At 62.4% G+C, this 113,383-nt stretch carries 104 protein-coding genes and 2 pseudogenes (2 of these 106 only partly in view); 40 read left to right on the forward strand and 66 right to left on the reverse strand.

Translation table 11 applies throughout. The annotated features are described in order from the left end of the window. The 4 genes from metH to C9990_RS18095 form a co-directional block, all read left to right on the forward strand. Positions 1-1,346, forward strand: partial view of a methionine synthase gene (gene metH / locus C9990_RS18080; protein WP_106804180.1) — the 3' portion only. The gene continues 2,365 nt to the left of window position 1, outside the view; 1,346 of the gene's 3,711 nt are visible here — the last part of the coding sequence; its start codon lies beyond the left edge, outside the window; it ends in the stop codon at positions 1,344-1,346. Between the two features lie 52 nt (positions 1,347-1,398). Next, positions 1,399-1,617, forward strand: a complete 219-nt coding sequence (locus C9990_RS18085; RefSeq protein ID WP_065906428.1) for a DUF2970 domain-containing protein — start codon at positions 1,399-1,401, stop codon at positions 1,615-1,617. A gap of 404 nt (positions 1,618-2,021) precedes the next feature. Beyond that, positions 2,022-3,680 carry a nitrite/sulfite reductase gene (locus C9990_RS18090; RefSeq protein ID WP_106804181.1) on the forward strand — a complete coding sequence of 553 codons (1,659 nt, stop codon included), beginning with the start codon at positions 2,022-2,024 and terminating at the stop codon, positions 3,678-3,680. Continuing rightward, positions 3,664-4,158 carry a DUF934 domain-containing protein gene (locus tag C9990_RS18095; RefSeq protein WP_065906424.1) on the forward strand — a complete coding sequence of 165 codons (495 nt, stop codon included), beginning with the start codon at positions 3,664-3,666 and terminating at the stop codon, positions 4,156-4,158. Before C9990_RS18090 ends, C9990_RS18095 begins: the two co-directional genes overlap by 17 nt. A 41-nt stretch (positions 4,159-4,199) precedes the next feature. Here C9990_RS18095 and C9990_RS18100 read toward each other — a convergent pair whose 3' ends face one another. Continuing rightward, entirely contained in the window at positions 4,200-4,604 is a 405-nt protein-coding gene (locus C9990_RS18100; RefSeq protein ID WP_065906419.1) for a MerR family transcriptional regulator, read from the reverse strand. Between the two features lie 72 nt (positions 4,605-4,676). On the opposite strand from C9990_RS18100, the gene C9990_RS18105 reads away from it, so the two are divergent. Then, a complete protein-coding gene (locus C9990_RS18105) occupies positions 4,677-5,909 on the forward strand; it encodes an NADH:flavin oxidoreductase/NADH oxidase family protein (protein WP_106804182.1) in 1,233 nt (410 codons plus the stop codon). Between the two features lie 77 nt (positions 5,910-5,986). Beyond that, positions 5,987-7,711, forward strand: coding sequence for a ubiquinone-dependent pyruvate dehydrogenase (gene poxB, locus C9990_RS18110; protein ID WP_106804183.1), 1,725 nt, complete (start codon positions 5,987-5,989; stop codon positions 7,709-7,711). Positions 7,712-7,768: 57 nt separating this feature from the next. On the opposite strand, the gene C9990_RS18115 is transcribed toward poxB, so the two are convergent. Further along, positions 7,769-8,326, reverse strand: a complete 558-nt coding sequence (locus C9990_RS18115; RefSeq protein WP_106804184.1) for an NADPH-dependent FMN reductase — start codon at positions 8,324-8,326, stop codon at positions 7,769-7,771. A 227-nt stretch (positions 8,327-8,553) separates the two neighbouring features. Between C9990_RS18115 and C9990_RS18120 the strand changes: the two genes are divergently transcribed. Beyond that, positions 8,554-8,790, forward strand: coding sequence for a hypothetical protein (locus C9990_RS18120; protein ID WP_027606489.1), 237 nt, complete (start codon positions 8,554-8,556; stop codon positions 8,788-8,790). Positions 8,791-8,853: 63 nt separating this feature from the next. Here C9990_RS18120 and C9990_RS18125 read toward each other — a convergent pair whose 3' ends face one another. Then, complete coding sequence (locus tag C9990_RS18125) at positions 8,854-9,198, reverse strand: hypothetical protein (protein ID WP_106804185.1); 345 nt, start codon at positions 9,196-9,198, stop codon at positions 8,854-8,856. Positions 9,199-9,300: 102 nt separating this feature from the next. After that, positions 9,301-9,747, reverse strand: a complete 447-nt coding sequence (gene gspG, locus C9990_RS18130) for a type II secretion system major pseudopilin GspG (protein ID WP_106804186.1) — start codon at positions 9,745-9,747, stop codon at positions 9,301-9,303. A gap of 155 nt (positions 9,748-9,902) precedes the next feature. Between gspG and C9990_RS18135 the strand changes: the two genes are divergently transcribed. Beyond that, positions 9,903-10,823 (forward strand): LysR substrate-binding domain-containing protein, encoded by a 921-nt coding sequence (locus C9990_RS18135; RefSeq protein ID WP_065906412.1) that lies wholly within the window; start codon positions 9,903-9,905, stop codon positions 10,821-10,823. Here the strand turns inward: C9990_RS18135 and C9990_RS18140 are convergent. The 5 genes from C9990_RS18140 to C9990_RS18160 form a co-directional block, all read right to left on the reverse strand. Beyond that, a complete protein-coding gene (locus C9990_RS18140; protein WP_083221450.1) occupies positions 10,813-11,379 on the reverse strand; it encodes a GNAT family N-acetyltransferase in 567 nt (188 codons plus the stop codon). The genes C9990_RS18135 and C9990_RS18140 overlap by 11 nt on opposite strands. Positions 11,380-11,387: 8 nt before the next feature. Beyond that, the gene (locus C9990_RS18145; RefSeq protein ID WP_106804187.1) at positions 11,388-13,643 is read right to left on the reverse strand and encodes an Orn/Lys/Arg decarboxylase N-terminal domain-containing protein; all 2,256 of its coding nucleotides are present in this window, start codon (positions 13,641-13,643) and stop codon (positions 11,388-11,390) included. Positions 13,644-13,832: 189 nt separating this feature from the next. Further along, positions 13,833-14,573, reverse strand: coding sequence for a DNA polymerase III subunit epsilon (gene dnaQ, locus C9990_RS18150; RefSeq protein ID WP_162946153.1), 741 nt, complete (start codon positions 14,571-14,573; stop codon positions 13,833-13,835). A 70-nt stretch (positions 14,574-14,643) separates the two neighbouring features. Further along, positions 14,644-15,096: a ribonuclease HI gene (rnhA, locus tag C9990_RS18155; RefSeq protein WP_003173571.1), complete on the reverse strand. Its 453-nt coding sequence runs from the start codon at positions 15,094-15,096 to the stop codon at positions 14,644-14,646. A gap of 30 nt (positions 15,097-15,126) precedes the next feature. Then, positions 15,127-15,885, reverse strand: a complete 759-nt coding sequence (locus C9990_RS18160) for a class I SAM-dependent methyltransferase (protein WP_106804188.1) — start codon at positions 15,883-15,885, stop codon at positions 15,127-15,129. A 65-nt stretch (positions 15,886-15,950) separates the two neighbouring features. On the opposite strand from C9990_RS18160, the gene gloB reads away from it, so the two are divergent. The 11 genes from gloB (at position 15,951) to C9990_RS18215 (ending at position 31,653) form a co-directional block, all read left to right on the forward strand. Beyond that, positions 15,951-16,718: a hydroxyacylglutathione hydrolase gene (gene gloB / locus C9990_RS18165; RefSeq protein ID WP_106804189.1), complete on the forward strand. Its 768-nt coding sequence runs from the start codon at positions 15,951-15,953 to the stop codon at positions 16,716-16,718. 98 nt (positions 16,719-16,816) lie between these two features. Beyond that, positions 16,817-18,229, forward strand: a complete 1,413-nt coding sequence (locus C9990_RS18170) for a lytic transglycosylase domain-containing protein (RefSeq protein ID WP_065906399.1) — start codon at positions 16,817-16,819, stop codon at positions 18,227-18,229. 949 nt (positions 18,230-19,178) lie between these two features. After that, entirely contained in the window at positions 19,179-21,008 is a 1,830-nt protein-coding gene (locus C9990_RS18175) for an extracellular solute-binding protein (protein WP_065906397.1), read from the forward strand. Continuing rightward, on the forward strand, positions 21,005-22,843 hold the full coding sequence (locus C9990_RS18180) for an extracellular solute-binding protein (protein WP_065906394.1): 1,839 nt from the start codon (positions 21,005-21,007) through the stop codon (positions 22,841-22,843). The genes C9990_RS18175 and C9990_RS18180 overlap by 4 nt, the downstream gene beginning before the upstream one ends. Then, positions 22,844-23,917, forward strand: coding sequence for a microcin C ABC transporter permease YejB (locus C9990_RS18185; RefSeq protein WP_065906392.1), 1,074 nt, complete (start codon positions 22,844-22,846; stop codon positions 23,915-23,917). It begins immediately after the preceding gene. A 1-nt stretch (position 23,918) separates the two neighbouring features. Then, on the forward strand, positions 23,919-24,938 hold the full coding sequence (locus tag C9990_RS18190) for an ABC transporter permease (RefSeq protein WP_065906391.1): 1,020 nt from the start codon (positions 23,919-23,921) through the stop codon (positions 24,936-24,938). A gap of 1 nt (position 24,939) precedes the next feature. Beyond that, positions 24,940-26,541, forward strand: coding sequence for an ABC transporter ATP-binding protein (locus C9990_RS18195; RefSeq protein WP_106804190.1), 1,602 nt, complete (start codon positions 24,940-24,942; stop codon positions 26,539-26,541). A 123-nt stretch (positions 26,542-26,664) separates the two neighbouring features. Further along, on the forward strand, positions 26,665-27,186 hold the full coding sequence (locus C9990_RS18200; protein ID WP_106804191.1) for a sigma-70 family RNA polymerase sigma factor: 522 nt from the start codon (positions 26,665-26,667) through the stop codon (positions 27,184-27,186). Continuing rightward, complete coding sequence (locus C9990_RS18205; RefSeq protein WP_106804192.1) at positions 27,183-28,133, forward strand: FecR domain-containing protein; 951 nt, start codon at positions 27,183-27,185, stop codon at positions 28,131-28,133. Before C9990_RS18200 ends, C9990_RS18205 begins: the two co-directional genes overlap by 4 nt. A gap of 99 nt (positions 28,134-28,232) precedes the next feature. Next, the gene (locus C9990_RS18210) at positions 28,233-30,695 is read left to right on the forward strand and encodes a TonB-dependent receptor (protein WP_106804193.1); all 2,463 of its coding nucleotides are present in this window, start codon (positions 28,233-28,235) and stop codon (positions 30,693-30,695) included. A gap of 64 nt (positions 30,696-30,759) precedes the next feature. After that, complete coding sequence (locus C9990_RS18215; protein WP_106804194.1) at positions 30,760-31,653, forward strand: AraC family transcriptional regulator; 894 nt, start codon at positions 30,760-30,762, stop codon at positions 31,651-31,653. Here C9990_RS18215 and C9990_RS18220 read toward each other — a convergent pair. Further along, positions 31,595-32,182 (reverse strand): LysE family translocator, encoded by a 588-nt coding sequence (locus C9990_RS18220; RefSeq protein WP_106804195.1) that lies wholly within the window; start codon positions 32,180-32,182, stop codon positions 31,595-31,597. The two genes, C9990_RS18215 and C9990_RS18220, sit on opposite strands and share 59 nt — an antisense overlap. Before the next feature lie 315 nt (positions 32,183-32,497). On the opposite strand from C9990_RS18220, the gene C9990_RS18225 reads away from it, so the two are divergent. Then, a complete protein-coding gene (locus C9990_RS18225; protein ID WP_065906377.1) occupies positions 32,498-33,340 on the forward strand; it encodes an alpha/beta fold hydrolase in 843 nt (280 codons plus the stop codon). A gap of 62 nt (positions 33,341-33,402) precedes the next feature. Here the strand turns inward: C9990_RS18225 and C9990_RS18230 are convergent, their stop codons facing one another. Next, a complete protein-coding gene (locus C9990_RS18230; protein ID WP_065906375.1) occupies positions 33,403-33,831 on the reverse strand; it encodes a helix-turn-helix domain-containing protein in 429 nt (142 codons plus the stop codon). A gap of 105 nt (positions 33,832-33,936) precedes the next feature. On the opposite strand from C9990_RS18230, the gene C9990_RS18235 reads away from it, so the two are divergent. Further along, on the forward strand, positions 33,937-34,635 hold the full coding sequence (locus tag C9990_RS18235) for an SDR family oxidoreductase (protein WP_106804196.1): 699 nt from the start codon (positions 33,937-33,939) through the stop codon (positions 34,633-34,635). On the opposite strand, the gene C9990_RS18240 is transcribed toward C9990_RS18235, so the two are convergent. Continuing rightward, positions 34,625-35,509, reverse strand: coding sequence for an NAD(P)/FAD-dependent oxidoreductase (locus C9990_RS18240; RefSeq protein WP_106804197.1), 885 nt, complete (start codon positions 35,507-35,509; stop codon positions 34,625-34,627). The two genes, C9990_RS18235 and C9990_RS18240, sit on opposite strands and share 11 nt — an antisense overlap. A gap of 144 nt (positions 35,510-35,653) precedes the next feature. On the opposite strand from C9990_RS18240, the gene C9990_RS18245 reads away from it, so the two are divergent. Further along, a complete protein-coding gene (locus C9990_RS18245; RefSeq protein ID WP_092488675.1) occupies positions 35,654-36,091 on the forward strand; it encodes an Rrf2 family transcriptional regulator in 438 nt (145 codons plus the stop codon). On the opposite strand, the gene C9990_RS18250 is transcribed toward C9990_RS18245, so the two are convergent. Together C9990_RS18250 and C9990_RS18255 are read right to left on the reverse strand one after the other, a co-directional pair. Further along, positions 36,088-36,717 carry a ribonuclease T2 gene (locus C9990_RS18250; protein WP_106804198.1) on the reverse strand — a complete coding sequence of 210 codons (630 nt, stop codon included), beginning with the start codon at positions 36,715-36,717 and terminating at the stop codon, positions 36,088-36,090. The genes C9990_RS18245 and C9990_RS18250 overlap by 4 nt on opposite strands. A 36-nt stretch (positions 36,718-36,753) precedes the next feature. After that, positions 36,754-37,734 (reverse strand): Gfo/Idh/MocA family protein, encoded by a 981-nt coding sequence (locus C9990_RS18255; RefSeq protein WP_106804199.1) that lies wholly within the window; start codon positions 37,732-37,734, stop codon positions 36,754-36,756. A 127-nt stretch (positions 37,735-37,861) separates the two neighbouring features. Between C9990_RS18255 and C9990_RS18260 the strand changes: the two genes are divergently transcribed. Further along, positions 37,862-38,224, forward strand: a complete 363-nt coding sequence (locus C9990_RS18260; protein ID WP_065906369.1) for an NUDIX hydrolase — start codon at positions 37,862-37,864, stop codon at positions 38,222-38,224. Here the strand turns inward: C9990_RS18260 and C9990_RS18265 are convergent. The 9 genes from C9990_RS18265 to C9990_RS18305 form a co-directional block, all read right to left on the reverse strand. After that, a complete protein-coding gene (locus tag C9990_RS18265) occupies positions 38,210-38,923 on the reverse strand; it encodes a transporter substrate-binding domain-containing protein (RefSeq protein ID WP_106804200.1) in 714 nt (237 codons plus the stop codon). The two genes, C9990_RS18260 and C9990_RS18265, sit on opposite strands and share 15 nt — an antisense overlap. Next, positions 38,916-41,570 (reverse strand): aconitate hydratase AcnA, encoded by a 2,655-nt coding sequence (gene acnA, locus C9990_RS18270; RefSeq protein ID WP_106804201.1) that lies wholly within the window; start codon positions 41,568-41,570, stop codon positions 38,916-38,918. The genes C9990_RS18265 and acnA overlap by 8 nt, the downstream gene beginning before the upstream one ends. Next, positions 41,567-42,760 (reverse strand): ornithine--oxo-acid transaminase, encoded by a 1,194-nt coding sequence (rocD, locus tag C9990_RS18275; RefSeq protein ID WP_106804202.1) that lies wholly within the window; start codon positions 42,758-42,760, stop codon positions 41,567-41,569. Before rocD ends, acnA begins: the two co-directional genes overlap by 4 nt. 131 nt (positions 42,761-42,891) lie before the next feature. Continuing rightward, on the reverse strand, positions 42,892-44,010 hold the full coding sequence (locus C9990_RS18280; RefSeq protein WP_065906360.1) for a succinylglutamate desuccinylase/aspartoacylase family protein: 1,119 nt from the start codon (positions 44,008-44,010) through the stop codon (positions 42,892-42,894). Between the two features lie 196 nt (positions 44,011-44,206). Next, positions 44,207-45,460 carry an OprD family porin gene (locus tag C9990_RS18285; protein WP_065906358.1) on the reverse strand — a complete coding sequence of 418 codons (1,254 nt, stop codon included), beginning with the start codon at positions 45,458-45,460 and terminating at the stop codon, positions 44,207-44,209. Positions 45,461-45,571: 111 nt separating this feature from the next. Further along, positions 45,572-47,215, reverse strand: coding sequence for an ABC transporter ATP-binding protein (locus C9990_RS18290; RefSeq protein ID WP_106804203.1), 1,644 nt, complete (start codon positions 47,213-47,215; stop codon positions 45,572-45,574). Next, positions 47,212-48,090 carry an ABC transporter permease gene (locus tag C9990_RS18295; protein ID WP_016977188.1) on the reverse strand — a complete coding sequence of 293 codons (879 nt, stop codon included), beginning with the start codon at positions 48,088-48,090 and terminating at the stop codon, positions 47,212-47,214. Before C9990_RS18295 ends, C9990_RS18290 begins: the two co-directional genes overlap by 4 nt. Then, on the reverse strand, positions 48,087-49,028 hold the full coding sequence (locus C9990_RS18300; protein ID WP_065906353.1) for an ABC transporter permease: 942 nt from the start codon (positions 49,026-49,028) through the stop codon (positions 48,087-48,089). The genes C9990_RS18295 and C9990_RS18300 overlap by 4 nt, the downstream gene beginning before the upstream one ends. A gap of 2 nt (positions 49,029-49,030) precedes the next feature. After that, positions 49,031-50,593, reverse strand: a complete 1,563-nt coding sequence (locus tag C9990_RS18305) for an ABC transporter substrate-binding protein (RefSeq protein WP_106804204.1) — start codon at positions 50,591-50,593, stop codon at positions 49,031-49,033. A 377-nt stretch (positions 50,594-50,970) separates the two neighbouring features. On the opposite strand from C9990_RS18305, the gene C9990_RS18310 reads away from it, so the two are divergent. After that, a complete protein-coding gene (locus C9990_RS18310) occupies positions 50,971-51,885 on the forward strand; it encodes a LysR substrate-binding domain-containing protein (protein WP_065906350.1) in 915 nt (304 codons plus the stop codon). Positions 51,886-51,909: 24 nt separating this feature from the next. Continuing rightward, positions 51,910-53,343: a serine hydrolase gene (locus C9990_RS18315; RefSeq protein ID WP_106804205.1), complete on the forward strand. Its 1,434-nt coding sequence runs from the start codon at positions 51,910-51,912 to the stop codon at positions 53,341-53,343. Between the two features lie 215 nt (positions 53,344-53,558). Here the strand turns inward: C9990_RS18315 and C9990_RS18320 are convergent, their stop codons facing one another. The 4 genes from C9990_RS18320 to C9990_RS18335 are packed head-to-tail and all read right to left on the reverse strand — an operon-like array spanning position 53,559 to position 55,366. After that, positions 53,559-54,026 (reverse strand): periplasmic heavy metal sensor, encoded by a 468-nt coding sequence (locus C9990_RS18320; protein ID WP_106804206.1) that lies wholly within the window; start codon positions 54,024-54,026, stop codon positions 53,559-53,561. Then, complete coding sequence (locus tag C9990_RS18325; protein WP_106804207.1) at positions 54,023-54,448, reverse strand: hypothetical protein; 426 nt, start codon at positions 54,446-54,448, stop codon at positions 54,023-54,025. Before C9990_RS18325 ends, C9990_RS18320 begins: the two co-directional genes overlap by 4 nt. After that, the gene (locus tag C9990_RS18330) at positions 54,445-55,023 is read right to left on the reverse strand and encodes an RNA polymerase sigma factor (protein ID WP_106804208.1); all 579 of its coding nucleotides are present in this window, start codon (positions 55,021-55,023) and stop codon (positions 54,445-54,447) included. Before C9990_RS18330 ends, C9990_RS18325 begins: the two co-directional genes overlap by 4 nt. A 31-nt stretch (positions 55,024-55,054) precedes the next feature. Next, the gene (locus tag C9990_RS18335) at positions 55,055-55,366 is read right to left on the reverse strand and encodes a YXWGXW repeat-containing protein (protein ID WP_106804209.1); all 312 of its coding nucleotides are present in this window, start codon (positions 55,364-55,366) and stop codon (positions 55,055-55,057) included. Between the two features lie 226 nt (positions 55,367-55,592). Between C9990_RS18335 and C9990_RS32500 the strand changes: the two genes are divergently transcribed. Further along, positions 55,593-55,733: a hypothetical protein gene (locus C9990_RS32500; RefSeq protein ID WP_162946075.1), complete on the forward strand. Its 141-nt coding sequence runs from the start codon at positions 55,593-55,595 to the stop codon at positions 55,731-55,733. On the opposite strand, the gene C9990_RS18340 is transcribed toward C9990_RS32500, so the two are convergent. Then, positions 55,730-55,978 carry a DUF1652 domain-containing protein gene (locus C9990_RS18340; RefSeq protein WP_065906338.1) on the reverse strand — a complete coding sequence of 83 codons (249 nt, stop codon included), beginning with the start codon at positions 55,976-55,978 and terminating at the stop codon, positions 55,730-55,732. The two genes, C9990_RS32500 and C9990_RS18340, sit on opposite strands and share 4 nt — an antisense overlap. A gap of 248 nt (positions 55,979-56,226) precedes the next feature. On the opposite strand from C9990_RS18340, the gene C9990_RS18345 reads away from it, so the two are divergent. Next, positions 56,227-57,171 (forward strand): diguanylate cyclase, encoded by a 945-nt coding sequence (locus C9990_RS18345; RefSeq protein ID WP_106805684.1) that lies wholly within the window; start codon positions 56,227-56,229, stop codon positions 57,169-57,171. Between the two features lie 265 nt (positions 57,172-57,436). Here the strand turns inward: C9990_RS18345 and C9990_RS18350 are convergent, their stop codons facing one another. The 4 genes from C9990_RS18350 to C9990_RS18365 all read right to left on the reverse strand — a co-directional run bounded on the left by C9990_RS18350 (position 57,437) and on the right by C9990_RS18365 (position 59,878). Beyond that, on the reverse strand, positions 57,437-57,697 hold the full coding sequence (locus C9990_RS18350; protein ID WP_065906336.1) for a hypothetical protein: 261 nt from the start codon (positions 57,695-57,697) through the stop codon (positions 57,437-57,439). 3 nt (positions 57,698-57,700) lie between these two features. Continuing rightward, on the reverse strand, positions 57,701-58,147 hold the full coding sequence (locus tag C9990_RS18355) for a GNAT family N-acetyltransferase (protein WP_106804210.1): 447 nt from the start codon (positions 58,145-58,147) through the stop codon (positions 57,701-57,703). 99 nt (positions 58,148-58,246) lie between these two features. Further along, positions 58,247-59,146, reverse strand: coding sequence for an AraC family transcriptional regulator (locus C9990_RS18360; RefSeq protein ID WP_106804211.1), 900 nt, complete (start codon positions 59,144-59,146; stop codon positions 58,247-58,249). A gap of 36 nt (positions 59,147-59,182) precedes the next feature. After that, positions 59,183-59,878, reverse strand: a complete 696-nt coding sequence (locus tag C9990_RS18365) for a fumarylacetoacetate hydrolase family protein (protein WP_106804212.1) — start codon at positions 59,876-59,878, stop codon at positions 59,183-59,185. Between the two features lie 125 nt (positions 59,879-60,003). Here C9990_RS18365 and C9990_RS33110 point away from each other — a divergent pair. Next, positions 60,004-60,138, forward strand: a pseudogene (locus C9990_RS33110) (LysR family transcriptional regulator); the annotation flags it as partial. 11 nt (positions 60,139-60,149) lie between these two features. Here the strand turns inward: C9990_RS33110 and C9990_RS18375 are convergent. Together C9990_RS18375 and C9990_RS18380 are read right to left on the reverse strand one after the other, a co-directional pair. After that, positions 60,150-60,479: a hypothetical protein gene (locus C9990_RS18375; RefSeq protein WP_065906328.1), complete on the reverse strand. Its 330-nt coding sequence runs from the start codon at positions 60,477-60,479 to the stop codon at positions 60,150-60,152. Positions 60,480-60,571: 92 nt separating this feature from the next. After that, positions 60,572-61,012, reverse strand: a pseudogene (locus tag C9990_RS18380) (carboxymuconolactone decarboxylase family protein). Between the two features lie 183 nt (positions 61,013-61,195). On the opposite strand from C9990_RS18380, the gene C9990_RS18385 reads away from it, so the two are divergent. Continuing rightward, entirely contained in the window at positions 61,196-62,581 is a 1,386-nt protein-coding gene (locus C9990_RS18385) for a PLP-dependent aminotransferase family protein (protein WP_106804213.1), read from the forward strand. A 70-nt stretch (positions 62,582-62,651) separates the two neighbouring features. Here the strand turns inward: C9990_RS18385 and C9990_RS18390 are convergent, their stop codons facing one another. Both C9990_RS18390 and C9990_RS18400 read right to left on the reverse strand, forming a co-directional pair. Then, positions 62,652-65,150: a TonB-dependent siderophore receptor gene (locus tag C9990_RS18390; RefSeq protein ID WP_106804214.1), complete on the reverse strand. Its 2,499-nt coding sequence runs from the start codon at positions 65,148-65,150 to the stop codon at positions 62,652-62,654. Between the two features lie 1,165 nt (positions 65,151-66,315). Next, complete coding sequence (locus C9990_RS18400; protein WP_065906320.1) at positions 66,316-66,753, reverse strand: DUF3995 domain-containing protein; 438 nt, start codon at positions 66,751-66,753, stop codon at positions 66,316-66,318. Between the two features lie 92 nt (positions 66,754-66,845). On the opposite strand from C9990_RS18400, the gene C9990_RS18405 reads away from it, so the two are divergent. Both C9990_RS18405 and C9990_RS18410 read left to right on the forward strand, forming a co-directional pair. Continuing rightward, positions 66,846-67,235 carry a DUF2946 domain-containing protein gene (locus C9990_RS18405; RefSeq protein WP_065906318.1) on the forward strand — a complete coding sequence of 130 codons (390 nt, stop codon included), beginning with the start codon at positions 66,846-66,848 and terminating at the stop codon, positions 67,233-67,235. Positions 67,236-67,328: 93 nt separating this feature from the next. Further along, the gene (locus C9990_RS18410) at positions 67,329-69,455 is read left to right on the forward strand and encodes a TonB-dependent siderophore receptor (RefSeq protein WP_106804215.1); all 2,127 of its coding nucleotides are present in this window, start codon (positions 67,329-67,331) and stop codon (positions 69,453-69,455) included. A gap of 1,246 nt (positions 69,456-70,701) precedes the next feature. Here C9990_RS18410 and C9990_RS18430 read toward each other — a convergent pair. Together C9990_RS18430 and C9990_RS18435 are read right to left on the reverse strand one after the other, a co-directional pair. Beyond that, positions 70,702-71,718 carry an ABC transporter substrate-binding protein gene (locus tag C9990_RS18430; protein WP_065906315.1) on the reverse strand — a complete coding sequence of 339 codons (1,017 nt, stop codon included), beginning with the start codon at positions 71,716-71,718 and terminating at the stop codon, positions 70,702-70,704. 133 nt (positions 71,719-71,851) lie between these two features. Continuing rightward, positions 71,852-72,301 (reverse strand): hypothetical protein, encoded by a 450-nt coding sequence (locus tag C9990_RS18435; RefSeq protein WP_065906313.1) that lies wholly within the window; start codon positions 72,299-72,301, stop codon positions 71,852-71,854. Between the two features lie 418 nt (positions 72,302-72,719). On the opposite strand from C9990_RS18435, the gene C9990_RS18440 reads away from it, so the two are divergent. The 3 genes from C9990_RS18440 (at position 72,720) to C9990_RS18450 (ending at position 73,641) form a co-directional block, all read left to right on the forward strand. Next, a complete protein-coding gene (locus tag C9990_RS18440) occupies positions 72,720-72,992 on the forward strand; it encodes a hypothetical protein (protein ID WP_083221447.1) in 273 nt (90 codons plus the stop codon). Positions 72,993-73,104: 112 nt separating this feature from the next. Then, entirely contained in the window at positions 73,105-73,335 is a 231-nt protein-coding gene (locus C9990_RS18445; protein ID WP_034104424.1) for a hypothetical protein, read from the forward strand. A 69-nt stretch (positions 73,336-73,404) separates the two neighbouring features. Then, a complete protein-coding gene (locus tag C9990_RS18450; protein ID WP_065906311.1) occupies positions 73,405-73,641 on the forward strand; it encodes a DUF2789 domain-containing protein in 237 nt (78 codons plus the stop codon). Between the two features lie 7 nt (positions 73,642-73,648). Here the strand turns inward: C9990_RS18450 and C9990_RS18455 are convergent, their stop codons facing one another. The 14 genes from C9990_RS18455 to iolC all read right to left on the reverse strand — a co-directional run bounded on the left by C9990_RS18455 (position 73,649) and on the right by iolC (position 89,374). Next, complete coding sequence (locus C9990_RS18455) at positions 73,649-73,852, reverse strand: hypothetical protein (protein WP_065906309.1); 204 nt, start codon at positions 73,850-73,852, stop codon at positions 73,649-73,651. A 115-nt stretch (positions 73,853-73,967) separates the two neighbouring features. After that, positions 73,968-75,650, reverse strand: a complete 1,683-nt coding sequence (locus tag C9990_RS18460; RefSeq protein WP_371920662.1) for a methyl-accepting chemotaxis protein — start codon at positions 75,648-75,650, stop codon at positions 73,968-73,970. Positions 75,651-75,745: 95 nt separating this feature from the next. Beyond that, complete coding sequence (locus C9990_RS18465) at positions 75,746-76,150, reverse strand: TraR/DksA C4-type zinc finger protein (protein WP_010564800.1); 405 nt, start codon at positions 76,148-76,150, stop codon at positions 75,746-75,748. A gap of 338 nt (positions 76,151-76,488) precedes the next feature. Further along, a complete protein-coding gene (locus C9990_RS18470) occupies positions 76,489-77,511 on the reverse strand; it encodes an ABC transporter permease (RefSeq protein WP_065906306.1) in 1,023 nt (340 codons plus the stop codon). 59 nt (positions 77,512-77,570) lie between these two features. Then, the gene (locus C9990_RS18475) at positions 77,571-79,124 is read right to left on the reverse strand and encodes a sugar ABC transporter ATP-binding protein (protein ID WP_106804220.1); all 1,554 of its coding nucleotides are present in this window, start codon (positions 79,122-79,124) and stop codon (positions 77,571-77,573) included. 65 nt (positions 79,125-79,189) lie between these two features. Next, positions 79,190-80,119, reverse strand: a complete 930-nt coding sequence (locus tag C9990_RS18480) for a sugar ABC transporter substrate-binding protein (RefSeq protein WP_065906304.1) — start codon at positions 80,117-80,119, stop codon at positions 79,190-79,192. 48 nt (positions 80,120-80,167) lie between these two features. Further along, positions 80,168-80,347, reverse strand: a complete 180-nt coding sequence (locus C9990_RS18485) for a hypothetical protein (protein ID WP_083221446.1) — start codon at positions 80,345-80,347, stop codon at positions 80,168-80,170. A gap of 128 nt (positions 80,348-80,475) precedes the next feature. Beyond that, the gene (locus tag C9990_RS18490; protein ID WP_106804221.1) at positions 80,476-81,504 is read right to left on the reverse strand and encodes a Gfo/Idh/MocA family oxidoreductase; all 1,029 of its coding nucleotides are present in this window, start codon (positions 81,502-81,504) and stop codon (positions 80,476-80,478) included. Between the two features lie 135 nt (positions 81,505-81,639). After that, positions 81,640-82,650, reverse strand: coding sequence for a Gfo/Idh/MocA family protein (locus tag C9990_RS18495; RefSeq protein ID WP_106804222.1), 1,011 nt, complete (start codon positions 82,648-82,650; stop codon positions 81,640-81,642). Positions 82,651-82,669: 19 nt separating this feature from the next. Then, complete coding sequence (iolD, locus tag C9990_RS18500) at positions 82,670-84,601, reverse strand: 3D-(3,5/4)-trihydroxycyclohexane-1,2-dione acylhydrolase (decyclizing) (RefSeq protein WP_106804223.1); 1,932 nt, start codon at positions 84,599-84,601, stop codon at positions 82,670-82,672. Positions 84,602-84,749: 148 nt separating this feature from the next. Beyond that, positions 84,750-85,571, reverse strand: coding sequence for a TIM barrel protein (locus tag C9990_RS18510; RefSeq protein ID WP_106804225.1), 822 nt, complete (start codon positions 85,569-85,571; stop codon positions 84,750-84,752). Between the two features lie 25 nt (positions 85,572-85,596). Then, positions 85,597-86,385, reverse strand: coding sequence for a 5-deoxy-glucuronate isomerase (gene iolB / locus C9990_RS18515; protein WP_106804226.1), 789 nt, complete (start codon positions 86,383-86,385; stop codon positions 85,597-85,599). Further along, complete coding sequence (gene iolE / locus C9990_RS18520) at positions 86,382-87,275, reverse strand: myo-inosose-2 dehydratase (RefSeq protein ID WP_106804227.1); 894 nt, start codon at positions 87,273-87,275, stop codon at positions 86,382-86,384. Before iolE ends, iolB begins: the two co-directional genes overlap by 4 nt. 161 nt (positions 87,276-87,436) lie before the next feature. Beyond that, positions 87,437-89,374: a 5-dehydro-2-deoxygluconokinase gene (gene iolC / locus C9990_RS18525; RefSeq protein WP_106804228.1), complete on the reverse strand. Its 1,938-nt coding sequence runs from the start codon at positions 89,372-89,374 to the stop codon at positions 87,437-87,439. Between the two features lie 284 nt (positions 89,375-89,658). Here iolC and C9990_RS18530 point away from each other — a divergent pair, with 284 nt between their 5' ends. Next, positions 89,659-90,567: a MurR/RpiR family transcriptional regulator gene (locus C9990_RS18530; protein ID WP_065906283.1), complete on the forward strand. Its 909-nt coding sequence runs from the start codon at positions 89,659-89,661 to the stop codon at positions 90,565-90,567. Positions 90,568-90,811: 244 nt separating this feature from the next. On the opposite strand, the gene C9990_RS18540 is transcribed toward C9990_RS18530, so the two are convergent. The 5 genes from C9990_RS18540 to C9990_RS18560 all read right to left on the reverse strand — a co-directional run bounded on the left by C9990_RS18540 (position 90,812) and on the right by C9990_RS18560 (position 98,232). Further along, complete coding sequence (locus tag C9990_RS18540) at positions 90,812-93,916, reverse strand: efflux RND transporter permease subunit (protein ID WP_106804229.1); 3,105 nt, start codon at positions 93,914-93,916, stop codon at positions 90,812-90,814. Beyond that, positions 93,913-95,127, reverse strand: a complete 1,215-nt coding sequence (locus C9990_RS18545; RefSeq protein ID WP_106804230.1) for an efflux RND transporter periplasmic adaptor subunit — start codon at positions 95,125-95,127, stop codon at positions 93,913-93,915. The genes C9990_RS18540 and C9990_RS18545 overlap by 4 nt, the downstream gene beginning before the upstream one ends. Next, positions 95,120-96,349: a TolC family protein gene (locus tag C9990_RS18550; RefSeq protein ID WP_106804231.1), complete on the reverse strand. Its 1,230-nt coding sequence runs from the start codon at positions 96,347-96,349 to the stop codon at positions 95,120-95,122. The genes C9990_RS18545 and C9990_RS18550 overlap by 8 nt, the downstream gene beginning before the upstream one ends. A gap of 96 nt (positions 96,350-96,445) precedes the next feature. Continuing rightward, positions 96,446-96,784 carry a hypothetical protein gene (locus C9990_RS18555; RefSeq protein WP_065906272.1) on the reverse strand — a complete coding sequence of 113 codons (339 nt, stop codon included), beginning with the start codon at positions 96,782-96,784 and terminating at the stop codon, positions 96,446-96,448. Between the two features lie 26 nt (positions 96,785-96,810). Continuing rightward, positions 96,811-98,232, reverse strand: a complete 1,422-nt coding sequence (locus C9990_RS18560) for a PLP-dependent aminotransferase family protein (RefSeq protein WP_106804232.1) — start codon at positions 98,230-98,232, stop codon at positions 96,811-96,813. Positions 98,233-98,324: 92 nt separating this feature from the next. Between C9990_RS18560 and C9990_RS18565 the strand changes: the two genes are divergently transcribed. Further along, positions 98,325-99,554, forward strand: coding sequence for a multidrug effflux MFS transporter (locus C9990_RS18565; protein ID WP_106804233.1), 1,230 nt, complete (start codon positions 98,325-98,327; stop codon positions 99,552-99,554). A gap of 151 nt (positions 99,555-99,705) precedes the next feature. On the opposite strand, the gene C9990_RS18570 is transcribed toward C9990_RS18565, so the two are convergent. After that, positions 99,706-100,611 (reverse strand): hypothetical protein, encoded by a 906-nt coding sequence (locus C9990_RS18570; protein ID WP_065906266.1) that lies wholly within the window; start codon positions 100,609-100,611, stop codon positions 99,706-99,708. Positions 100,612-101,048: 437 nt separating this feature from the next. Here C9990_RS18570 and C9990_RS18575 point away from each other — a divergent pair, with 437 nt between their 5' ends. Both C9990_RS18575 and C9990_RS18580 read left to right on the forward strand, forming a co-directional pair. Continuing rightward, positions 101,049-101,732, forward strand: coding sequence for a response regulator transcription factor (locus tag C9990_RS18575; RefSeq protein ID WP_003219726.1), 684 nt, complete (start codon positions 101,049-101,051; stop codon positions 101,730-101,732). Beyond that, positions 101,710-103,104 carry a HAMP domain-containing sensor histidine kinase gene (locus C9990_RS18580; RefSeq protein WP_065906264.1) on the forward strand — a complete coding sequence of 465 codons (1,395 nt, stop codon included), beginning with the start codon at positions 101,710-101,712 and terminating at the stop codon, positions 103,102-103,104. Before C9990_RS18575 ends, C9990_RS18580 begins: the two co-directional genes overlap by 23 nt. Positions 103,105-103,243: 139 nt before the next feature. On the opposite strand, the gene C9990_RS18590 is transcribed toward C9990_RS18580, so the two are convergent. The 3 genes from C9990_RS18590 to C9990_RS18600 are packed head-to-tail and all read right to left on the reverse strand — an operon-like array spanning position 103,244 to position 105,504. Next, complete coding sequence (locus C9990_RS18590; protein ID WP_065906262.1) at positions 103,244-103,660, reverse strand: SRPBCC family protein; 417 nt, start codon at positions 103,658-103,660, stop codon at positions 103,244-103,246. A gap of 26 nt (positions 103,661-103,686) precedes the next feature. Then, positions 103,687-104,484 (reverse strand): SDR family NAD(P)-dependent oxidoreductase, encoded by a 798-nt coding sequence (locus C9990_RS18595; RefSeq protein WP_106804234.1) that lies wholly within the window; start codon positions 104,482-104,484, stop codon positions 103,687-103,689. Between the two features lie 15 nt (positions 104,485-104,499). Then, positions 104,500-105,504 carry an aldo/keto reductase gene (locus C9990_RS18600; protein ID WP_106804235.1) on the reverse strand — a complete coding sequence of 335 codons (1,005 nt, stop codon included), beginning with the start codon at positions 105,502-105,504 and terminating at the stop codon, positions 104,500-104,502. 112 nt (positions 105,505-105,616) lie between these two features. On the opposite strand from C9990_RS18600, the gene C9990_RS18605 reads away from it, so the two are divergent. After that, complete coding sequence (locus C9990_RS18605) at positions 105,617-106,513, forward strand: LysR substrate-binding domain-containing protein (protein WP_106804236.1); 897 nt, start codon at positions 105,617-105,619, stop codon at positions 106,511-106,513. 169 nt (positions 106,514-106,682) lie between these two features. On the opposite strand, the gene C9990_RS18610 is transcribed toward C9990_RS18605, so the two are convergent. The 3 genes from C9990_RS18610 to C9990_RS18620 are packed head-to-tail and all read right to left on the reverse strand — an operon-like array spanning position 106,683 to position 110,443. Continuing rightward, positions 106,683-107,975 carry an FAD-binding oxidoreductase gene (locus C9990_RS18610; RefSeq protein ID WP_106804237.1) on the reverse strand — a complete coding sequence of 431 codons (1,293 nt, stop codon included), beginning with the start codon at positions 107,973-107,975 and terminating at the stop codon, positions 106,683-106,685. Further along, positions 107,972-109,060 carry a polyamine ABC transporter substrate-binding protein gene (locus C9990_RS18615; protein WP_106804238.1) on the reverse strand — a complete coding sequence of 363 codons (1,089 nt, stop codon included), beginning with the start codon at positions 109,058-109,060 and terminating at the stop codon, positions 107,972-107,974. The genes C9990_RS18610 and C9990_RS18615 overlap by 4 nt, the downstream gene beginning before the upstream one ends. A gap of 24 nt (positions 109,061-109,084) precedes the next feature. Then, a complete protein-coding gene (locus C9990_RS18620; RefSeq protein ID WP_065906254.1) occupies positions 109,085-110,443 on the reverse strand; it encodes a glutamine synthetase family protein in 1,359 nt (452 codons plus the stop codon). A gap of 139 nt (positions 110,444-110,582) precedes the next feature. On the opposite strand from C9990_RS18620, the gene C9990_RS18625 reads away from it, so the two are divergent. Next, positions 110,583-111,479 (forward strand): helix-turn-helix domain-containing protein, encoded by an 897-nt coding sequence (locus tag C9990_RS18625; protein ID WP_106804239.1) that lies wholly within the window; start codon positions 110,583-110,585, stop codon positions 111,477-111,479. Between the two features lie 114 nt (positions 111,480-111,593). Here the strand turns inward: C9990_RS18625 and C9990_RS18630 are convergent, their stop codons facing one another. Beyond that, positions 111,594-112,697 carry an acetoin dehydrogenase dihydrolipoyllysine-residue acetyltransferase subunit gene (locus C9990_RS18630; RefSeq protein ID WP_106804240.1) on the reverse strand — a complete coding sequence of 368 codons (1,104 nt, stop codon included), beginning with the start codon at positions 112,695-112,697 and terminating at the stop codon, positions 111,594-111,596. Continuing rightward, on the reverse strand, positions 112,694-113,383 hold the 3' portion of the coding sequence (locus C9990_RS18635; RefSeq protein ID WP_065906247.1) for an alpha-ketoacid dehydrogenase subunit beta. 330 nt of this gene lie beyond the right edge of the window; the window shows 690 of its 1,020 coding nt (coding positions 331-1,020); the start codon falls outside the window, past its right edge — the gene reads right to left on this strand; the stop codon is at positions 112,694-112,696. Before C9990_RS18635 ends, C9990_RS18630 begins: the two co-directional genes overlap by 4 nt.

Consider the following 113,383-nt stretch of genomic DNA (forward strand, 5'->3'; position numbering starts at 1 on the left):
AGAAGATCCTGCAGGTGGCCAAGGAGCAGAAGTGCGACATCATCGGGCTCTCGGGCCTGATCACCCCGTCCCTGGACGAGATGGTCCACGTAGCCCGCGAGATGCAGCGCCAGGACTTCTACCTGCCGCTGATGATCGGCGGCGCGACCACCTCCAAGGCGCACACGGCGGTGAAGATCGAACCCAAGTACAGCAACGACGCGGTGATCTACGTGACCGACGCCTCGCGCGCGGTGGGCGTGGCCACGCAGCTGCTGTCCAAGGAGCTGAAGGCCGGCTTCGTCGAGAAGACCCGCCTGGAATACATCGACGTGCGTGAGCGCACCTCCAACCGCAGCGCGCGCACCGAACGCCTGAGCTACCCGGCGGCCATCGCCAAGAAGCCGCAGTTCGACTGGACAACCTACACGCCGGTGAAGCCGACCTTTACCGGCTCCAGGGTGCTGGACAATATCGACCTCAAGGTGCTGGCCGAGTACATCGACTGGACCCCTTTCTTTATCTCCTGGGACCTGGCTGGCAAATTCCCGCGCATCCTCGACGATGAAGTGGTCGGCGAAGCCGCCACCGCGCTGTATGCCGATGCCCAGGAAATGCTCAAGAAGCTGATCGACGAAAAGCTCATCAGCGCACGTGCGGTGTTCGGCTTCTGGCCGACCAACCAAGTGCAGGACGATGACCTGGAAGTCTACGGTGATGACGGCCAGCCGATCGCCCGGCTGCACCACCTGCGCCAGCAGATCATCAAGACCGACGGCAAGCCGAACTTCTCCCTGGCCGACTTCGTCGCACCCAAGGACAGCGGCGTGACCGACTACATCGGTGGCTTTATCACCACCGCCGGCATCGGCGCCGAAGAAGTGGCCAAGGCCTACCAGGACGCGGGGGACGACTACAACTCGATCATGGTCAAGGCCCTCGCCGACCGCCTCGCCGAAGCCTGCGCCGAGTGGCTGCACCAGCAGGTGCGTAAAGAGCACTGGGGATATGCCAAGGACGAGCAACTGGATAACGAGGCGCTGATCAAGGAGCAGTACAGCGGCATCCGCCCTGCCCCCGGCTACCCGGCGTGCCCGGATCACACCGAGAAAGCCCAGCTGTTCCAACTGCTCGACCCCGAGGCCCGCGAAATGCACGCCGGGCGCAGCGGTGTGTTCCTCACCGAGCACTACGCGATGTTCCCGGCGGCGGCGGTCAGCGGCTGGTACTTCGCCCACCCGCAGGCGCAGTATTTTGCCGTGGGCAAGATCGACAAGGACCAGGTCAGCAGCTACACCGCACGCAAAGGCCAGGACCTGGCCGTGACGGAGCGCTGGTTGGCCCCCAACCTGGGCTACGACAACTGACGCCTGGGGGATTGTCTATGCTGTCCCTCACACACCTTGTGTCGAGGGATGTATGGACGATCCAGCCAACAACAAGCCGCCAACCTTCTGGCAGATGCTCCACAGCGTGATGGCGGCCGCCTTTGGCGTGCAGAGCGGCAAGAACCGCGCCCGCGACTTCACCCACGGCAAGCCCAGCCACTTTGTGATCCTGGGCATTCTGTTCACGGCGGTGTTTGCGCTGACGCTGTTTGGCATCGTGCAACTGGTGCTGCACGTGGCTGGCGTATAAACCCAACCTGTCTGTCAGAGCTGGCAAGCCAGCTCTTACAGGGGTCCGTATCTATAACTACTGGTGGCTGACCCAGAACACGGCAGTTCCAACCACCAGGATTATCAAGAACAGAATGGCCCAGGCGTCCACGGTACTGTCGGGTTTACGGGCTTTTGTCGAATTGCTCATCGCATCGCCTCTTGTCGGTTTTATAGGTGATCACGTTCAGACACGATCACAGTAAAGTCGACGATTGCCCGCATGACAAATGTGGGTATCGCGATAACCGTTCTCATTAGTCATTTTGGTTATTTGCATATACTCAAACATCACTTTTGCGCATAAACGCAAACTGGTATCGTGCGCCGGCTCCGTTGGGAGTGCGCGGCCGTGCGCGCAGATTTGCCGAGAACAGGACCTATATGTACGTATACGACGAATACGATCAGCGCATCATCGAGGACCGCGTCAAGCAGTTCCGTGATCAGACCCGACGCTACCTAGCAGGTGAACTGAGCGAAGAAGAGTTCCGCCCTCTGCGCCTGCAAAATGGCCTTTATGTTCAGCGCTTTGCGCCGATGTTGCGAGTTGCCGTGCCCTACGGCCAGTTGACCTCGCGCCAGATGCGCATGATGGCCAAGATTGCCCGCGACTTCGACAAAGGCTATGCCCACATCAGTACCCGCCAGAACGTGCAGTTCAACTGGCCGGCGCTGGAAGATGTGCCGGACATCCTGGCCGAACTGGCGACCGTGCAGATGCACGCCATTCAGACCAGCGGTAACTGCCTGCGCAACGTGACCACCGACCAGTTTGCCGGCGTTGCCGCCGACGAACTGATCGACCCACGCCCCTGGTGTGAAATCGTCCGCCAATGGACGACGTTCCACCCAGAATTCGCCTACCTGCCGCGCAAGTTCAAGATCGCCATCAATGGCTCGACTTCGGACCGTGCGGCCATCGAAGTCCACGATATCGGCCTGGAGCCGGTGTACAACGCCGCCGGCGAGCTGGGCTTCCGCGTGCTGGTGGGCGGTGGCCTCGGCCGGACCCCGGTGGTCGGTGCGTTCATCAACGAATTCCTGCCGTGGCAGGACCTGTTGAGCTACCTCGACGCGATCCTGCGGGTCTACAACCGCTATGGCCGTCGTGACAACAAGTACAAGGCCCGGATCAAGATCCTGGTCAAGGCGCTGACCCCTGAGGTATTCGCCCAGAAAGTCGACGCCGAGATGGAACACCTGCGCGGCGGCCAGACCACCCTGACCGAAGCCGAAGTACACCGTGTGGCCAAGCACTTCGTCGACCCCGAGTACAAGGCCCTGAGCAATCAGGACGCCGAGCTCGCCGCGCTCGACCAGCAGCACCCAGGCTTTGCCCGCTGGCGCACCCGCAACACCCTGGCGCACAAGCGTCCTGGCTATGTCGCCGTGACCCTGTCGCTGAAACCGACCGGCGTTGCCCCGGGCGATATCACCGACAAACAGCTGGACGCCGTCGCCGACCTGGCCGACCGCTACAGCTTCGGTCAACTGCGTACTTCCCACGAGCAGAACATCATTCTCGCGGACGTTGAACAGAGCCAACTGTTCACCCTGTGGGGCGAGCTGCGCGAAGGCGGTTTCGCCACGCCGAACATCGGCCTGTTGACCGACATCATCTGCTGCCCGGGCGGCGACTTCTGCTCCCTGGCCAACGCCAAGTCGATCCCGATCGCCGAATCGATCCAGCGCCGCTTCGACGACCTGGACTACCTGTTCGACATCGGCGAGCTGGACTTGAACATCTCCGGTTGCATGAACGCCTGTGGTCACCACCACGTCGGCCACATCGGCATCCTGGGCGTGGACAAGAAAGGCGAAGAATTCTACCAAGTGTCCCTGGGTGGCAGCGCCAGCCGCGATGCGAGCCTGGGCAAGATCCTCGGCCCGTCCTTCGCCCAGGAAGCCATGCCCGAGGTGATCGGCAAGCTGATCGACGTGTACATCGAACAGCGCACCGAAGATGAGCGTTTCATCGACACCTACCAGCGCATCGGCATTGACCTGTTCAAGGAGCGCGTCTATGCAGCGAATCATTAAGAACAACGAAGTCGTCGACGAAACCTGGCACCTGCTGCCCAAGGACGCGAGCTTCGATGGCATTTCCAACTGCGACGACCTGATCGTGCCGCTGGCCCTGTGGCGCGAACACGGTCACGCCCTCAAGGCCCGCGACGGCGGCCTGGGTGTGTGGCTGGACGCCGATGAAGAGGCCGAGGAAATCGGCGAAGACGTGGCGCACTTCCAGGTTATCGCCCTGAACTTCCCGGCCTTCACCGATGGTCGCAACTACTCCAATGCCCGCCTGTTGCGTGACCGCTACGGTTACAAGGGCGAGCTGCGGGCGATTGGCGACGTGCTGCGCGACCAGCTGTTCTACCTGCACCGCTGCGGCTTCGATGCCTTCGCCTTGCGCGCCGACAAAGACCCGTACGAAGCACTGGAAAGCCTCAAGGATTTCTCGGTGACGTACCAGGCTGCAACGGATGAACCGCTGCCGCTGTTCCGTCGCCGCTGAGTCTGCACAAATGAAAAAGCCCTGGCATGCCAGGGTTTTTTTTATGAGTTGAGTTTGATCGACGCCAGCACCTGTTTCTGCCCCATCGAACACGGCACACCTTCCGGTTGCGCGCGTACCGCGTCGATCACCCCGAGTAACTGCGCCTTGCTGTGCGCCAGTTGCGCCTGCATCGCTTCAATCTGCTCGACCTTGCGCTCGAGCGCCTCGATCAGCTCGTCGCGCTTGTGCTCGCCGGGGGCCGGCATCAGCGCCTTGAGTTCCTGCAAGGTGAAACCGGCCTGCTGCGCGCTCTGGATCAAGCGCAGCGTCTGCAAGGCCTCCGGTGCATAGCGGCGATAGCCATTGGCCTGGCGCCCCACCTGGCTGATCAGCCCTTCGGCTTCATAGAAACGGATACGCGACGCCGCCAGCCCGCTCTGTTTGGCCAACTCACCAATATTCATCGACACTGCCTGCTTGACATTAAAGTTAACTTTAAGCTTAGCCTGAGGCCTCCCCTGCTCAGGAGTCAACCCATGTCACCCTTTGAACCCTTGCAACTGCCCAATGGCCAAGTCATCGCCAACCGTATCGCCAAGGCCGCGATGGAAGAGAATATGGCGGATGCCCAACAGGCCCCGTCCCGCGAATTGAAGCAGTTATACAAGACCTGGGCAGACGGCGAGCCGGGCCTGCTGCTGACCGGCAACGTGATGATCGACCGCCACGCCATGACCGGTCCCGGCGGCGTGGCCCTCGAAGACGAACAGCACCTGGACAGCTTTCGCGAATGGGCCGATGTGGCCCGCGCCAAGGGCGTGCATTTCTGGGTGCAGCTCAGCCATCCGGGCCGCCAGACCATGGCCAACCTGGGCCAGCAGGCAATAGCACCTTCCGCCGTCGCCCTTGACCTGGGCGGCTTTTCCAAGATGTTCGCCAAGCCCAGGGCCATGACGGAGGAGGATATCCAGGACGTGATCAAGCGCTTCGCCACCAGCGCCCGCCTGGCTGAAAAAGCCGGCTTTACCGGGGTACAGATTCACGGCGCGCATGGCTACCTGATCAGCCAGTTTCTGTCGCCGCTGAGCAATCGGCGCACCGACCGTTGGGGTGGTTCGCTGGAGAACCGTGCGCGCCTGCTGCTGGAGGTGATCCACGCAGTGCGCGCCAACGTCAGCGCGTCATTTTGCGTAGCAGTCAAGCTCAATTCGGCGGACTTCCAGCGCGGCGGCTTCGACGAGGCCGACGCGCGCGCCGTGATCGAGATGCTCAACCCGCTGCCCATCGACCTGCTCGAGCTGTCCGGCGGCAGCTATGAAGCACCGGCCATGCAGGGCGAAGCACGCGACGGCCGCACCCTGGCACGCGAAGCCTACTTCCTGGCGTTCGCCAGCGAAGTGGCCGCCATCGCCACGATGCCGGTAATGGTCACCGGTGGCATCCGCCGCCTGCCCATCGTGCAACAAGTGCTCGACAGCGGCATTGCCATGGCCGGCATCGCCACCGCGCTGACCCTGGAGCCGCAACTGATCAAGCACTGGCGCGAAGGCCGCGACCTCAACCCGCAACTGCAACCTATCGACTGGAAGCGCAAACCCCTGGCCGCCCTCGCCATCCTCGCCGTGGTGCGCTACCAGATGCGCCGCCTGAGCCGTGGACACCGGCCCAATCCCAAGGTGATCGCATGGACGGCGCTGGTCCGCGACCAGTGGTTTATCGCGCGGCGTACCCGGCAATACCGTGCGGCCATGACGCAATCTTCACATTAAGCGCGGAGCATTCGCCGTGATCGAACTGTCCCCTATTGATCAGCAATTTTTAACCTCACTGACGATTGGAGTTCTTCATGGCGAAAATCAACCTGGCCCAGCAATTGGCGACCACCCTTGAACAGGCGGGCATCAAGCGCATCTGGGGCCTGACCGGCGACAGCCTCAATGGCCTCACCGACGCCCTGCGCACCATGGACAGCATCGAGTGGATGCACGTGCGCCACGAAGAAGTGGCCGCCTTCGCCGCCGGTGCCGAGGCCGCCGCCACTGGTGAACTGACCGTGTGCGCCGGCAGCTGCGGGCCGGGCAACCTGCACTTGATCAATGGCCTGTTCGACTGCCATCGCAACCATGTGCCGGTACTGGCGATTGCGGCGCAGATCCCTTCGTCCGAGATCGGCCTGAACTACTTCCAGGAAACCCATCCCCAGGAGTTGTTCAAGGAGTGCAGCCACTTCATCGAGCTGGTCACCAACCCCGAGCAGATGCCGCACGTGCTGCACCGCGCCATGCGCTCGGCGATCCTCAATCGCGGTGTGGCGGTGGTGGTGATTCCGGGGGATGTGTCGCTGCTGGAGGTCGAAGACAAACTCAAGCCCTGGCCGGCCCTGCACGCACCGCGCACCCTGCCGGCGGAACAGGACCTGCAGCGCTTGACCGAAATCCTCGAGAGCAGCGAGAAAGTCACCCTGCTGTGCGGCAGTGGCTGCGCCGGTGCCCACGATCAGGTGGTCGCCCTGGCCGACGCCCTGGGTGCCCCAGTGGTGCACGCCCTGCGCGGCAAGGAGCACGTGGAATGGGACAACCCGTTCGACGTGGGCATGACCGGCCTGATCGGCTTCAGCTCCGGTTACCACGCCATGCTCGACTGCGACACGCTGATCATGCTCGGCACCGACTTCCCGTATCGCCAGTTCTACCCGACTGACGCGAAGATCATCCAGGTCGACCGCAACCCGCAGGCGCTGGGCCGTCGTGCCACGCTGGACCTGGGCATCGCCGCCGACGTCAGCGAGACCCTCGGCGCGCTGCTGCCACGCCTGACCCGCAAGACCGATCGCAGCTTCCTCGAGACGTCCCTGAAGCACTACGAGAAAGCCCGCCAGGGGCTGGATGACCTCGCGCAACCGTCGAAGGCCAATCGACCGATTCACCCGCAGTACGTCGCGCGCCTGCTCAGTGAGCTGGCCGATGACGATGCCATCTTCACCGCCGACGTCGGCTCGCCGACCGTATGGGCCGCGCGCTACTTGAAGATGAATGGCCGGCGCCGGCTGATCGGCTCGTTCAACCATGGTTCCATGGCCAATGCCATGCCCCAGGCCATCGGTGCCCAGGCGGCATTCCCCGGACGGCAAGTGATCTCGATGTCGGGTGACGGTGGCTTCGCCATGTTGATGGGGGATTTCATCTCGTTGGCACAGCTGCAGTTGCCGGTCAAAGTCATCGTGTTCGATAACTCATCCCTGGGTTTTGTCGCCATGGAAATGAAGGCCGCCGGCTACCTGGATGCCGGCACCGAGTTGAAAAACCCGGACTTCGCGGCGATGTCCAACGCCATGGGCATCCTCGGCATTCGCGTGGAGCAATCCGAAGACCTGGAACCGGCCCTGCGTCGTGCCCTGGCCCATGATGGCCCGGTGCTGGTGGACGTGGTCACCGCGACCCAGGAACTGGTGATGCCACCGACCATCAAGCTGGAGCAGGCCAAGGGCTTCAGCCTGTATATGCTCAAGGCGGTGATGAGCGGGCGCGGCGATGAAGTGATCGAACTGGCGCGCACCAACTGGCTGCGATAAAGCCGGCTGGACGGGGAGCGGGCGTGCCCACTCCCCCGTTTGGCTCGGGTTATCGGCTCAGGCTGTCTGTTTTTCTACCCACTGGCCGTAGGCATCAATAAAGGCCTGCAGGAACGGTTTGGTCTTGTCCGAGACCTTACCGGACTCATCGAACACGCTGCCCGCGCCACCCAGGTAGGCCTCCGGTTGCTGCATGCACGGCACATTGAGGAACACCAGCGACTGACGCAGGTGGTGGTTGGCGCCAAACCCACCAATCGCACCCGGCGACACGCTGATGATGGCGCCCGGCTTGCCGCTCCAGGCACTTTGGCCGTATGGGCGCGAACCCACGTCAATCGCATTCTTCAACGGGGCGGGCACGGAGCGGTTGTACTCCGGTGTCACAAACAGCACCGCGTCGGATGAGCGTACTTGCTGACGGAAAGTACTGTACGCTGCCGGCGGCGCAGCACCGTCGATGTCTTCGTTGTAGAGCGGCAAATCGCCAATTTCCACAATGTTCAACTTCAGGTTGGCAGGGGCCAGTTCGGCCAATGCCAGGGCGACCTTGCGGTTGATCGAGTCTTTTCTCAAGCTGCCAACCAGGACGGCAATCGTGTAGACCTTGCTCATTGGGGTTTCCCGACGTCTGACTAAAGGAGCTTGTAGTTATAGAGTCTTCGCGGCGCGTTCACCAGAAGGTTTTGATAATCCTCCAGGCGTTTGTCTCGCAGCCCAATGCGTAGGAAGTGTCTGAAAAGGTCAGCGAATAGTATTTTTTTTCCATAGGTAAACTACCCCGCTCTATGACGGTCTACACCACCGCAAATCGAGTGTTTATCTCCAGAGGTTCTAAACAGATGGCAGCAGTACTAGTCGGACAGTTTCATGCCAGAGACGCAGAAGGACGTGTGTACTCGGTGCATGAGTTCCAGGAATCCAACCCGGCGCAAGGCGACCTGGCTGGCTCGGCACCCACCACCACCTACAAGCTGGCCATTGGCGACCGTGTAGAAAAACTGGAAGGCGATGAGTTCAAGCTGATCCAGTCGGGGACCATCATCGTGCGCGAATCGCAGACCACCCTCGCTTCATAAGCCTGATCCCCCGAACGTACCCGCTCAGTCCCGGCCATTGACGGCATTGACTGGGCCGGGCGATCACGGCCGGCGGATCTCGGTGATTTCCAGCCCCGGCTCCCCGTCGACTTGCTTGAGTGTCACCATCAACCTCCCCCGCTCGCCCTCCACCGCATACATCAGGCGCGTGTAGCCCGGCGAGTTGTACGCGGGATACGCCACCACCTGCCTGACCAGCGTCATGTCCAGCACCGTACCCACCTGCGCGCCCACCTGTTCCTCGGCACGGATAAACGCCTCCAGGGCAAGGTTTTGCGGGGTGATTTCGTCATGATTGCTGAAGAGATAAGCGGCCACGCACCCTACGGTCACCAGGACCAGCAGTGGCTTGGCCGTTACCCCGAGGAATATCGAGGGCAAACGCATATGAGACCAGACCTGTTTTTGTTGTGTGTGCCGGTCACCGGCTTTGGTCGTTGTCGATCAGACGAGCCATTCTAATCAGGTCGATGGGTAATGCCAGATGATTTACTGGTCGCCGTAGGTAATATCCTTGTTCTCTCCCACGCCACCCAGTGTGCGGTCCTTGCCGAACGAAAACAGATCGAACGGCGTTCGCGTCTGGGTGGGCGGGAAGTGGTACTGATAGGCAACGCCCCAGGGATCGCTCAGCAGGTCTTCGTCGACATAGGGCCCCTTCCATTTCGTCTCGCCCGCCGGCTGCGTGACCAGGGCCTCAAGGCCCTCGCTGTCAGTCGGGTAGCGGCCGGTGTCCTGGTGGAACCGCTCGATGGCTTCACCGAGCGTGGCCACCTGGGTCTTGGCCGTGGAAATTTCCGTCAGCGCCACATCGCCAAACAATCGCGGGCCCACGGCAAGTGCGAGCAAGCCAATGATGACGAGTGCCACCAACACCGCCCACCGGGTAAAGCCGTGTTGGCGCTGAAGGGTGTTGACCCTGGTACTTCCCGGCATGGTAAGGCTCTCCGTCATCGCGAGATTGAACACTCTTTATACAGCCTGCTGGTTGCAGTTGCGTGCATGATTAACGGTAGTCGACGCCAATCAACGCCCCAGCTCTTTTTTGCCCACCCATTGAATCCCCGTCCTCCTGACCCTAGACTCCGGCCATGCGTTTACGTCATATCGAAGTGATTCAGGCCATCTTGCAGACCGGACACCTCGGCACGGCCGCCGAATGGTTGCAACTGCCTGTGGGCGATGTAGAGGCGACGCTCAAGGATGCCGAGCAGCAAGTGGGTTTCATGTTGTTCGCCAGCGTGCGCGGGCGCTTGCAGGCGACCCGCGAGACCCTGGAGCTGCAGGTCGAAATGGCCCACCTGCAGGAAGCGCTGGAACCGGTGCAACGCCTGGCCAGCCGTTTGAAACACCATCACGCTCCGACCTTGCGCGCCCTCTGCACCCCGCCGCTGGCCAACCAATTGTTGCCACACAGCATTGCAGTGCTGCGCCGACGCTTCCAGGACACACCGTGCAACCTCTCCAGCCAGCCGACGCGGGACATCGTCAGGAGCCTGTTGCTGCATGAAGCCGACGTCGGCTTGAGCCTGCATGACCCGCAGCACCCGCAAATCCACTGCAGCGTGCTGGCCCAAGGCAAGCTGCAACTGCTGGCGCCCCATGGCTGGCTCAAGCCCAAGCAAAAGTACATCGCGCTGCAGGACCTGGCCGGCCAATCGATGATCGGGCTCGAAGGACAAGACCCGCTCAGCCGTCTGCTGGACGCCAAGCTGCAAGCCTTGCGCCCGCTGCCGGTGGTGCAGACACGGGTGCAGACTTACCAGATGATGCGCAGCATGGTGGAAGCCGGCGAAGGCCTGGCGATTGTCGACCCCTTCACCGCGTTCGGTGCGCGCGAGGCCGGGCTGGATGCCTGCCCGGTGTCGCCGCCGATCATGGTCAGCCTGTATGCGCTGACCCTCAAGGAGGGCGTGGCCTCACCGGCCCTGAATGCGTTGCTGGAGATCGTCACGCAAAAGGCCGAGGGCCTGCTCGCCAGCGACACCAAACCCGTCGCTCCTACACCTTGAACAACCGATACCAGAAAATCGCCACTTCGCGGGTCTGCGGATCAATGCCGCGATAGCGCAGGTGGTCGATCCCGCCCATCACATAGCCGCAACGCTCATACAAACGGCAGGCCCCCAGGTTGTTGTTCTGGGTTTCGAGCATCATGCCCGGCAGATTTTTCTTGCGGCTCCAGAACTGCGCCACATCCAGCAACGCCTTGGCCACCCCATGGCGTCGCGCGGGCAACGCCACCGCCAACTCGTCCACGTGGGCAAAGCCGTTCCAGTTGGTACTGATCACGATATGCCCGACCGCCCGATCATCCAGGTACGCCATGAAGATCGCACTGTCCGGCGCATCGCGAAAACTGGCGAATTCCTCCGGGTCGATGCCATAGCACTTGCGGTACGGCACGATGCGCTCCACGGGCCATTGATCGACCCGCTTGCCCATCTGCGGCTCACCGTAGGCAACGACCTCAAAGCTGAAGTCATTGCCCCACACGTAGGCGTCAAAGCCTTCGTCGGCGACCCGTACACTGAGCCCCGGATACTTCGGGTTCATTACAGCTTGCATAAACATTCTTAACCCTTGATGCAATCGACGGTGTAACAACGACCACTGCCGTCGTCTTCGTGTTGCAATCCATGAACATCGGCGACAAAACCGGGAAAACTGCTATCGAACGTCCGGGCAAAGGCTAGGTAGTCAATGATCGATCGCGTCGACTCGGTAAAGCGCTCGCCCGGCATGATCAGCGGGATGCCGGGCGGATAAGGCACCAGCATCACCGCGGCTATGCGCCCTGGCAACGCATCGATAGACACCGCTTCCACCTCGCCCCTGACCAGTTGGTCGTAGGCGTGCGCCGGTTTCATCGCGATTTCCGGTAAAACCGTGTACATCCGTTTGAGGTGCTTGGCGGTCGCGTTGCTACGGTAACAGCTATGCAACTGATCGCACAGGTCGCGCAGGCCGAGGCCCTGATAGCGCAACGGGCCCTGTGCGAACACCGATGGCAAACAACTGGCCAGGCTGGCATTGGCGTCGTAGTTGCGCTTGAACTCCAGCAACTCGGTGAGCAAGGTACTCCATTTACCCTTGGTGATGCCCATCGAAAACAGCACCAGGAAGGAATACAACCCGGTCTTTTCCACCACCAGCCCACGTTCCCAGAGGAATTTACTGACCACCGCCGCAGGAATGCCGCAGTCGCTCAGGGCGCCACCGGCGTTGAGTCCCGGCATCACCAGGGTGACTTTGATCGGGTCCAGCAGCACATAGTCCTCAGCCACATCGCCGAAGCCGTGCCAATCATCCTGCGGCTGCAACAGCCAATCCGCCGTCGCCACGCGGTCGATACCGGCCACCGAGGGCGGTTGCCAGATGGAAAACCACCAGTCCTCAGCGGCAATGTGCTGGCGCAGATTGGCCAGCGCGCGACGAAAGCTCAGGGCCTCGTCGAACATTTCCTGCAGCAGCGAACGCCCGGCGGGGCCTTCCATCATCGCCGAGGCCACATCCAGCGAGGCGATGATGCTGTACTGCGGCGAGGTGGAAATATGCATCATGAACGCTTCGTTGAACCGATCACGGTCCAGCTGGCGGGCGCCGCCGTCCTGCACATGGATCATCGAAGCCTGGCTGAACGCCGCCAACAGCTTGTGCGTTGAGTGGGTGGTGAACACCAGCGGGCTGTCCGGGGTCCGCGAAGTGCCCATGCCATAGCGGCCGGCGAAGAACTCGTGGAAGGCGGCGTAGGCGTACCAGGCCTCGTCAAAGTGCAGCACCTCGACACTGTTGCCCAATTGCTGCTTGATCAGCTCGGCGTTGTAGCACAGCCCGTCATAGGTGGAGTTGGTCACCACCGCCAGCTTGACCTTCGCCGGTCGACCACGGGCCAGCGGGCTGGCCTCGATCTTGGCACGGATCGATTCCGGGCTGAATTCACTCAGGGGGATCGGGCCGATGATCCCCAGTTCGTTGCGTTCCGGGCACAGGTACAGCGGGATGGCACCGGTCATGATGATCGAATGCAACACCGACTTATGGCAATTGCGGTCCACCAGCACCAGCTCGTCGCGCCCGACCATGGAGTGCCAGACGATCTTGTTGGCGGTCGACGTGCCGTTGATCACGAAGAACGTGTGATCGGCGCCAAAGTTGCGCGCGGCGCGGGCTTCGGCTTCGGCCAGCGGCCCGGTGTGATCGAGCAGCGAGCCTAGTTCGGGCACCGAGACCGACAAGTCCGAGCGCAGGGTGTTCTCGCCAAAGAACTGATGAAACGCCTGCCCTACCGGGCTCTTGCGATAAGCCACGCCGCCGCCATGGCCGGGGGTGTGCCAGGAATAATTGGAGTCGGCGGTGTGCTGCACCAGCGCCTTGAAAAACGGCGGCAACAGGCCGTCCAGGTAAGTGCGCGCCGCACGCGCCACTTGGCGGGCGAGAAACGGCACGGTGTCTTCGAACAGGTAAAGAATGCCCCGCAGTTGGTTAAGTTCGCTCATGGCATCGGCGGGTGCGTTCTCCAGGGTGACTTGCTCGCCCAGGGCAAAGATCGGCAGGTTCGGCGCCCGCACCCGCGCGAGGCGGATCAGCTCGACCATGTTCTGCAGCAAGTGGGTGTTTTCGCCGGCGCCTTCAGCGGCAATCAGCATGCACGCCAGGCCGTGATGGGTAGAGGCCACCAGCCGGCCTTCGGCGTAGTCCACCGCGGAAAAGATACTGAAGCCCTCTTGCTCCAACTCCCCGGCGATGCCTCGAACCCGATCACCGGCAACGGTGTCGGCCTTGATGTCACGGTGCACGATCAGCACTGGGAACTTCAGGTCTTTGTACATGGGTGCGGGCAGTCCTGAGGGCTATGCACTCAGGGTAGAAGCTTGCGGGCAATGGCGCGAATGAAGATTTTGAAAGCGATGCACATCACCTGCAGGCGCCGGCTGGCCGCCGATAGCGTCGAGCCAGCCGCATTATCCATGGCTGATACATCGCTATCGCCGGCAAGCCGGTTCCCACAGGGGGACCGGTTATTGCTGGGTCAGTTGGGTCCACAACGCCGGCGCGCCCGCCGACTTGGCAATCGCTTCCAGGCGCGCGGCATGCTCGGCCAGGTCTTGCTCGCTGGCGCGGATGATCGTGGTGGGCTTGCGGTCCGCCGGCAGGCGACGGATCTCCGAAGGCCGGTTGCCCGAGCCTTCCGCCGAACCGCTGCCATCGGACGCGTTGCCTGCGAGGGACAGGCTGGTTTGCCCGCCCGTCATGGTCAGGTAAACGTCGGCGAGAATCTCGGAGTCGAGCAAGGCGCCGTGGAGTTCACGGCCGGAGTTGTCGACGCCATACCGCTTGCACAACGCATCGAGGCTGTTGCGCTGGCCGGGGTGACGCTCGCGGGCCATCATCAAGGTGTCGAGGATCGAGCAGTGCTGGGAAATGTCCGCGCGATCCGTCTGCCCCATCAGGGCAAATTCATTATTGATGAAGCCGACGTCGAACGCCGCGTTATGGATGATCAGCTGGGCGCCGTTGATGAATTCGAAGAACTCGTCCGCCACTTCGGCGAATCGCGGCTTGCCCTTGAGGAACTCGTCGGTGATGCCGTGGACGCCGATCGCGCCTTCGTCACTGTCGCGATCCGGTTGCAGGTAGACGTGGAAGTGGCGACCGGTAAGGCGGCGACCCATCAGTTCGACACAGCCGATTTCAATGATCCGGTGGCCGTCGGTCACCGGCATGCCGGTGGTTTCGGTATCGAGTACAACAGATCGGATGGCCATCAGGGTTCAGCTCTCAACGGTGTGGTGTGAATCAAAGGGCGCGATGTTAACACGTCAGCCGGCTTCAACTCTGCTTGTAGCCGCGCACTTCATCCACGCCCCGGTTGGCCAGTTGGTCGGCGCGCTCGTTGCCCGGATGGCCGATGTGACCGCGCACCCATTTCCAGGTGATGTCATGGCGGTTGCACTGCTCATCGAGCAGTTGCCACAGGTCGGCATTCTTCACCGGTTCCTTGGCCGCGGTTTTCCAGCCACGCTTCTTCCAGTTGACCATCCACTCGTTGATGCCCTTCATCACGTATTGCGAGTCGGTCACCAGCAGCACGTTGCAGCGGCGCTTGAGTTCTTCGAGGCCGCGAATCGCGCCCATCAGTTCCATGCGGTTGTTGGTGGTGTTGGCTTCGCCACCCCACAACTCCTTCTCCACGCCCTTGCACACCAGCAACGCGCCCCAGCCGCCAGGGCCGGGGTTGCCCTTGCAGGCACCATCAGTGAAGAGTTCTACGCTATCGGTCATCGGTTGCTCGGTCTGAAATCAAAAAAAGTTTTACGGTTCGCTTTGCTTGCGGTTGACCTTGGCCATCGGCATCGGCACCAGCTTGCCCATGGACTGGCGTGGTACCTGGCGCACGGGACGCAGCCCGACCACGATCTTGCGCGCCACCAATAAATAGAAGCCGCCGCCAGACAACTGCCAGGCACCCGCGCGGCGTTCCCAGCCGGCCAGGCGGCCTTGCCACTTGGCGGACGCAAGCGGCGGACGATAGCACCCGAAGCGGCGTTTCTCCAGCGCGAAGCCCAGCAGGTTCAGCCAGTCGCCAACCCGTGACGGCGAGATGCAGCGTGCCTGGCGCAAGCCGTCATGGGCGAACACATGGCGCAGGCCCCAACTGCTCCAGGGGTTTATGCCGACAATCAGCAAATGGCCACCTGGGCGCACACTGCTCGCCGCTTCGCGCAACAAACCGTGGGGCGACAGGCAGAAATCCAGGCCGTGCTGCAACACCACCACATCGGCGGCGTGCTCGCTCAACGGCCAGGCCTGCTCTTCGCAGACGATCTCCACGCCCGGCAACGGCGCCCCCAGGCGCACGTTGCGCTGCACCTGCGGCGCGGCAGGCGGTGTCTGGGCCGACGGGCCGTAGTGCACCAGGTAGCCACCAAAGAACCGGCCCAACTCGTCTTGGAGCATGCGCCGCTCTTCATCCAGCAGAAATTGCCCGATCGGCCCGGACAGCCATTCGCGGGCGGCGCTGATCAGTGCCAGCCACTCAGGATCGGCCTGGGCGAACGCTTTATCAGTCATTGCATTCTCCAACTCGCCTAGACGTTCTAAGATGCACCAATGTGTTCAGCTTGGCGAATCGAAGAATGATACAGATCAGTGCCCTGCCCGCCTTCACCGATAACTACATCTGGGTGTTACAAGACCCCGAGACCAACCGCTGCGCCGTGGTCGACCCCGGCGATGCCGCGCCCGTGCTGGCCTGGCTCAAGCAGAACCCGGACTGGACCCTCAGCGACATCCTGGTCACCCACCATCACCATGATCATGTCGGCGGTGTCGAGCAACTCAAAAGCGCGACGGGTGCCAAGGTCTACGGCCCGGCGAACGAAAACATCCCGGCGCGGGATGTCGCCCTGCAGGATAACGACCGTATCAGCGTGCTCGGCTGGGATTTCGACGTGTACGCCGTGCCCGGCCACACCCTGGGCCATATCGCCTTTTATCACCAGGGCGTGCTGCTGTGTGGCGACACCCTGTTCGCCGCCGGTTGCGGGCGGCTGTTCGAAGGCACGCCGGAGCAGATGCACACTTCGCTGCAACGCCTGGCCGCCCTGCCCGCCGACACGCGGGTGTATTGCACGCACGAATACACACAAAGCAACCTCAAGTTCGCCCAGGCGGTGGAACCGGACAACGCCGATATCGCCAAACGCGTGGAAAACGTCCGCCAACTGCGTGACCGCGGCGAGATGACGCTGCCGTCCAACCTGGCCCTGGAGAAACTCACCAACCCCTTTTTGCGTACCGCTGAAACATCCGTTAAACAAAAAGCGGACGAACGGAATGGCCGCGACAACCGCACTGGGGCCGAGGTGTTTGCTAGCTTGAGGGCTTGGAAAGATAAGTTCTAACGGGATGCAATCTGATACGCAATTTCTGAATGGTTGACCAGAACCAAAGTGCTTTCTAGAATCGCCCGACATTTTTGCCCGGAACTTACTTCCAGCCAATGTCGTCATCTATTCGTAAATCCAACCATTCAGACGCATTGACCCGCCTGGCTCAAGCCGTGGCGGTGGCCGTGTCCGCGACTCTGGCGGGCTGCCAATCGACAAATTTCGCTGCACAATCCACCGTGCAACCCAAACCCAATCTTGCCGCCAAGATCAAGCAAAAACCTATTTGGCTTTCAGAGAAGCCCAGCCCCGAAGTGCCCCAGGATGTCTGGGAACGCATGCGCCGGGGCTTTCAATTGCAGGACGGCCTGGGCGTCAACCCACGCATCGAGCAACAGCGCCTGTGGTTCGCCAGCAACCCGTCCTTCCTGGAGAACGCCGGTGAACGCGGCAGTCTCTACATTCATTACATCGTCGAACGCCTTGAAGAGCGCAACATGCCCCTGGAGCTGGCGCTGCTGCCAGTGATCGAAAGTGCCTACAACCCAATGGCCTATTCGCGCAGCGATGCGGTCGGCCTGTGGCAGTTCATCCCCTCCACCGGTCGCTACTTCAACCTGCGCCAGACCCGCGCCTATGATGGCCGCCGCGATATCACCGCCTCCACCACCGCCGCCCTGGACTATCTGACCCGTCTGCACGATATGTTCAACGGTGACTGGCTGCTGGCGCTGGCCGCCTATAACGCCGGCGAAGGCACGGTCAGCCGGGCCATCGAGCGCAACGAGAAGCTCGGCCTGCCTACCGACTACTGGAACCTGCCCCTGCCCCAGGAAACCAAGGACTACGTGCCCAAGTTCCTGGCGCTGTCCCAGGTGGTACTAGCCCCTGAGGCCTACGGCGTCAACCTGAACCCGATCGCCAACACGCCGTACTTCGAAGTGGTGGAAGTCAAGCAGAGCATGGACCTGTCCCGGGTCGCCGCGCTGGCCGAGATCGACGAAGACGAACTGTTCCAGCTCAACCCGGCACTCAAGCAGCGCACCACCCTGGACGGCCCGCAGCACCTATTGGTGCCAAGTTCCAAGGCACAACTGCTTACCAGCAGCCTTTCGGCGATGAAGCCCGAGGAATTGCTGGCGCTGCGTCCGAAGAAGCCGGTGTTCGACGAAGTTGAAACGGCACGGGTGGCCGGGCGTACCCGCAGCTACAAGGTGCGCAGTGGCGACAACCTCACACTGATCGCCAAGGCGAACAAGGTCGATGTGCATGACCTGCAGCGCTGGAACAAGCTCAACGGCCAGGCGCTCAAGGTCGGCCAGACCCTGGTGATGCAGGACACGCGCAAGCTGGTGGCCAAGGCTGACAGCAAGAAGCCGGTGCAATACAAGGTCAAGAAAGGCGATTCGCTGTATATCGTCGCCAAACGTTTCAACGTCGAGATGCAACATCTCAAGCGCTGGAACCCGCGCACTGGCCAGGCGTTGAAGCCGGGGCAGATGCTGGTGGTTTCCGGGCCCCGGTAACCGGCTCGCGAGCGGGCGCAGGTGGGAGCTGGCTTGCCCTGGCGAGGCTGCGAAGGCGGCGGCATTGCTGGCATTCTCTTCGCCTGAGACAGCGCTTTCGTAGCCTCGCTGAAGCTCGACAACTCCCACAGGGGATTGCGGTGTCGCCGTTATTTCAATCCCCTGTGGGATCGCAATATCCGAAGCGACGCAGCCCAAGTGTGGGAGCTGGCTTGCCCCGGTGAGGCTGCGAAGGCGGCGGCATTGCTGGCATTTTCTTCGCCTGCGACAGCGCTTTCGCAGCCTCGCTGAAGCTCGAAAACTCCCACAGGGGATTGCGGTGTCGCCGTTATTTCAATCCCCTGTGGGATCGCAATATCCGAAGCGACGCAGCCCAAGTGTGGGAGCTGGCTTGCCCCGGCGAGGCTGCGAAGGCGGCGGCATTGCTGGCATTTTCTTCGCCTGAGACAGCGCTTTCGCAGCCTCGCTGAAGCTCGACAACTCCCACAGGGGATTGCGGTGTCGCCGTTATTTCAATCCCCTGTGGGATCGCAATATCCGAAGCGACGCAGCCCAAGTGTGGGAGCTGGCTTGCCCTGGCGAGGCTGCGAAGGCGGCGGCATGCTGGCATTTTCTTCGCCTGAAACACCGCTTTCGCAGCCTCGCTGAAGCTCGACAACTCCCACAGGGGTTTGCGGTGTCGCCCGTATTTCAACACCCTGTGGGATCGCAATATCCGAAGCGACGCAGCCCAAGTGTGGGAGCTGGCTTGCCTGCGATGCAGACACCTCGGTGTATCGGTGATACCGAGCCGATGCTATCGCAGGCAAGCCAGCTCCCACATTTGTCAGTCATACCGCTCAAGACCTCGCCGGCCCTCAGTCAGCCCCCGCAACAGCCTTTTTCCAACCGGAACAAGCTGTTACTGTACCGATCATAAAGCCCAAGCTGCCTGGATCGGATTCCTGACTTGAAGCGTCCCCTCCTTTTACTAATAAGTCTGGCCTTGAGCTTTGGTGCGAACGCGACGATTACCGAGAGCCACGGTTACACGCAGTTCGGCACGCTCAAGTACCCGGCCAAATTCACCCACTTCGATTGGGTAAACCCTGCAGCGCCGAAAGGCGGGACCTTGCGGGTCATGGCATTTGGCACGTTCGATACGCTCAACCCCTACACTTTCAAGGGCTCCAGCCCGGTTTCCACGCCCAATTTCCTCCAGTACGGCGTCAATGAGCTGAACGAGCCGTTGATGGTCGGCACTGGCCAGTACGCGCCGTCCGGCGATGAACCCACTTCCAGCTATGGGCTGATTGCCCAGTCGGTGGAGTACAGCGAGGACCGCAGCTGGGTGGTGTTCAACCTGCGCCCGGAAGCACGCTTTCACGATGGCAAGCCGATCACCGCGTATGACGTGGCGTTTTCCTATCGCACCCTGCTGACCGAAGGCCACCCGCAGTACCGCACCAACCTGCAGGAAGTGGCACGGGTCGATATCCTCAACCGGCACCGTATTCGATTTGTGTTCAAGCGCGCCGGCAATCCGCTGCTGATCCTGCGCCTGGGCGAGTTGCCGGTGCTGCCCCAGCACTACTGGAAGAATCGCGACTTCAAGGCCACCACCTTCGAACCCCCTTTGGGCAGTGGGCCGTACCGTATCAGCAAGGTCACCCCAGGGCGGCAGTTGGTGTTCGAGCGGGTCAAGGACTACTGGGGCAAGGACCTGCCGGTCAACCAGGGTTTTTATAACTACGACAAGGTCGAAGTGGAGTTTTACCGCGACAGCGACGTGGCCTTCGAAGCATTCAAGGCCGGTGAGTTCGATATCTATATCGAGCACCAGGCCAAGAACTGGGCGAATGGCTACAACTTCCCGGCGGTCAACCGGGGCGACGTGATCAAGGCACAGATCGCCCACCAGATCCCGACCCAGAGCCAGGGCCTGTTCATGAACACGCGCCGGCCGACCTTCAGCCAGACCAAGGTGCGCGAAGCCCTGGGCATGATGTTCGACTTCGAGTGGACCAACCGCACGCTGTTCAGCGGCGCCTATAAACGTACCCTCAGCTATTACCCCAACAGTGAATTCGCCGCCACCGGGGTGCCCACCGGCCATGAATGGCTGATGCTCTCGCCCTACCGCGACCAGTTGCCGCCCAACCTGTTCACGCAGGCCTTCAGCCTGCCCCAGACCGACGGACGCGGCATCCCCCGCGAAACCATGCGCCGCGCCCTCGCCCTGCTCGGCGACGCCGGCTGGAAGCTGTCGGGGCAACGCCTGCTCGACAAGGACGGGCAACCGCTGCGCTTCGAGATCCTGCTGGTCAACCCGAACCTGGAGCGCATCCTGCAGCCGTACGTCGAGAACCTGATCAGCATCGGCATCGACGCGCGCCTGCGCACGGTTGACCGCGCGCAGTACAAGCAGCGCCTGGACCAGTTCGACTTCGACATGATCCTCATCACCCTCAACCAGACCTTGAGCCCCGGCCTCGAACAGTGGCAGTACTTCCACTCCAGCCAGGCCGCCATCAAGGGCAGCAAGAACTACGCAGGCATCAACAACCCCATCGTCGATCACCTGCTGGAACAACTGCTGGCGGCCAAGACCCGCGAAGAACAACTGGCGGCCGGTCGCGCCCTGGACCGGGTGCTGCTGTGGCAGCACTACAGTATTCCCAACTGGTACCTCAACTATCATCGCTTGGCGTACCGCAACCGGTTCGCCTTTGTCACCACGCCGCCCTATAGCCTGGGCCTGAGCGCGTGGTGGCTGAAAGCTTCGGAGAAAGCCCAATGATGTATTTGCGTACTGCCCTGCTTGGCGGCCTGTTGCTGTGCACCGCGGCCCAGGCCGCCCCGCAACATGCGTTGACGCTCTACAACGAACCGCCGAAATACCCCGCCGACTTCAAGCACTTCGACTACGTCAACCCGGACGCGCCCAAGGGCGGCACCTTCCGCGAGTCGAGCATGGGCGGCTTCGACAGCCTCAACCCGTACATCAGCAAGGGCGTGCCCGCCGACAACCTGGGGCTGATCTACGACACCCTGGCCATGCAGAGCCTGGACGAACCGATCACGGAGTACGGGCTGGTCGCCGGCAAGATCGAAAAGGCCCCGGACAACAGTTGGGTGCGCTTCTACCTGCGCCCCGAAGCGCGCTTCCACGACGGCCACCCGATCCGTGCCGAAGACGTGGTGTTCACCTTCCAGACCCTGCTCAAGGAAGGCTCGCCGATCTACCGCACCTACTATGCCGACGTCGACGAAGTGGTCGCCGAGGACCCACTGCGCGTGCTGTTCAAGTTCAAGCGCACCAACAATCGTGAATTGCCGCTGATCCTCGGGCAACTGCCGGTATTGCCCAAGCACTGGTGGGCCACGCGTGATTTTGCCAAGGGCAACCTGGAGGTGCCGCTGGGCAGCGGGCCGTACCAGGTCGCCGAGGTCAAGGCCGGGCGCATGATCCGCTACGAGCGGGTCAAGGACTACTGGGCCAAGGACCTGCCGATCACTAAAGGTTTCTACAATTTCGATAACCGCATCACCGACTACTACCGCGACAGCACCGTCTCCCTGGAAGCGTTGAAGGCCGGGCAGTTCGATTACTGGCTGGAGTTCAGTGCCAAGAACTGGGCCAACGCCTACAACATTCCGGCAGTAGCCCAGGGCCGGCTGATCAAGGAAGAAATCCCCAACGGCAACCCCACCGGCATGCAGGGCTTTGTGTTCAATACGCGCAAGCCGATGTTCCAGGATGTGCGCGTGCGCAAGGCGATCAGCCTGTTGCTGGACTTCGAATGGAGCAACAAACAGCTGTTCAACGGCGCCTACACCCGTACCCGCAGTTATTTCGAAAACTCCGAAATGGCCGCCACCGGCCTGCCCGGACCGGATGAGCTGAAGATCCTCGAGCCGCTGCGCGACAAGATCCCCGCCGAGGTCTTCACCCAGGCCTTCGAACCGGCCAAAACCGACGGCAGCGGCATGATCCGCACCCAGCAGCGCGAGGCCTATCAACTGCTGCAGGAAGCCGGCTGGCGCATCGTCGACGACAAGATGGTCGACACCACCGGCAAACCGGTGACCATCGAGTTCCTGCTCGCCCAGACCGAGTTCGAACGCATCCTGCTGCCGTTCAAGCGCAACCTCGCCGACCTGGGCATCGACCTGGTGATCCGCCGGGTCGACGTCTCGCAGTTCGTCAACCGTATTCGCTCGCGGGACTTCGACATGCTGGTCGGCAGTTTCCCGCAGTCCACCTCACCGGGTAACGAGCAGCGCGAATTCTGGTCGTCGTCCAGCGCCGACAAGCCCGGCAGCCGCAACTACATGGGGCTCAAGGACCCGGCCGTCGACCAACTGGTGGAAGAGCTGATCGACGCCGACTCGCGCCAAAGCCTGGTGGCCCACGCCAAGGCCCTGGACCGCGTGCTGCAGTTCGGTTACTACGTGATCCCCAACTGGCACATCAAGACCTACCGCGTGGCGTACTGGGACCACCTCGGCCACCCGAAGGTCTCTCCGCGCTATGACGTCGGCACCGCCACCTGGTGGGCCAAGCCCGATGCCAAGCCGGCGGTAACCGTGGACACCACCCAGACCGCCGATCCGGCGAGCGGAGGCGATTGAATGCTGGCCTATATTATTCGCCGCCTGTTACTGATCATCCCCACGCTGTTCGGCATCCTGCTGATCAACTTTGTGATCATCCAGGCCGCGCCCGGTGGGCCGGTCGAACAGATGATCGCCAAGCTCGAAGGCTTTGAAGGCGCCACCAGCCGCATCGCCGGCGGCGGTGCCGAAGTCGCGGTGGCCGGCTCCAGCTACCGTGGCGCCCAGGGCCTGGACCCGGCGCTGATCAAGGAAATCGAGAAGATGTACGGCTTCGACAAGTCGGCGCCGGAACGCCTGTGGATCATGGTCAAGAACTACGCCACGCTGGATTTCGGCGACAGTTTCTTCCGCGACGCCAAGGTCATCGACCTGATCAAGGAAAAGATGCCGGTGTCCATCTCCCTCGGGCTGTGGAGCACGCTGATCATGTACCTGGTGTCGATCCCGCTGGGGATCGCCAAGGCCACGCGACACGGCAGCCATTTCGATGTGTGGACCAGCTCGGCGATCATCGTCGGCTACGCGATCCCGGCGTTCCTGTTTGCGATCCTGTTGATCGTGGTGTTTGCCGGCGGCAGTTATTTCGACTGGTTCCCGTTGCGCGGGCTGACGTCCAACAACTTCGACGAGCTGAGCTGGGGCGGCAAGATTCTCGACTACTTCTGGCACCTGGCGCTGCCGATTACCGCACTGGTGATCGGTAACTTCGCCACCATGACCCTGCTGACCAAGAACAGCTTTCTTGACGAGATCAACAAGCAGTACGTGGTCACCGCCAAGGCCAAGGGATTGACCAACCGCCGCGTGCTCTACGGCCACGTGTTCCGCAATGCAATGTTGCTGGTGATCGCGGGCTTCCCCTCGGCGTTCATCGGCATCTTCTTCACCGGCTCCTTGCTGGTCGAAGTGATCTTCTCCCTCGACGGCCTCGGCCTGATGAGCTTTGAAGCGGCCATCAACCGCGACTACCCGGTGGTGTTCGGCACGCTGTTCATCTTCACCCTGCTGGGGCTGATCGTGAAACTGATCGGCGACCTCACCTACACCCTGGTCGATCCACGCATCGACTTCGCCAGCCGGGAGCATTGAGATGAATCTATCCCCCCTCAATCGCCGCCGGTTCGAGCGGTTCAAGGCCAACAAGCGCGGCTGGTGGTCGCTGTGGCTGTTCCTGATCCTGTTTGTGCTGAGCCTGGGCGCGGAGTTGATCGCCAACGACAAGCCGCTGGCCGTGCACTTCGATGGCGACTGGTATTTCCCGGCGCTCAAGCGCTACCCGGAGACCACCTTCGGCGGCGAATTCCCGCTGGAGGCCAACTACAAGAGCCCGTATATCCAGGAATTGCTCAAGGCCAAGGATGCCTGGACCTTGTGGGCGCCTATCCCGTTCAGCTACCAGAGCATCAACTACGACCTCAAAGTACCGGCGCCGGCGCCACCGTCCGCGGTGAACCTGCTGGGTACCGATGACCAGGGCCGTGACGTGCTCGCGCGGGTGATCTATGGCTTTCGTGTGTCGGTACTGTTCGCCCTGACGCTGACCGTGCTCAGCTCGATCATCGGTGTGATCGCCGGCGCCCTGCAGGGCTTCTATGGCGGCTGGGTCGACCTCGCCGGGCAGCGCTTCCTGGAAATCTGGTCCGGGTTGCCGGTGCTGTACCTGCTGATCATCCTCGCCAGCTTCGTGCAGCCCAACTTCTGGTGGCTGCTGGGGATCATGCTGCTGTTTTCCTGGATGAGCCTGGTGGACGTGGTGCGCGCCGAGTTCCTGCGCGGGCGCAACCTGGAATACGTACGCGCGGCCCGGGCACTGGGCATGCAGAACGGCGCGATCATGTTCCGCCACATCCTGCCCAATGCCATGGTCTCGACCATGACCTTCATGCCGTTCATTCTCACCGGCGCCATCGGCACCCTCACCGCCCTGGACTTCCTCGGCTTCGGCTTGCCGGCGGGCTCACCGTCGCTGGGTGAACTGGTGGCCCAGGGCAAATCCAACCTGCAGGCGCCGTGGCTGGGCATGAGCGCGTTTGCCGTGCTGGCGATCATGTTGAGTCTGCTGGTGTTTATTGGCGAGTCCGCTCGCGATGCCTTCGACCCGAGGAAATGAGATGAATCAGGACAATCTGATCGAAATCCGCGACCTCTCTGTCGAGTTCGTCACCGGCGAGCATCACCACCGTGTGGTGAACAACGTCAGCTTCGACATCAAGCGCGGCGAAACCCTGGCGCTGGTCGGCGAAAGCGGCTCCGGCAAATCGGTGACCGCCCACTCGATCCTGCGCCTGCTGCCCTACCCGTTGGCTCGGCATCCGTCGGGCACCATCGAGTACGCCGGGCAAGACCTGTTGACGCTCAAGGAAAAAACCCTGCGGCACATTCGCGGCAACCGCATTGCGATGATCTTCCAGGAGCCGATGACCTCGCTGAACCCGCTGCACAACATCGAGAAGCAGATAAACGAGGTACTTGGCCTGCACAAAGGCCTCACCGGCAAGGTCGCGACCCAGCGCACCCTGGAACTGCTGGAACTGGTGGGCATCCCCGAGCCGCGCAAGCGCCTCAAGGCCCTGCCCCACGAACTCTCCGGCGGCCAGCGCCAGCGGGTGATGATCGCCATGGCGCTGGCCAACGAGCCGGAGTTGTTGATCGCTGACGAGCCGACCACCGCCCTCGACGTCACCGTGCAGTTGAAGATCCTGGAGCTGCTCAAGGAGCTGCAGGCACGCCTGGGCATGGCCTTGCTGCTGATCAGCCACGACCTCAACCTGGTGCGGCGCATCGCCCATCGGGTGTGTGTGATGCAACAGGGCTGCATCGTTGAACAGGCCGATTGCGAGACGCTGTTCCAGGCGCCGCAGCACCCCTACACCCAGGAACTGCTGGCAGCCGAGCCCAGCGGCGGGCCGGCCGGCAACGCTATCGGTCCGCCGTTGCTGGAGGTCGATGACCTCAAGGTGTGGTTCCCGATCAAGAAAGGCTTTTTGCGCACCACCGTCGATTACGTCAAGGCGGTGGACGGCATCAACTTCAGCCTGCCGCAGGGGCAGACGCTGGGCATCGTCGGTGAAAGCGGCTCGGGTAAATCCACCCTGGGCCTGGCCATCTTGCGCTTGATCGCCAGCAAGGGCGGGATCCGCTTTGAAGGCCAGCAACTGGACACGCTCAGCCAGCAACAGGTACGCCCGTTGCGCCGCGAAATGCAGGTGGTGTTCCAGGACCCGTTCGGCAGCCTCAGCCCACGCATGTGCGTGAGCGAGATTGTCGGCGAAGGCCTGCGCATCCACAAGATGGGCACACCGGCCGAGCAGGAAGCGGCGATTATCGCCGCGCTCAAAGAGGTCGGCCTCGACCCGGCGTCGCGCAATCGCTACCCCCATGAGTTCTCCGGGGGCCAGCGTCAACGCATCGCCATTGCCCGCGCGCTGGTGCTCAAGCCACGCCTGATCCTGCTCGACGAACCCACCTCGGCGCTGGACCGCACCGTACAGCGCCAGGTGGTGGAATTGCTGCGCAGCCTGCAGGCCAAGTACAACCTGACCTACCTGTTCATCAGCCATGACCTGGCGGTGGTGAAGGCGCTGAGCCACCAGTTGATGGTGGTCAAGCAGGGGCAGGTGGTGGAACAAGGCGACGCCCAGGCGATTTTCGCCGACCCGCAGCACGCCTACACCCGACAGTTGCTGGAGGCTGCCTTCCTGGTACCGGCCTGACGCACTGCAAACCAAGGTGGGAGCCCGCTCCCACCTAGAAGCAAACCAATATCATTTGCGCACCTTCCCGCCCTTTGCTTTAATCGCGACCAATTCTTATTTACGCCAATTCTTTTGCGCTGGATGGATATTGTGTCGACCTCTTTCACCCACCTCTACGGTTCCCACCACAGCTGGTTGCTTGGCCTGTTGCGCCGACGCCTGAACGACCGCTGGGATGCCGCTGACCTGGCTCACGACACCTTTATCCGTATCCTCAGCCGGCCCCCCGCCGAGACCGATCACGTGCGCCAGCGCTCTTACCTGGCCACCATTGCCCGCGGGTTGTGCATCGACCATTGGCGTCGTCGCCAGCTGGAGAAAGCCTGGCTCGACAGCCTGGCGCTGTGCCCGGAGGCGACGCAGCCATCGCCGGAACAGCGCGCCATCATCGTCGAGACCCTCTACGAAGTGGATGCCATGCTCGCCCGCCTGCCGAAAAAGGTCAGCCAAGCCTTCCTGCTCGCGCAACTGCATGGCCTGCCCTACAAACAGATCGCGCAACAGTTGGGCGTGTGCGAGCGCATGGTCAAGAAGTACATGGCCCAGGCCTTGCTGCACTGCGCGATCCTCGAAGCCGAGCTCGACGGGATGCTGGTGCAATGAGCCCCACCGGCAAACTCAGCCACGCGAGCCTGGAACAGGCCGCGCAGTGGTACGTGCGCCTGCAGGACCCGAGCGGCGCCCAGGAGCAGCAACGCTGGCAATCCTGGTTGATGCAGAACCCCGAGCACCTGGCGGCCTGGCACTATGTGGAGCGCGTCAGCCAGCGCTTCGCACCGTTGATGGAGCATTCCCAGGGCGCTGGCCGTGCACTGCGCAGTTCACGGCGCCAGACCCTCAAGACCTTGCTGGTGCTGTGCGCCGGTTCGACGCTGGCCTGGGGCACCTGGCGCAACACCGCCCTGCCCCGGCTGGTGGGCGGCTGGAGCGCCGACTACGCCACTGCCAGCGGCGAAACCCGCGACGCCTTGCTGGCTGATGGCAGCCATGTATGGCTTAACGCCATGAGCGCGCTGGATGTGCGCTTCGATACAACGCAACGCTTGCTGCGCCTGCGCTTTGGCGAAGTGCTGATCGACACGGCCAAGGACGTCAGCCGCCCATTCCTGGTGGACACCGAACACGGCCGACTGCAGGCGCTGGGCACCCGCTTCAGCGTGCTGCAGGGCGACGAGCATACCCAGCTCAACGTGTTCGAAGGCCGGGTGCAGGTCAGCACCCTCAACCAGCAGGTGCGTATCATCGAGGCAGGCCAGCAGGTCCGGTTCGCCCGCAACGGTTTCGACCCGACCGCCCCGGCCTCTCCCGCCCGTGAGGCCTGGAGCCGTGGCGTGCTGCTGGCCGACAACCTGGCGCTGGGCGAGTTGGTCGCCGAGCTCAACCGTTATCGTCCCGGCCACCTGGGTTGCGACCCGGCCGTGGCGCAGTTGCCGGTGATGGGTTCATTCCCGCTCAAGGACAGCGACCACGCCCTGCGCCTGCTGCAAGCCGCGTTGCCGATTCGCGTCGACCGGTTGCTGCCGTGGTGGGTCACCGTCAGCCCCCAGTGAAAAAATCTTCTACCGCCAGTGCCCTTTTTCAAAACTCGTTCGGTTAACCCTGCAGACGCTTTCAATTCGCCGATCGATTTGATCCAAAGGGAAACATTCATGCCGCAACCTGCTCGCTTCGCGCTGCGCCCACTGGCGTTGGCCACCTCGCTGTTTTGCCTCGGCGCACCGACGCTGCACGCCGCCGAAACGCCATCGACCCAGGAAGCCGCGCGCAGCTACCGTATTGCCGCCGGCTCCCTGGTCAATGTGCTGAACAGCTTCGCCGAGCAGTCGGGTATTTTCATCGCCGGGCACAACAGCCTCGCCGCAGGTAAAACCAGCCCAGGCCTGAATGGCAACTACACCCCGGCCAGCGGCTTGCAGCGCCTGTTGCAGGGCAGCGGCCTGCAAGCCCTGCCCCAAGGCAACAACGGCTACGTACTCGAACCGGTCCCGGCCAACACCGACGCCCTGGAGCTGGGCGCCACCACCATTTCCGGCCAGGACCTGGGCGCCACCACCGAAGACACCCACGCCTACACCACAGGCTCCATGGCGTCGGCCACCGGCCTGCCGCTGTCGATGCGCGAAACCCCGCAGTCGGTCACCGTGATCACCCGCCAGCAGATGGATGACCAGGGTTCCAACAACATCGCTGACACCCTGCGCCGCGCGCCTGGCGTCAGTGTGCAGAACTACGACAGCGAGCGCTGGGAGTTCTCCAGCCGGGGCTTGCCGATCACCAATTTCCAGTACGACGGCGTCAACTCCACCTATGACGGCGTGTACGACTACGGCACCACCAGTACCGACATGGCGGTGTACGACCACCTGGAAATCATCAAGGGTTCGGCGGGCCTGTTGAGCGGCTCCGGCGACCCCTCGGCCACGGTCAACCTGATCCGCAAAAAACCTACCCGCGACTTCAAGGCGTCGGTCACCCAGACCTTCGGTTCCTGGGACAATTACCGCACCGAAGGCGATATCTCCGGCCCCCTGACCGAGTCCGGCAATGTGCGTGGGCGCTTTGTCGGCGTGTATCAGGATCGCCAGTCCTACCTGGACCACTACCAGAACACCAAGGACATCGCCTACGGCATCCTCGAAGCGGATCTCACCCCCGACACCCTGCTGACCTTCGGCATCGACCAGCAGGACACCCGCTCGCGCGGCGCCAGCTGGACCGGTTTCCCGATGTACTTCAGCGACGGCTCGCGCACGAACTTCTCGCGATCGTTCAACCCGGCCGCCGACTGGAGCCGTCGCGACTTCCAGAACCAGACGATCTTCGCCTCAGTGCAGCAGAAGCTCGCCAATGACTGGTCGCTCAAAGTCAGCCTCGACCGCAAGCGCAGCCAGCACAACACCCTGCTCGCCTCCGCGAGTGGCGGCAACCCCGACCCGGTCAGCGGCGAGGGCATGTACATGTTCATGGGCAAGTACAAGGGCGACCAGGTGCAGAACACCCTGGACGTCAACCTCAGCGGGCCGTTCAGCCTGTTCGGCCGCGAGCACGAGTTGATCATGGGCTTCATGGCCACCCGCTCGAAACAGGACGTGCCGGTGTACGGTTCGATCTACCCACCCGTGGGCGGCAGCATCTTTGACTGGCGCGGTGAATACCCCAAGCCCGACATCCCACGCAGCGGCCAGAACGATATCGTGCAACGCCAGACCGGCGCCTACCTGGCCACTCGCCTGAAACCGACCGATGACCTGGCGGTGATCCTCGGCGCGCGCGTGAGCAATTTCAGCGGCACCGACAGCACCGACTTCTTCGACCCCGCCCAGGCCGACAACCGCGCCACCTATCACCAGAGTGGCGTGGTCACGCCCTATGCCGGGGTCGTCTATGACCTGAACGACACCTGGTCGGTCTACACCAGCTATACCCAGATCTATCGCCCGCAAACCAGCAAGGATGCCGACCGCAAGCTGCTCGACCCGGTCGAAGGCCAGACCTATGAAGCGGGGCTCAAGGCTGCGTTCTACGGCGGCCGCCTGAATGCCAGCTTCGCCGCGTTCCGCATCGAACAGGACAACGTGGCCGAGTACGTCTCGGGTTTCGAGAGCGACTCGATCTACCGCCCCATCGCCGGCGCCACCACCAAAGGCTTCGAAGCCGAGCTGTCGGGTGAAGTGCTGGACGGCTGGAATATCTCCGCCGGCTACACCTACCAGCACACCCGCGATGCCAATGACGGCTACGTCTACAGTTCGGTGCTGCAGACCACCACGCCGCAACAAGTCGTACGGCTGTTCAGCGCCTATCGCCTGCCGGGCGCCCTGGACAACATCACCGTGGGCGGCGGTGTGAACTGGCAGAGTAAGTTCTTCGGCAAGGTGTTCCAGCCGGACCCGAATGACACGGTCAACTTCGGCCACGACTCGCGCATCACCCAGGACAGCTACTACCTGGTCGACCTGATGGCACGCTATCGCTTCAACGACCACCTGAGCACCACGCTGAACGTGAAGAACCTCTTCGACAAGAAGTACTACACGGGCCTGGGCAACTTCGGCACCGGTTTCTATGGCGAACCGCGCAGCCTGCAGCTGGCGACCAAGTGGGATTTCTAGGCTGACGCCCCGGGCGGTCTGTGCAATCATCCCTTTCACTCGCTCAAGGGATGGAACTGCCGCCATGTCGCTGAACAGCCTTGCTCACCCTTCGCACTCGCCGCGCTTCTGGCGCGACGAGCGCTTGCCGTTCATCGAAGCGCGCACCATCGCCGATGGGCGCAAGGTCACCTACACGCGCCATGCCCACGAGCACTTCTCCATCGGGGTGGTCACCACGGGGCGCAGTTATTACCACTACGGTGCAGAGACGTTCGAGATCAGCGCCGGCACGGTGGTGTTGATGAACCCCGGCGATGTGCACGCCTGCAATCCCATCGACAACGAGCGATGGTCCTACAAGATGCTGTACATCGACACGCCCTGGCTGACCGACCTGCAGTACCAACTGGGGTTCAGCACCGACCAGGGTTACCGGCCATTCAATACGCCTTACACGCGCGACCCGGTGCTGTACGAGGGCTTGCTGGAGCTGTACCGGATGCTGGTGGATGAGCAGGCCGAACACCTGCAAAAGCAAAGCGCACTGGTGAGTTATTTCAGCGAAGTGCAGCAACGCCTGAACCCTTCACCCGCCCCGATGCGCGAGGTCAACCACAAGCTGGAACGGGCCGCCGACTACATCCGCGAACACTGCACCCAGGCCCTGAAGCTGGAGGACATCTGCCTGGCCGCCGAGCTGTCGCCGTCGTACCTGATCCGCGCCTTCAAACAGTATTACGGGCTGACCCCGCATGCCTTCCTGGTCAACCGGCGCATCCAGTTTGCCCGCACCCAACTGCGCAACGGCAAGCTGATCGCCGATGTCGCCCTGGCCGCAGGCTTTGCCGACCAGGCGCATTTCCAGCGCGCCTTCAAGCAGCATTTCGCGGCCACGCCGGGGCAGTACCGCGACGTCCTCAAGCCATCAGCAAATAACCCACACTGGCCACCAGCAACGCGGCCATCGAGCGGTTGAATACACGCACACCCTGGGGGTTGCCCAGGTAGCGGCGCAGGAACGTGCCGGCATAGGCCCAGCACGCCACCGACAGGTAGCAGATCACCAGGTAAAGGCCGGCAAACAGCCAGACCTGCCGAGCATCGCCGTCCGCCACAAACAGGCCCATGCCCGCCACGCAGGCCAGCCAGGCCTTGGGGTTGAGCCATTGCATGATCGCGCCGTAGAGCATCGACGGCGCCGTCGCGCTGCCGTCCGCGTCCAGGCGGCCATCGTCCACCGCGAGTTTCCAGGCCATGTAGAGCAAGAAGGCCACCCCGCCCCACTGGATCAACTGCGTCAGGAGCGGCCAGCGCACCAGCACTTCATGCAGCCCCAGGCCAATCAACACCAGCAACAAGGTGAAGCCGACGGCGGCGCCGAACACGTGTTTCTGGCTGGCGACAAAACCGAAGCGCGCGCCTGAACTCAGGGCCACCACATTGACCGGTCCGGGTGTGATCGAGGTGGCCAGTGCGAAGGCGGCCATGGAAATGATCAAGCTCATTGCAGTTCCTTTTTATTCGGGCAGATGACAATGGAGCCACGGTAAAGGGCAAGGCACGCGGGGTATTGAACAAAATGACCCTTGTCGAAGTATTTTGTGTGCGCCCCTGGAGTCGGCCTCGCACCGCTCACGGCGCGGGACAGACAACGGCGGCGAAACCGTTCTGGCCCGGGCGCTTTAGACGCTTTTATTCCATTGATATAACTGCATTTTTTTCTTTCAGAATGCCGATCTCAATAGGCAAAAATGCGTATTTTCCACGCCTGGGCCGGTGCTAGAGTTCAGCGCCTACTCACTGCAATCAAAGGAATCGCCATGTCACGTCGCCTGCTGGCAACTGCCTGCCTGTTGCTGTCTTTCTCTGCGGTCCAGGCCGCTGAACGCTGGGAAACCCTGCCGCCGACGCCTGCCCCGGTGGCCGGCGCCAAAACCGGCTACGCCGCCGTCAACGGCATCAAGGTCTACTACACCCGCACCGGGCATGGATCGCCGGTGGTGCTGCTGCACGGTGGGCTGTCCAACTCCGATTACTGGGGCAACCAGGTCAAGGCACTGGCGGCCAAGCACACAGTGATCAGCCTCGACAGCCGTGGCCACGGGCGCAGCTCGCGGGACGATAAACCCTACGGCTACGACCTGATGGCCGATGACGTGGTGGCCGTGCTCGACAGCCTGAAGATCCCGCGTGCCGATATTGTCGGCTGGAGCGACGGCGCCATCATCGGCATCGACCTGGCCCTGCGTCACCCGGACCGGATCGGCAAGGTGTTCGCGTTCGCCGCCAACACCCAGACCGCCGGGGTCAAGGACGGCGTAGAGAAAAACCCGACCTTCGCCGCCTTCATCGAACGCGCCGGCAAGGAGTACGCCAAGCTGTCGCCGACGCCTAAAGAGTACGATGCATTCGTCGAGCAGATCAGCCATATGTGGGCCAGCCAACCGAACTGGACCGACGCCCAGCTGGCGAGCATCAAGACGCCAATCCTGATCGCCGACGGCGACCATGACGAAGCGATCAAGCGCGAGCACACCGAGTACATGGCGGCCACCATCCCCGGTGCCGGCCTGCTGATCCTGCCGAACACCAGCCACTTTGCCTTCCTGCAGGACCCGGCGTTGTTCAATGCAGCGCTGCTGGGCTTCCTCGATAGCAAATAGACCCCGCCCCCTGTCGGCGCGCACTCACTGCGCGCCACAGATCACATAGACGGCAATCGCGCCTAGCTGACCTGCGTGACGATATCGTCGAGGCCCAGCACCCGGCCATCCTCGGCCAGGATCTCGACCTTGCGCAGCGGCTTGAGCGAGCGCGCATCCAGCACGCGCGCGCCGGCCTGTTCGGGTTGCGTGTGCGCCTCCCCCCACTGCGCCAGCGTCACCAGCACCGGCATCAGCGCGCGGCCCTTGTCGGTCAGCTGATATTCACTGCGCGCACCGACTTCGCTGGTTTGCAGCAGGCCCTGCTCGACCATGTCCTTGAGGCGCGTGGCAAGGATGTTTTTGGCCACGCCCAGGTGCTTCTGGAAATCACCGAAGCGCGTCACGCCGGCGAATGCATCGCGGATGATCAACAGCGTCCACCAGTCGCCCACTACGTCCAGGGCACGGGCAACGGGGCAGCCATCGCCTTCCAGGCATTTGCGTTTCATCGTCGGGCCTCCCGGCATTGAAAAATCTGGTTGCATTATAGGACCAACAGCTTCAGGATAAAAACGGTTTCATTATTAAACCTAATTCGCAGCCTGGAGTTCATCATGGATATTCGTGGAAAAGTGGTATTGGTCAGCGGCGCCAATCGCGGCCTGGGTAAAGCTTTCGTCACCGCCCTGCTGGCAGCCGGCGCCGCCAAGGTCTACGCCGGTGCGCGGGATCCGCGCAGTGTGGACATTTCTGGCAGCACCCCGATTGCCCTCGACATCACCGACGCGGCCAGCGTGCAGCACGCCGCCGAGCAGTGCGCGGACGTCAGTGTGGTGATCAACAATGCGGGCTTCCTGAAGTACGGTTCGTTGCTGGCCGAAGACAGTGTCGAAAACCTGCAACAGCACTTTGACGTGAACACCTTCGGCACCCTGCGCCTGAGCCGTGCCTTTGCGCCGATCCTGGCCAAACAGGGCGGCGGCGCGCTGATCAATATCCTCTCGGTGCTGAGCTGGCTGAGCCCGCCGGGCGCCGGTGGCTACAGCACTTCGAAATCCGCCCAGTGGGGGCTGACCAACGGCCTGCGCGGCGAGTTGCGCGAGCAGAACACCCTGGTGATCGGCGTGCACCCGGCCTACATCGACACCGACATGGTCGCTGATGTGCAGGCGCCTAAAAGCACGCCCCAGGAAGTGGTCGCCCTCACCCTGCAAGCCCTGGGCGAAGACCGCGAAGAAGTGTTGATCACCGACATGACCCACGCGGTGAAGGCGTCGCTGTCCACCGACAGCCCGGTCTACCTCAACCGCTGACCAGCGAAAAATGCGCGCCGACCCCGGCGCGCACACCCTCGGCCACGGCCAGCGCCACGGAGCCGGCGGCGAGGGACGCGTCACCACAGGCGAACACGCCCGGCACTGAGGTCTGGCGCATGTCGTTGGTGTGCAGGTAAGCGCCGCTGGGGCCATCGGCCAGTGCACAGCCCAACTGCGCGGCCAACGGGCTGAGCCGGGTCCGCGACATCGTGAAGATACCGTCGAGCTTGAACACCTGGCCGTCAGCCAGTTCGAGATCGGCACGCTCGCCGCTGATTCGCCGTACGCCGGCGCTTTGCACACTGACCCCACGTCGCGCCAACTGCGCCTGCTGCTCGGCATCCGGGGTGAATACGCCGTTGGTGAACAAGGTCGTGGCGCCCCAGTCCGGCAGCATCAATGCGTGGTGCATCGCCAGCGAAGAAGTGGCGAGAACACCGATACGGCCTTGGTCCAGCTCATAGCCGTGGCAGTAAGGGCAATGGAACACCCGCGTGCCCCAACGCTCCTGCAGGCCTTCAATGGCGGGCAATTCGTCGACCACGCCGGTGGCCAGGATCAGGCGCTTGCCCTGGAACGTACCGTTGAATTCAGTGCCCAGGCTGAAGCCCTGCGGTTCTACCGTCGCCTGAACCACGCTGCCCTGCACCCAGGTGACCGTCGGGTACTCCATCAACTGGCTGCGCCCGTCGGCGGCGATGGCCTGCGGCGACTGGCCGTCCTGCCCAAGAAACCCGTGGGACGTGGGCGCAAACCGGTTGCGCCGCTGCCCCGCATCGATCACCAGCACCTGGCGCCGCGCCCGCGCCAATTGCAGGCCCGCTGACAAACCGGCGTAGCTGCCGCCGACAATAATCACGTCGTAGATCATGAGAGTGACCCTATGGTGAGTGCACGCGGTTATCCGCGCGCTTTCACGACACACCATAAGTTACGTAAAAATACCGCGTCAAGACTCTCGCAACTTTTTAGGTTACGAACGATACTTTGGCGCGAATCAACTTGAGGTTTTTTGATGAGAAACGACACGCGCCTGTCGCGCATGCTGCATGTGCTGATCCATATGGGCCGCCATGAAGAACGCGCGACTTCGGAGACCATCGCGCAGATGCTCGGCACCAATCCGGTGGTGGTGCGGCGCACCCTCGGGTTGCTCAAGGAAAAAGGGTATGTGCGCTCGGAAAAAGGCCATCAGGGCGGCTGGAGCCTGGGCAAGCCCTTGAGTGAAATCACCTTGCTGGACATTCACAACGCCTTGGGCACGCCGTCGATCTTCGCCATCGGCCTGTCCACCGACCACCCGGAATGCCTGGTGGAACAGGCCGTGAACGCGGCGCTCACTGACGCCTTCGAACAAGCCCAGGCGCTGCTGTTGAAGCGCCTCGGCAAGGTCACCCTGGCGCAGTTGGCCGAGGATTTTGATGAGCGTTATCGCGTGGCGATGCTGCCCTAGCGCTGGGCCGGAATGCGGATTTCACCCTCGCGGCACTGGCTTTTGACACTGCGCGGACAGCCGGCGAAGGCCAGGTCCTTGGTCAGGCACACCCGCACCTCCGACAGCACCTTGCCTTTGCAGATGACCGCCACACCGTGATTGCCTATGCGCGGGTTGCTCTGGCGAAACAGCGCCTCGATCTCGCGAGCCGGCAACGACGGCGGTGTGTTGAACGGCTGCAATTGGTGTGGAATGGCAACCACGCCCAACGCCGCGTCGGTTTTTTCCAGGTACGCCAGCGGTTCAAGCCCGCTGCAGGTGCCATGCTTGGCCCATTCGTGCTTGAGCAGCGCACGCGTCGGGAACAACGTCGCGCCCTTGTCCATTGCTTCCCGGCTCAGGTACGACTGCGGCGCACAGCTCGCCGGCCACCCTCCTCGCGCGTACTGCGGCCACAGGCCGTGCAGCACAAACCCGTAGCCCTTGCCCGAGCACTGTTCGTTGTCCGGGTGCGTCAGGCAAAACGTCGGCGACCACGACAACGACAGCACATAGAAATCAAACTCCCCCGGCGTGCCCTGTTCACGCGGGGCCGCCACTGCGCCGGTCGCCAGCACCAGCCACACCACCATCCAGTATTTCATCGGCCTGTTCCTTGAAAAAAACCTTTTTTATCGCGACTACCCAGGATGGTGGGGGTTGCGTAATAGCACCTTGTCGAGAATCCGATCAGTCTTCAACGCCTCGATGGCCAGCGAAGGATGCTCGGCCTCGCCGCGAATGTGTGCATTCATCGCCAGCACGTGGTGCCACTGGATATGCGCGTGGCAAGGTACTTCGAGCACTTCCTGGGTCTCGGCTTCCAGGCGCAGCGGCTGGTCTTCGAACACCGAGAACTGAATGCGACCACGGCTGCCGATCAGCTCGACGCGGTCTTCCTTGCGGTCCGCGACGAAGTTCCAGCAGCCCATGCCCAGGGCGCCCGAGCCAAAGGTCCAGCAGGCCGTCACTGCATCTTCCGCCGCATAGCGCCCGGCCTGGCGCGCGGTAAAGCCCGAGACCTCGACGATATCCCCGGCCAGGTACTGGAACAGGTCAAAGCCGTGACTGGCCAGGTCGGCAAAGTAACCGCCACCGGCAATCAGTGGGTCGGTGCGCCAGTTGGCGGCGCTGGCGTCGTCGGCCCCCGGAGGCTTGCACAAGGTCCAGGTCAGGTGGCGCAGTTGGCCGATGCGTCCCGCCTGCAGCCACTCGCGTACCTGCTGGAAGCGCGGCAGCGAGCGACGGTAGTAGGAGACAAACAGGTGCAGCCCGGCCCGTTCGAACGTGCGCTGCATCAACGCGCTCTGCTCGGCATTCAGCGACATGGGCTTCTCGACACAGCAATGCTTGCCGGCCGCAGCCACCATCAGGCTGTACTCGAGGTGGCTGTCGGGCGGTGTGGCGATATACACCGCGTCCACTTCAGGGTCGTCGATCAGTGCCTGGGCGTCGGTATAGAAACGGGCAATGCCATGGCGCGCCGCATAATCGCGCACGGCTGCCTCGCGGCGCCCCATCACGGCGACCAGCGCCGAACCTGGCGCTTTATAGAAGGCGGGTCCACTCTTCACTTCAGTGACACTGCCACAGCCGATCATGCCCCAACGTACGGTGTTCATCTGTTGTCCTCGTCCGTTTTCATCAATCGGGCAGTATCCACATCCCCAACCCGGTACGCCATAACCACTTAGCATGACATTTGCATTACACTTTTATGACACTCATCCCGCTGCGGGGGCACAGACGATGAAAATACGCGCAACGGTTATTTGCGAACACGAGGGACATATCCTCTTCGTGCGCAAGGCCAGGTCAAAATGGGCACTGCCGGGCGGCAAGGTCGAACGCAACGAGCGCCCGGTCGGCGCGGCCGAACGCGAGCTGGAAGAAGAAACCGGGTTGAATGTGGACGGCTTGCTGTATCTGCAGGAGCTCAAGGCCCGCGACACCGTACACCATGTGTTCGAGGCCTCGGTGGTGAACATCGCCGACGCGCGGCCGTGCAACGAAATCATCGATTGCCAGTGGTACGCCTATGGCGCCGTGGATGAACTGGACACCACCGACGCCACCCGGCACATCGTCAAATCCTTTCTACGTCGCCTGTAATTCAGCGCTCTGCCCGCTGGCCTCGAGACCTCGCTTTACCACACCCTTCTCTTTCTGCCGTTCGACAAAGGATCTGACGAACGCGGCAGCGGCTGCATGCGCCACCGGTACCGCCATGGCTTGGCGGATGGTCATGAAGTCATCCTCGACCAGGCGCCATTGCGCGCTCACCCGGGTGCGCAGAAAGTCCCGCACCCCCGCCGCCGCATCCAGACCTTGCGCGATAAACCAGTCCACCGCTGCTGCCGACGTAGGCGCCCGTACCAGCTCGGCGTGCGCCACCGTACGGCTCAGGTACAGGTCGTAGGCTGCGCCTTGGCCGACGGCGATGCGTCGACCCGCTGCATCCAATTGGGCGACGTGGGTAAAGGGCGAATCCGTCGCCACGAGGTAGGTGCCCTTGATCGCCACGTAGGGTGCGCTGAACGCGATCTCCTGCTCACGCACCGGCTCGATGGCCAGGAACGCCACGCGCCAGGCATCCTCGGCCAGCGCAGCAAAGACCTTGCCCGCCGCCTCGAAGGTGATCAGCGCCAACTCGACACCCAGCTCTTCAGCCAAGGCCTTGGCCAACGCCACGGACACCCCCTGTGGCTCACCGCCCGCGCCGCGTTGCGCCAGCACCGGGTTGCCGAAGTTGATGGCGGCACGCAGCACGCCATCGGGGGCCAGTTGTTGCAGTACAGCGGGATCAATCATCGAGCGCTCCTGGGCGGGTTCGTTGCACGGTCTTGCGGATCACAAACGGCAGCACACCGCCGTGCTCAAGGTACCCAAGCTCTTGCAACGAGTCGAGGCGCAAAACCAGCCGGTGCGTGACAACACGGCCATCGGCGCGATCGATCTGCAGGGTGATCAGGTTCTCGCCAACCTGCAGGTGTTCCAGCCCCAGGAACGTCAAGCGCTCGCTGCCATCCAGCGCCAGGTCCTGCACCGTCGTCCCGGCGCTGAACACCAACGGCAACACGCCCATGCCGATCAGGTTACTGCGATGAATGCGCTCGATACTGCGCGCCACCACCGCCTTGATCCCCAACAGGCTCAGCACCTTCGCCGCCCAATCCCGGCTGGAACCGGCGCCGTAGTTGCTCCCGGCAAACAGCACGGTGGGCGTGCCGGCGTAGCTCTGCGCGGCGAGGTACAACGGCTGGTAGTCCGTGTGGTCGGCATTCCACGCCCACACACCTCGGCGTGGTGTTTGTGTCGGGTCCAGCAGGTTGTTCAGGCGCGGGTTGGTGAAGGCCCCGCGCACCATCACTTCGTGGTTGCTGCGCCGTGTCGAGTACTGGTTTAAATCCGCCTCGGCCTCCCCCCTTTCGCGCAGCCAGGCACCAGCCAGGCTCTCGGAAGGGATGGTGCCCGCCGGTGAAATATGGTCCGTGGTGACGTTATCACCAAGCACTACCAACGCCCTCGCGTTGCGCACCGACAGGCTCGCCGCCGGCACGGGCGGCACCTGCGCCAGGTACTGCGGGCGGCGCAAATAGGTGGAATCCGGGTTCCAGGCAAATCTCACGCTGGCGTCGGCCTCAAGCGCCTGCCAGTGCGGCGTGCCCTGCCAGAGCAGTTCACTGCGTTGCTGGAACAACACCGGGCGCACCACCTGCGACACGTGCGCCGCCACCTCGGCATCACTGGGCATCAGTTCCTCCAAGTACACCGGCTTGCCTTGGGCATCCAACGCCAGCGGACTGCTGGACAGGTCGATATCAATGCTCCCGGCAATCGCATAGGCCACGCACAGCGCCGGCGAGGCCAGGTACCCGGCGGGGACTTTGGGGTTGACCCGTCCTTCGAAATTGCGATTGCCCGACAGCACCACCACCCCCTTGAGGCCTTGCTCGGCAAAGGCTTCCACATGAGCCTCCAGGCTTCCGGAATTGCCGATACAGGTCATGCAGCCAAAGCCCGCCAGGTCGAAGCCCAGCGCCGCAAAATCCGCCAACAAACCCGCCGCATCCAGATAGTCCGCCACCACCCGCGAACCCGGCGACAGCGAAGTCTTCACCCAGGGTTTGCGCCCCACGCCGCGTGCCCGTGCACGACGTGCCAGCAATCCGGCCTGGATCATCTGCGCCGGGTTGGCCGTGTTGGTGCAACTGGTGATCGCCGCCATTACCACCGCGCCGTGGGTCAACGGCGCTTCAAAGGATGGCTCGAAGAACTGCTGCCCGGCCTCAGCGTGCACATGCTGATGAAACGAGGCCCCCGCCTGCGCCAGCGACTGGCGCTGATGGGGTTGGTGTGGCCCGGCCACACTGGGTTCAATCCTGGCCAAGTCCAGCTCGATCAGTTCATCGAACTGCGGCTCGGGCTCGCCGGCCTGGCGCCACAGCGACTGTGCCGCCATATAGGTCGACACCTTGGCCAACAATGGCGCCGGCCGCGCACTCAATTCCAGGTAGGCAAGGGTCTCGTCATCAAACGGAAAAAACACCACCGTCGCGCCATACTCCGGCGCCATGTTCGCCACGGTGCCCCGCGCCGCCCAACTCAACGACGCCAGCCCCGGCCCGGTGAACTCGACAAACTTGCCGACCATGCTGCGCTGGCGCAGCAACTCGGTCACGCTCAAGGCCAGGTCCGTCGCCGTCACACCGGCCCGCAAGGCATTGCTGACGCGAATCCCCACGACCTGGGGAAAGGCAATCGGCACCGGCTCACCGAGCATCGCCGCCTGCCCTTCGAGCCCGCCCACGCCCCAGCCCAGCACGCCGATGGCATTGATCATCGGCGTATGGCTGTCGGTGGCAACCATGCAGTCCGGGTGCAGCAACACGCCCCCCTCGGCGGCCGGGCTTTCCCAGACCACCTGGGCGATGGATTCCATGTTCATCTGGTGGATGATCCCCGTCCCCGGCGGGATCACCTTGAAGTTGTCCAGGCTGGCCTCGGCCCATTTGATAAACCGGTAGCGCTCGCTATTGCGGCGAAAGTCGATGTCGAGGTTGGCGTCCACCGCGCCGGCTTCGGCGTAGTGCTCGACAATCACCGAGTGGTCGATGGTCAACACGGCCGGGATCGCCGGGTTCACCGCCGTCGGGTCGCCACCCAGTTCCGCGACCACATCACGCATGCCGGCAAAGTCCGCCAGGGCCGGCAGGCAGGTGGTGTCGTGAAACATCAGACGGTTGGGCTGGAACGGCACCTCGCAGTCCGGCCCGCTGCCGGTGGCTCGCGCCAGCACCGACGGCAATGAGGCCGGGGCACAGCGGGCGATGTTTTCCACCAGGATGCGCAGGCAATAAGGCAGCCGATGCAGCTGCACCGGGGTCAGCAGTTTATGCAGATCGATATAGGCGTAACGCTGCCCGCCGATGTCCAGATGGTTGAGAACGTCGCTCATAGTTGGCCGAACACCCGCTCGATACGCGCCAGGCCCCAATCCAGTTCCTCGCGGGTGATGGACAACGGCGGCGCGATACGCAGCACGTTTTCATGGGTCTCCTTGGTCAGCAGGCCTTCGGCAAGCAACGCTTCGCAAATCGGCCGGGCATCACGGTCCAGCTCCACCCCCACCCACAAACCGCGACCACGCACCTCCCGGACCGCCGGGGAATTCATCGCCCGCAGGCGCTCCACCAGGTAGTGGCCCAATTGCGCGCTGTTATCGATCAAGCCTTCATCTTCCAGCACGTTAAGGGCTTCCAGGCCAACGGCCGCCGCCAAGGGGTTACCGCCAAACGTCGAACCATGGCTGCCGGCATCGAACAGGTCCATGATCGAATGGTCCGCGACAAACGCCGACACCGGCATGATCCCGCCGCCCAGCGCCTTGCCAAGGATCAGCGCATCCGGGCGAATGCCTTCGTGCTGGAAGGCAAACCACTTGCCGGTGCGGCCCAGGCCCGACTGGATTTCATCGAGGATCAGCAAGGTGTTGGTGGCGTCGCACAGTGCACGCAGCTCACGCAGGAACCCGGCCGGCGGCACGCGAATACCGGCTTCGCCCTGGATCGGTTCGATCAGCACCGCGCAGGTATCAGCCGTGATGGCCTGGCGAAAACTCTCGATATCGCCAAACCGCGCTTCGGTGAAGCCGTCGCAGAACGGACCGAAGTCCGCCTTGTAGTCCGGCTCGGACGAGAAGCCGACGATGGTCGAGGTGCGCCCGTGGAAGTTGTTGTCGGCCACCACGATCTTCGCCTGGTTCGCGGCGATGCCCTTGACCCGATAGCCCCAGCGACGGGCGGCCTTGATCGCGGTCTCCACGGCTTCGGCGCCGCTGTTCATCGGCAATGCCGAATCGAAGCCGCTGATGCGGCACAGCGTCTTGAGGAAGTTACCCAGTGGCTCACTGTAGAACGCGCGCGACACCACGCTGATCTTGTCGATCTGCGCCACGGCGGCGGCGCGGATACGCGGGTGCACATGGCCATGACTGACGGCTGAATAGGCCGACATCATGTCCAGGTAGCGCTTGCCATCATCGCCAATGGCCCATACGCCCTCGCCCTTGACGATGACCACCGGCAGCGGCGAATAGTTGTGGGCGCAGAATTGGTTTTCGAGGGTGATTGCCGGGTTGGGGTGCATGGAGTGTCCTGCCTGATAAAAATCTAAAAATAGTGAGGATCTACTGCAGGCGCTGGCTTGCCGGCGATGGCGCTACGTCTGACACACAGCTATCGCCGGCAAGCCGGCGCCTACAGTGATCGCCTTTCAATTCACGCACTCAGCAGCTTGCCGCTGCGGATCGGCGTGGCGCCGGAAACACGGCCCAAGGGGTCGCCCGGCTTCACAAAGCGCACATCGCGGCGCATGTACAACACGCCGGTGGTGTGGCTGTTGATCGTCACGGTCTTGCCACTGTGGGGATCGACGATATCGAACAACGCCTGCCCCGCTTCAATGCGACTGCCCACCGCCGCGCGATGCACCAGCACCCCGGCGCTCGACGCATAGAACTGCTCGCTGCCCGCCAACGGCGTGGCCGGGTTGCGCAAGGCGGGCAACGGTCGTGGGGTGCCTTCGATGGCGCCCAGGTGGGTCAGGTAATCAATGATCGCAGTGGCGTCATGGTCTGCCAGTTCATACGACACATCCCGCTGGCCACGGTGTTCCACGGTCACGGCGATGCTGCTGTCGGGGATCGGGAATCGCTCGCCAAACCGCTCGCGCAGATTCACCCACAGCAGGTAGAGCGCTTCATCAAAGGAATTGGCCTGGGAATCGGTAGCCAGCAGGGTCGCTTCGGCGCCGATGTAGCGCGCCAACGGCTCGATGGTCGGCCACACCGATTCGCCGGTGTAGAGGTGCATGGCCGCTTCGCGTGAGCAGTGCAGGTCCAGCACGATGTCGGCATCGTGGGCCAGCAGCATCAGGGTCTGCTGCAGCGACTGGTATTCGTCCATCGGCTGGGCGGCGCGCAGGCATTCGCCCCAGGCTTGGCGGATCAGTTCACGGTTGGCGTCGATGTCCTGGCTGAGCAGGTGTTCGATCCGGCTGGCGATTTCCGGGTACGGCACTGGAAAACCACGGTTGTAATTGCGCCCACTGCCCAGCTCGAAGCGTCCGCTAGGCGCGCCCATGATGTATTGGCCCAGGCCGGCCGGGTTGGCCACGGCCACCAGCACGATCTGCGCATTCAGGCGGCCGGCATTTTCCAGCGCGGCCAGTTGCCGGCGCAGGTGCGCAGCCACCAGCATCGCTGGGGTTTCATCGGCATGCAGCGCCGCCTGGATATAGATTTTTCGACCCGCACCCACTGCACCGTAATGCTCGCTTTCCACGTGCCTGTGGGTACCTTGTGTCGCTTGCAGCAAGGGGTGTTGATTAAGTTTCATAACGCAGGAGTCTCGATATTCGAGTGATGGTTCTGGAGAAAAGATGCTGTTGAAAAGAGTATCGAGACCGGGTGATCGCCTGTAAGGGCGGCCGGGGCTATCTTGATCTGCAAAACCGATCAGTTGTGATGCCGATCGGGGACAGTGTGATGAGCGGGCTTGCCCCGCTCATCACAACTAAGCCTCAGACACACGCTTACCAGAGCGCCAGGGTGTAGCCCAGCAGCACGCGGTTCTCGTTGACGTCGTTGTAGAAGTTGCCCTTGGCCAGGGCGTTGCGCCAACGCATCGACACCCCCTTGAACGGGCCGGTCTGCACCACGTAGCTGATGTCCAGATCGCGTTCCCATTCACGGCCTTCGCCGTTGAAGCCGATCACCTCGGCCGAATCACCCTTGGCATACTTGATCCCGAACAGCAGGCCCGGCAGGCCCAGGTCGGCGAAGTTGTAGTCGTAGCGAGCGTGCCAGGCGCGCTCCTTGGTCTGGGTGAAGTTGGTGAACTGGTACTCGGTGAACAGGTAGCTGATCGAACCATCCAGGTAGGTGAACGGCGTGGTGCCGAACTGCCGCTGGAAGCCGCCGCCGATGCTGTGGCCGCCATACTGGTAGGTCAGGCGTGTACTCAAGGCGCGGTTATCGACATCACCCGCGAGGCCAGCGCCGTCCTTGTCGGCCTTGAAGTAGCGCACGTCGGTCTTCAGGCTGCCCGGCCCCAGGCCAAAGCTGTTCTTGAAGCCGCCGTATTGCTGGTGGTAGATGCTGTCGAGCGCGGCGTAGTGGTAGCTGAGCAACGTGTTGGGGGTCAGCGAATAATCGCCGCCGGCGAAGCGGAACTGATCGCTCAGGGCCGTGCTTTTGTAGACCTTGCTGACCGTGGTCAGCTTCATGTCTTCGTAGTTGGTGGAATCGCGGTCCTTGGCCTGGTCCAACTGACCGAGGCTGAGCTTGAGGTTGCTGATGTCATTGGACACCAGCTGCGTGCCACTGAACGACTGCGGGAACAGGCGGCTGGTATTGGGTTGCAGGGTCGGAAGATCCGGCACCAGGTAGCCCACGCGCAGTTCGCTCTTGGCGAAGCGTGCCTTGGCGGTCACGCCGAGCTTGGAGTAGCTGTCGGAAGCGCGCTTGTCGCTGTCACGTTGCAGCAAGCCGGTGCCGGATTTGTCCGGGCTGGAGTCGAGCTTCAAGCCGAGCATGCCCATGGCGTCCAGGCCAAAACCTACCGTGCCCTCGGTAAAGCCGGACTTGATCCCCAGCAGAAAGCCCTGGGCCCATTCGGCGCGCACCGACTGGCTGGCTTCTTCGCGGTAGTCACGGTTGAAGTAGTAGTTCTTCAATTCCAGCGTACCGCTGCTGTCCTTGATGAAATCTGCATGGGCGGCGAACGGGATCAACCCGCTGCTCACGACGCCCACGCCGGTGATGAGTTGAGTCAGGGATTTTTTCATTTTTTTAAGCTCCTGGCAGTGTCATGGTTGGGGGTTTTTATTGTTCTTCGGGCATGGCTTCGCCGTTCGCGCAAATCGGCGATTTGCGCGGCGGGTGACGTCAGTCCTGGGTTACAGCGCTAGCGGTACAGGGCCTTGGCGAATGCGGTAGCCACCGTTTTCAAGTTTCTCCAAGGGGCTGGCAGCGGCCAGCAGCTTGCGGGTATAGGGGTGCTGCGGGCGGTCGAAGATCTCATCCCGCGCGCCCATTTCCACCACCCTGCCCTCGCTCATTACCGCGACCCGGTGGGCGATGCGCTCCACCGCCGCCAGGTCGTGGGAGATGAACAGGCAGGCGAAGCCGTACTGCGCCTGCAGGCGTTCGAACAGCTCCAGGATCTGCTTCTGGATGGTCATGTCCAGGGCCGAGATCGGCTCGTCGGCAATCACCAACCGTGGGTGGCGCACCAGCGCGCGGCCAATGGCGACACGCTGGCGCTGGCCACCGGACAATTGATGCGGGAAGCGGTCGACAAACTGCTCGGCCAGGCCGATATCCAGCAGCGTCCTGGTGACGCGTTCACGCTTGTGCTCGGCGCTCATGCCCGGTACATGGCGCAGCGGTTCGGCGAGGATGTCGCCGATCTTCATGCGCGGGTCGAGGGACGAATACGGGTCCTGGAAAATCATCTGGCATTGCAAACGGTGTTCGCGGTTGCCGGACTTGAGGATGTCCACGCCCTCAAACTCGATGGCGCCGGCACAGGCTTTGTTCAGGCCGACAATCGCGCGGCCCAGGGTGGTCTTGCCGGAGCCGCTGCCGCCCACCAGCGCCAGGGTTTCGCCCGGTGCGATGCTGAGGTTGGCCGAATGCACCACGCGCTTGAACGGCGTGCGGCCCCACAGGCTGCGCGGGCCAGGGTGTTCGATGCACACGTCGCGGACCGTCAGCAGCGGGCCGTCGGCCTGGGGCAAGTCCGCCAACACGCCACGGCGTGGCAAGGCTTCGAGCAACTGGCGGGTGTACTCGGCCTTGGGCGCCAGCAGGATCTGCTCAATGGTGCCCTGCTCCACCGCGCGGCCTTCGCGCATCACCACCACCTTGTCGGCGTAGCGCGCCACCAGGGACAGGTCATGGCTGATAAACAGAATCGCCGTGCCCTGCTCGCGGGTCAGGTCGAGCATCAGCTTCAACACGTCCAGTTGCGCCAGGCAGTCCAGGGCCGTGGTGGGTTCGTCGGCAATCAGCAGCGCCGGGCGCAGCAGCATCACCGAAGCGAGCATGATGCGTTGGCGCATGCCACCGGAGAACTCATGAGGGAACGCCGCCAGGCAACGTTCGGCGTCCTTGATGCCGATATGGCCGAGCATCTCCAGGCTGCGTTCGCGGATCTGCGCATCCGTGAGCTTGGTGTGCAGGCGCAGGCCCTCGGCCATTTGCTCGCCGATGCTCATGGACGGGTTCAACGACACCATGGGTTCCTGGAACACCATGCCGATCTTGGCCCCGCGCAGTTGGCGCAGTTGCTCGGGCTTGAGGCTGTTGAGGTCATGGCCCTGGAACCGCACCTGGCCGCCGCAGTGTTGCAGCGGTGGCGGCAGCAGGCCGATGGCGGCGCGGGCGGCCATGGTCTTGCCGCTGCCGGACTCGCCCACCAACGCGACGATTTCCCCCGGCGCGATGGTGAAGCTCAGGTCGTTGACCGCCAACGGGCCGTGGGTGCCGACGCGGATTTTCAGGTGATCGACTGCCAGTAATACATCAGTCATGGTCATTTACTCATCCGTGGATCAAGGCGGTCACGCAAGGCATCGCCACACAGGTTGAACGCCAGCAACGCCATGGCGATGCAGACACCGGGAAACAGCCCCAGCCAACTGGCCGTGGCGATATACGGCCGGCTGGCCGCGAGCATGTTGCCCCAGGTCGCCGCCGGTGGCGGCACGCCCAGGCCGAGGAAGCTCAGGGAGCTTTCCGCCAGGATCGCCCAGCCGAACATGCTGGTGGCCAGCACGCACACCGGCGCCACGCAGTTCGGCGCAATATGGCGCAGCATGGTGTACAGCTCGGAATTGCCGATCACCCGCGAGGCCTCGACAAACTCCTTCTCGCGCAGCGACAACACCGTGCCGCGCACCACCCGCACCACCGACGGCGTATAGGCCAGGCTCAGGGCGAAGACGATGCCGTACAGGCTCGGACCGATGATCGCCATCAAGCCCAGGGCCAGCAGGATGCCGGGGAACGCCAGCAGCGCGTCGTTGATCATCATCAGGCCACGGTCGACCCAGCCGCGCAGGAAACCGGCCAGCAAGCCGAGGAAGGTGCCGGCGATAATCGCCATGCTCACCGTCAGCACACTCACCCACAGGCTGGTGTGCGCGCCGATCATCAAGCGGCTCAAGACATCGCGACCGTATTCATCGGTGCCCAGCCAGTGCGCGGCGGTCGGCGCCTGCAACCGCGCCAGCAGGTTCAGCGCCAGCGGATCATGGGGCGTCCATACCAGGCCGAGCGCGGCCATGATCAATAGCAAGCCCAACAGGAACGCACCGATCAGCGCATTCAACGGCGGCACGCGCCAGGCCCTGGGGGCACGCACCGGTGCAGGCAGTAGCACCTCGGGTGCAACAGGCAGTGGCTTATTCATAACTTAACCCTGGGGTCGAAGAGCGGGTACAGCAGGTCCACCAACAGGTTGACCAGCACATAGACAAAGGTCACCAGCAGCAGGCAGCCCTGCAGCACCGGGTAGTCACGGGCGTAGATGGCGTCGACCATCAGGCGGCCGATGCCCGGCAGGGTGAACACGGTTTCCAGCACGGCAATGCCGCTGAGCAGGTTGCCGAGGATCAGGCCGATAAGGGTCAGGGTCGGTGCAAACGAGTTGCGCAACGCATGGCGCCACAGCACCGCACGTTCCGACAGGCCCTTGGCGCGTGCATGGGTGATGTACTCCAGGCGCAACACCTCGATGGCACTGGCCCGCGCCATGCGGGTGATTGCACCCAGCTCCACCAGGGTCAGGGTGACGATCGGCAACACGATGAAACTCAAGGCCTGCCACGGTGACTGGCCGAACGACACGTAGCCCACCACCGGCAACCAGCCCAGCTTGATGCCAAACGCATACAGCAACAGCAGGCCGAGCCAGAAACTGGGGATCGAGAGCAGCAGCGTGGCGGTCGACACCACGCCAAAGTCCAGTGCACTGTCCTGCTTCCACGCCGACAGCAAGCCGGCCGGCACCGCAATCAAGGCAGCCAGCAATACCGACACCAACACAATCCCGGCACTCACCTGGAAGCGATCGAGGATCAGCGGTAGCACCGCCTCATTGGTGGTGATCGAATGCCCAAGGTCGCCGCTGAGCACCGCCTTCAACCAGATTACAAACTGCACTGGCAGCGGCTGGTCCAGGCCCAGGGACGCACGCGCGACCTCCAGGCTATGGGCGTCGGCCATGTCGCCAAGCATCAGCAGGGCCGGGTCACCAGGCACCAGGCGGATGATCGCGAACACCATCAGCGAGATCAGCAGCAAGGTCGGGACTGACATCGCCAGGCGTTGGGAGATAAAACGAAACATCCTCAATTGCTCCCGGAAGCAGGGACGCTGACGGTCCACAGGCGCGGCTTGGACACCGGCCAAGTGCGCAGGCCCTTGACGTAGTCACGGCTGGCGGCAATCGCGTTGCCGTTGTACATCGGGATCATCGGCACATCCTTGATCATCTGTTGGTGCAGTTGATCGAACAATGCCTGGCGCTTGGTAATGTCGCCTTCGCGCTGGGCTTCACGCAGCCATTCACGGGCCTGGGGGTTGTCCCAGACCTTGCGGGCTTCCTTGTCTTTGTCGCCGGTCATCGAATCGAAACTCAGGGCCGGGTCGAGGCGCTCGGAGTACGGGAACGCCATCATCTGGTAGTTGCCGCTCTGGTAGCGCTCCAGTTGCGTGCCCCACTCCAGGGTCTCCAGCTCCAGGTTGATGCCGCTGGCCTTGGCCATGGCCTGCACGAATACGCCCATGTCGAAAATCGCGGCGTAGCGTTTGTTGACGATCAGTTTGATCGGCTCGCCCTTGTAGCCAGCCTCACGCAACAACTGCGCGGTCTTGGCCGGGTCGAAGGTGTAGCCCTGGTCTTCGACGGCCGTGTGGTAATGGCTGCCGCTGGCGACCATCGAGTTGTTGGCCTTGGAACGCCCGCCGGTGAGGGCTTCGACGATTTGCGCCGAATCCAGCGCATGGGCGATGGCCTGGCGCAGGCGCACATCCTTGAGCAGCGGGTCGCGGGTCTGGAACAGCAAGGCGTTGACCGACATGGTGCCGCTTGAGGTCACACGCACGCCGGGGTTGGCCGCCAGCTCGGTGGCGTCCAGCGGGGTGACGTCGATCAGCAAGTCGACGTTTTTAGACAGCAAGGCGGCTTTGGCGGCGGCCGGGTCCGGGATCACCAGCAGGCGCACGCGGTCGAGGGTGGTGGATTTGTTGCCGGTGTAGCCATCGGGCTGTTGTTCATCGCGGGCGCTGTAGTTGGGGTTACGCAGCAGTTCGACGTATTGACCGGGCTTCCACTCGCCCAGCTTGAACGGGCCGGTGCCGACCGGGGCCTTCCAGCTGCCATCGGCGTTGAGCGAGTCCGAGGAGAGGATGCCGCTGCCGCCACACTCCGGCAGTGCGGTACTGGTAAGGAACAGGCCATTGGGCTTGTCGAGGGTGAACACCACGGTGAGTGGGTCCGGGGCGCTCATGTCGACGATCTTGGCGCCACCATGGCCATCGAATTCAGGCGCGCAGCGCCATTGGGTCCTGGGGTCGAGGAAGCGCTTCCAGGTCCACAGCACGTCAGCGGAGGTCAGCGCCTTGCCATTCTGGAACTTCACCCCGTCGCGCAGGTGGAAGGTGTAGCGCAGGCCGTCGTCGGACACCTGCACGTCCTTGGCCAGCAGCGGGCCGACGGTGGCGTCTTCACGAAAGGCCACCAGCCCTTCGGTGAGGTGCATGATCACCGCGTCGGAGTTGGTGTCGCGGTTGACACCGGGGTCGGTGCTGCGGATATCGGCGTTGAGCGCCACCTTCAACACACTTTCGGCGTGGGCAGTACCCGCCAGCGCCGCAGACAAAGCGCCTGCCAGGATTAAAGTCTTGTTCATGATAAATGCACCTTAAATGATCCTTACGCTTGGGGTTCGGACGCTGGCAGGACCCAAAAAGAGGCACGGCCGAACACCTGGATAGTTGTTGTTGTTTTAGTCGCCTTCACGGTCGGCGAATGTTCCTGGACCGATCTTATTCTTCACGCGGCAAGCTTGAGAAGAACGCTCCAGGTGATCAGGCTCGGCTTTTCCGATCACCTTCCGAGCCGTTCACAACCTGTCCCCAGCCTACCGAAAAATCAGGGCCCGAAGCCGTTTGCGCGCGTTCAGAAATAATGAACCTGATCGGCCAAACCGATCTGTGCGCACCTGGAGCCATCAGATAAGCTGGCGGGTATTCAATGGTTCAAATGCTCAACCCGAGGCCGTCCTTCATGACACTCACCCATCTTCGTGCGTTCTGTGCCGTGGTCGAAAAAGGCAGTTTCCGCTCTGCCGCGCGCCAGTTGGACGTGGCGCAAAGCACCCTGACCCAATCGATCCAGACCCTCGAAAAAGAACTCGGCGTGGTTTTGCTGCAACGCTCGAACCAAGGCATCAACCTGACGTCGGCTGGCGAAGTGTTCCTGGTGCGCGCCCGTTCCATCACCCTCGATTGCGAACGCGCGCTGCTCGACCTGCAACCCTGGAAAGGCGAGCCCGAAGGCCATATCGACCTGGGCGTGACCTCCGAGCCCCTGGCCGAGCTGCTGGTGCCGGTGCTGAGCAACTTCACCCAACGCTTCCCGCGCATCCAGGTGCACGTGGCCAGCGGCACCACCAAGGGCCTGGTCGAAAAGGTCCGCGATGGTCGCCTGGATTTCGTGCTGTGCCCGCTGGCACCGAATGTCACCGATATCGACCTGTCCATCGACCGTCTCTACAGCTCCAGCGCCGGCATTATCGCGCGCAAGGGCCATCCGTTGGGCCAGGCCAGATCGGTGCGGGAACTGGTGGACTGCCAATGGATCAGCGTGCGCTCCACCGGTGTCATCGGTGGCGCGGAAAACCGCCTGGTCCAGCTGTTCCGCACCCAGGGCCTGGCGCCGCCGAAGATCGCGATTACCACCGACTCGCTGCTGGAAACCCTGCACATCGTCTCGGAAACCGACTACCTGACCATCGAACCGCGCATGCTGCCGGGGATGAAGCTGTTTTCCAGCGCACTCACCACCATCGCCATCGAAGAACCCCTGGCGCCCCGTGATGTGTGCCTGATCAGCCGCCGTTCAGCGCCCCTCACCGGGGTCAGCCAGGAACTCACCAGCATGCTGATTTCCTATTCCCGGCTGGTACACCGCAGCCGTTGATCGCCACCCTTGCCGAGCCTTTTCATGCCCCTGACTTCCTACGATGGTCTGCCCCGCGCCAGCGCCAGCAGCCTTGGCATTGACCCCGACCGTTTGATCGCGTTTCTGGACGAGGTCAAGGCCGCCGGCCTCGACCTGCACGGCTTCATGCTGCACCGCCACGGCCACGTGGTTGCCGAAGGCTGGACCTGGCCGGTAGATCCCAATGAGCCACGCGTGCTGCACTCCATGGCCAAGAGCTTTACCGGCTGCGCCATCGGCCTGGCCATCCAAGAAGGCTTGCTCAATCTCGATGATCGGCTGGTGCGTTTCTTCCCCGATGAAGTCCCCGCGAACGCCGACCCGCGCCTGGCCGACATGACTGTCGAACACCTGCTGACCATGCGCACCGGGCACGCCAGCAACACCTCCGGCTCGGTGTGGCGCAGCATCAGCACCAGTTGGATCGCCGAGTTCTTCAAGATCCCCCTGGCCTACGCGCCGGGCACCGAATACGTGTACACCAGCGCGGCCAGCTACATGCTCTCGGCGCTGATCAACCGCGTCGCCGGCCAAACCCTGCACGACTACCTCAAGCCACGCCTGTTCATCCCCTTGGATATTCACAATGAAACCTGGGACATCGGCCCGGACGGCGTGAACCCCGGCGGCAACGGCCTCACCGCCCCCGTGTCGGCGGCGCTGAAACTGGCGGTATTGCACGCCCAGAACGGTGTCTGGGACGGCCGGCAGGTATTGCCGGCGGCGTGGGTCCAGGCCGCTACCCAACCCCAGGGTGGCCCCGACAGCCGCTACGGCTACCACTGGATGATGAAACCGCGCCCAGCCTTCAGTGCGCTGGGGGTGTTCGTGCAGATGGCCGCGGTGTACCGCGAACACAACGCAACCTTGGTGCTGGTAGGTGGGATGAAAAACTCGGCAGAGATCGTGCCGTTTATCGAGCGTTATTTTCCCGCAGCCTTCAGCGAGGATTGCAGCGTGAAGCCCGAAGCCGATGCACGGCTGGAGAAACGGCTGGCGAGCATGGCTGAGCAGCCTCTATTGGTTTCAGACTGCCCAGCGCCCGAGGATTCGATGCGCGTATTTGCCATGGCCGAAAACGGGCTTGGCGTGCGCCAACTGTCGTTCGCGTTTACAGGCAATGTACTCACCTTCGAACTGACCGACAGCCAGGCCACCCATCGCTTGCAGATCGGCATCGACCACTGGCTCACAGGCCTCACCAGCATGCCGGGCCGTGCGTTGCACCACGGTTACGAATTCAACCACGCACAGATTGTGGCCGGTGCCCGCTGGCTGGATCAAAAGACGCTGGAGATGACCTGGATCTATCCGCAGACCGCATTCAGGGATCGGGTGAAATGTGTGTTTGAAGGCAACAGCGTGAGCCTCGCCCGCACGGTGAACGTCAACAGCGCAGAGCGAGAGCAGGAAGTGCTGGTAGGCAAACGCCTGTAAGTCAACCCGCTCACCACATAGAACCGTTAGAACCTGGCTGGGCGTAACACCCAGGTGCCGGCATCGCCGGCAAGCCAGCTTCTACAGGTTGACCGTGGTCGCCATGCGAGCCCTTGGGTTACTTTGGGCTGGGCCGGCATTCCGGCTCTTTTCCAAAGTGACCCGCTGTAAAAGCGCAACCCATGGCAACCGCGACCGCAGCAACGGATATGGACTCAAGACCGAGGCTTCTTCCCCCGCTCCTGCCCGCGCAGGTACAACGCCTCCACCAGTTTCTGCCGTTCATCCTGCGGCAAGGTCCCGGCAAACTGCGCCAGGGTGCCATCCACCAACGCCCTTAGCGCTGCATCCGCCTCGCGCGCCTTCGCCAACTCGGCCACCAACACTTCATGGTCCAGCGTGGGTGCCTCCAGCTGCTTGATCACCCCCATGCGCGCCTCACGTCCGGCCATGATCAACGGCTGGCTGTCGGCACTGTTGCGTCGCAGCAACTGGCGCAGTTCCCTGCGCCGCTCAGGTGGCAGCTTGATCATGGCCTGGCGCAGGCCGTGCTGGTTGACCAGCACTTGCGCCGGTTTGGCGCTGGCCATCCAGTGGTAAAGGCCACCGCCGACCCCGCCGATCAAGAACACATTGAGCAACACCGAAACGAACAACCACGGTTTAAGGGATCTGACGGTCATTGCTCGGTTTCCTCAGCGTTGACGGTGAAGACGACTTCGGCGTCGCCCTGGTCGAAGACGCTGGGCAGCACTTCGGATGACAACATGGGCAACGGCACGCTCATGGACGCCACCAGCATCCCGGTGACGATGCCGGCAATGCCCACACCGACCAGGCCGGCGGGCGATAACCAGCTGGCGTAGCGTGACCAGAATGAGCGTGGCGCGGATTGACGTATCTGCCGCACCAGCGCCGGGTCGGCCAACGCGAGTTGATGGCTGTCCAACTGATGGTCGAGCCAGCGCGCCTGCTGCAGGGCGTCGCGCGCATGCAGATTGCCGCTGTCGAGCAACGCCTGGGCGGCGCGCTGTTCGGTGTCGGGCCAGCGCTGCAGGTCCGCCCCGTACACGTCGGCCAGATAAGCAAAGCGTTCGGGTGTCATGATTTTCCCCTTCCTGGGCGGGCAAGCCCGGGTGTGTCGGCAAGTTGACTGCGCAACTGGCGTCGGGCCCGCGACAGCAGGCTCTCCAGTGCCTCGACGCTGATATTCATCAGGGCCGCGGCGTCGATATTCGACAGCTCCTGGTAGTACTGCAGCACGATGGCTTCGCGCTGGCGTTCGGGCAAGGCCGCCAACGCGGCGGCCATGCGGGCACTGCGGTCCAGGGTTTCCAGCTGTTCATCCGGTGGCGGCGCACTGTCCGCCAATTCCGCCGTGTCCTCCTCGCTCAGCGGGCGCTCCTTGCGCCGGCGCAGGCGGTCGTGACACAGGTTGAGCGCGACCCGGTGCAACCAGGTGTCGAAACGCGCCTCGCCACTGCGCCAGTTGGCCGCCTGGCGCCAGATACGCAGGAAGCTTTCCTGGGCCACGTCCTTGGCCTCATCGGCATCGCCCAGGATCCGACTGGCGAGCGCCAGCAAACGCGGGAGCTTGCGCGTCACCATTTCGTTGACGGCGGCAGGTTCGTTATTGCCGATACGCGCCAGCAGTTCAACGTCCGGATCAGTGTCTTTCAATCGGGTAGTTCTCGGGGCCAAGGGTCAAGTTTCAGCGGATCCAATGCCCTTCGCGCCAGTACCAGTTCGGACCATGGGCTTCCCAGTGGCCGGGCTCCCAACGCGCATTGCGCATCACCGGCTGCCAGTGACCCGGCACCCAACCGTAGCCGCGCCCTTCCCAGCGCCAGTGGCCTCGGTCCCAGGCGTAGCCGGGGCGCTGGGCGGGAATCACTTCCACACGCTGCGGCGGGGGTGCCTGCTGGATGATGATTTCGGTCTGGGCAAAAGTCGGGGTGCTCACAAACGCGGCGAGGGCCAGCGGAGCAAGCAAGGCAAAACGCAATTTGGCCAGGGGTCTCATGGCAACTCCTTCATGCAACCGGCGAAAGTGCGGGTTGCTGATGGGTTGAACGGCGGGTGCGCAAAAAATCCGTCGCGGGCCGCGCGGATTTATTTTCGGGCAGTGCTCGCCAGCAGTATTGCGCAGGGGATGAGAGGGCTTGATGAAATATCTGAAAGCTTCGCGACGGATTTACACGGGTGGCCGCGTTGAAGGATTAACGCAGGTAAAACCAAGAGGAAACACCATGTACCGTCGCCTTACCATGCTGGTTGCCGCCCTGCTGATCGTCAGCCTCAGCGGTTGCGTGATCCTGCCGGAGCACCGCCATTGCTGCTGGCGCTACTACGGCGCGCTCGACACGCCCAGCCACACCGTCGACAGCTAACTGACCGCCGCAAAGCCACGGCGGCCGGCCTTGAGCTCGGTGCGCAGTTCGCCGATCAGGTTTGCGATGGAACGGATGCTGTCCAGACCCTCGGGGGACACGCGCGTCAGCAGCAGGTCGACGCGTCCGGACACTGGCTCGAACACGCTGATGCGCAGCGAACCGTCGCTGTTCACCGTGCAATCGCACGCAAGCGGCAGGAAGCCGGAGGCCATGATGCGGTTGAATTCGACGATGGAAATCATGATAAGTCCCCTTCCCTGGGCCTCACCCGGTAGTTGTGATGCAGACAGAGTAGATGAGGTTTTGCAGGGGGTGGGGCTATTCACGCAAAAGTGCCAACCCTGACTCATTTTGCCCCGAAACCGCCGGTTCGCTGGCGTCAGAAAAGCGGTCAACCAGACCTCTCGTCTACTGCCAAAGCCTGGACTTGACTCCAGGCGTGGATCAAAAGACGCTCTTGGCTTTTGGCCATCATCTCGAGCATTCCAGCATGCGCATCGCCCCTCCGAGCCAGCCCGACAGTGACGTGTACAAGACGCTATTGGAGTCGACCAAGGCCATCCCCTGGCGCATCGATTGGCAGACCATGACCTTCAGCTATATCGGCCCGCAGATCGAGGCATTGCTCGGCTGGACCCCGCAAAGCTGGGTCAGCGTCGATGACTGGGTCGAACGCATGCACCCGGATGACCGCGAATACGTGGTGAATTTCTGCGTGTCGCAATCGCGCGCCGGCGTCGACCACGAGGCTGATTACCGCGCACTGACGGCGAATGGCGACTACGTGTGGATTCGGGATGTGGTGCATGTGGTGCGCAAAGAGGGCGAAGTCGAGGCACTGATTGGCTTCATGTTCGATATCAGCGAGCGCAAGAAGACCGAAGAACACCTGGTGCGCCTGCAGAAACAACTCGAGGAATATTCCTATCAGGACGGCCTCACCGGCATCGCCAACCGGCGCATGTTCGACACCGTGCTGGAGCGCGAATGGGCCAGCGCCCAGCGCAGCCAGTTGCCGCTGTCGTTGATCATCCTGGATATCGATTTTTTCAAGCAGTACAACGATCACTACGGGCATATCAAGGGTGACGAATGCCTGCGCCAGGTGGCACGCACACTGTCGCAGGCGGCCAATCGCCCACGGGATTTCATTGCGCGTATCGGCGGTGAAGAGTTTGTGTGGCTGCTGCCGGAAACCGACGCGGCGTCGGCCCGGCAAGTGGCACAACGCTGCCTGCATCTGATCCGCCAGCAGCAGATTGAACACGGCTTTTCGCCCGTCGCCAACCAACTGACCTTGAGCCTGGGTGTCGGTACGCGGATCGTCACACCCGAGAGTGCGATGCTGGGTTTTGTCGAAGACGTCGACAAGTTGCTGTACCAGGCCAAACGTAATGGACGCATGCGCGCAGAGTTTGCCGAGGGTGAAGTTTGACGCCGAGGTCAAATGACAGGCAAAAAAAATCCCAAGTAGCTGATGGAAACTTGGGATTTAAAAATGCATAAACCGTGGGAGGTGAACGCCCGGCAATATTACCGATTGTAAAAAGCCGTAACAAGATTATTTTAATCCTTTCGTCGGATTAAAAGTGTTGTAAGTCATTCAATAACCACACTTTTTTAAAGGGAGTCAGCGGTATCAATGCCACTTTTTGGTGCAACTTCCGCTTATTTATCCACGTATAAGAAAGGGTTATTGATTAATTCGGTGCGCCTCTGCTGATCGACTGTTCGCTCAACTGTTTGCAGCTATCGCGAAGTTCAAGGCTGCCGGACACTGCCACACTGGCAACCCGTTCAACTTGCCGACACAGTGCCAGGCGCTCGGCGGCCTCCTCGCGCTGGCGATCCGCCTTGGCGTTGAGCTGCATGAAATACCCCCCGAGCAGCACCGCCACGCACAGCACCCCGACCGCATAGTAGCGCAGGCTGTTGGACGGCTGCGGCTCAAGGGGCCTCATGGTTCAGTCCACCCTGCTCTTTTCATAACGCACGTCGTCACCCTCGACCCGGCCCACTACCGACCAGCCCAGGCGTTGGTAGAAACCGTTGGCGCGAATGTCGGCACCACCATCGGTGATCAGGAACAGTCGCTGGTGATGCTTGAACAGCGCCGCCTCGGCCACGGCCATCAACTGGCGTCCGAGGCCAAGGCGCTCGTGCGACGGCAAGACGAACATTGCAAACACCTCTCCCTGCGCCAGGTCGACCATGGCAAACGCCACCGGCTGGCCCTCCACCTCGGCAATCCAGGCACAGGGCGCTGCCTGGATAGTGTCGGCCAGCACCTGCGGCGTGATGCCCAGGTCGGCCATCTGCTCGCGGCTCAGGTGGTTCTGCACCACCGAGGTGCGGATGGCAAAAAGCGTGTCGATGTCATCCGTCGTCGCCACGCGGATACGTGTTTGCATACTGGCCTCCCTGATGAAGTGCGCAATTGTATGCAAATAGAAACACACCGATTGTCGTGGATTTGTAAAACGCCTTAACAGGCAGCGGCAAGCCGGCCGCTATGCAGTGGATTGACGCCTGAATTGCCCCGGCGCCATGCCGTGAGCCTTGCGGAAACAGCGGGAAAAGTACGCCTCATCGGTAAACCCACAGCGATGTGCAATCACGCCAATCATCTGCGTGCCGTTGAGCAAGAGCGTGCGCGCCAATTGCATGCGGCGGTCGAGCACCAGTTGCGAGAAAGGCTTGCCGGTTTCCTTGCGCAGCAGGTGGGTCAGGTAGTTGGGCGACAAAAAGGCCGCGGCGGCCGTATCGGTCAGGTTGAGGGTTGGTTCATGCAGGTGCTCGCGGATATGCGCCTGCACCCGCGCCAGGGCATCCTTGCGCCCGCGTCGGGTGGCGTTGTTGGCAGCGAACGCCTGTAACGGCTCGGCGTATTGCTCGCAGACCAGGCCGATCAGCTGGAACAGATAGCCCTTGAGGCGCTCGCGCGCGCCGAAAGTGCGATGGGCATCCAGGTCGCGCATATGCGCCAGCCAGGTTTTGACCTGCTCGAACGTGGCATCGTCGAGGATGAAGTCGAGCTGTTCCTGGAAGCGAAACGGCGACAGTTCCGGCGCCTGGCCGATGGGGATGTCTTCCAGGTCCAGCGGATCGCACGTCAACTGCGGCAGGAAAAACGCCTGGCTGAAGTTGATCAACAAGAACTCGCCATCCTCGGGATGCGGGATCACATGCAGCCGATGCGGCAGGATGAATGCCAGGGTATTACGCGGGAACGGCCGCACCGCGCCGCCGATATGCTGCACGGTGTCGCCGCCAAGGTTGATCTGGATCTGGAAATACTCATGGCGATGAGGACTGGTCAGCGCCGCCCTGCCGCGTTTGTCGCGGATGTAGAAGTCGGGGCGGTCGCTGCGCTGCTCCATGCCGTAAGTGGTGACGCGGGTGCCTGGCATAACGGTCTCTCGGATGGCCTGGGCACCACTGTAGCCTCAACCCTGGCCGAGGGTGAAACGCAACTCGCCGACGCCGTCGATGCCGGCGCTGAGCACATCACCGCGCTGCACCGCGCCGACACCGGCGGGCGTGCCGGTGAAGATCAGGTCGCCGGGCTTGAGGGCTGCGGATTTGGAGGCGTGGCTGATCACTTCGCTGACGTTCCAGATCAAGTCCGCCAAGTCGCCGACCTGACGGAGCTGACCATTGACCTTGAGCCAGATTTTGCCGCTGGACGGATGCCCGACGGCGCTCACCGGTTGCAACGCGGTGGTCGGTGCGGATTCGTCAAAAGCCTTGGCCCACTCCCACGGACGCGAGAGCTTTTTCGCCTCGGCCTGCAGGTCGCGGCGCGTCAGGTCGATGCCGACGCCATACCCCCAGACGTGGGACAAGGCGTCTTCAGGATTGATGTCCACCCCACCCTTGCCGATCGCCACCACCAGTTCGACTTCGTGATGCAGGTCGGCGGTCAGCGGCGGATAGGCGATCACGCCCTCGGCCGGCACCACCGCGTCTGCGGGTTTCATGAAGAAAAAAGGCGGTTCGCGGTCCGGATCGTGCCCCATTTCGCGGGCGTGTTCGCTGTAGTTGCGGCCGACGCAAAAGACCCGGCGCAAGGGGAAGCGCGCGTCGCTGCCCTTGACTGCCAACGAGGGGGTTTGCGCGGGGGTGAAGACATACTCGGTCATGGTCTGTGCCTCTTGGTTTGCCTGGCACCAGTATGGCGAGGGTGCCCGCGACGAAGTTGGACAGGCTTACGCAGATTTTGCACTGGGCGGTGTTTGCTCCTGCGGCGCACTGCCCGGCATCATTATTCGAGCCTGCGCAGTTCATGCACTTCAAGCTGTGCTGGCGCGCCGCTGAATACCTGTCCCAGGCGAACCGATGGTTTATCGCCACGGCGAACGTATTTTTCCAGGAAGATGCCGGCTCACCGCAGTCTTTTTAAACCGCCGGAGGTTATTTGCGCGCCACTTTATAGCGCAGGCAATCCTGGTAGAAACTCTGGCGAATCGCCTCGGGCTTGAGCCGTGAACGGCTGTCATAGGTCTGTTCGGTGATGCCCATGGCCATCATGCGCATCCACGATTTGCTGAACTTGATGGTCTGGATCTTCTGCCGCGCGGCGTACAGCGACACGCCCGACAGCTTGAGTTCCTGGGCCCTGGCGGCGGTGCCGGCGCCCCAACTGCACATGTACTTGTCACCCTCGCGCAGCTCCCGTGCCTGCACGGCAGCCGCGCCGCCGGCCAATGAGCAGGCGATCAGCATGATTCCAACAGTGCGCATTTGCTTCCTCACCTAACCACCTGAAAATAAAAGTGATTTTGGCGAGGATTTGCCTACAGGGGGGCCATTAAATTGCCTTCTTGCGCAATGTTTCAGGCCGCCGCTGCCGGCGTGGTGCGAAAGGTGACGCCAAGGCGGTTAAAGGCGTTCATCAGGGCGATGCCGTAAGTCAGGTCAGCCAGTTCCTTGGCATTGAATTCGGCGGCGGCGGCAGCGTAGTCCGCGTCCGACACATCACTGCGGGTAACGGCTTCAGCGAAGGCCAGTGCGATGCGTTCACGCGCGGTAAACACGTCGCGGGCATCGTGCCACACCGGCACCAGTACCAGTTTATCCACGGCCAGGCCTTGCTTGAGCAAGTCCCGCGAGTGCATGTCGATGCAGAACGCGCAGCCGTTGATCTGCGAAACGCGCAGGTACACCAGGTCGATCAGCGCCTTGGGCAGGCCGCTGTTCTACAGGTAGACGTAGACGCCGCCGAAAGCCTTGTAACCTTCCGGGGATGCTTGGGTGTAATCGAGGCGAGTGGTCATGGTAAATCCTGTTGCGGTTGAGTGAAGGGGCCATCTTGCGGCGCCATGGCTCACCTCTGAAGAGCCAAGAATGGCGCTGATGCATAGACCATGATGGCCTGGTCATTTAATGCATTTATGGCACTTGGGAATGGGTCATGGCCCCGGTAGAGTGAGATCAGCCACGACCTGGAGCCAGGCCCCATGTACACCCTGCCCCCGCCGGATCTCACCGACGCCGAACCGATCTACCGCCAGCTTTACTGGCGTTTTCGCAGTGCCATTGCCGAAGGGCTGCTCAAGCCGGGCGAGCGCGTACCGGCGGCGCGGGCCCTGGCCAAGGAGCTGGGGCTGGCGCGCGGCACCATCGACAGCACCTACTCATTGCTCACCGCCGAGGGCTACCTGGAGTCGCGCGGCCAGGCCGGAACGGTGGTGGCCCAGGGTATCGAGGCCGCCCTGCCCACGCGCGTGGTGGCCGCGCCCTACCACGCGGTGCGCCGTCAGCAGCCGGTGCTGCCCTTCCAGATGGGCCTGCCCGCGCTGGATGCCTTCCCGCGCAAGATCTGGTCGAAAATCGCCGCCCGCTGCGTGCGTGCCACGCAACTGGCCGACATGGCCAACCCGCCGGTCCAGGGCCTGCCCGCGCTGCGGACCGCCATCGCCAGCTATTTGCAGGTGGCCCGGGGTATCCACTGCACGCCGGAGCAGGTGTTTGTCACCGCGGGCTATCGCAACACCTTGAGCCTGATCACCCACGCATTGCTCAAGCCCGGCGACCGGGTGCTGGTGGAAGACCCGGGCTACCCGCCGACACGCTCCCTGCTCGAGTACCTGCACATCAACACCGTGCCGCTCCCGGTAGACGCCGATGGCCTGTGCGTGCGCCAGGCCGGCGACGCCCGTGCGGTGATCGTCACCCCCGCCCACCAGAGCCCGCTGTGCGTGTCGCTGTCGCTGCCGCGTCGCCTGGAGTTGCTGGAATGGGCCACGCGCCAGCAGGCGTGGATCATCGAAGACGATTATGACGGCGAATACCGTTATGTCAGCCGCCCGCTGCCTGCCCTCAAGAGCCTGGACCGCGAGGGTCGCGTGCTGTACGCCGGCACGTTCAGCAAAGTGCTGTTCCCCGGCATTCGCCTGGCCTACCTGGTGGTGCCCTCCTCCCAGGTTGCGCACTTTGCGCAGGTGAGCCAGAGCTTTCTCGGCCATTGCCCGGAACTGACCCAGGCGATCGTCGCCAGCTTTATCGCCGAGGGGCATTTCGCCCGCCATATCCAGCGCATGCGCAAGCTCTATGGCGAACGCCGCGACGCCACCGCCAACGGCCTGCGCAAGGTGTTGGGCGAGCATATTGGCATCGATGCGCAGCCGGGAGGGATGCACCTGGTCCTGCGGCTCAAGGCCCCGCAATCGGACCGTTTGCTGGTGAAGAAGCTGGCCGACGCCGGCATTTTTGCCGAGGCCTTGAGCGAATGGAGCATGGTGCAGCAAAACGGCCCCGGCCTGCTGCTGGGCTTTGCCAATATCGACTCCCAGTCCAGCGCCGAGGCCTTGGGTCAACGTCTCCTCGAATGCCTTACGGGCTAGCGTTCACGCGCGCCCTGACAAGCCTTGGCGATGCTGCTCGCGTACATTTTCGCCAAGACCTTTGTTCAGATCACCACTGGTAGGTCGCGCTTGCCTGCACCGTGCGCTGCGAGCCATACCAGCACCACGAGTACGAGTAGCAGGAGGCGACGTACTCTTTGTCCGCCAGGTTAGTGGCGTTGAGCGCCAGGCGCAGGTTGTCCTTGAGGTTGGCGATATTCGGGATGTCGTAGTGCACCGCGGCGTCGAACAGCGTGTAGCCCGGCACCTTCAGGGTGTTGGCGGTATCGCCCCAGGACGAACCGACATAGCGCGCGCCGGCGCCGACGCCGAAGCCCTTGAGGTGGCCGTCGTGGAAGGTGTAGTCGGCCCACGCCGAAGCGGTGTGGCGCGGTACCGCGTAGGTGGTGGTGCCTTCGGCGTCGATGGCAGGGCCTACGCCGATGTCGCTGATCGGTGCATAGCGCACGGTGCTGTTGGACTTGCTGATGCGGTTATCCAGGTAGGCATAGGCCGCGGTGATATCCAGGTTGTCGTTGAGGCTGGCCTTGCCTTCGAGTTCAAAGCCTCGCGACTGCACTTCGCCGTCCTGGCTCTGGCAGCGACCGGAACCACACAGGTGGGTCGGATCCGGGTCGGTCGTGAGTACATTGGTCTGGCGCAGGTCGAAAATCGCCGCGGTGATAAAGCTGTTGCTGCCCGGCGGCTGGTACTTGATGCCGATTTCGTATTGCTTGCCTTCCGTCGGCTTGAACACCGAACCGCCATACCCGGTTCCCGACTGCGGGTTGAATGACTCCGCATAGCTGGCATACGGCGCCAGGCCATTGTCGAACAGGTAGACCAGGCCGACACGGCCGGTAAACGCCTTGCTGTCCAGGGAAGACTTGGTCTTGGCACCGGTGCTCAGGGTCTGCGTGCTGTTGTCGGTGCTTGCCCAGTCATAGCGACCACCCAGCAGCAGCACCCACTTGTCCCACTTCATCTGCTCTTGCAGATACACGCCGGTCTGTTCACTGCGCGAGGTGCCATCCGTGGTGTACGCCGGTACCGGGACGGCCGCGCCGTAGACCGGATCGAAAATGTCGAGGGTCGGCCCGGCGGTGTAAACGCCCGAACCGGACTTGGTGTCGGTGCTGGTGTTCTGGTAATCGAGGCCCATCAACAGCGTGTGCTGCAACGGCCCGGTGTCAAACTTGGCCTGCAGCTGGTTGTCGAGGGTGTAGGCATCCATGTCGACGTCACTGGCGATGGTCGAGCGCCGGATGGTGCGGTAGTCCGTCAACAGGTAGTTGCTGTAAAGGCTGCGGTACTGGCCTTCGGTGCGCAGGTAACGCGCGTTCTGGCGCACGGTCCACACATCGTTGAAGTGATGTTCGAACGCATAACCGAGGGAGTAGTATTCGCGGTCGCTTTTTTCGAAATTCTTCTCGCCGTCGTAGAAGTCCACATCGATCTTGCGCCCGGTGGGGCTATGCAGCACCGAGCCCCACGCCGGGACCGAACCGTAGGACGCGCCCTTGGGATCCTTCTGGAAATGCCCGAGCAGGGTCAGCGAGGTGTCCTCATCCGGGCGCCAGGTGAATGCGCTGGACAGCGACTGGCGGCGAGTCTCGGTGTGTTCGACCTGGCCGTCCGCATCATCGAAAAGGCCGGCGACGCGGTAGGAATACACGCCTTGATCATCGATCGGACCGCTCAGGTCGAAGGTAGTGCGTTTCTTGTTGAACGTGCCGTATTCAACGCCGACTTCGTGAAACGGCGTGTCCAGCGGGCGCTTGCTGACCATGTTGACCACCCCGCTCGGCGTGCCCTGCCCGTACAGCACCGAGGCCGGGCCGCGCAGCACTTCGACGCGCTCCAGGTCGAACGCGTCTTTTTGTGGCAAGGCGTCACGGCTCGATGGCATCCGCAAGCCGTCCAGGTAGGTGGCCGGGGCAAAGCCACGAATGGTCAGTTGGTCCAGGCGCGACGCGGTGGCGCCACGGGTTTCCGGGATCACGGCGGCGCTGTAGCGCAGGATCTGGTTGAGGCTCTCGGCATTCTGCGCGCGCATCTGGTCTTTGGTGACAATCGAGATCGACTGTGGGGTTTCGATCACCGCAGTATCGGTCTTGGTCCCCGACAAACTGCGCGTCGCGACATAACCGGAGACCTGCCCGGTGGGGCTTTCGCTCTGGTACGCGCCGCTGATGGTGGTGGCCTGCAACTCCATGGCGCCGCCGCTCTGCGCGATGGCCTCCAGGCGGTAGCGATCGGCGGAGAGCTTCAGGGCCTGCAGGCCGCTGCCGGTGAGCAACTGGGTCAGCGCCACGTCGATATCGTATTGCCCGCTCAGGCCGTTGCTGTGCTTACCCCGCGTCAGGCTTGCGTCGAATGCCAGCACCAGGCCCGCCTGCTCGGCCAGGCTGTTGAGAGCCTGGCTCAAGTCGCCAGCCGGAATCTGGAAGCCACGCACCGCGCGGCTTTCTTCGGCGAAGGAGGTCGGGACGGTCAGCAACGGCACGGCGGCAAAGGCTATCGCCACTGAAAGGGCCAGTGGATGCAAAGGACGAGCGAGGCGCGACATGGGAAATCCTGTGTAGGAGAGGTTCTATAAACCATGACGGCCATGTCCGGAAATCGGGTAGTAATGAGAGAAGTTTTTATTTGAGATTCATTCTGCCAGCGCAGCTGCAATCAGCTGCGGCGCTTTTTTGTGTGGCTTCGGGGAGTGTTTTTTTGAGGCTTTTTCCCTCGATGGGTGGGCCTTTTCTGATTTTTTGAACCGCTCGTCCAGCGGTTTGTCCTGCGCAGAATCCGACGCCTTGCCCTTTACCGAGACGTCACGGAAGCTATCAAGTACGGGTGCAAGGCGATGGTTCTGCGCAACAGCTGGACGCTACGTTTTCGCGCCCTACGCAGAGCCAAGGAACATTACGATTTCAGGATAAGAATGAAATACTGGAATGAACTAGAGAGAAATATAGTCTTCGAGAAGTTATTCATCAAACCTGTAGAGATTGGAAAAATCGTATTATTTTCTTTGCAGATAGACAATGATAGACCGTCATTAGGATTCGCCATCCCTGACTTCCCAGACACATTACCGACTAAATAGGAGGGCAAAGGCTATCACACTTGCAGAATGGGGATTGATTGCCATGGCATTCGCGACTTGAAAATAAAAATCTACCCATTCGAGAAGTGTTTTTCTTGAACATCACACCCAATGAGGATCAGCTTTACTTTCAAGCAATTAACAAAAATGCATCAATTGAATTCAAGGCCAAATACATATCGCCTTGCGACCCAAATATTTATATAAACGGAGCTGATGATTATTTTTTGAGTTCAAAAATACATGATGGCTTCCTATGCCCCATAGCCAGCCTCCATTCGCCCCCTCACCCAGTTCCACTTTTGATTAAACCACTCCGCGTAAGCCGCTCTAGCATTGGCATTAATCAATGATTTACTTAGAAACAAAGATTGATGAAGCTTTAGAGAAGCCATGGATCAAAAACAGAAAACTTAATACCGATGAGTTGAAGGTATTAATAATATCTCTTTGCGAAACTTTTTACGCCGCTGGGTGCGATTTTCCCGACCGGTCGAAAACTCCCGACAACTTGAACGTATTCTATCTGAAACAACGGGATATCCATTTAGGATGACGGACATAAGTTTGTCGTTCTTGATTTACATGGACGACCATGACTGCGCCAGTTGGGCTTAGGCTAACGAAGCCAAGTTCACCCCCACGCCACCACCAACAACCCTACCCCCAACACCAGACACAACGGCGAATAAAAATACGTATCCAGTCGGGCAAACCTCGACCCGCCGACTTTCTTGAAGAACCCCACCAACTCCGAATCCCCAATCGCCCTGGCAAACATCACCACGGCAATCGCGCTGATTCCCCATTGCAACGCCCCATGGGACACCGCCGAGAAGTACAAGCCCGCTCGCAGGCACACCAACAGCGCGATCGCCACCAGCCCCATCGCTACCAGAAAGGTCCCCAGCGCCGAGGGTTTGAACGCCGGGCGTGGGCCGCTGGCGAATTCACCGGGTAGTTGGGGGATGGCGGCGAGACTGCCGAGTTTGCCGCCGGCGGCCCAGTACAGGTGCACCATGCTGATACAGGTGAATACGCCGACGATCCATCGTGCGATGACAAAGCTCATGACGGTTCTCCCTGAAAAGATGCGAGACAGGATAGTCGCCCTGAGATTTTTTGCAGGCATTTCGTCGGCGGCTGATGGTAAAGTGCCGCCCCATGAAAATCGCCCGTGCCGACCGCTCGCTCATTGCCTGGATGCTTTATTGCTGCGTCCTGTTCAATGTGTTCGCCTGCAGTATTGGTCATGGGCAGATGGTCGGGATGCAACTCAACGGCATCGGCGGGCAGTTCTGTACCGTCGACCCGCGTACCCAGGCACCCAAGCCGTCCAACTCCGCCGATGAGCAACTGCCGACGCTGTCCAAGGCGTTTGGTTGCCCGTTGTGCTCGACCGGCGGCATGGGCCCGGCGCTCAATTCCAGCCTGAATGTGGCGGTGTTGCCGCAACCCCATGCGCCACCACCGGCGATCGTTGCTGCCGCTGACATCCCTGCCCGTTTCACCTGGCCCACGGCCCATCCGCGTGCGCCACCCGCCCTCGCCTGATCCTTCGCGTTCCGATCTGCACTGACCACCGTTTCCGCAAGGAAGGACGGGCGGCCGTGCGTTGTTTTCGAGCCAAGCTTTTCAGGATTCAACATGAAACATTTACCTCTGTTGGCGGGCCTTTTCGGCTGCCTGCCTGTCTGCACCTGGGCCATTGAACTGGCACCTACCACCGTTGATGGCGAGCAAACCGCCGAGCCCGGCCTGGCCCTGGACCAATCCAGCGGCGTCGCTTCGCGGCTGGGCTTGAGCGTGCGGGAAACCCCGGCGTCGGTGGCGATTGCCAATCGCAACGATATCGAGCGCCATGGGGCGAAGACCTTCCGCGATGCGGCCAACACCCTGCCCGGCGTCAACGCCAGCGCGCCGCCGGGGTTTGGCGGATTTGTGTCGTATCGTGGCTTCACCAGCAACCAGATCACCCAGATGTTCAATGGCATCAACGTCGCCACGGGCCTGGCCCGACCGGTGGATGCCTGGATTTATGACCGGGTGGAATTAGTCGGCGGCCCCTCCTCCCTGATCAACGGCGCCGGCTCCGTGGGGGGTTCGCTCAACTACGTGACCAAGTTGGCCACCCGCGAGGAACAGGCCGCCGAGGGCCAACTGACCTATGGCAGCTATGACACCGTCGGCATGGCCCTGGGGGTCAACCACGCGCTCACCGACCCTGGCGCCGACGTCCAGCACTACGCGCGTCTGGATGTGAGCCGCAATACCAACCACAGCTACATCGATCGCGACCAGCGCGACGCCTGGAGCCTGGCGTTTTCCCTGCTCAGTGATCTCACCCCCAATCTTTCGCATACGCTGGCCCTGGAATATCAGGATGAACACGAGGACAGCCCCTATTGGGGCACCCCGGTGCTCAACCCCAAGGCCGGCGAGCTGAAGATCGACAAGCACAATCGTTTCAACAACTACAACGTCGCCGACGGCCGTTACGAGCAACGCACGATCTGGGCGCGCTCGATCATCGACTACCGTATCAACGACAGCACCACGCTGAAGAACACGCTCTACCACCTGGACAGTCAGCGCGATTACCGCAACCTGGAAACCTACCAGTACAACGCCGACAACAGCGCGGTGAACCGCTCCACGGCCTATCAGGTGCGTCATCAGGGTGAACAGCACGGCAACCAGTTCGAACTGCGCCACGAAGACAGCCTCTTCGGCTTGTCGACCACCTGGTCCGGCGGCTTTGAGTACAAGGTCAACAGCACCACCAACACCCCGCTGAATGTGTCGGGCAACAGCACAGTGGATCCGAACAATTTCGATCCAGGGCACTTCTACGACATCCCGCGCACCCGGGAAAGCTTCGGCAAGGACAAGACCAGCGAAGTCACCACCAAGGCGCTGTTCGTGGAGAATCGCCTGGGTTTGACTGACAAATTGTCGCTGCTGACCGGTCTGCGTTATGACGCCATCGACCTGGATGTCACCAATCACCGCGCGGTGACCGCCAGCAACCCACGGCATTTCACCCGCAGCTGGGAGCCGGTGACCGGCCGTGTGGGCTTGACGTACCAGTTCATCCCCTCGGCCAACGTCTATGTGCAATACAGCACCGCTGCCGAGCAACCGAGTACCACCACGCAAGTGTTCGATGTATCGACGGGCAAACAGTGGGAAGTGGGCAGCAAGTTCGATTATCTGGACGGCCGGGGCTCAGCTACCGTGGCGGCCTACAAAATCGAGCGCAAGGACTTTGCGGTTACCGATCCGCAAGACCCCACCAACAGCATTCCGGTCGGCGCGCAGTCGTCCAGAGGCATCGAACTGGCCAGCTCCTTGCGCATCACGCCAAGGCTGCTGGCAGAAGGCAACTTCGCCTGGGTAGATGCCGAGTACGACGAGTTCAACGAGAAAGTCGCCAGCGGCGCGGTGGTCTCGCGCAAGGGCAATACGCCCACCAACGTGCCCAAGCGCGTGGGTAATGTGTGGCTGACGTATGATTTTGCCGAGGATTGGCAAGGCGGCGTGGATGCGCGGTACGTGGCACAGGTGTACGCGGATAACGCCAATACCCAGACAGTGCCGGCTTACACGCTGTTCGGGACGTTCCTGCGCTACAAGGTCGACGCACACACCTCGATCACCGGTCGCGTGCGTAACCTGACGAATGAAGTCTATGCCGAGTTTGCCCATGTCTCCCCGGCGTACTACCTGGGCGCCCCGCGCACGTTTGAGCTGGCGGTACAGACCAAGTTCTAGCCTTGGAATACACCCTAAATGTGGGAGCGGGCCTGCCCGCGAAGGCGGTGGATCAGTCAGCCTCTCCAGCGACTGACACACCGCTTTCGCGGGCAAGCCCGCTCCCACAGTTTTGATTGTTGTTCGGGCCTGGGAGTCGCGGTGCTGCACCGGCATTTGAGCGGTCGGATCGACCCGGTTCCAACCTTGGAATACACCCCAAATGTGGGAGCGGGCTTGCCTGCGAAGGCGGTGGGTCAGTCAGCCTCTCCAGCGACTGACACACCGCTTTCGCGGGCAAGCCCGCTCCCACAGTTTTGATCGTTGTTCGGGCTTGGGAGTCGCGGTGCTGCACCGGCATTTGAGCGGTCGGATCAACCTGGTTCCAACCTTGGAATACATCCCAAATGTGGGAGCGGGCTTGCTCGCGAATGCGGTGGACCAGTTAGCATATTCATCAACTGACACACCGCTTTCGCGAGCAAGCCCGCTCCCACAGTTTTGATCGTTGTTTGGGCTTGGGAGTCGCGGTGCTGCACCGGCATTTGAGCGGTCGGATCGACCCGGTTCCGACCTTGGAATACCTGCAAAATATGGGAGCTGGCTTGCTCGCGAAGGCGGTGGATCAGTCAGCCTCTCCAGCGACTGACACACCGCTTTCGCGGGCAAGCCCGCTCCCACAGTTTTGATCGTTGTTCGGGCTTGGGGCCAGCGGTGCTGCGCCGGCATTTTCACCGACGGCACAACCCGGTTCCAACCTTGGAATACCTGCAAAATGTGGGAGCTGGCTTGCCTGCGAAGGCGGTGGATCAGTTAGGCTATCCAGCGACTGACACACCGCTTTCGCGAGCAAGCCCGCTCCCACAGTTTTAATTGTTGTTCGGGCTTGGGAGTCGCGGTGCTGCACCGGCATTTGAGCGGTCGGATCGACCCGGTTCCAAACTTGGAATACATGCCAAATGTGGGAGCGGGCTTGCTCGCGAAGGCGGTGGACCAGTTAGCATATTCATCAACTGACACACCGCTTTCGCGAGCAAGCCCGCTCCCACAGTTTGATCGTTGTTCGGGCTTGGGACCAGCGGTGCTGCACCGGCATTTGAGCGGTCGGATCAACCCGGTTCCAACCTTGGAATACAACCCAAATGTGGGAGCTGGCTTGCCTGCGAAGACGGTGGGTCAGCCACTACCTTCAGCGCCTGACACACCGCTTTCGCAAGCAACCCCGCTCCCACAGCTTTGATCATTCTCCGGACTTGATGCCCAAGGTCTACTTGAGGCTAGCCTCGACCTTCTGTGCCACATCCTCGGGCAGCCATGCCTTCCACACTTCCGGGTGTTCCTTGAGGAACACCTGCGCAACTTCTCGAGGCGCGGTGTGATTTTCGCTCATGGTTGCCAGGGCTTTGTTCAGCGGGTCAATCGGGAACTCGACCTTCTCGAAAAAGCTGGCAATCTGCGGATGTTCCTTCTGGAATGGCGTGGACACGCCGATACTCAATTTGGAAGCCAGCGAGCGAGTCGGTTTGGGATCAGGGTTGTCCGCATCGGTCAGCGTCTTCCACGCCTCGGCGTCAAACGGTGGCTCTTCCAACTGGATCAGCTTGTAGCGCCCCATCAACGGCGTCGGTGACCAGTAGTAGAACAACACCGGTTTGCCACGACGAATAGACGAGGCAATCTCGGCATCCAGCGCTGCGCCGGAGCCGCTGCGGAAGTTCACGTAGCTGTCATCCAGGCCGTAGGCCTTGAGTTTCTGCTTGTTGACCACTTCCGAGGTCCAGCCGATGGGGCTGTTGAGAAAGCGTCCCTTGCCCGGGGATTCCGGGTCCTTGAACACGTCCTTGTATTGCGCCAGGTCCTTCACGCTCTTGAGGCCCGGCGCCAGCGGCTTGATGCCCTTGGCCGGGTCGCCCTTGACCACGTACTCCGGCACCCACCAGCCTTCGGTGGCTCCTTTGACCGTATCTCCCAGGCCCACCACTTTACCTTCGGCCTCGGCCTTGACCCACACCGGGCTGCGGCCGGCCCACTCTTCACCGATGACCTGGATATCATTCTTGGCCAGCGCGGTTTCCAGGGTGATGGTCGTGCCAGGCAAGGTGTCGGTGGGCAAGTCGTAACCCTTTTCGACAATTACCCGCAGTACTTCGGTAATCAGGCTGCCGCTTTCCCAGTTCAGGTCGGCGAAATGTATCGGCGCCTCGGCTGCGGATACCGGCAACGCCGCCACGGACAGGCCGAGGGTCGTCAGGGATGCAGCCAACAACGTTTTCAATCCTTTCATGCCTTCGCACCTCGCGATAATGCAGCAACCAGCGGGCGGCTTTGCTGACTACGCGCGAAGCCTCTGAATAGTTAAGTCAACTCAACTGTAGTAGAGGTTCCGGGAGACATCGGATGTTCGTGGTATAGGCGGATTACTCGCTGGCCTTAAAGGTCACCAGTTCACCCTTGCGCCACTTGGCGGCCTTGCCGGTCACGGCCTTCAGGGTTTTGGTCAAGCCTTCCTGCAGTTGCTCATTCGCGGCAAACACCAGCATCACGCTGTGGCCTTCCTTGAAGACGATGCCCTGGCCGTCGGCCGAAGACACAAAGGCATAGTCGCCCAGGCCATACACCGTCAACTTGATGTCGCGAAACTTCAACTCAAACTTGCCGCCTTCACGACTGGGCAATACTGCCGCGCGGAAATGATCACCCACTTTGAGTTCCAGGCGGGGTTTGTCATCCACCACCATCGCCGCTTCGGTATCGATTTCGGCGATGTAGATGCCTTCCGGCGTCTGTTCAGTGATGTAGACAAAACGGGATTGAAACTGCTTGACCAACTTTGCGCGCAAATCACCCAGCACAAATAACGCGTGCATATCCAGATTACTGACTGCCAAGGAAACGCCCCCACATCGAAAAGAGCGCTGTCCGCCAGAGCGGGCAGCACAAAAAAACGGCCATCACGGCGCGTGCATACAACACATTCACATTGAAAAAACTGAAGAAGATCCCGCTGTCGCGCCATAAGACTAGTACAGACGTACGCGATGGACCTTGTGCAAGGTCATCAGGCACCACAGGAGATCACAGGTTCCACGGTCCGAGAATACGGACCGACCAACTTCAGAAGATAACCCAGTTAAAAATGCAGTTTTCCGACACCCAACACAAAAATACATACCTGGCATGGAACCGCGCGCCAGCTGCCGACGACAATACTAAAACAGCTGCACCGATCAAAACTACTCAAAACGCTGCAGATGGGTCAACCGAATTGATCGAAAGGAACAGTCCATGCAACGACCAACCTACGACACTCTGTCCTCGAACACTCGTTCATCATGCCAGGACGAGGCGCAATACTACCGCTTGCGCGGCTACGACGGGTACTCGGATTCAGTTCTTTACCAAGTGGTACCGGCCGGCCGCAACTTCTTTCATATCCGAGAAGTGCTCAGCGGTCGAATCAGAGGCTTTCGCAGTAACCATATCAAGGCGTGCGAACTGGCCAAAGAGCTCGAGGCCGTCCTGCATCAGCCGCATGGAGGCATCGTTTCGTCACCTTGATGACTTTACTGCGCCGCCGACCCGCAACAACTGCCATACTGGCCCGTCCACTGAACTTTGTCCCTCCGGGCCAGGTTTCACCAGTGCAGTTATCTCCAAGGGAAGGCTATACGTGACGGAATTTGATATCGGCGAATTTTTCATCCATGGCGATGCACGAGAGGTAGACGGTGAGTTTCAAGCGGTGATCGTGATGCGGGCCAAGCCACCGCTGACCACTGTCACCACCCACCAGGTGGAAAAAGACCGCTGGTTCAAAACCGTGGATGCCGCCGCCATTGCTGCCAAGGACGCCGCCAAGGCGCTCAAGAGCGCAGTCGATGCCGGTGCGCTCAACTCCTGAGCAACAAATTCGAACTCCGCCGCGCCACGAACCTCCCATGCATAACGACCACCCTGCATGGAGAACGATATGGACGCGCCAATCCCAACACTTGAAACCCTGTTTGATCAACTGGGCCTGGACTCATCCCCAGAAGCCATCGATACGTTCATTGCCAGCAACCCGTTGCCCGAGGACGTGAAACTGATCGATGCTCCCTTCTGGACGCCCCAGCAAGCGGCATTCCTCAAGGAAGAGCTGCGCGATGATGCCGAATGGGCGATCGCGGTGGATGAGCTGAATCAACGCCTGCATCAACCTCACTAAGCGCAGATCAATGCAGGCTGTCGGACTGCTCCAGGCGCAACAGCGCCTGCCAGGCCGCCCTGCATTCCTCGGCTTCATCACGGCTGGCGAACGCCGTGCCGCGCTGCTCACCGTTGAGCAATACGACCCAGCAGGCTTTCTGACCCAGTGCCCGCAGGGTCGGCGGTACGCCACTGCCAATCATCACGGCGACATCGACTTTGGTTTGCATGGAGTTTCTCCGCAACATTAGTTAGCTGGCTAACAATGTTGGCCATGCTACGGTTTTCTTCCAGTAGGAAAAAGCTATCCCCGGAATAGCTCCCTTGCATAAACCGCAATAATCCTCAACGCCCGCCCTTCACGCCCTCGGGTTTATAGCCCAGGCGCAGGCCGCCCCAATGCCGGCCCTTGACCATGATCGGCACCGACAGGTCATGCATCAGCTCACCGGTATCGCGGGTGTAAGTCTGCAGCAAGACTGCCTGCTGATGGCTGCCGCAGCGAATCCCGGTGCGGTCCTCGAATTTCCGCTTGGTGCGATTCTGCACCGCATCCACTTGGACATCGCCGGTCAGCGCCTGGGAAAACGCCTTGTTGTGCGTCGGCACATAGCCTTGCGGCGTACACGCAATGGCGAATACCAGGCCTTCATGACGTGGCAGCAACGCCTCCTGGATTGCCGGCAACACTTGGTCGGTGTAGCCATCGAAACGGCTGTGGTACTTGCTTGGCTGGGTGTTGGGAATCAGCGTGTAGCTGCGGTCGAACAGGTCATCCAGGCTGATACGGTTCTGCTGCACATCAGCCTCGAATTGCGCGGCAATCCGGCTGGCGCCTTCGCGCGCCAGGTCGTAGATGCGCTGGTGATAGTCATCCAGCCCGACTTCCGCCAGGCGTTCGCTGATGGTTTCGGCCTGGCCTTCCATCTGCACGGCAGCCTCGGCCAGTTGACGGGTTTGCTGGTCGCTCACGGCCAGGTCGCTGCGCATCTGTTCCACGGCATGGAACAGGCTGTCGAGCTGGGTGCGGTTGGTGTCGGTGCCCTGGGCGATTTCATTGACCTGGCCTTCGACACTGGCGGCCAGGCTGGCAATGGTGTGCAAGTGCTCGCCAGCATGCTCCACCTGCTCGACGCCGGTGTGCAAATCCGCCGACAGCTGGCGAATCTGTTCTACCACCTGGGCCGTGCGTTGCTGGATATCCGCCACCATCACCCCGACCTCATCAGTGGCCGTCGCCGTGCGACCGGCGAGCCCGCGCACTTCATCGGCCACCACTGCGAACCCGCGCCCATGCTCTCCGGCCCGCGCAGCTTCGATGGCCGCGTTGAGCGCCAGCAGGTTGGTCTGGCTGGCGATGGACTGAATCACCAGGGTCACCCGCTGGATTTCCTCGCTGCGCTGGCTCAAGGCTTCGATCAGCTCGCGGCTGGCATTCGCGCGCTGGCTGAGCTGGTGCATGCGGGTGATCGACTCGGCCAATACTTCCCGGCCTTCAGTGCTGCGTTGATGGGCCTGGCTGGCCGCCCCGAGGGCTTCGCGGCTGAGTTGCGAAGTGAGCTTTTCGGTGCCGATCATCACTTCGGCACTGCTGACAATCTGCTTGGCCGCGCCCAGTTGCGACTGCAGGCGCGCCGCCAGTTGCTTGACCGAATAGGCCACGCCGGCTGCGGAGAGTGCGTTATGGCTGGTGGTGTAGGACAGGTCGCGCGTCAGCTCGCCCATTGCATCGATGGCGTCGGCCGTTGCCACCTGGGGTGTACGTTTTTTCAGGCTCGGCAGCCAGATCACCAGCAGCGCCAATGCCAGGCAGAGGTAGATCGGCAGGCTGGCGAACGTCAGGCCCAGCAGTACCAGCACCAGGGCGGCACTCTGCAAAAGTGGCGTCAGCCAGCCGGGCAACCCGCGCACCACCGTGTGGGGTGGCACTGCTGCGCCCATCAGAGATCCGTCTCCAGCCATCTTCGTTACCCCACTGCTTGTCGTTATTGTCGCTGCATTAAACGCCACTATCGGGCCATTATCCATGGGCCTTTAGTGGGGTGGCTTGCAGCAGATCAATAGACGGGGCGTAACGGGTCTTTCTCCGGGGAACCGCGCAGGCGATCCCCCGCTTCAACGCATCAGGCTTGGCGCTGGTGCTTGTCGATCTGCTCGTGGCGCTCTTGCGCTTCGATGCAGTACTTGGTGGTCGGGCTGATCAGCAGGCGCTTGAGGCCGATAGGCTCGCCGCTGTCATCACACCAGCCGAAGGAATCTTCCTTGATGCGTTCCAGGGCACGCTCAAGCTGCGGCAGCATGCGCTGGTCGCGGTCAATGGCGTTTACCAGCCAGGTACGCTCTTCTTCTACAGAAGCGGCGTCAGCCGGGTCGGCCGGGGTGTCCAGGCTTTCAATGGCGATACGGTTCTGTTCAATGCGCTCGTGGTGTTCCACTTTCATGTCTTGCAGCAGCTGCTCGAAAAAAGCGTGCTGTTCGGCATTCATGTAGTCATCCGCCGGCATGGCCAGCAACTTTTCCTTTGTCATTGATTTCTCTATAAAAAATACGTGCATTAAGGCGAATAAGGGAGCGTTCCGGAAGGCCTGTGCAGGTCTCGGAAAGGCGCCGTCCATTTCAAGCGCCACCCGGCACTCAATTTACGAGGGGCGGCAGTCTAAGGCCGACTTGAGGGCTCAGCAACTGAAATGACAGGCATTTTTTCCGATATAACCCCAAAAGGCACCAGGACGGGCTTGGCGAATGGTTATCGGAGTGCGTTTATAGCAGGAAATTTCATAAAGCAGCTATAAGCCGCAAGCTGCAAGCGACAAGCTGTAAGGCTCATTCAACTGGCAGCGTGCGACTTATCGCTGGTAAGGGCCGTTCAGCGTTTGAGTTTGCGCTTGTTGCGGTACTGGTCGATCACCACCGCGACCACGATGATCAGGCCCTTGATGATGTCCTGGATGTACGCGTCCACCCCGACAAAGGTAAACCCGCTGGCCATCACCCCGAGGATCAGCGCGCCGATCACGGTGCCGGTGATGCGCCCTACCCCACCCGCCAGGCTGGTGCCGCCGATCACCGCGGCGGCGATCGCATCCAGCTCATAGGACATGCCCATGCCGGCCTGGCCGGTGGCGGCGCGCGCCGAGGCGACCACGCCAGCCAGGCCTGCGAGCAACCCGGCAATGCTGTAGACGATGATCAGGTGGCGCTTGACGTTGATCCCCGAGGTGCGCGCCGCCTGCATGTTGCCGCCGATGGCGTAGGTGTACTTGCCGTACTTGGTGTAGCGCAGGGCGATATGGAAAATCACCGCCACCACCAGGAAGATAATCACCGGCATCGCCCCATGACCAATGGCCGTGTACGAATCCGAGAGCATGCTCACCGGCTGGCCTTCGGTGTAGTAACGCGCCAGGCCACGGGCCGAGACCATCATGCCGAGGGTGGCAATAAAGGGCGGGATACCGGTGACGGCAATGATACTGCCGTTGATCGCACCCGCCAGCAGCCCCACGCCCAGGCCCATTGCCACCGGAATCCACACCGGCAAATCGGTCAGCGAAGGGAACACCGCGCGGGAAAAGTCGGAAGTCTGCGCCAAACTGGCGGCAATCATCGCCGACAGCGCCAGCACCGAGCCCGAGGACAAGTCGATCCCCGTGGTGATGATCACCTGGGTCACGCCAATCGCGAGCAGACCGATGATCGATACCTGCAGGATCATCAGCACCAGGCGCTGGGAGTTCATCAGGAAGCTTTGGTCACGCACGATCCAGCCGAACAGTTCAAACACCAGGCCGATACCAATCAGCACCAGGAAGATGCTCAGTTCGGTCGGCAGCCGCCGACGATGCTTGGTCGGGACCGTCGCAGGCTTGTTATCTGTTATCGCGTTCATCACCCATCACCTTCTTATTCTGTGGCACGGGCCAACCGCAGGCCCGCGCTGGCTATGCTTCAGTGGACCGCCGTCATACCGGAGGCCAGCTGCATGACTTTTTCCTGGGTCGCCTCGGCGCGGTCCAGGGTGCCCATCAGTTCACCTTCGTGCATCACCATCACCCGGTCGCTCATGCCCAGCACTTCAGGCAGCTCGGAGGAAATCATGATCACCGCCATGCCTTCGCTGGCGAGGAAGGAGATCAAGCGATAAATCTCGGCCTTGGCACCGACGTCGATGCCGCGGGTCGGCTCGTCGAGGATCAACAGCCGTGGGTTGGTCATCAGCCAGCGCGCCAGCAAGGCTTTCTGCTGGTTGCCGCCCGACAGCGTGTCGATGCACTGCTCCAGGGACGGCGTCTTCACCCGCAGCTTCTTGCACATGTCTTCGCACAGCGCACGCAGGGCTTTCTGCTGGATAAAACCGTTGCCCGAATAATGTGGCAGCACGGCCATTTCCATGTTTTCCAGCACCGACAGGCACGGGAACAGGCCACTGAGCTTGCGGTCCTCGGTCAACAGCGCGAAGCCTTTTTCGATGGCCATGTGCGGGTCGCTGATGCGCACCGCCTTGCCGTCGAGTTCAATCTGCCCGCCGTCGCTTGGGGTGATGCCGAAAATGGTTTCCGCCACATTGGTGCGGCCCGAGCCCATCAGCCCGGCGATGCCGAGAATCTCGCCGGCATGCAAGTCGAAGGACACGTCCTTGAACACGCCATCCAGGCGCAAGTCGCGTACCGACAGCAGCAGCTCGCCGATGGGCGTCTCGCGCACCGGGAACAGCTGGCTCAGCTCGCGCCCCACCATCATCGAGATCAGGCTGTCGCTGTTCATGCTGTCGGCACGTTGCAGGCCGATGTACTGGCCGTCGCGGAACACCGCGACTTCATCGGCGATGGCGAACACTTCATTCATTTTATGCGTGATATAGACGATGCCTTTGCCCTGCGACTTGAGGTCGGCAATGATCGAAAACAGGTGGGCCACTTCCTTTTCGGTAATGGCTGAAGTCGGTTCATCCATGATCAGGATGTCGGAGTCATAGGACACGGCCTTGGCAATCTCGACCATCTGCCGTTCGGCGATGCTCAGGTTGCCCACCTGTTCCTCAGGGTCCAGGTTGATGCGCAGTCGCGCCAGCAACTCGGCGGTGCAGCGGTGCATTTCGCGGTGGTTGACCATGTGCAGGCTGTTGAGCTGCTCGCGGCCGATCCAGATGTTTTCGGCGATGCTCATGTGCGGCATCAGGTTGAGTTCCTGGTGGATCATCGCGATCCCCGCCTTCTGTGCCGCCAGCGGTGTTTCAAACACGATCGGCTTGCCACGCAGGCGGATTTCCCCGGCGTCGGGCTGGTAGATGCCGGCGATGATCTTCATCAACGTCGACTTGCCCGCACCGTTCTCGCCCATCAGCGCCAGCACCGAACCTGGGCGGACGCGCAATTGCACATCGGCCAGGGCCACGACGCCGGGAAAGCCTTTGCTGATATTGAGGATTTCCAGCAGGTAGGGTTCTTCCGGCAGCAGGGGCTGGAGACCGGGCGGCTGCACGACAGTGGCTTGAGCAAGCATAGGGAGGTACTCCATCTGCAGGGCGGCCAACGCCGCCCTGCCGGCTTATTGTTGTTATGTCAGGGCTACTTGAAGTCTTTGACGTTGTCCGGGGTGATCAGCTGGAACGGGATCACCACGTTCTGCTCGATCGGCTCGTTCCTGGCCATCTTGCGCGCCGTCTCCACCGACTTGTCCGCCTGGCCCTTGGCATCCTGGAAGGCCGACACGGTCATGTCACCCTTGGTGATCGCATTCAAACCGTCCGGCGTGCCGTCGACACCGGCGATCAACACGCCCTTCTTACCCGCCGACTTCAAGGCCATGGCGGCGCCGATCGCCATCTCATCGTTGTTCGACAGCACCGCCTGGAAGTCGCGACCCTGGGTCAGCCAGTCGTTGACCAGGGTCATGCCCTTGTCACGCAGCCAGATCCCGGTCTGCTCCTGTTCGACCTTGATGCCTGGATACTTGGTCAGGACTTCCTTCACGCCCTTGGTACGGTTGGTGGTGGAGTTGTTCGCCAGGTCACCCAGCAGGATCACAATGTTGCCCTTGCCGCCGAGTTTTTCCGCGATGTACTGCATCTGCAGCTTGCCGGCCTCGACGTCGTCGGAGGTCACTGCCGCGACACCTGGGGCCAACGTTGGGCTGTCAGGGCGGCGGTTGACGAACACCAGCGGGATTTTCGCCGCCGTGGCGGCCTTGATGATGTTGCCGGTCGAGGCGGTGTCGACCGGGTTGACGATGATCGCGTCGACTTTCTGGCTGATAAAGTTCTCGACCTGGCTCAATTGCTTGACCACGTCGGCACGGGCGTCTTCGAATTGCAGCTGCACGCCGTCACCCTTGGGGTAGGACTTGGCTTGCTTGTCCATGTCCTCGCGCAGGTACGTCAGGAAGGTGTCATCGAACGCCGACATGCTCACGCCCACCTTGATATCGGCAGCGCTGGCGAAACCACTGGCGAGCAGCATGGACAAGGCCAGCGCGGTATAACGGATCGGGGTCTTCATGAACGGTCTGTCTCCACTTTCTTGTTGGTTTTTTGGACGTTGCGTTTATCAGAGCGAGGATGACGGCAATCGAACGATCGGTGCACCCGGAATGCAGCAGACCAGCGCGCCTTTGTTCTCGACGCACAGTACATTGAGGAAGGAGAAGTAAAACGGCCGGGCGCGGGGCAGGCCGCGTGGCGTGTGGGCAGGGCGTAAAACTCGCAGTACAGCGTTGAAGATTTTCATCTGACGGTACCTGGTTGTTTTTGATCTTGTTTTTGTCGAGTCGTCCGAAGCGGGTTCGGGACGTACTTTATGCAACCTGGAAAAGACTTTATTGGAAAATAATTTCCATATCAACATGTTTTAGAATTTTATTCTATTTTTGTTGAAACCACCTGCTGGCGCTCGGCGCTCAGGCGTGCAGCATCCAATATACGGGTGGTTTCCAGCGCGTCATAGGCATCCACCGGCAATGGCCCTTGCCCTTGCACGGCGGCTTGCAACTGGCGATAGAACTGCGTCCAGCAGCCCTTCTCCGAGGGCACGCGCTCGCGCTCCTCACCCTGCTCGAACCAGCCCCAGCGCCGATGCTCCTCGGCGCCCCAGTGCTCGCCTTCGGTCTTCGGCGATTTGCCCGCCATCAGCGCTTCTTCCTGGCCATCCAGGCCTTCGACGGTGTAGCAGCCCAACGTCCCGCTGACGCGAAAGCGCGGGGCCTGGCTGTTTTGCAGGGCGTTGCCCCACAGGTGGGAAACCACGCCATTGGCATGGGTCAGGGACACGAAGAAACCGTGGTCGAGACTGGGATATTCCGGGCTGAACTGCAATTGCGCGAAGACCCGGTCCACCGGGCCGAACAACTGCAAGGCCTGGTCCACCAGATGGCTGCCGAGGTCACGCAGCCTGCCGCCCCCGCTGGCGTTGCCGACTGCCTGCGGGCTGTAGCGTTCGACGCGGGATTCGAAGCGGGTGATCGCGCCCAGGGCGCCGGCGTCGATCAGCTTGCGCAGGGTCAGGTAGTCCGAGTCCCAACGCCGGTTCTGATAGACGCTGAGCAGCACGCCCTGGCGCTCGGCGGCGGTGATCAGCGCCTGGGCCTGTTCGGCATTGCTGGCAAAGGGTTTGTCGCTGACCACCGCGACACCGTGCTCGATGGCTTCGAGCACCAGCGCCGGGCGCCCTTTGAGAGTGGTGGAAATCACCAGCGCGTCGACACCTGCTTCGACGATCTGGCCGATGCTGTCGAAGGCCTTCACACCTGGAAGGTCAGTGCTCAATTGCTGGCGGCGCTCGGGTGAGCGCGTCACCACGCCGACAAAGGTGGCGCCTGGCAGCGTGGCAATCAGCGGCGCATGAAAGAAGCGCCCTCCATGGCCGTAGCCGACTAGTCCGATTCGCATGATCAACTCCTTGATTGAAGTGCAAACCCAATCAACTGTGGGAGGGGCTTGCTCCCGATGGCGGAGTGTCAGTCAACCAGTTGTTATCTGACCCACCGCTATCGAGGGCAAGCCCCCTCCCACATTGACCGAGTGTTAGCCGTAGAACGCAGGGCGATCCGGCAGGCTGACCTTGACGATCTGCTCACTGCCCTGGGCCTCGATACACGCATCCGCCGCCACGGCGGCAGCAAAACCATCCCACGCCGACGGCCCGCCGACATGCCCCGCCCGCACGCTGTCGATAAAGGCCTGCAACTCGACGTCATACGCGCCGATAAACCGGTCCTTCCAATCCATCAGAATCGCATTCGACAGCTTGGCGCCACTGCGCAGTTGCACCTGGGACGGCTCTGGCAATTTGGCGATACCGGTCTCCCCCACCACTTCGCACTGGATGTCGTAGCCGTACTGGCAGTTCACAAACACTTCGACGTCGATGCGCGTGCCCTTGACCGTCTCCAGCAACACGATCTGCGGGTCGCGCAGGTGGGCCAGGGCCTTGCTGGTCTTGCGTGGGAACACCACTTGGACCGACACGTAGTCGTCGTTGAGCAACCAGCGCAACACATCCAGCTCATGGATCAAGGTGTCGGTAATCGCCATGTCGGTCTTGTAGTTCTCGCCCACCGTCGGGTTGCGGTGCGCGCAATGCAGCATCAACGGCTCGCCGATCTGGCCGCTGTCGATCACCGCTTTAAGGGCGCGGTAGCCTTCGTCATACGGGCGCATGAAGCCGACTTGCACCAGGCGTTTGCCGTAGGCGACCTCGGCATCGACGATCTTGCGGCAGCCTTCGGCAGTCACCGCCAGCGGTTTTTCGCAGAACACCGGCTTGCCGGCGGCGATGGCGGCGAGCACAAACGCTTCGTGGCTCGGGCCCCAGGAGGTCACCAGCACCGCCTCGACCTGCGGCGAGTTGATCAACGCAAGACCGTCCGGGTACACCTCGGCGGTAAGCTTCAGCTCCGCGACCACCTTGGCGGCCTGCTCCAGGTTGATGTCGGTCACCGCCACCACCTGGCTGTTGAGCAGGGTCTGGCTGCAACGGCGAATATGGTCGCGGCCAATGGCGCCGGTACCGATCACTCCAAGCTTCAAAGACATGCAAACACTCCTCTTGTTATTAGTACTGCCGGGCCTTCGCCAGGTGTTCATTGAGTTTTTTCGCCGCCGCGTTCGTGCGTTCGCTGGTCGACACCTGCGCCACGCCGACGCGCCACCACGACAGGTAGCCGTGGACCATGGTCTTGGGCAGGACCTTGATATCGATCAGTGTCGACACGCTTTGCGTGCGGGCATCGGCCAGGGCCGCTTCCAGTTGTTCGACGCTGCTGACCTTGTAGGTCTTGCAGCCATAGGCCGCCGCGCTCATGGCGAAATCCACCGGCACCAGGCCGCCATCGAGCTTGCCGCTCTCGGGGTTGCGGTAGCGGAATTCGGTGCCGAAGCTGTCCATGCCATTGCCGATCTGCAGGTTGTTGATGCACCCGAACGCCATGTTGTCGAGCAGCACCACATTGATCTTGCGCCGCTCCTGAATCGAGGTGGCCAACTCCGAGTGCAGCATCATGTAGGAGCCATCGCCGACCAGCGCATACACCTCTTTGCTCGGCTCGGCCAGTTTCACCCCCAGGGCTGCGTTGATCTCGTAGCCCATGCACGAGTAGCCGTATTCGACGTGATAGGTGTTCACACCCTTGCTGCGCCAGGCGCGCTGCAGGTCACCGGGCAGGCTGCCGGCGGCGGCGACGATGATCGCGTCGTCGGCCAGGTGCTGGTTGAGCACGCCGAGCACGCGGCTCTGGGTCAGGCATGAGCCGGTCAGCTCGATAAACTCGCGCAGCACGGCGCGGTCCAGGTGGTCATCCACTTCGGGCACGAAGTCGTCGCCCTGGTATTCGACCTGGTGCACACGATCGACTTCGGCGTCCAGCTGGGCCTTGGCGTCGCGCACCTGCTCGCCCCAGCCGGAACGGTAATCACCAAGGGCCTGGGCCAGGGCTTCGAGGCCGACCTTGGCGTCGGCCAGCACTTGCACGCCGTCGAGTTTCACCGCGTCGCAAGGGCTGATATTGAGGTTGAGAAACTTCACGTCGGCATGCTTGAACAGCGACTTCGACGAAGTGGTGAAGTCGGTGTAACGGGTGCCGATGCCGATGATCAAGTCCGCCTCGGGCGCCAGCAGGTTGGCAGCCAGGCAGCCGGTTTCACCGATGCCGCCGACGTTCAGCGGATGGCTGGAGACCACCGCGCTCTTGCCGGCCTGGGTTTCGGCGAAGGGAATGTCAAAGCGTTCGGCAAACGCCTGCAGCGCGGCATTCGCGCCGGAATACTTGACCCCGCCCCCGCAGATGATCAGCGGTTTGCGTTTGCCCCGGAAAGCCGCCAGCGCATCGCCGATCATCGCCGTGGTCGCCGGACGGCGGTCGATACGGTGCACGCGTTTGTGCAGGAAATAATCCGGATAATCCCAGGCTTCAGCCTGCACATCCTGCGGCAAGGCCAGGGTTACCGCGCCGGTTTCCGCCGGGTCGGTGAGCACGCGCATGGCGTGGATCGCCGCGGTCATCAACTGCTCGGGGCGGTTGATGCGGTCCCAGTATTTGCTCACCGAACGGAAGGCATCGTTGGTGCTGATGCTCAGGTCGTGGAATTGCTCGATCTGTTGCAGCACCGGGTCGGGCTGGCGGCTGGCGTAGACATCGCCGGGCAACAGCAGCAGCGGGATGCGGTTGGCCGTGGCGGTCGCGGCGGCGGTCAGCATGTTTGCCGCGCCCGGCCCGACGGACGCGGTGCACGCGTAGATCTTGCGGCGCAGGTGCTGCTTGGCAAACCCGATGGCGGCGTGGGCCATGCCCTGCTCGTTGCGGCCCTGGTGCACCACCAGGTCACCGCTGTCCTGCTCCAGCGCCTGGCCGAGGCCCAGCACATTGCCGTGGCCGAAAATCGTGAACACGCCGGCCACGAACTTGCTCTGTACGCCATCGACTTCGATGTATTGGTTATCCAGAAACTTCACCAGGGCCTGGGCCATGGTCAATCGTGTTGTACTCATGTTCGCACCTTGTATGAATGCAAATCTGTCGATCAACAGTGATCCAGTGTGGGAGCGGGCTTGCTCGTGAATGCGGTGTGCCAGATACACAATCCTTGACTGATACACCGCGTTCGCGAGCAAGCCCGCTCCCACCGTTCTGTCGGCGTCAGGTCCGGGAACCTTGCAAGTGCGCGATGCTCGCGCCCAGCGCCTGCTGGATATCCGCCAATGCATGTACGCTTTCGGCAAACGGTTCGAACGACAGGTAGCCGCTGTAACCGCTGCTGAGCAAGGTGTCGATCTGCGCCGCATTGCCGAGGATGTCGCCCTCGCCCACCAGCACGCGGTGGCCGTCACGGATCGAATTCAGCGGGGCCTCGGCATCCTCCACCCCGGAGATATGCACCAGGCCGGTCAACTGCGGGAAGAATTCCTGCTCGCTCGCCAGGTGATGGTGAAAGGTGTCGTGCACCAGGCGGAATACATCCAGCCCGCCGATGGACTGGATCGCGTCCACCGCCACGCGTTTGCGGCGCAGCGCACACTCTTCAAAACCCAGCGGCTCGATAAAACCGAGGATGCCGTATTCACGCAGGATCGGCGCCAGCTCGCTCAATGCGGTACGCAACCCGGCAGCGCGCTGGGCCTCGTTGCGGCTATCGCCGCGCTCATTCAATGGGCACATCACCAGGCCCTGGGCGCCGCATTCGCGGGCATAGGTGGCGAGCGTGATCGCCTGGGCGCGGCGCTCATCGTTCCACACATCAAAGGGGTACAGCGCGTTGATCGACAGCACGGTGATACCCTGCACCGCGCAGAGTTCACGCACGCGACTGGCCGGGGTGCCGTATTCGATGTCGTGGCCCTTGAGGTCGTTGCGGATCTCGATGGCATCGCACTTGAGGGACGCCGCCAGCTGGATGAAATCCGGCAGGGACAGGTTGGGCGCAACCATGCGATTCAGGGCAAAACGTAGAGGCGACTTCATTATTGTTGTTCTCCGCTCAAACCGATTAGAGATCCAGCAGCCAGCTGTGCTGCGGGTCGTTATGGAAATGCCAGGCGCGCTTGGGGCCGGCCATCACGTTCAGGTAATAGGATTCATAGCCGTACGGCACGCTGACCGGGTGATACCCCTTGGGCACCACCACCAGGTCGCTGTTTTCCACGGCCATGGCCTGGTCGATGCTGCGATCGTCGGTGTACACGCGCTGGAACACAAAGCCCTGGGGCGGGTTGATCTGGTGGTAGTAGGTTTCTTCCAGGAAGCTCTGGTGCGGCAGGTCATCGGTGTCGTGCTTGTGCGGCGGGTAGCTCGACGAGTGCCCGGACGGCGTGCGCACTTCCACCACCAGCAGCGAATGGGCCGGCTCGCTGTCGGGCAGGATGTCGCACACATAGCGAGTATTGGCAGCCTTGCCGCGCACGCTGCGCTTGCAGTCTTCAGGCCGGATCAGGCGCGGGGTGTAGCCGCTGGCACCCGGCGCGGCGCACACCGCAATCTGTACATCGCTCAGGGCGGTGACCTGGGCGTCGGTGCCCGGCGGCAGGTAGGCGGCGAACGGGGATTTGTCTTCGAACACCGACTGGCGATCGCCGAGGTTCTGCCAGCTGAAGCCCTCGCCTTCAATGTTCACCCGCCCGCTGAGCAGCACCAGGCACAACTCCTGGTCGCCGGCGGTGACCGGCAGGTTTTCGCCCAGGCTCAGGCGGTAGGCGGCAAAGCCCACGTACTCCAGGCGGCCCTCTTCCAGGGCAACCATGGTTTGTCCGCGTTTACTGCTTTTGACCAGCAAGCTCATGGTGCAGTCCTCTCGCTCAGAAGTGCGCGCAAGGTGTCGTAACCCTTTTTCGCATAGATATAGCTGGGCGCCACGGCCGGGTCCTGCTCGGCCTCCACCACCAGCCAGCCCTCGTACTTCGCGGCCAGCAGCTCATCGAGCAACGGCGCGAAGTCGATATCACCGTCGCCGGGCACAGTGAAGGTGCCGTTGACGATGCAGTCGGGGAAGCTCCACATCTGGTTACGCGCCAGTTGCACCACGGGTTTGCGCACATCCTTGAAGTGCACGTGGCAGACGCGGTCGATGTGCTTGCGCAGCACCTCGAGGGGTTCGCCGCCGCCCATGTAGCAGTGCCCCGAATCGAACAACAGGCCGACTTCCGGGCCGGTGCGTTGCATCAATTGGTCGATGTCTTCCGGGGACTCGACGTAGGCGCCCATATGATGGTGGTAGGCCAGGCGCACGCCCTGGGACAGGGTAAAGCGTGCCAGCTCGGTGAGTTTGTCGGCATAGTCCTGCCAGGCCTGCTCGCTGTGAAAACGCGGGCGTTCGATCAGGCGGATGCGTGAGCCCTGGATCGAGTCGGCGACTTCACCGTACACCAGCACCTTGGCGCCATTGAGTTTGAGCAACTCGACATGCCCGGCGATGGCTTCGATTTCTTCAGCCACCGAGCGGCGGGCCAGGCGGCTGGAGTACCAGCCGGAGACCAGCGCCAGGTCGTAGGGGCGCAGCACATCGCCAACGCCCTTGGCATCCTTGGGGAATTTGCCGTTGAGTTCAAAACCTTCGTAGCCGATGTCCTTGCCTTCGCTCAAGGCGGTGCACAGGGGCGTTTCTCCGCCCAGGGCCGGCAGGTCGTCGTTACTCCAGGAGATCGGGTTGATGCCAATTCGGATTGCGGGCATGGCTGCACCTTTATTATTTTCAGGTATCACTGAGATCTGCTTTATGTGGGAGCTGGCTTGCCGGCGATACGGGCAACTCGGGCCTTCAAATACACCGAGGTGATGCCTTCGCAGGCCAGCCAGCCCCCACATTGGACTGCATTTCAAATGGGCGGCTGGGTTCAGCCCCTGGCACTGCGCCAGGCGTTGATCAGTTGTTCGAAGGTGGCCTGCACTTGTTGGATCAGCGTTTCATCGTCGATCTCCCCCGCCATCCACGCGCGGCTTGGCTCCTGGAAGATCGTGCGCCCCACGGCGAAACCCCGGCAGGTGGTGCTGTGGCTGGCTTGCTGGAAGCCATCGGCGAGAAACTCGGCCGATGCGTTCAGGCCCAGCAGCACCACGCCACGGCAGTACGGGTCGCGCTCCAGGATCAGTTCGTCGAGCTTTTTCCAGGTCGCGGCCGACTGCGCCTCGATCTTCCACCACGCCGGGTAGATCCCCAGGTTGTACAAACGCTTGAGGCTGCGGTAGAGCACATCCGGGTACGTGGACGGGTGATCCTTGGGCGGGATGACTTCCAGCAGCAGTTCATGCCCACTGACCAGCGAGGCCTCGTACACCGCCTTGAGTTGCGCCTCCTGTTCCAGGCGCAGCAGCGGCTCGTCGTCGGGGTGGAATTGCACCAGGCACTTGATGATCTGTTCCTGCGGCCAGGCGATCAGGTTGCTGCCGACCGAACGGCCGTGCTCGAACGCCAGCGGGCGCGAGTTCTGCACTTCCACCGGGCGTGCGATCCACCAGCCCCGGCCGCTGGCGGCGTTGAGCGCGTCCTGGCCGAAGCGCTGGTCGGCCAGCAGGCCCACATCGGCCTCGATACCTTGCTCGGCAAGCTTGTGTTCCACGCGTTCAATGGCCTGGATAAACAGCTGCTTGATGTCACTGATCCGGCTCGGGTCCTGGCCACCGCGTTGCGCCAGGTCCACCAGTTGCCAGCGGTGGTCGAAGGCAAACACGAACAGTTGCTTCCAGGTCTTGCGCGGCACGCTGACACGGTGCAGGCGTTGCAGGGTCACGTCCTGGTCCGGGCGGGTAATCGGCACCGGGCTGTTGAACAGGTATTCCAGCTCCGCCGGGGTCGGCATTGCCGGGGCGCAGGCGTGCCGGGACACCACCAGGCCACCGCAGGCATTGGCCAACTGGCTGCAGCGTTCATCGCTGGCATCCTTCAGCCAACCGCTGAGGAAGCCGGACATAAAGGCATCGCCGGCGCCGAGCACGTTGAGCACTTCAACACGCACGCCGGGGTAAATCTCACCGTCCTCCAGGCGCGCGGGGATGGCGCCGTGGATCACCGTGCAACCCTGCGGACCGAGCTTGACCACCAGGGTCGCCGGGGTCAGTTCACGTACAGTACGCAATGCCGTGAGCAGGTCTTCACTGCCGCCGGCGATGAGGAATTCTTCTTCGGTGCCGACGATCAGGTCAAAACGCGGCAGGATTTTCTGCACGTGCTGGCTGACATTCTGGTCGGCGACAAACCGGGTCTCGCCATCGGCCTTGCCCGCCAGGCCCCACAGCACCGGGCGGTAGTCGATATCCAGCACGCGCTTGACGTTGTGCTTGGCCGCGTAGTCGAGGGCCTGGATGCTGGCCTTGTAGACGCCGTCGGTGGAGAAATGCGTACCGGTAATCAGCAGGGCCTTGCTGGAGGCGATAAAGGCTTCGTTGATGTCTTCGGCACGCAACGCCATGTCGGCGCAATTTTCGCGGTAGAACACCAGGGGGAAGGTTTCGCGGTCCTTGAGGCCGAGCAGCACCAGGGCGGTGAGGCGCTCCGGGTCGACCTTGATGCCGCTGACATCGCAGCCCTCGCGGGCCAGGGATTCCACCAGGAAGCGGCCCATGTGGTCGTCCCCGACCCGGCTCAGCATCGCTGACTTGAGCCCAAGCCTGGCAGTGCCGAAGGCGATGTTGGCGGAGGAACCGCCGAGGTATTTGGCAAAGCTGGACACGTCCTCAAGCCGTGCACCGACTTGCTGTGCATAGAGGTCGACGCCCAGGCGCCCGAGGCAAATCAGATCCAATTGACGCCCACTGGCAAAACGAGTCTGGCCCATGCTGGCTCCTGTTATTTTTATCAGCCTGCGTTGTGCCGCCGTGGCGACGGCAAACGCTCTTGGTGGGAGCAGACTAGAACGTCCGGCGGCCGCAATCAATATTTATTCCATAATTATTTTTAGTGGAATATTTTTTCCAATACGCCAGCATAGGGGCACGCCAGCCCCCGTGCATCGTTTCAGCAGGCCACCGGGGCCGTGATGCCGGGGTATTTTTTTGCGCCTACCCTGTAGACTTGCGCCACCCATCAGCGCATCAGAAGAACACGCCAGAAGGATTGCCCATGTCCCGCACCGATCCCGAGACCACCCTGGAAGGAACCATCGCCAGCCCTCCGATCAATGCCGAACGCCTGTTGCAGCTGATCACCGACGAATACGAAAGCCTGCCGCGCCAGCTCAAGCGCATCGCCAGCTACATGAGCCAGCAGAGCGACCGGATCATGGTCGACCGCATCAGTGATATCGCCCGTGAATGCGAAGTGCATCCGTCGGCCATCGTGCGCTTTTCCCAGCGTTTCGGCTTCAGCGGGTTCAGTGAGATGCAGGCGCTGTTTCGCGAGGCCTACACCCACAAGACCACGCCGGTGCAGAACTACCAGCAGCGCATCCGCAGCATGATCGCCAACAAGTCGCAGAAGGCCAGCGGCGGCGACCTGGCGCGTGAATGCGTGAATGCCACGCTGTCGGGCATCGAGCGCCTGGGTCTGGAGCTGGATGACACGGCCTTCGAGAAGGCCGTGGACCTGGTGGTCAACGCCGACAATATCTACGTGGTTGGCGTGCGCCGCTCCTTTGCGGTCGCCGACTACCTGGTCTACAACCTGCAGCACACCAACAAGCGCATCCACTTGATCTCCGGGCTGGGCGGCAGTTACCGCGAGCAGATGCGCAGCGTGCGCGCCAATGACCTGGTGATTGCGATCAGCTTCACGCCCTACGGCAAAGAGACCCAGCACTGCCTGCGCATTGCCCAGCATCACCAGGCCAAGACCCTGATCATCACCGACAGCAACCTGTCGCCGCTGGCCAAGCGAGCGAACGCGGTACTGTTGGTGAATGAGGGGTCGTCGTTTGCGTTCCGCTCGTTGAGCGCCACCCTGTGCCTGTGCCAGGCCTTGTTTATTGCAGTGGCGTACCGGTTGGAATTGAAGGTGGATGAGATCCACGAGCAGGTCGGGTTTGATGACTGATCCCAACGGCACGGGGATTGTGCTGGAAACCGGGCTTGTCGTGGTGAGCGGGCCTGTTGTGGCGAGCGGGCTTGCCCCGCGTTGGGCTGCGTAGCAGCCCTTATCAAGCAGAATGCGGTGTGCCAGGTATATACCTTGGTGATCCGTTTTGGGGCTGCTACGCAGCCCAACGCGGGGCAAGCCCGCTCGCCACAAAAACCGATTCCCACAACCGGCCAGCGCTCCGCAGCCATAGTGGGTGTGCTTATCGCTGATTTCGGCGCATCAGGCGGTACGCCGCAGGAATGACAAACAGCGAGAGCAACGGCGCAGTGAGCATGCCGCCGATCATCGGCGCGGCGATGCGGCTCATGACTTCGCTGCCGGTGCCGCCGCCGAGCAGAATCGGCAATAGCCCGGCGATGATGACCGCCACAGTCATGGCCTTGGGGCGCACGCGCATGACCGCGCCTTCGGTGATCGCGGCCAGCAGGTCATGGTCCTGGCGCTCGGCCCAGGCGTTTTTCAGGTACAGCAGCATGATCACGCCAAACTCCGCCGACACCCCCGCCAGCGCGATAAACCCGACCCCGGTAGCCACCGAGAGGTTGTAGCCCAGCGCATACAGCAACCATACGCCGCCGGTCAGCGCGAAGGGCAAGGTGGCGATGATCAGGAGCGCCTCGTCGACCCGCCGGAACGTCAGGTATAGCAACACGAAGATGATCAGCAGCGTGGCCGGCACCACCAGTTTCAGGCGTTGGTTGGCGCGCTCGAGGAATTCGAACTGCCCCGAGTAGCTCAGGCTCATCCCCGGCTGTAGTTGCACCTGCTGGTCGATTGCCGCACGCAGGTCCTTGACCACCGACGCCAGGTCGCGGTCACGCACGTCGATGTAGACCCAGCCCGAAGGCCGCGCGTTCTCGCTCTTGAGCATCGGCGGGCCATCGCTCACCTTGACCTGCGCGACACTGCCGAGCGTGATCTGGCTGCCCAACGGCGTGTAGATCGGCAGGTTGCGCAGCGCCTCCAGCGAGTCACGCCATGCCTTCGGATAGCGCAGGCTGATCGGGAAGCGCGCCAGGCCTTCCACGGTTTCGCCGATGGTCTCGCCGCCCACTGCGCCGGACACGATCGCCTGCACATCCGCGATGTTCAGCCCATATTGCGCCGCAGCCACGCGGTCGATGTCCACGTCGATATAGCGCCCGCCGGTCAAGCGCTCAGCCAGTGCCGAACTGACGCCGGGCAGCGTTTTCGCGACCTTCTCCACCGCCTGGGTCACCGTATCGATCTGCATCAGGCTGGTGCCCGCGACCTTGACGCCAATCGGGCTTTTGACCCCGGTGGCGAGCATGTCGATGCGGTTGCGGATCGGCGCAATCCAGATATTGGTCAGCCCCGGCACCTGCACCACGCGGTCCAGCTCCTTGACCAGTGCGTCCGGAGTCATGCCGGGGCGCCATTGATCCCTGGGCTTGAACTCGATGATGGTCTCGAACATCTCCAGGGGTGCCGGGTCGGTAGCGGTTTCGGCGCGTCCGGCCTTGCCGAACACATGGGCGACCTCGGGCACACTCTTGATCAGGCGGTCGGTGCGTTGCAGCAGCTCGCCAGCGGTTTGCGTCGACAACCCCGGCAGGGCCGAGGGCATGTAGAGCAGGTCGCCTTCATCCAGCGGCGGCAGGAATTCGCCGCCAAGCCTCGACAGCGGCCACAACGCACTGGCCACCACCAGCAAAGCCACCAACAGGGTCAGTCGCGGCCGGTGCAGCACTGCATCGAGGGCCGGTTGGTAGAGCTTGATCAGCCCGCGATTGAGCGGGTTGCGCTGTTCATCGGGAATGCGCCCGCGAATCCAGTAGCCCATCAGCACCGGGATCAAGGTCACCGACAACCCGGCCGCCGCCGCCATGGCGTAGGTCTTGGTGTAGGCCAGCGGGCCGAACAGGCGACCTTCCTGGGCTTGCAGGGTGAACACCGGGATAAACGACAACGTGATGATCAGCAGGCAGAAAAACAGCGCCGGCCCGACCTCCACGGCGGCCTCGGTCATGACCTGCCAATGCTCCTCGCCCTTGAGCACCCGTCCGGGATGGGCGTGGTGCCAGGCCTCGATCTTCTTGTGGGCGTTCTCGATCATCACCACCGCCGCATCCACCATCGCACCAATGGCAATCGCAATGCCGCCCAGGGACATGATGTTGGCGTTGATTCCCTGCACCTGCATGACGATAAAAGCGATCAATACCCCCACCGGCAGCGAGATGATCGCCACCAGCGACGAGCGCAGGTGCCAGAGGAATATCCCGCACACCAGCGCCACCACCAGGAACTCCTCCAGCAGCTTGTGGCTGAGGTTGTCCACGGCGCGGTCGATCAATTTGCTGCGGTCGTACGTGGTGACGATCTCCACACCGGGCGGCAGGCTGCTTTTCAGTTGCTCCAGCTTGGTCTTGACGGCGGCGATGGCTGCGCGGGCATTCTTGCCGCTGCGCAGGATCACCACGCCGCCCACGGCTTCACCCTCGCCGTCCAGTTCACTGACGCCGCGGCGCAGGTCCGGGCCGAGTTGAATGCTCGCCACGTCGCCGAGGGTCACCGGTACGTTGTCGGTGCCCAGGCGCAACGGAATCGCGCGAAAGTCCGCCAGCCTTTTCAGGTAACCGGAGGCGCGCACCATGTATTCGGACTCGCCCATGTTCAGCACCGAACCGCCGGTTTCCTGGTTGGCCTTGCCGATCGCCTCCGTAACCTGTGCCTGGGTGATGCCGCGATTGGCCAGGGCCAACGGGTCGAGCTGCACCTGGTATTGCTTGACCTGGCCGCCGATGGTCGCGACTTCCGCCACATTGGGCAGGGTCTTGAGTTCGAACTTGAGGAACCAGTCCTGCAGCGCGCGCAGTTGTGCCAGGTCGTGCCGACCGCTGCGATCCACCAGCGCGTACTGGTAGATCCACCCCACGCCGGTGGCGTCCGGGCCCAACGCGGGCTTGGCCGACGCCGGCAAGCGTGCCTGCAATTGGCTGAGATATTCCAGCACCCGCGTGCGCGCCCAGTACAGGTCGGTGCCTTCGTCAAACAACACATACACGTAGCTGTCGCCGAAAAACGAAAAGCCGCGCACGGTCCTCGCACCCGGCACCGAAAGCATCGTCGTGGTCATCGGGTAGGTGACCTGGTTTTCGACGATCTGCGGCGCCTGGCCCGGGTACGGCGTGCGGATGATCACCTGCACATCCGAGAGGTCCGGCAGCGCATCCACCGGCGTGTTCTGCACCGCCCACAGGCCCCACGCGGTGACAAACAGCGTGGCGAGCAGGACCAGGAAACGGTTGGCCACCGACCAGCGAATCAACCGCGCGATCATGGCTGGCTCCCCGGTTGCAGGCTCATGTCAGAAGGGCCGGACGAGGGGGCACTTATCCCGTGCAAGCTGGCCTCGGAATCCAGCAGGAATTGACCGGAAGCGACCACCTGCTGGCCTTCCTGCAATCCGCTGATGATGACGCTCTGGTCCTGGCTTTCTGTGCCGACCTCGACCTCGACCGGTCGATAGTGCCCGCCCTCCTCGGCCAGCATCACCAACACGCGCTTGCCGGTGCGGATCAGCGCCTCGCTCGGCACGCGCAATACCGATTGGGTGGAAGATTGCGCCAGGCGCACCTGCGCAGTCATGCCTGGGCGCAAGGCGCCGTCGGGGTTGCGCAGCTCGACGCGCACCTGCACGGTACGGCTGTCTGCGGCGGTGGCTGGCAGGATCGCGCTGACGCTGCCGTTGAAGGTCTTGCCGGGCCACCCGACAAATCGACTCTGCACGGTCTGTCCCACCGCCACTCCAGCCGCCTGGGCCTGCGGCACCGCGACTTGCAGCCAGACCGGGTCCACGCCGTTGATGCGTGCCAGGGTCTGCCCGGCCGCAACCGTCATGCCCGCGCGCACGTCCAGGGTCTGCAACGCACCGGCCAACGGGCTGGTGATGGTCAACACCGATTGCACCCGGCCGCTGCGTTCCATGCGCGTGATCACGTCGGCCGGCATGCCGCTCAGGCGCAGGCGCTGGCGCGCAGCGGCCAACCAGCTGGCATCACCGCTGCGGCGTACGGCCAGGAACTCCTCCTGGGCAGCCGCCCACTCGGGTATCAGCAGATCCGCCAACGGCGCGCCGGCCTGGAGTACATCACCCGGCGCGCGGGCGTAAACGCGCTCGACAAAACCCGCCGCGCGCGCCTGCACCACGGCCACGTCACGCTCGTTGAACCCGAGGATGGCGGACAGCTCCAGCGTCGGCGTGAGCACGCCCCGACTCACCGTAGCCAGGCGCACACCGAGGTTCTGTGCCACCCGCGGGTCAATCTGCACGGCATGGTTGTCGGCGGTGCTCTCGGCGTAGCGCGGCACCAGCTGCATGTCCATGAAGGGCGACTTGCCGGGCTTGTCGAATTTCTGCTGCGGGTACATCGGGTCATACCAGTACAGCGCGGCTTTATCCGGCAGGGCTGCGGCAGGTTTCTGCGCCAGCCAATAGCCCGCCCCCACACCTGCGGCCAGCAGCACCACAGCGAGCAATCGATTAATCATTGGCGGGTTCCCCATAGGCAAAATACAACTGCGCACCCACCAGGGCACGCTGTTCGATGGCATCGATCTGCTTGAAACGCGCGCCGACCAGTTCGCGACGGGCACTGACCAGCGCCATCAACTCGGTCTTGCCGGCGCGATAGCCGGCCAGGCTCAAGGCGACCTTCTCCTCGGCCAGCGGCACCAGGGCGTCCTGGCTACGCTGCACGGCGCGGTCGAGGCGCTGATAGGTGGCCAGGTCGTCGTCGAGCACCTGGGTGTGTTCGCGGGTGGCGGCTTCGCGTTCGGCATCCAGTTGGTCCAGCTCGGCCTGCCGGGCGGCAATCCCGGGGTTTTGCCGGCGGCCGGGGAAAATCGGCAGGTCGAAGCTCAATTGCAGGCTGACCATGTCGCCGTACTCGCGACCGCGATGCTGGTAATCCACTTCCCAACTCCAGTCCGAGGTCTTTTGCGCCTTGGCTTCGCGCAGCCGCGCCTCGGCCTCGCGGGTGCGCGGCGCAAAGGCTTGCAGTTCGGGGTGCTGGTGCAGGTTGTAGGGATGGGCGAGTGGCCAATTCGGCCATTGCCCGCTGGGGGCTTCGCTCGCCGCTGCACCGATCCAGCGCTTGAGGGCGGCGCGGGCCTGGGCGCGCTGTTCGGTCAACGCGTCCTCGCGCTCGGCCAGTTCAGCCGCCTCCTGGCGCGGGATGACAGCATCCGAGGGCTGGCCACGGCCGCCGGCCAACTGGGCGCGGACGCTGTCGTGCAGCAGGCGATTCTGTCGGTAGAAGTCCTGGAACAAGGCGTCCTTGCGCTCCACCGCATAAGCGCGAATCCACGCCTGGGCAGTGGCCTGGCGCACATTGAGGCGCTCGACGCGCCCTTCGGCCGCTGTGCGCGCCACGGTGGCGTCGGCCAGTTCGACCCGCGCCTTGCGCTTGTCACGGCTGGGCACCTGTTGCTGGATACCGACCATTTGCTCGGTCATGTCATCGCCATACAACGTGCCGCGATCGGGCCCGCCGATGGGGAAGTTTTGCAGGCCTACGACGAGTTTCGGGTCGGGCAATTCACCGGCCGGAATCGCCGCCTGCGTCGCCGCCTGCAGCTTGGCCGACTCGGCCGCGAGCGACGGCGCAGTGGTTTGCGCCAGGCGCAGGGCGTCATCCAGGGTCAGCGCGGACGCCAGCAGCGGCCACGCCAGCACGCCCAACGCCAGGGCGCGCATGTAGAGGGAATTCATGCTGAAGATTCCTGTTCTGTTCCACTGCGCGCCGGGTTATGCGGCGCACAGCAAGGCCATCCCGAAGGCGGGATGAGACTTCAGGTGCAACAGGAATCAGTAGCGGGGTGGGCGCCAGACGCCGGACGGCGTGCGGTCGGGGATAAAGTCCGAGGTGGTGCTGAAAAGCTGCGCCGACGCCAGGGTCACAGGCGCCTTGAGCAGCGGCACCGACAGTTGCAACAGGCCGCCGGTCTTGCATTCCTGGCCGGGCTTGCAGGCCTTGCCATGATCCACGCCGTCCTGGCAGCAGTCAGGGGTCATGTCGGTCATCATCGGCATGTCCGCCATCTTCATCGGGCAAGGCTCGGTGCTCGACGGCACGCCCGCCATCCCGGTCAGGGGAAGCGTGAGGCTTAACAGCAGGACCAGGATCAAACGCAGAAGGCGGCTCATGGGGCGCGAGTCTAGCCAAGCGGGCGTTAAGCCGCCATTAACAATTTCGCCAACGCGCGGCCATGGAAGCGGATCTGCGCGAGGGTCAACGCGGTGTAGCCGATGATCACCGCCGGCGGCAGGCGCGCGTCCCGGCAGAACGTGCCCAGGGGCTGCAAGGTCAGGCCGACAGCGGCGGCACGGGTGCAGAAATCTGGCTCTTCGACCCCCGCCGGCAACCACAGTACAAAGTGCAGGCCCGCCTGCTGGCCGCTGACCCTGAACTGCCCGCCCAGGCATTCCAACAGCGCATCGCGCCGCGCCTGGTAAGCCTGGCGCGACGCCCGCAGGTGACGCACGAACGCGCCGCTGCCGAGGAACTCCACCAACCCCGACTGATCGCCTGCCCCCACCGAATGCCCGGTGAGTTGCAGCGTGCGCAGCAGCGCTGGACGCAGCGCCTTGGGCACCACCATGAAGCCCACGCGCAGGCCGGGGAACAGGTTCTTGTTGAAGCTGCCGCAGTAGATCACCCGGTCGCTGGAGTCCAGGGACTTGAGCGCGGCCAGCGGCGCGGCGTTGTAGTTGTACTCGCTGTCGTAATCGTCTTCGACCACCCACGCCTCGGCACGGGCGGCCCAGTCCAGCAGCGCCAGGCGGCGCGACACCGACAGGGTCATGCCCAGCGGGGCCTGGTGCGCCGGGGTCACATAGGCCAGGCGCGCCGTGTCGGGGAGTTGGTCGGTGTCCAGGCCTTCGGCGTTCACCGGCACCGCGTGGATATGCGCACCTGCCAGGCTGAACAGGCGGCGCGCCGGCGGGTAGCCAGGATCCTCGACACAGGCGGTGTCGCCGGGCTTGAGCAGCGTGCGGGCGATCAGGTCGAGCGCATGGCGAATGCCGGTGGTGACGATCACCTCGTCGGCCTCGCACTGCAGGCCACGGTAGCTGCGCAGGTAATCGGCGATCTGCGCGCGCAGCTGCGGCAGGCCCGCAGGGTGCGCGGCTTCAAGCACGCCGGGGCCCACAGACAGCAGCCCACGGGAAATACAGCGGGCCCAGGTTTTCAGGTCGAACAGGCTCGCGTCCGGCCGCCGCGCGACAAAAGGCACGTGGCTCTGCACGCCGGCGTCCGGCTGATCCGGCACCACGGCGCGACGCGGCGCCTGCGTCACCGTCGGCGCGGCCATGAATTGTTCGGGGATCACCGCGCAGACCCGCGTGCCGGAGCCGGCCACCCGCTGCACATAGCCTTCGCTGTGCAGGCGCTCGAATGCCGCTTCCAGGGTGCCACGCGACACCTGCCAGCGCTCGGCCAGGCTGCGAGTGGACGGCAAGCGGCTGCCTGCCGGCAACTGCCGATTGAGGATCGCACCCCGCAACGCCGCGTAGGCACCTTGTTGCTTGCTGGCATCGAGGCCATCGGGACGGGGCAGGTCCAGGGCGGAAGCAGCTTTTCCTCGGCTCATAGTGGTCCACTCTTTCCAGGCATAAATGGCCCACAGGATTAAACCACAAAGCCGCTAGAGTTCGGGCTCTACTCATTGCAAAGAAGCGTGCCATGACCCAAAGCGCCCTCTCCTTCAGGTTCTGGCTGGTGCTGCTCACCGTGCTGATCGGCCTGCCCCGCATCACCCTCGACATGCACCTGCCGGCCCTGCCCGCCATGGCCGACTATTTCCACACCCGCGACAGCCAGCTGCAGCTGATCCTCACCCTGTACACCCTTGGCTCGGCGATTTCCCTGCTGGTCAGCGGTCCGCTGACGGATCGCTTCGGCCGCCGCCCGGTGTTGCTGGCGGGCTTGTTCACGTACGTGGTCGCCACCGTCGCGTGTGCGCTGGCCGACAGCCTCGGCGTGCTGATCATTGCCCGGTTGTTCCAGGCCCTGGGCGGGTGCTGCACCACGGTCATTGGCCGGGTGATCGTGCGCGACTACTTCGACCGCCATGAACAGGCGCGGCTGCTGGGCCTGATCTCCATGGCCATGGCCGTCTCGCCAATGGCCGCGCCGGTGCTGGGCAGCCTGCTGTTGCCGCTGGTGAATTGGCGCGGGCTATTCGTGCTGCTCGGCCTCATCGGCGCGGTGCTGTACCTGGTGGTGTATCGCCGCCTGCCCGAAACCCGCCCGCCGGAGGTGGCCGCCGCGCCGCCGAGCAACCTGCTGCGGATTTATGCCCAACTGCTGCGCGATCGCTACTTCCTGCGCTATTCCCTGGCGATCGGCTGCGTGTACAGCACCTATTTCCCCTTCATCAGCGAGTCGTCGGCGCTGCTGCAGCGTGGTTTTCACCTGACGGCGACCGCCTATGCGCTGGTGTTCGCCGCCACCATCAGTGGCTACATGCTCGGTGCCAACCTGTTCCGTCGGCTGGTGCAGCGATTCGAACCGGATCGCCTGATCAACGCGGCGATTGCCCTGAATGTGCTGGGCAGCCTGCTGCTCGCACTCGCCACCCTGGCGTTGCCGCAGCAATGGCTGGCGATTGTGCTGCCGATGGTGGTGATCATGGTGTCGGTGGGGATGGTGATTCCGGCGTGCCAGCTGTCGGTGCTGCAGCCCTACGGCGCAATCGCCGGGACGGCGTCTGGCCTGTTCTTCTTTACCCAGATGTTCCTGACGGCGCTGAGCAGCTGGGTTACCGGCCTGCTGTCCAACGGCACCTCGCGGCCCCTGGTGATCATGACCGCGCTGGCGAGCGGCTTGCTGCTGACCAGTTGGCTGGCCCTGCGCACAAACAAACGTGGGAGCGGGCTTGCCGGCGAAAACGTTGTGTCAGTCAACTCATGAGTCACTGACACCGCGCATTCGCCAACAAGCCCGCTCCCACGTTTACCGATTAAGACGGCAATCAGTGCATAAAGATCGCGATCAGGATGATCACCGGAATAGGCACACCGAGGAACCAAAGCAGTAATGAGCGCATGTTGTTCTCCTTGAATTAACGAACGAAGTGTTCAGTTTCGACATACACCACCGCATCCCGGCGACGACCGCCGAAGGTTGCAGCGAAGCTGGCGAAAAACGCACCGATCAGCAGGGCCACGAACATCCACAGCGACGTCCAGGCAGCGACCTTGGCGGCGGTGTCAGCGGCTTGCTTGGCTTTGAGCTTGGCGTCTTCGAGGGCTTTACGGGCGTCACCGTAGACCTTGTCGATACGCGCCTCGGCGTCAGCCTGGCTGAGGTTGGTGCGCTGGCTGATCAACTGGGCCAGGTAGGCACGGTCTTCAGGGGCCAGTTGGCCGTCGTTGCTCAGGGTGCGGGCAAAGATGCGCGCAACCACGCCGTGGACCGCGTCATCACTGACGGCGGCTGGGCGGTCGTCACGGAACAGGCTGTCGACGTAGTAGCCGAAGTCCTGGCCGTTGGCACCTTTGGCCGCACTGCCGGCGGCCTGGGTGACACCGCTGGCAGCACCGGACGCCACACTGGCACCCGCTTGCACGCCACCGCTGACCACGCTGCTGACCGAGCCGACCACCAGGGTCGCGGTAATCAACGTGGCCACGGCCCAGGCCAGGAAGCCATGGGCGGTGTCGCGAAAATACACCTCATCGCCGTGCATATTGGCCCATTTCACGCGCAACCGGCCGGCGATGTAACCGCCCAGTCCGGAGGCGACGATCTGGGTAAACGCCAGCCAGATAATGGTGGAAATGCCAAGCCCCTTGGCGCTGATGCCGCTATCGGCCCACGGCGACACCGCCGAAAAGCCCAGGCCGAAACCCAGCAGTACCAGAATCAGTGACAGTGCAGCCGCGGCTGCGGCCCCGGCAAAAATCGCCCCCCAGGAAACCCCGGAGAGCGCGCTCGACTCTTGCAGCGTGGATGAGGATGTGATCATTGTTGTTTTGCTCCCGGCAGGAAAAATAGTGTTACAACTCTCAAAAGGGACAGTGCAGGCAGCGTGCCAGTCGCTCGAAAATTTAAAATCCTTATATTTCAACAAGTTAACTAAATTGAACTAATTTGAACCATGCAACTTGCAAGAAATGACCGAACAAGGCGGGCGTTATGCAATCCCAGGCTGAACACTCACCTGTAGGCGCCGGCTTGCCAGCGATAGCGCGATTCCCGGCGCCCAAAGCGCTGACGGACACACCCCTATCGCCAGCAAGCCGGCGCCTGCCGGATCGCATGCCAAGTGATGAAATTTTTGTCAGTTTTGCCAACATGACGTTTTATTTAGGAAGCGTTCAGCCATTTATTGGCAAAATGCTCCCACTTCTGTAGGCGCCGGCTTGCCGGCGATTGCGGTTTTCCTGTGTGAAAGGTAATCCCATGACCCGTATTTTGACCATCGAGGATGACGCCGTAACGGCCCGCGAGATCGTCGCCGAGCTGAGTAGCCATGGACTGGACGTAGATTGGGTGGACAACGGCCGCGAAGGCCTGGTCCGTGCCGTGAGCGGTGATTACGATCTGATCACCCTCGACCGCATGCTGCCCGAACTCGATGGCCTGGCCATCGTCACCACCCTGCGCACCATCGGCGTGTCCACGCCGATCCTGATGATCAGCGCCCTCTCCGACGTCGACGAGCGCGTGCGCGGCCTGCGCGCCGGCGGCGATGACTACCTGACCAAGCCTTTCGCCTCGGATGAAATGGCCGCCCGCGTCGAAGTGCTGCTGCGGCGTAAAAGCACGGTCAAGGAGTTCGAGACCGCCCTGCGCGTGGCCGACCTGGAACTCAACCTGATCAGCCGTGAAGCCAGCCGTGCCGAACAGCCGCTGAGCCTGCTGCCGACCGAATACAAACTGCTCGAATTCCTGATGCGCAACACCGGGCAGATCCTGTCGCGGATGATGATCTTCGAGGAAGTCTGGGGGTATCACTTCGACCCGGGCACCAACTTGATCGATGTGCACATCGGTCGCTTGCGCAAGAAAATCGATCCACCGGGCCTCACGCCGCTGATCCGCACGGTACGAGGTTCCGGTTATGTCATTGCTGAACCCCTCTAAGGGCTGGCGCTCCTCCAGCAGCCGCCTGCTGGCGCTGTACAGCTCGTTGTTCGTGGCCTGGAGCTGCATCCTCATGGGGGTGCTGTACTACGAAGTGTCGGGTTACCTGGGTGATCTGTCGCGCCATTCGCTGATGCAGCGCCAACATTTATTCCAGCGTTTCGACGGCGAGGAACTGGTGGAAGCCCTGACCACCAGCATGACCTTCGACATGAAGGGCGTGGACGCCTACGGCCTGTTCGACGAGCAGTTTCGCCCCTTGAGCGGGCCGATCCGCGCGATTCCGCCCGACTTGCCGCTGGACGGCAAGATCCACGCCCTGGCCAACTGCGTCGATTCCGACGACCCCAAACTGCCCAAGGACAGCTGCGACGCCGTGGCCACCCACACCGACGACGGCCGCTGGCTGGTGCTGGTGCGGGCCAACGGCTCGTTGTTTGGCGTGACGCGGATCATCTGGCACGCGCTGTTGTGGGCGCTGTCGCTGACGATCATTCCCGGCGCCGCTGGCTGGCATTTGCTGCGCCGCCGCCCGTTGCGCCGGATCCGTGGGATCCAGGCCAGCGCCGAAGCCATCGTCGCCGGCGACCTCACTCACCGCCTGCCGCTGTCCAACCGGCGTGACGAGCTGGACATGCTCGCGGCCATCGTCAACGCCATGCTCGACCGCATCGAGAAGCTGATGAACGAGGTCAAGGGCGTGTGCGACAACATCGCCCACGACTTGCGCACGCCGCTGACCCGCCTGCGGGCGCAGCTCTACCGCATCCGCCAGGAAGCGGAGGCCGACTCGCACTACGCGGTAAAACTCGACGATGCAATTACCGAGACCGACACCCTGATGGCACGCTTTCGCGGGCTGCTGCGGATCTCGGAATTGGAGGACCACCAGCGCCGCTCAGGCTTCCTGGTGATGGACCCGCTGCCACTGTTGCGCGAATTGCATGACTTCTACCTGCCCCTGGCAGAAGAAGGCGAATTGCAGCTGCGCCTTGAAGTCCCCGAGTCCTTGCCGTGGATCACCGGCGACCGCGCACTGTTGTTCGAAGCATTGGCCAACCTGCTGAGCAACTCGATCAAGTTTTCCCCACCGGGTGGCGAGGTGATCCTGCGGGGTCTCAACGATGCCGGCAGCACGCGCATCGAAGTCCACGACTCCGGCCCGGGCATCCCGGCCGCCGAACGTGATGCGGTGTTCCAGCGCTTCTACCGCGTGGATGAAGGCGACCAGCAAGGCGGGTTCGGCTTGGGCTTGTCGATTGTGGCGGCGATCATCAACCTGCACGGGTTCAAGCTCGAAGTCGGCAGCAGCGAGCAAGGCGGCGCCCGCCTGATTCTCGAATGCCGCCAGCAACTGATGCCGGAAGCCTGAGTACTCCCCCGGGTCAATAAATGTGGGAGCGGGCTTGCTCGCGAAAGCGGTCTGTCAGTCACCAACAGTATCGACTGATCCACCGCATTCGCGAGCAAGCCCGCTCCCACATTGGAATGGTGTTGCCTGGCTGATCGAGTCAGGCCGGGAAATTGGCCCGCAGCGCTTCAAGCCCGCCGCTGTACACCCCGGCAAACAGCTCTTCCACCGCCGCGTCCGTGGTCCCCGCCGCCGGCGTGAACACGCCGGACCAGGTCACTTTCGCCGACGATTCGCCAAGCGCCTCGACCTGCAAGGTCGCCAGGTAAGCACTCACCGGAAACGGCGATTGCTCAATCGTGTAGCTGTAAGTGCGCCCGACGTTATCGAAGGCCTGCAGGCGCTCGACCACCACGCCGCCGTCGGCAGTCTGCAGGTGCCGCACGCGGCCGCCATCGCTGGGCTCGCTCTTGACGATGAACGGCAGCCAGTCCGGCAGGCTGTTGAAGCCGCCCACCAATTGCCAGACCTGATCGGCCGACACCGGAATTTCAATCACAGAAGACGCTGTTGCCACGATAAATACTCCAGAAGGTAAAAAATTCAGATCGCCATGCTATCGACGACACCACCATCGACCCGCAACGCGGCACCGGTGGTCGCGGAGGACAGGGGTGAAGCAATGTACGCCACCAGGTTCGCCACTTCATCCACATTCGCTGCGCGCTGGATGATCGAAGTGGGTCGCGCGTTTCGCACAAACACATCGGCCTCGTCCCGTGCACTGCGCCCGGACTTCGCGGTGGCGTCCTTGAGCATCTGCTCCAGGCCGTCGGTGAAAGTCGGGCCCGGCAGCACCGCGTTGACGGTCACCCCAGTGCCGGCCAGGCGCTTGGCCAGGCCGTGGGACACGGCCAGGTTGGCGCTCTTGGTCACGCCGTAGTTGATCATGTCCGCCGGCGTTGCCACCCCGGATTCCGAGGACAGGAAAATCACCCGACCCCAGCCCTGCTCGACCATGCCCGGCACGTAGTGCCGCGCCAGGCGCACACCGGAGATCACGTTGACCTCGTAGAAGCGTGTCCATTCGCTGTCCGGCGCTTCGAAGAAATCCACATCGTTGAAGATGCCCAGGTTGTTGACCAGGATGTCGGCACGCGGTTCGGCGGCGAACAGTGTGTCGGCGCCTTCAGCGGTGCCCAGGTCCGCCACCAGCCCGCGCAGGTTGGCGCCGGGCACCGCCTGGCGAATGCTCGCCAGTGCGTCATCGACCTTGCCCGCTTCGCGCCCGATCACCACCACGGTGGCGCCGGACGCTGCCAGGGCCTGGCTGATACTCAGGCCGATGCCTGCCGTGCTGCCGCTGACGATGGCTACTTTGCCGCTTACATCAATCTTCATGCTGGAATCCTCGTATTAGAGCGGCAGTGGTGCGCGGTCCGACACCAAGTGGGCATCGCGCAGGGCCTGCCAGAAGGCTGCCGGAATCTTCTCTGACAACGCCGCGACGTCTTCGGCAATCCGCCCCGGACGACTGGCGCCCGGAATGACCGCCGCCACGGCAGGATGCGCCAGGGAAAACTGCAGCGCCGCCGCCTTCACACTCACGCCAAAGGCCTGGGCAATCGCCTTGATCTGCTCGACCTTGTGGATGATCGCCGGGCCCGCTGGCTGGTATTCGAAGTGCGCGCCCCCGGCAAGGATCCCCGAGCTGTACGGGCCACCGACGACGATTTCGACCTGCTGCGCCAGGGCGGCGTCCATCAAGCGCTGCAGGGCGCGGTCGTGGTCCAGCAAGGTGTAGCGGCCGGCCAGCAGGAAACCGTCGGGTTGGGCTTCGGCAAGGTCCAGGGTCAGCTCGCAGGGCTCGACGCGATTCACCCCCAGGCCCCAGGCCTTGATCACACCCTCTTCACGCAGGCGGGTCAGCACCTTGAAGGCGCCGGTGCGGGCCTGGTTGAAGTAGTCCAGCCACTGGTCGCCGTAGAAGTCCTGGGCGATGTCGTGAATCCAGACGATATCCAGGCGATCGGTCTGCAGGCGGTTCAGGCTGTCTTCGATGGAGCGCAAGGTGGCATCGGCGCTGTAGTCGTTGACCATCTTGTTCGGGCGACCGTGTTCGAACACGCCGCTTTTTTCACCGAGATCACGCGCGCTTTCTTCGACTTCGTCGAGGATCAGGCGGCCGACCTTGGTGCTGAGCACGAAGTCGTCGCGACGGTATTGCGACAGGGCCTGGCCCAGGCGGATTTCCGACAGGCCCGAACCGTAGAACGGCGCGGTATCGAAGTAGCGCACGCCCTGGTTCCAGGCGGCCTCGACGGTGGCCTGGGCTTCTTCCTCAGGGATGGCGCGGAACATGTTGCCCAGTGGGGCCGTGCCAAAGCCCAGTTGGCCGGGCAATTTGTCTTTCAAGCTCATGGTGGATCCTCAATCGGTTCAGGGTCGCTGTGACCGTTGAGCAGATCGTAGATTGCCTAGATCGGACCGTCCAAGACATACTGCGACCAACTTGAGTCCCAATAGGTCTTACATGATTGATCTACGCCAGTTGCGCTACTTCGAAGTGGTCGCTGAAGAAGAACACGTCGGCCGCGCCGCCGAGCGCCTGCATATCTCGCAGTCGCCGTTGAGCCGGCAGATTGCCCAGCTCGAAGAACGCCTGGGCCTGACCCTGTTCGAACGCAGCCAGCAACGCATCCGCCTGACCCGCGACGGGCAGACTTTTCTCGCCGAGACCAAGGCCCTGCTGACCCACGCCAATCGCCTCGAATCCCTGGGCAAGCGCCTCGGCCGTGGTGAAGAAGGTGGCCTGTGCATCGGCTACATCGAGAACGCCATGCACGCCGGCGTGCTGCCGAATGCCTTGCGCATCCTGCGCGACGACCGGCCCACCGTGCACATCAAGCTGTACAACCTGCCCTCCCTCGAACAACTCGAAGGCCTGCGCCAGCGCAGCCTGGACATCGCCCTGGTGGCGGAACCACCGGCCGCCGATGACCCGGAACTGACCGCCCTGCAAGTGCTGGACGACCCGATGCTGCTGGCCCTGCCCGAGCATCACCCGCTGGCCAGGCAGACTGAACTGCTGCCCGAGCACCTGGCCGATCAGGAGTGGATTGGCGTGCAGCGCAAATCCGGCGCCAACCCCGCCGATGACTTTGTCGCCGCCTGCATCCGCGCCGGCTTCACCCCGCAGATTCCCATGGAAGCCAGCGAGCCGTTCACCGCCTTGGGCCTGGTCGCCTCCGGGTTGGGGGTGGCGATGGTGCAAAAAGGCCTGAGCCGCAATGCACCGCCGGGCGTGGTGCTGCGCGAACTGCCCTGGCTGACCTACACCACGCCACTGTGGGCGGCGTGGCACCGGATCAACCTGCGCCCGCTGGTGGAAACGTTCCGCAAGGTACTCACCGAACCCACGGGCGAATAGGACTCCAACCGTCAACGCCTTCAGCCACGACGCCAAACCTGAGCCCTGCATACATCCAAAATGTGGGAGCGGGCTTGCTCGCGAAGGCGTTGGTCCAGCCAATACATCCGGTGACTGACAGACCGTATTCGCGAGCAAGCCCGCTCCCACATTTGGAGGGCGGCGTCGGCTAGATCCATTCCTTCAGGCGATACCACAGCATCCCCAACGCCAGCAGTGGCGAACGCAAGGCCTTGCCGCCGGGGAAGGTCATGTGCGGCACCTGGCTGAAGATATCCAGCCCCTTGCTGTGGCCGGCGTGGATACCTTCGGCCAGCAGCCGTGCGCACCAGTGAGTGACGTTGAGCCCATGCCCGGAATAGCCCTGGGCATAGAACACATTCGGGTACTGCTGCAAGCGCCCGACCTGGGGAAAACGATTGGCCGTGATGCCGATCTTGCCGCCCCACTGGAACTCGATGGCCGTGTTGGCCAGTTGCGGGAATACCTTGAGCATTTTCGGCTGCATATACGCGGCGATGTCCGCTGGATCGCGTCCGGAGTAGTGACAGGCGCCGCCGAACAGCAGGCGGCGGTCGGCGGACAACCGGTAGTAATCCAGGCCGACTTTCTGGTCGCACAGCGCCAGGTTCTGCGGGATCAACTGGTTGGCCATCTCCTCCGACAACGGCTCGGTGGCGATGATGTAGCTGCCCGCTGGCAGTACCTTGCCGCTCAGGCGCGGCTCCAATTCGTCCAGGTGCGCATTGCACGCCAGCACCAGGTTGGCGGCGCGCACGGTGCCCCCGGCACAGCGCACCTGCACCGTGTCGCCGTGGAGCAGTTCCAGCACTTCAGTGTGCTCGAAAATCCGCACGCCGAGGGACTCGGCCACATGCGCCTCGCCCAGCACCAGGTTCAACGGGTGCAAATGCCCCGAGCCCATGTCCACCAGGCCCCCGGCATACAGCGTTGAGCCGACCACTTGCTGCATATCCCCAGGGCCGACCAGGCGCGTTTCATGGGTATATCCCAGCGCTGCCAGGTGCGCCTGTTCGCCCTTGAACGCGGCGAACTGTGCCGGCGTATTCGCCAACTCACAAAAGCCCCAGCGCAGGTCGCAGTCGATGCCGTGCGCGCGAATCCGCTCGCCCACCAACGCCACCGACTCGATGCCCGCGCGCTCCAGGTAACGCACGCCCTCCTCGCCCACGTACTTGGCAAACCCCGAGACGTCATGACCAATCCCGCGAATCAACTGCCCGCCGTTACGCCCGCTGGCGCCCCAGCCAATGCGCCGGGCCTCCAGCAGGATCACCGAGAGCCCGCGCTCGGCCAACTCGATGGCGGTGTTGACGCCGGTGAAACCGCCGCCGATCACACACACATCGGCCGTCAGGTCGGCGCCCAGCGACGGGCGCGCCGGCATGGCGTTGGCCGAGGCGCGATAGTAGGAACGGGCGTGGTCACTGGATGGGATCATTTATTGGTCTTCACTTTGCTCCAGGCGCGGGTCATCAGGCGCATGGTCGCCGGGGTCGGCGTGGTGGAAATGTAGAGTTTGTCAAGCACTTCCTGGGACGGGTACACCTCAGGGTTGTTCACCAGTTCCGGGTCCATGAACGTCTTGGCCGCGGGGTTGGCGTTGGCATAGCCGACCGAGGCACTGACCTTGGCGATCACTTCAGGGTCGAGCAGATAGTTGATGAAGGCATGGGCCTCCTTCGGGTTGCTGGCATCGGCGGGAATCGCCAGCAGGTCGAACCACAGGTTGGAACCTTCCTTGGGAATCGAGTAGGCAATGTTCACGCCGTTCTTGGCTTCCTTGGCGCGGTTGGCGGCCTGGAAGACGTCGCCGGAGTAACCGAAGGCCACGCAGATATCGCCGTTGGCCAGATCCGAGATGTACTTGGAGGAATGGAAGTAGGTGATGTAGGGACGCAGCGTCAGCAGCTTGGCTTCAGCTTCCTGATAGTCCTTGGGGTTCTCGCTGCGTGGGTCCTTGCCCATGTAGTTGAGGATTGCCGGGAACAGCTCATCTGCCGAGTCGAGGAACGCCACGCCGCACTGGTTGAGCTTCTTGATGTTCTCTGGCTCGAACAGCACCGCCCACGAATCGATATGGTCGATGCCCAGCACTTGCTTGACCTTGTCGACGTTGTAGCCAATGCCATTGGTGCCCCACAGGTACGGCACCGAGTGCGCATTGCCCGGGTCGTTTTTCTCCAGCAGCTTGAGCAGCTTGGGGTCGAGGTTCTTGAAGTTGGGCAACTGCGCACGGTCGAGCTTGAGGAACGCGCCGGCCTTCACCTGGCGTGCCAGGAAGTGGTTGGACGGCACCACCACGTCATAGCCGGTGCGCCCCGCGAGCAACTTGCCCTCCAGGGTTTCGTTGGAGTCGAACACGTCGTAGATCACCTTGATCCCGGTCTTGGCCTGGAAATCGGCCAAGGTGGTCTCGCCGATGTAGTCGGTCCAGTTGTAGACGCTCATCGTCGGCGCGGCCTGGCTGGCACTGCTGAACGCGGCCACCAGGGCCAGCGGGAGAAGCTTTTTCACGAGACGCATATCGACACCCCTTTTTTGGTTTTTTTAGACGCTCAGCAACAGGAACTCACGTTCCCAGGAACTGATCACCCGCTTGAAATTCTCGTGCTCGGCGCGCTTGACCGCGACATAGCCGCGCACAAACTTTTCGCCCAGGTACTGCTTGACCGTGTCGCAATCCTCCATGCGCGCCAGGGCGTCTTCGAGGGTGAACGGCAAGCGCAGGTTGCGGCGCTCATAGGCACGGCCTTCGACCGGCGCACTGGGTTCGATCTGCTCGATCATGCCCAGGTAGCCACACAGCAGACTAGCCGCAATCGCCAGGTAAGGATTGGCATCGGCGCCCGGCAGGCGGTTTTCCACGCGCATCGCGTCGGGGCTCGAGGTCGGCACGCGCAGGCCGACGGTGCGGTTCTCTTCACCCCACTCCACATTGACCGGCGCCGAGGTGTCCGGCAGGAAGCGGCGGAACGAATTGACGTTCGGCGCGAACATCGGCAACAGCTTGGGGATGTATTTCTGCAAGCCGCCGATATGGTGCAGGAACAGCTGGCTCATGCTCCCGTCGGCGTCGACAAACACCGGCTTGCCGGTGGCGATGTCGACCACGCTCTGGTGCAGGTGCATGGCGCTGCCCGGCTCGTCGGCCACTGGCTTGGCCATGAAGGTCGCGGCCACGTTGTGCTTGAGTGCGGCTTCGCGCAGGGTGCGCTTGAATACGGTGATCTGGTCGGCGAGGTCGAGGGCGTCGCCGTGGCGGAAGTTGATTTCCATCTGCGCCGGGCCGTCTTCGTGGATCAGCGTATCGAGGTCCAAGCCCTGCGCTTCGCACCAGTCATAGACGTCTTCGAACAGCGGGTCGAACTCGTTGGCGGCGTCGATGGAAAATGACTGGCGTCCGGTTTCGGCGCGACCGGAACGGCCAATCGGGGTTTTCAATGGCAGGTCCGGGTCCTCGCAGCGCTGGGTCAGGTAGAACTCCATTTCCGGCGCCACGATCGGCTGCCAGCCCTGGTCGGTGTAGAGCTGCAGGACCTTTTTCAGCACGTTGCGCGGCGACAGCTCGATAGGATTGCCCTGCTTGTCGAAGGTGTCGTGGATCACGATCGCGGTGGGTTCGATGGCCCAGGGCACCACGTAAGTGGCGTTGGATACCGGGCGGCAGATCATGTCGATGTCGGCCGGGTCGAGCAGGTCGTAGTAGATATCGTCGTCGACAAAGTCCCCGGTTACCGTTTGCAGCAACACACTTTCCGGCAGGCGCATGCCTCGCTCATGCAGGAACTTGTTGGTGGGTGCAATCTTGCCGCGGGCGATGCCAGTCAAATCACTGATCACGCATTCGACTTCGGTAATCTTGTGTTCTTTCAGCCAGGCGGACAGCTGATCGAAGGGGGCGTTCATAAGGACCTCGTCATGGGTTGGGTGCATGCGCCGGCTTGTACTCCTGGCGCATTGAGGTCTATCTTGGGCCAGCCTTCACAGGCCATCTATCCACTTTGCACGAACCACAACGCACCAATAGAGTGCGCACGGATCACCCATGACACAGGCAACAGCTTTGCGCGTACAGGCCTTCACTACCGGTGATGTGGCCGCTCAATGCAGTGCGACACCCGGCTGGGTGCAGCAGTACCAGCAGATGTCCCCGGGGCATTTTGCCGGGCAGATCCGCTACCTCGACCTGCAGGGCGTCGAGGTCTACGAAGAGTGCATGAACACCCGCGTGGAGCAGCACTTCAACGCGCCACCGGGCTCGCTGGCGTTCTGTTTCGATGGCAGCGACAACGCGCTGTACATGCTCAATGGCGAGAGCCGCAACACCTGGATCACCCCGGAAAACTACCGTGAAGTGGCGGTGGTGTTCGGCCCGCAGTTCGTGCAGCGCCATGGCCTGGACGTGGCGAAACTCGAAGGCTTGTTCATGGCGCCGCTGACCTGCCAGCAGAATGCGCTGTTCACCCGCTGGCTCAGTGGCACGCTCACGCGCCTGGCCACGGTGATCGATCCGATCAGCCGCGATGCCCTGACCCAGCAGTTGCTCGACGATTGCCTGTTCATTCTCGACAACGCCTGCGTGTGCCTGGACCGCAGCTCGTTGCAGCGGCGCAGCGAAGAACGCCGGTTGATGGCACGCATTGGCGAGTGGGTGGCAGATGCGCCGGATGAGACCATCAACCTGCTGGAGCTGGCCCAGATTGCCGGCGTGCCACTGCGTCAGTTGCAGCAGGGCTTCAAGACCTACACCGGGATGAGTCCGGCGCAGTGGTTGCGGTTGCGTCGGTTGAATGGTGCGCGGCGTGAACTGTTGAGCTCAGCGGGTTCCACCGTGGCAGAGGTGGCGATGAACTGGTCGTTCTGGCACCTGGGGCGGTTTTCCAACAGTTATCGGGCGTTGTTCAAGGAACTGCCCAGCGAAACCCTCAAGCGTCATGGTTGATACACGATTAACCCTGTGGGCGTGGGCTTGCTCGCGAAAGCGCTGTGTCAGGCAATCAATGTCTGACTGACCCACCGTATTCGCGAGCAAGCCCGCCCCCCCATTTGATTGCTATCAGGCTTGAGATTTGAGGAACAGACTCAGCAACTGATTCACCTGCTCCGCCGCCTCCAACTGCACCATATGCCCCTGCCCCGGCACAATCTCCACCTGGGCCTGCAACCCCTCGGCATGGCTGGCCGGGATGATTGCATCGTCACTGCCCCAGATCACCAAGCTCGGCTGGCGACCCACCACGCTGCGTAAGTCCCGCGTCTGCCGCCCCCCATCAAACAGCTGCGTATTCAGTTGCCGCAGGGCCTGGTCCACGCCTTCCAGTCGCTTGAATTTGAGCATGTCCTCGAGCATTTGTCGCGTCACCAGCGCGGGGTCGCTGAACAGTTGCACCAGCTGCGGCTTGAGCGCGTTGCGGTTGTTGGCTTCGGTGAACCCTTGCAGGTAATCGCCGTTGATGTCCGCTCCCAGGCCGGCGCTGGCGATCAGGCTGAGTGAGGCAACACGCGCGGGAGCCTGGTCGGCAATCGTCAGCGCAACCAGCCCGCCCATGGAGTGGCCGGCCAGGTGCACGCGGTCGAGCCCGAGGTGATCGAGCAAGGCCAACACGGCCTGGCTCAACTCGTCGGCATCGCCGTTGTGCAGGTGTTTCCCCGACTCGCCATGCCCCGGCAAATCCAGCGCGATCACGCGCCGCTCGGCCGCCAAGGCCGGTTGGTTGAACAGCCAGTTGTTCAAGTCGCCGCCAAAGCCATGCACCAGCACCAGCGGCGTGCCGCCCTCACCCAGGTCGAGGTAACGCAGCAAACGCCCGCCAACCTCGACCTTCTGCGCACTCGGTCCCGACGCTTCGGCTTCGGCGTTGCTTGAGACGAACCCCGCATTGAAACGCGCCACCACCGCATCGATCTCCTCTTCGGTGGCTTCGCCCTCCACCACAATCGCCAGCAGCGCGCCCACCGGCAGGGTCTCGTCACTCAGCGCCAGCACCCGGCGCAGCACACCACTGAACGGCGCTTCGACACTGCTGGAGATTTTGTCGGTCTCCACATCCAGCACCTCCTCGCCCTTCTCCACCCGGTCGCCCGGTTGTTTGAGCCAGACATCGAGGCGGCCTTCGGTCATCGACAGGCCCCATTTGGGCATGGTCAAGGTATGGATCATGCGGCATTCCTCTTGTCGGCGATCTTCAGCACGGCAGCCTCGATCTTCGCCGCGTTGGGGATGTACAGGTCTTCCAGTGCATCGGAAAACGGCACCGGCGTGTGCGGCGCGGTCACCATCTCGATCGGCGCGCGCAGGAACGAGAACCCCTGCTGGGCCACCAGTGCGCTGATGTCGGTGGCGATGGAGCAACGCGGGTTGGACTCGTCGATCACCACCAGGCGCCCGGTTTTCTCCACGCTTTCAAGGATGCTGTCTTCGTCCAGCGGGCTGGTGGTGCGCAGGTCCAGCACTTCGCAGTCGATCCCCTGGCGGGCCAGGTTGGCGGCGGCTTCGAGGGCGACATGCACCATGCGCCCGTAAGTCACCAGGGTCACGTCGCGGCCTTCGCGGACAAAGTTGGCCTCGCCGAACGGCACGGTGTACAGCTCTTCCGGCACCTCGCCCTGCAGGCTGTAGAGCAGTTTGTGCTCAAGGAAAATCACCGGGTCGTTGTCGCGGATAGCCTGGATCAGCATGCCCTTGGCGTCATACGGCGTGGCCGGGCACACCACCTTGAGGCCGGGGATGTGCGTCCACATCGAGGTGAGCATCTGCGAGTGCTGGGCCGCAGCGCGCAGACCGGCGCCGTACATGGCGCGCACCACCAGCGGCGTGGTGGTCTTGCCGCCGAACATGTAGCGGAA

Source organism: Pseudomonas sp. S5D5 (genome assembly GCF_003013355.1).
Lineage (GTDB): Bacteria > Pseudomonadota > Gammaproteobacteria > Pseudomonadales > Pseudomonadaceae > Aquipseudomonas > Aquipseudomonas aylmerensis.

What these genes read in the sequence shown, in the direction of transcription:
- C9990_RS18630 (WP_106804240.1), bottom strand. Translation starts at nt 112,697, where the DNA reads ATGATCCATACCTTGACCATGCCCAAATGGGGCCTGTCGATGACCGAA.
- C9990_RS18400 (WP_065906320.1), bottom strand. Translation starts at nt 66,753, where the DNA reads ATGAGCTTTGTCATCGCACGATGGATCGTCGGCGTATTCACCTGTATC.
- C9990_RS18260 (WP_065906369.1), top strand. Translation starts at nt 37,862, where the DNA reads ATGAAAATACGCGCAACGGTTATTTGCGAACACGAGGGACATATCCTC.
- C9990_RS18265 (WP_106804200.1), bottom strand. Translation starts at nt 38,923, where the DNA reads ATGATTGATCCCGCTGTACTGCAACAACTGGCCCCCGATGGCGTGCTG.
- C9990_RS18095 (WP_065906424.1), top strand. Translation starts at nt 3,664, where the DNA reads ATGCAGCGAATCATTAAGAACAACGAAGTCGTCGACGAAACCTGGCAC.
- C9990_RS18345 (WP_106805684.1), top strand. Translation starts at nt 56,227, where the DNA reads ATGCGCATCGCCCCTCCGAGCCAGCCCGACAGTGACGTGTACAAGACG.
- C9990_RS18615 (WP_106804238.1), bottom strand. Translation starts at nt 109,060, where the DNA reads ATGCGTCTCGTGAAAAAGCTTCTCCCGCTGGCCCTGGTGGCCGCGTTC.
- C9990_RS18455 (WP_065906309.1), bottom strand. Translation starts at nt 73,852, where the DNA reads ATGCAAACCAAAGTCGATGTCGCCGTGATGATTGGCAGTGGCGTACCG.
- C9990_RS18460 (WP_371920662.1), bottom strand. Translation starts at nt 75,650, where the DNA reads ATGGATAATGGCCCGATAGTGGCGTTTAATGCAGCGACAATAACGACA.
- C9990_RS18200 (WP_106804191.1), top strand. Translation starts at nt 26,665, where the DNA reads ATGGATATTGTGTCGACCTCTTTCACCCACCTCTACGGTTCCCACCAC.
- C9990_RS18340 (WP_065906338.1), bottom strand. Translation starts at nt 55,978, where the DNA reads ATGATTTCCATCGTCGAATTCAACCGCATCATGGCCTCCGGCTTCCTG.
- C9990_RS18135 (WP_065906412.1), top strand. Translation starts at nt 9,903, where the DNA reads ATGCGTTTACGTCATATCGAAGTGATTCAGGCCATCTTGCAGACCGGA.
- C9990_RS18540 (WP_106804229.1), bottom strand. Translation starts at nt 93,916, where the DNA reads ATGATCGCGCGGTTGATTCGCTGGTCGGTGGCCAACCGTTTCCTGGTC.
- C9990_RS18610 (WP_106804237.1), bottom strand. Translation starts at nt 107,975, where the DNA reads ATGATCCCATCCAGTGACCACGCCCGTTCCTACTATCGCGCCTCGGCC.
- C9990_RS18405 (WP_065906318.1), top strand. Translation starts at nt 66,846, where the DNA reads ATGAAAATCGCCCGTGCCGACCGCTCGCTCATTGCCTGGATGCTTTAT.
- C9990_RS18490 (WP_106804221.1), bottom strand. Translation starts at nt 81,504, where the DNA reads ATGCGAATCGGACTAGTCGGCTACGGCCATGGAGGGCGCTTCTTTCAT.
- C9990_RS18465 (WP_010564800.1), bottom strand. Translation starts at nt 76,150, where the DNA reads ATGACAAAGGAAAAGTTGCTGGCCATGCCGGCGGATGACTACATGAAT.
- C9990_RS18310 (WP_065906350.1), top strand. Translation starts at nt 50,971, where the DNA reads ATGACACTCACCCATCTTCGTGCGTTCTGTGCCGTGGTCGAAAAAGGC.
- C9990_RS18325 (WP_106804207.1), bottom strand. Translation starts at nt 54,448, where the DNA reads ATGACACCCGAACGCTTTGCTTATCTGGCCGACGTGTACGGGGCGGAC.
- C9990_RS18090 (WP_106804181.1), top strand. Translation starts at nt 2,022, where the DNA reads ATGTACGTATACGACGAATACGATCAGCGCATCATCGAGGACCGCGTC.
- iolC (WP_106804228.1), bottom strand. Translation starts at nt 89,374, where the DNA reads ATGGGCCAGACTCGTTTTGCCAGTGGGCGTCAATTGGATCTGATTTGC.
- C9990_RS18625 (WP_106804239.1), top strand. Translation starts at nt 110,583, where the DNA reads ATGACACAGGCAACAGCTTTGCGCGTACAGGCCTTCACTACCGGTGAT.
- C9990_RS18570 (WP_065906266.1), bottom strand. Translation starts at nt 100,611, where the DNA reads ATGATCACATCCTCATCCACGCTGCAAGAGTCGAGCGCGCTCTCCGGG.
- C9990_RS18305 (WP_106804204.1), bottom strand. Translation starts at nt 50,593, where the DNA reads ATGAACAAGACTTTAATCCTGGCAGGCGCTTTGTCTGCGGCGCTGGCG.
- gspG (WP_106804186.1), bottom strand. Translation starts at nt 9,747, where the DNA reads ATGCCGGGAAGTACCAGGGTCAACACCCTTCAGCGCCAACACGGCTTT.
- iolE (WP_106804227.1), bottom strand. Translation starts at nt 87,275, where the DNA reads ATGCCCGCAATCCGAATTGGCATCAACCCGATCTCCTGGAGTAACGAC.
- C9990_RS18240 (WP_106804197.1), bottom strand. Translation starts at nt 35,509, where the DNA reads ATGATCTACGACGTGATTATTGTCGGCGGCAGCTACGCCGGTTTGTCA.
- C9990_RS18485 (WP_083221446.1), bottom strand. Translation starts at nt 80,347, where the DNA reads ATGAAAATCTTCAACGCTGTACTGCGAGTTTTACGCCCTGCCCACACG.
- C9990_RS18565 (WP_106804233.1), top strand. Translation starts at nt 98,325, where the DNA reads ATGACCCAAAGCGCCCTCTCCTTCAGGTTCTGGCTGGTGCTGCTCACC.
- C9990_RS18620 (WP_065906254.1), bottom strand. Translation starts at nt 110,443, where the DNA reads ATGAACGCCCCCTTCGATCAGCTGTCCGCCTGGCTGAAAGAACACAAG.
- C9990_RS18545 (WP_106804230.1), bottom strand. Translation starts at nt 95,127, where the DNA reads ATGATTAATCGATTGCTCGCTGTGGTGCTGCTGGCCGCAGGTGTGGGG.
- C9990_RS18120 (WP_027606489.1), top strand. Translation starts at nt 8,554, where the DNA reads ATGGCAGCAGTACTAGTCGGACAGTTTCATGCCAGAGACGCAGAAGGA.
- C9990_RS18605 (WP_106804236.1), top strand. Translation starts at nt 105,617, where the DNA reads ATGATTGATCTACGCCAGTTGCGCTACTTCGAAGTGGTCGCTGAAGAA.
- C9990_RS18295 (WP_016977188.1), bottom strand. Translation starts at nt 48,090, where the DNA reads ATGAATAAGCCACTGCCTGTTGCACCCGAGGTGCTACTGCCTGCACCG.
- C9990_RS18510 (WP_106804225.1), bottom strand. Translation starts at nt 85,571, where the DNA reads ATGAAGTCGCCTCTACGTTTTGCCCTGAATCGCATGGTTGCGCCCAAC.
- C9990_RS18180 (WP_065906394.1), top strand. Translation starts at nt 21,005, where the DNA reads ATGATGTATTTGCGTACTGCCCTGCTTGGCGGCCTGTTGCTGTGCACC.
- C9990_RS18440 (WP_083221447.1), top strand. Translation starts at nt 72,720, where the DNA reads ATGCAACGACCAACCTACGACACTCTGTCCTCGAACACTCGTTCATCA.
- gloB (WP_106804189.1), top strand. Translation starts at nt 15,951, where the DNA reads ATGATACAGATCAGTGCCCTGCCCGCCTTCACCGATAACTACATCTGG.
- C9990_RS18365 (WP_106804212.1), bottom strand. Translation starts at nt 59,878, where the DNA reads ATGACCGAGTATGTCTTCACCCCCGCGCAAACCCCCTCGTTGGCAGTC.
- C9990_RS18170 (WP_065906399.1), top strand. Translation starts at nt 16,817, where the DNA reads ATGTCGTCATCTATTCGTAAATCCAACCATTCAGACGCATTGACCCGC.
- C9990_RS18495 (WP_106804222.1), bottom strand. Translation starts at nt 82,650, where the DNA reads ATGTCTTTGAAGCTTGGAGTGATCGGTACCGGCGCCATTGGCCGCGAC.
- C9990_RS18085 (WP_065906428.1), top strand. Translation starts at nt 1,399, where the DNA reads ATGGACGATCCAGCCAACAACAAGCCGCCAACCTTCTGGCAGATGCTC.
- rocD (WP_106804202.1), bottom strand. Translation starts at nt 42,760, where the DNA reads ATGCACCCCAACCCGGCAATCACCCTCGAAAACCAATTCTGCGCCCAC.
- C9990_RS18375 (WP_065906328.1), bottom strand. Translation starts at nt 60,479, where the DNA reads ATGCGCACTGTTGGAATCATGCTGATCGCCTGCTCATTGGCCGGCGGC.
- C9990_RS18230 (WP_065906375.1), bottom strand. Translation starts at nt 33,831, where the DNA reads ATGAAACGCAAATGCCTGGAAGGCGATGGCTGCCCCGTTGCCCGTGCC.
- C9990_RS18185 (WP_065906392.1), top strand. Translation starts at nt 22,844, where the DNA reads ATGCTGGCCTATATTATTCGCCGCCTGTTACTGATCATCCCCACGCTG.
- C9990_RS18115 (WP_106804184.1), bottom strand. Translation starts at nt 8,326, where the DNA reads ATGAGCAAGGTCTACACGATTGCCGTCCTGGTTGGCAGCTTGAGAAAA.
- C9990_RS18390 (WP_106804214.1), bottom strand. Translation starts at nt 65,150, where the DNA reads ATGTCGCGCCTCGCTCGTCCTTTGCATCCACTGGCCCTTTCAGTGGCG.
- C9990_RS18580 (WP_065906264.1), top strand. Translation starts at nt 101,710, where the DNA reads ATGTCATTGCTGAACCCCTCTAAGGGCTGGCGCTCCTCCAGCAGCCGC.
- C9990_RS18600 (WP_106804235.1), bottom strand. Translation starts at nt 105,504, where the DNA reads ATGAGCTTGAAAGACAAATTGCCCGGCCAACTGGGCTTTGGCACGGCC.
- C9990_RS18250 (WP_106804198.1), bottom strand. Translation starts at nt 36,717, where the DNA reads ATGAAATACTGGATGGTGGTGTGGCTGGTGCTGGCGACCGGCGCAGTG.
- C9990_RS18125 (WP_106804185.1), bottom strand. Translation starts at nt 9,198, where the DNA reads ATGCGTTTGCCCTCGATATTCCTCGGGGTAACGGCCAAGCCACTGCTG.
- rnhA (WP_003173571.1), bottom strand. Translation starts at nt 15,096, where the DNA reads ATGACCGATAGCGTAGAACTCTTCACTGATGGTGCCTGCAAGGGCAAC.
- C9990_RS32500 (WP_162946075.1), top strand. Translation starts at nt 55,593, where the DNA reads ATGTACCGTCGCCTTACCATGCTGGTTGCCGCCCTGCTGATCGTCAGC.
- C9990_RS18350 (WP_065906336.1), bottom strand. Translation starts at nt 57,697, where the DNA reads ATGAGGCCCCTTGAGCCGCAGCCGTCCAACAGCCTGCGCTACTATGCG.
- C9990_RS18470 (WP_065906306.1), bottom strand. Translation starts at nt 77,511, where the DNA reads ATGAACGCGATAACAGATAACAAGCCTGCGACGGTCCCGACCAAGCAT.
- C9990_RS18195 (WP_106804190.1), top strand. Translation starts at nt 24,940, where the DNA reads ATGAATCAGGACAATCTGATCGAAATCCGCGACCTCTCTGTCGAGTTC.
- C9990_RS18430 (WP_065906315.1), bottom strand. Translation starts at nt 71,718, where the DNA reads ATGAAAGGATTGAAAACGTTGTTGGCTGCATCCCTGACGACCCTCGGC.
- C9990_RS18220 (WP_106804195.1), bottom strand. Translation starts at nt 32,182, where the DNA reads ATGAGCTTGATCATTTCCATGGCCGCCTTCGCACTGGCCACCTCGATC.
- C9990_RS18255 (WP_106804199.1), bottom strand. Translation starts at nt 37,734, where the DNA reads ATGAACACCGTACGTTGGGGCATGATCGGCTGTGGCAGTGTCACTGAA.
- C9990_RS18285 (WP_065906358.1), bottom strand. Translation starts at nt 45,460, where the DNA reads ATGAAAAAATCCCTGACTCAACTCATCACCGGCGTGGGCGTCGTGAGC.
- C9990_RS18225 (WP_065906377.1), top strand. Translation starts at nt 32,498, where the DNA reads ATGTCACGTCGCCTGCTGGCAACTGCCTGCCTGTTGCTGTCTTTCTCT.
- C9990_RS18100 (WP_065906419.1), bottom strand. Translation starts at nt 4,604, where the DNA reads ATGAATATTGGTGAGTTGGCCAAACAGAGCGGGCTGGCGGCGTCGCGT.
- C9990_RS18410 (WP_106804215.1), top strand. Translation starts at nt 67,329, where the DNA reads ATGAAACATTTACCTCTGTTGGCGGGCCTTTTCGGCTGCCTGCCTGTC.
- C9990_RS18480 (WP_065906304.1), bottom strand. Translation starts at nt 80,119, where the DNA reads ATGAAGACCCCGATCCGTTATACCGCGCTGGCCTTGTCCATGCTGCTC.
- C9990_RS18280 (WP_065906360.1), bottom strand. Translation starts at nt 44,010, where the DNA reads ATGAAACTTAATCAACACCCCTTGCTGCAAGCGACACAAGGTACCCAC.
- C9990_RS18160 (WP_106804188.1), bottom strand. Translation starts at nt 15,885, where the DNA reads ATGACTGATAAAGCGTTCGCCCAGGCCGATCCTGAGTGGCTGGCACTG.
- iolB (WP_106804226.1), bottom strand. Translation starts at nt 86,385, where the DNA reads ATGAGCTTGCTGGTCAAAAGCAGTAAACGCGGACAAACCATGGTTGCC.
- C9990_RS18190 (WP_065906391.1), top strand. Translation starts at nt 23,919, where the DNA reads ATGAATCTATCCCCCCTCAATCGCCGCCGGTTCGAGCGGTTCAAGGCC.
- C9990_RS18205 (WP_106804192.1), top strand. Translation starts at nt 27,183, where the DNA reads ATGAGCCCCACCGGCAAACTCAGCCACGCGAGCCTGGAACAGGCCGCG.
- C9990_RS18210 (WP_106804193.1), top strand. Translation starts at nt 28,233, where the DNA reads ATGCCGCAACCTGCTCGCTTCGCGCTGCGCCCACTGGCGTTGGCCACC.
- C9990_RS18550 (WP_106804231.1), bottom strand. Translation starts at nt 96,349, where the DNA reads ATGAATTCCCTCTACATGCGCGCCCTGGCGTTGGGCGTGCTGGCGTGG.
- C9990_RS18595 (WP_106804234.1), bottom strand. Translation starts at nt 104,484, where the DNA reads ATGAAGATTGATGTAAGCGGCAAAGTAGCCATCGTCAGCGGCAGCACG.
- C9990_RS18450 (WP_065906311.1), top strand. Translation starts at nt 73,405, where the DNA reads ATGGACGCGCCAATCCCAACACTTGAAACCCTGTTTGATCAACTGGGC.
- C9990_RS18145 (WP_106804187.1), bottom strand. Translation starts at nt 13,643, where the DNA reads ATGTACAAAGACCTGAAGTTCCCAGTGCTGATCGTGCACCGTGACATC.
- C9990_RS18385 (WP_106804213.1), top strand. Translation starts at nt 61,196, where the DNA reads ATGTACACCCTGCCCCCGCCGGATCTCACCGACGCCGAACCGATCTAC.
- C9990_RS18315 (WP_106804205.1), top strand. Translation starts at nt 51,910, where the DNA reads ATGCCCCTGACTTCCTACGATGGTCTGCCCCGCGCCAGCGCCAGCAGC.
- C9990_RS18215 (WP_106804194.1), top strand. Translation starts at nt 30,760, where the DNA reads ATGTCGCTGAACAGCCTTGCTCACCCTTCGCACTCGCCGCGCTTCTGG.
- C9990_RS18560 (WP_106804232.1), bottom strand. Translation starts at nt 98,232, where the DNA reads ATGAGCCGAGGAAAAGCTGCTTCCGCCCTGGACCTGCCCCGTCCCGAT.
- C9990_RS18575 (WP_003219726.1), top strand. Translation starts at nt 101,049, where the DNA reads ATGACCCGTATTTTGACCATCGAGGATGACGCCGTAACGGCCCGCGAG.
- C9990_RS18335 (WP_106804209.1), bottom strand. Translation starts at nt 55,366, where the DNA reads ATGAGACCCCTGGCCAAATTGCGTTTTGCCTTGCTTGCTCCGCTGGCC.
- C9990_RS18475 (WP_106804220.1), bottom strand. Translation starts at nt 79,124, where the DNA reads ATGCTTGCTCAAGCCACTGTCGTGCAGCCGCCCGGTCTCCAGCCCCTG.
- C9990_RS18530 (WP_065906283.1), top strand. Translation starts at nt 89,659, where the DNA reads ATGTCCCGCACCGATCCCGAGACCACCCTGGAAGGAACCATCGCCAGC.
- iolD (WP_106804223.1), bottom strand. Translation starts at nt 84,601, where the DNA reads ATGAGTACAACACGATTGACCATGGCCCAGGCCCTGGTGAAGTTTCTG.
- C9990_RS18555 (WP_065906272.1), bottom strand. Translation starts at nt 96,784, where the DNA reads ATGAGCCGCCTTCTGCGTTTGATCCTGGTCCTGCTGTTAAGCCTCACG.
- C9990_RS18320 (WP_106804206.1), bottom strand. Translation starts at nt 54,026, where the DNA reads ATGACCGTCAGATCCCTTAAACCGTGGTTGTTCGTTTCGGTGTTGCTC.
- C9990_RS18300 (WP_065906353.1), bottom strand. Translation starts at nt 49,028, where the DNA reads ATGTTTCGTTTTATCTCCCAACGCCTGGCGATGTCAGTCCCGACCTTG.
- C9990_RS18355 (WP_106804210.1), bottom strand. Translation starts at nt 58,147, where the DNA reads ATGCAAACACGTATCCGCGTGGCGACGACGGATGACATCGACACGCTT.
- C9990_RS18360 (WP_106804211.1), bottom strand. Translation starts at nt 59,146, where the DNA reads ATGCCAGGCACCCGCGTCACCACTTACGGCATGGAGCAGCGCAGCGAC.
- C9990_RS18235 (WP_106804196.1), top strand. Translation starts at nt 33,937, where the DNA reads ATGGATATTCGTGGAAAAGTGGTATTGGTCAGCGGCGCCAATCGCGGC.
- poxB (WP_106804183.1), top strand. Translation starts at nt 5,987, where the DNA reads ATGGCGAAAATCAACCTGGCCCAGCAATTGGCGACCACCCTTGAACAG.
- C9990_RS18140 (WP_083221450.1), bottom strand. Translation starts at nt 11,379, where the DNA reads ATGCAAGCTGTAATGAACCCGAAGTATCCGGGGCTCAGTGTACGGGTC.
- C9990_RS18245 (WP_092488675.1), top strand. Translation starts at nt 35,654, where the DNA reads ATGAGAAACGACACGCGCCTGTCGCGCATGCTGCATGTGCTGATCCAT.
- C9990_RS18105 (WP_106804182.1), top strand. Translation starts at nt 4,677, where the DNA reads ATGTCACCCTTTGAACCCTTGCAACTGCCCAATGGCCAAGTCATCGCC.
- C9990_RS18290 (WP_106804203.1), bottom strand. Translation starts at nt 47,215, where the DNA reads ATGACCATGACTGATGTATTACTGGCAGTCGATCACCTGAAAATCCGC.
- C9990_RS18435 (WP_065906313.1), bottom strand. Translation starts at nt 72,301, where the DNA reads ATGCACGCGTTATTTGTGCTGGGTGATTTGCGCGCAAAGTTGGTCAAG.
- acnA (WP_106804201.1), bottom strand. Translation starts at nt 41,570, where the DNA reads ATGAGCGACGTTCTCAACCATCTGGACATCGGCGGGCAGCGTTACGCC.